Origin of the sequence: Nocardia higoensis, from assembly GCF_015477835.1 — a bacterium.
Lineage (GTDB): Bacteria > Actinomycetota > Actinomycetes > Mycobacteriales > Mycobacteriaceae > Nocardia > Nocardia higoensis_A.
On record NZ_JADLQN010000001.1, the window covers coordinates 288,358 to 403,700 of the forward strand.

General features: G+C 69.8%; 97 protein-coding genes (2 of these 97 only partly in view). 50 read left to right on the plus strand and 47 right to left on the minus strand.

What is annotated here, in order from left to right:
• Both IU449_RS01250 and IU449_RS01255 read right to left on the minus strand, forming a co-directional pair.
• Window positions 1-364, minus strand: the 5' portion of a protein-coding gene (locus IU449_RS01250; RefSeq protein ID WP_195000130.1) for a helix-turn-helix domain-containing protein. The gene continues 320 nt to the left of window position 1, outside the view; only the first 364 of its 684 coding nucleotides appear in the window; it begins with the start codon at window positions 362-364; the stop codon falls past the left edge of the window.
• Between the two features lie 69 nt (window positions 365-433).
• Window positions 434-3,049 (minus strand): tetratricopeptide repeat protein, encoded by a 2,616-nt coding sequence (locus IU449_RS01255; RefSeq protein ID WP_195000131.1) that lies wholly within the window; start codon window positions 3,047-3,049, stop codon window positions 434-436.
• A gap of 169 nt (window positions 3,050-3,218) precedes the next feature.
• On the opposite strand from IU449_RS01255, the gene IU449_RS01260 reads away from it, so the two are divergent.
• Entirely contained in the window at window positions 3,219-4,637 is a 1,419-nt protein-coding gene (locus IU449_RS01260; protein WP_195000132.1) for a phenylacetate--CoA ligase family protein, read from the plus strand.
• Window positions 4,638-4,702: 65 nt separating this feature from the next.
• Here IU449_RS01260 and IU449_RS01265 read toward each other — a convergent pair whose 3' ends face one another.
• The gene (locus IU449_RS01265; RefSeq protein WP_195000133.1) at window positions 4,703-5,920 is read right to left on the minus strand and encodes a TetR/AcrR family transcriptional regulator; all 1,218 of its coding nucleotides are present in this window, start codon (window positions 5,918-5,920) and stop codon (window positions 4,703-4,705) included.
• A gap of 266 nt (window positions 5,921-6,186) precedes the next feature.
• Here IU449_RS01265 and IU449_RS01270 point away from each other — a divergent pair, with 266 nt between their 5' ends.
• Window positions 6,187-6,453: a response regulator transcription factor gene (locus tag IU449_RS01270; protein ID WP_228803617.1), complete on the plus strand. Its 267-nt coding sequence runs from the start codon at window positions 6,187-6,189 to the stop codon at window positions 6,451-6,453.
• Between the two features lie 11 nt (window positions 6,454-6,464).
• On the opposite strand, the gene IU449_RS01275 is transcribed toward IU449_RS01270, so the two are convergent.
• Window positions 6,465-6,890 carry a hypothetical protein gene (locus IU449_RS01275; protein WP_195000135.1) on the minus strand — a complete coding sequence of 142 codons (426 nt, stop codon included), beginning with the start codon at window positions 6,888-6,890 and terminating at the stop codon, window positions 6,465-6,467.
• 236 nt (window positions 6,891-7,126) lie between these two features.
• On the opposite strand from IU449_RS01275, the gene IU449_RS01280 reads away from it, so the two are divergent.
• From IU449_RS01280 to IU449_RS01295, 4 genes are all read left to right on the plus strand, one after another.
• Window positions 7,127-8,497: a hypothetical protein gene (locus IU449_RS01280; RefSeq protein WP_195000136.1), complete on the plus strand. Its 1,371-nt coding sequence runs from the start codon at window positions 7,127-7,129 to the stop codon at window positions 8,495-8,497.
• A complete protein-coding gene (locus IU449_RS01285; RefSeq protein WP_195000137.1) occupies window positions 8,494-10,101 on the plus strand; it encodes a hypothetical protein in 1,608 nt (535 codons plus the stop codon). Before IU449_RS01280 ends, IU449_RS01285 begins: the two co-directional genes overlap by 4 nt.
• Window positions 10,098-11,441 carry a hypothetical protein gene (locus IU449_RS01290; RefSeq protein WP_195000138.1) on the plus strand — a complete coding sequence of 448 codons (1,344 nt, stop codon included), beginning with the start codon at window positions 10,098-10,100 and terminating at the stop codon, window positions 11,439-11,441. Before IU449_RS01285 ends, IU449_RS01290 begins: the two co-directional genes overlap by 4 nt.
• Window positions 11,442-11,540: 99 nt before the next feature.
• Window positions 11,541-13,166, plus strand: a complete 1,626-nt coding sequence (locus tag IU449_RS01295) for an alkaline phosphatase D family protein (RefSeq protein ID WP_228803619.1) — start codon at window positions 11,541-11,543, stop codon at window positions 13,164-13,166.
• Here the strand turns inward: IU449_RS01295 and IU449_RS01300 are convergent.
• The 7 genes from IU449_RS01300 to IU449_RS01330 form a co-directional block, all read right to left on the minus strand.
• Window positions 13,075-13,902, minus strand: coding sequence for a helix-turn-helix domain-containing protein (locus IU449_RS01300; protein WP_324188034.1), 828 nt, complete (start codon window positions 13,900-13,902; stop codon window positions 13,075-13,077). The genes IU449_RS01295 and IU449_RS01300 overlap by 92 nt on opposite strands.
• Before the next feature lie 242 nt (window positions 13,903-14,144).
• Window positions 14,145-15,227 (minus strand): saccharopine dehydrogenase family protein, encoded by a 1,083-nt coding sequence (locus tag IU449_RS01305; protein ID WP_195000140.1) that lies wholly within the window; start codon window positions 15,225-15,227, stop codon window positions 14,145-14,147.
• Window positions 15,228-15,357: 130 nt separating this feature from the next.
• On the minus strand, window positions 15,358-15,684 hold the full coding sequence (locus IU449_RS01310) for a ScnB (RefSeq protein WP_195000141.1): 327 nt from the start codon (window positions 15,682-15,684) through the stop codon (window positions 15,358-15,360).
• Entirely contained in the window at window positions 15,681-16,409 is a 729-nt protein-coding gene (scnC, locus tag IU449_RS01315; protein ID WP_228803621.1) for a thiocyanate hydrolase subunit gamma, read from the minus strand. Before scnC ends, IU449_RS01310 begins: the two co-directional genes overlap by 4 nt.
• On the minus strand, window positions 16,406-16,747 hold the full coding sequence (locus tag IU449_RS29405) for an SH3-like domain-containing protein (protein WP_195000142.1): 342 nt from the start codon (window positions 16,745-16,747) through the stop codon (window positions 16,406-16,408). Before IU449_RS29405 ends, scnC begins: the two co-directional genes overlap by 4 nt.
• The gene (locus IU449_RS29410; RefSeq protein ID WP_195000143.1) at window positions 16,744-17,169 is read right to left on the minus strand and encodes an SH3-like domain-containing protein; all 426 of its coding nucleotides are present in this window, start codon (window positions 17,167-17,169) and stop codon (window positions 16,744-16,746) included. Before IU449_RS29410 ends, IU449_RS29405 begins: the two co-directional genes overlap by 4 nt.
• 28 nt (window positions 17,170-17,197) lie before the next feature.
• Window positions 17,198-17,677, minus strand: coding sequence for a DUF6764 family protein (locus tag IU449_RS01330; protein ID WP_195000144.1), 480 nt, complete (start codon window positions 17,675-17,677; stop codon window positions 17,198-17,200).
• A 351-nt stretch (window positions 17,678-18,028) separates the two neighbouring features.
• Between IU449_RS01330 and IU449_RS01335 the strand changes: the two genes are divergently transcribed.
• Together IU449_RS01335 and IU449_RS01340 are read left to right on the plus strand one after the other, a co-directional pair.
• Window positions 18,029-18,706 (plus strand): LppP/LprE family lipoprotein, encoded by a 678-nt coding sequence (locus tag IU449_RS01335; RefSeq protein ID WP_195000145.1) that lies wholly within the window; start codon window positions 18,029-18,031, stop codon window positions 18,704-18,706.
• A 102-nt stretch (window positions 18,707-18,808) separates the two neighbouring features.
• Complete coding sequence (locus IU449_RS01340; protein ID WP_195000146.1) at window positions 18,809-19,063, plus strand: hypothetical protein; 255 nt, start codon at window positions 18,809-18,811, stop codon at window positions 19,061-19,063.
• A gap of 84 nt (window positions 19,064-19,147) precedes the next feature.
• Here IU449_RS01340 and IU449_RS01345 read toward each other — a convergent pair whose 3' ends face one another.
• Window positions 19,148-19,450 carry a helix-turn-helix transcriptional regulator gene (locus tag IU449_RS01345; RefSeq protein ID WP_228803623.1) on the minus strand — a complete coding sequence of 101 codons (303 nt, stop codon included), beginning with the start codon at window positions 19,448-19,450 and terminating at the stop codon, window positions 19,148-19,150.
• Between the two features lie 388 nt (window positions 19,451-19,838).
• On the opposite strand from IU449_RS01345, the gene IU449_RS01350 reads away from it, so the two are divergent.
• Together IU449_RS01350 and IU449_RS01355 are read left to right on the plus strand one after the other, a co-directional pair.
• Window positions 19,839-20,231, plus strand: coding sequence for a hypothetical protein (locus tag IU449_RS01350; protein ID WP_195000147.1), 393 nt, complete (start codon window positions 19,839-19,841; stop codon window positions 20,229-20,231).
• Between the two features lie 320 nt (window positions 20,232-20,551).
• Window positions 20,552-22,006, plus strand: coding sequence for an MDR family MFS transporter (locus IU449_RS01355; protein WP_195000148.1), 1,455 nt, complete (start codon window positions 20,552-20,554; stop codon window positions 22,004-22,006).
• Window positions 22,007-22,147: 141 nt separating this feature from the next.
• Here IU449_RS01355 and IU449_RS01360 read toward each other — a convergent pair whose 3' ends face one another.
• A complete protein-coding gene (locus tag IU449_RS01360; protein ID WP_195000149.1) occupies window positions 22,148-22,585 on the minus strand; it encodes a nitroreductase/quinone reductase family protein in 438 nt (145 codons plus the stop codon).
• A 115-nt stretch (window positions 22,586-22,700) separates the two neighbouring features.
• On the opposite strand from IU449_RS01360, the gene IU449_RS01365 reads away from it, so the two are divergent.
• Window positions 22,701-23,381 carry a TetR/AcrR family transcriptional regulator gene (locus tag IU449_RS01365; protein WP_195000150.1) on the plus strand — a complete coding sequence of 227 codons (681 nt, stop codon included), beginning with the start codon at window positions 22,701-22,703 and terminating at the stop codon, window positions 23,379-23,381.
• A 283-nt stretch (window positions 23,382-23,664) separates the two neighbouring features.
• On the opposite strand, the gene IU449_RS01370 is transcribed toward IU449_RS01365, so the two are convergent.
• From IU449_RS01370 to IU449_RS01395, 6 genes are all read right to left on the minus strand, one after another.
• Window positions 23,665-26,544: a DUF5682 family protein gene (locus IU449_RS01370; RefSeq protein ID WP_324188035.1), complete on the minus strand. Its 2,880-nt coding sequence runs from the start codon at window positions 26,542-26,544 to the stop codon at window positions 23,665-23,667.
• Window positions 26,541-27,656 (minus strand): ATP-binding protein, encoded by a 1,116-nt coding sequence (locus tag IU449_RS01375; RefSeq protein WP_195000151.1) that lies wholly within the window; start codon window positions 27,654-27,656, stop codon window positions 26,541-26,543. The genes IU449_RS01370 and IU449_RS01375 overlap by 4 nt, the downstream gene beginning before the upstream one ends.
• Window positions 27,657-27,682: 26 nt before the next feature.
• Complete coding sequence (locus IU449_RS01380; protein ID WP_195000152.1) at window positions 27,683-29,227, minus strand: vWA domain-containing protein; 1,545 nt, start codon at window positions 29,225-29,227, stop codon at window positions 27,683-27,685.
• A complete protein-coding gene (locus tag IU449_RS01385; protein WP_195000153.1) occupies window positions 29,224-30,603 on the minus strand; it encodes a hypothetical protein in 1,380 nt (459 codons plus the stop codon). The genes IU449_RS01380 and IU449_RS01385 overlap by 4 nt, the downstream gene beginning before the upstream one ends.
• The gene (locus tag IU449_RS01390) at window positions 30,603-31,118 is read right to left on the minus strand and encodes a hypothetical protein (protein WP_228804011.1); all 516 of its coding nucleotides are present in this window, start codon (window positions 31,116-31,118) and stop codon (window positions 30,603-30,605) included. The genes IU449_RS01385 and IU449_RS01390 overlap by 1 nt, the downstream gene beginning before the upstream one ends.
• Window positions 31,119-31,604: 486 nt before the next feature.
• On the minus strand, window positions 31,605-32,792 hold the full coding sequence (locus IU449_RS01395) for an FAD-dependent monooxygenase (protein ID WP_195000155.1): 1,188 nt from the start codon (window positions 32,790-32,792) through the stop codon (window positions 31,605-31,607).
• 114 nt (window positions 32,793-32,906) lie between these two features.
• Between IU449_RS01395 and IU449_RS01400 the strand changes: the two genes are divergently transcribed.
• The gene (locus IU449_RS01400; RefSeq protein ID WP_195000156.1) at window positions 32,907-33,644 is read left to right on the plus strand and encodes a TetR/AcrR family transcriptional regulator; all 738 of its coding nucleotides are present in this window, start codon (window positions 32,907-32,909) and stop codon (window positions 33,642-33,644) included.
• A 117-nt stretch (window positions 33,645-33,761) separates the two neighbouring features.
• On the opposite strand, the gene IU449_RS01405 is transcribed toward IU449_RS01400, so the two are convergent.
• The gene (locus IU449_RS01405; RefSeq protein ID WP_195000157.1) at window positions 33,762-34,355 is read right to left on the minus strand and encodes a winged helix-turn-helix transcriptional regulator; all 594 of its coding nucleotides are present in this window, start codon (window positions 34,353-34,355) and stop codon (window positions 33,762-33,764) included.
• A 94-nt stretch (window positions 34,356-34,449) separates the two neighbouring features.
• Here IU449_RS01405 and IU449_RS01410 point away from each other — a divergent pair, with 94 nt between their 5' ends.
• From IU449_RS01410 to IU449_RS01440, 7 genes are all read left to right on the plus strand, one after another.
• Window positions 34,450-35,661: a pyridoxal phosphate-dependent aminotransferase gene (locus tag IU449_RS01410; protein ID WP_195000158.1), complete on the plus strand. Its 1,212-nt coding sequence runs from the start codon at window positions 34,450-34,452 to the stop codon at window positions 35,659-35,661.
• Window positions 35,662-35,949: 288 nt separating this feature from the next.
• Complete coding sequence (locus IU449_RS01415; protein WP_324188036.1) at window positions 35,950-37,770, plus strand: ABC transporter ATP-binding protein; 1,821 nt, start codon at window positions 35,950-35,952, stop codon at window positions 37,768-37,770.
• Complete coding sequence (locus IU449_RS01420) at window positions 37,767-39,659, plus strand: ABC transporter ATP-binding protein (protein ID WP_195000159.1); 1,893 nt, start codon at window positions 37,767-37,769, stop codon at window positions 39,657-39,659. The genes IU449_RS01415 and IU449_RS01420 overlap by 4 nt, the downstream gene beginning before the upstream one ends.
• 129 nt (window positions 39,660-39,788) lie before the next feature.
• A complete protein-coding gene (locus tag IU449_RS01425) occupies window positions 39,789-40,973 on the plus strand; it encodes an acyl-CoA dehydrogenase family protein (protein WP_195000160.1) in 1,185 nt (394 codons plus the stop codon).
• Window positions 40,974-41,270: 297 nt separating this feature from the next.
• Window positions 41,271-51,920 (plus strand): type I polyketide synthase, encoded by a 10,650-nt coding sequence (locus IU449_RS01430; protein ID WP_195000161.1) that lies wholly within the window; start codon window positions 41,271-41,273, stop codon window positions 51,918-51,920.
• A complete protein-coding gene (locus IU449_RS01435) occupies window positions 51,917-54,337 on the plus strand; it encodes a thioester reductase domain-containing protein (protein WP_195000162.1) in 2,421 nt (806 codons plus the stop codon). Before IU449_RS01430 ends, IU449_RS01435 begins: the two co-directional genes overlap by 4 nt.
• On the plus strand, window positions 54,334-55,404 hold the full coding sequence (locus IU449_RS01440; RefSeq protein ID WP_195000163.1) for an alpha/beta hydrolase: 1,071 nt from the start codon (window positions 54,334-54,336) through the stop codon (window positions 55,402-55,404). The genes IU449_RS01435 and IU449_RS01440 overlap by 4 nt, the downstream gene beginning before the upstream one ends.
• Window positions 55,405-55,453: 49 nt before the next feature.
• Here the strand turns inward: IU449_RS01440 and IU449_RS01445 are convergent, their stop codons facing one another.
• Window positions 55,454-56,455 (minus strand): Gfo/Idh/MocA family protein, encoded by a 1,002-nt coding sequence (locus tag IU449_RS01445; RefSeq protein WP_195000164.1) that lies wholly within the window; start codon window positions 56,453-56,455, stop codon window positions 55,454-55,456.
• Between the two features lie 86 nt (window positions 56,456-56,541).
• Here IU449_RS01445 and IU449_RS01450 point away from each other — a divergent pair, with 86 nt between their 5' ends.
• The 3 genes from IU449_RS01450 (at window position 56,542) to IU449_RS01460 (ending at window position 60,808) form a co-directional block, all read left to right on the plus strand.
• Window positions 56,542-57,831 (plus strand): glycosyltransferase, encoded by a 1,290-nt coding sequence (locus IU449_RS01450; protein WP_195000165.1) that lies wholly within the window; start codon window positions 56,542-56,544, stop codon window positions 57,829-57,831.
• A gap of 14 nt (window positions 57,832-57,845) precedes the next feature.
• Window positions 57,846-59,189: a glycosyltransferase gene (locus IU449_RS01455; RefSeq protein ID WP_195000166.1), complete on the plus strand. Its 1,344-nt coding sequence runs from the start codon at window positions 57,846-57,848 to the stop codon at window positions 59,187-59,189.
• Window positions 59,190-59,557: 368 nt separating this feature from the next.
• Window positions 59,558-60,808, plus strand: a complete 1,251-nt coding sequence (locus IU449_RS01460) for an oxygenase MpaB family protein (protein WP_195000167.1) — start codon at window positions 59,558-59,560, stop codon at window positions 60,806-60,808.
• A gap of 483 nt (window positions 60,809-61,291) precedes the next feature.
• Here IU449_RS01460 and IU449_RS01465 read toward each other — a convergent pair whose 3' ends face one another.
• From IU449_RS01465 to IU449_RS01480, 3 genes are all read right to left on the minus strand, one after another.
• Window positions 61,292-61,783, minus strand: a complete 492-nt coding sequence (locus tag IU449_RS01465) for a hypothetical protein (protein ID WP_195000168.1) — start codon at window positions 61,781-61,783, stop codon at window positions 61,292-61,294.
• Between the two features lie 162 nt (window positions 61,784-61,945).
• Window positions 61,946-62,617, minus strand: a complete 672-nt coding sequence (locus IU449_RS29605) for a hypothetical protein (RefSeq protein WP_195000169.1) — start codon at window positions 62,615-62,617, stop codon at window positions 61,946-61,948.
• 514 nt (window positions 62,618-63,131) lie between these two features.
• The gene (locus IU449_RS01480; protein ID WP_195000170.1) at window positions 63,132-63,584 is read right to left on the minus strand and encodes a methyltransferase family protein; all 453 of its coding nucleotides are present in this window, start codon (window positions 63,582-63,584) and stop codon (window positions 63,132-63,134) included.
• A 219-nt stretch (window positions 63,585-63,803) separates the two neighbouring features.
• Here IU449_RS01480 and IU449_RS29755 point away from each other — a divergent pair, with 219 nt between their 5' ends.
• The gene (locus IU449_RS29755) at window positions 63,804-63,920 is read left to right on the plus strand and encodes an SDR family oxidoreductase (protein ID WP_416382146.1); all 117 of its coding nucleotides are present in this window, start codon (window positions 63,804-63,806) and stop codon (window positions 63,918-63,920) included.
• A gap of 13 nt (window positions 63,921-63,933) precedes the next feature.
• Here IU449_RS29755 and IU449_RS01490 read toward each other — a convergent pair whose 3' ends face one another.
• The 3 genes from IU449_RS01490 to IU449_RS01500 all read right to left on the minus strand — a co-directional run bounded on the left by IU449_RS01490 (window position 63,934) and on the right by IU449_RS01500 (window position 65,862).
• A complete protein-coding gene (locus tag IU449_RS01490; RefSeq protein ID WP_195000171.1) occupies window positions 63,934-64,401 on the minus strand; it encodes an OsmC family protein in 468 nt (155 codons plus the stop codon).
• Window positions 64,402-64,478: 77 nt separating this feature from the next.
• Entirely contained in the window at window positions 64,479-65,318 is an 840-nt protein-coding gene (locus IU449_RS01495) for a hypothetical protein (RefSeq protein ID WP_195000172.1), read from the minus strand.
• 139 nt (window positions 65,319-65,457) lie between these two features.
• A complete protein-coding gene (locus IU449_RS01500) occupies window positions 65,458-65,862 on the minus strand; it encodes a hypothetical protein (protein ID WP_195000173.1) in 405 nt (134 codons plus the stop codon).
• A gap of 589 nt (window positions 65,863-66,451) precedes the next feature.
• On the opposite strand from IU449_RS01500, the gene IU449_RS01505 reads away from it, so the two are divergent.
• Complete coding sequence (locus IU449_RS01505) at window positions 66,452-67,738, plus strand: lipase family protein (RefSeq protein ID WP_195000174.1); 1,287 nt, start codon at window positions 66,452-66,454, stop codon at window positions 67,736-67,738.
• 143 nt (window positions 67,739-67,881) lie between these two features.
• Here IU449_RS01505 and IU449_RS01510 read toward each other — a convergent pair whose 3' ends face one another.
• Window positions 67,882-68,241, minus strand: coding sequence for a DUF1330 domain-containing protein (locus tag IU449_RS01510; RefSeq protein WP_195000175.1), 360 nt, complete (start codon window positions 68,239-68,241; stop codon window positions 67,882-67,884).
• 324 nt (window positions 68,242-68,565) lie between these two features.
• On the opposite strand from IU449_RS01510, the gene IU449_RS01515 reads away from it, so the two are divergent.
• The gene (locus tag IU449_RS01515; protein ID WP_416382092.1) at window positions 68,566-70,173 is read left to right on the plus strand and encodes a serine hydrolase; all 1,608 of its coding nucleotides are present in this window, start codon (window positions 68,566-68,568) and stop codon (window positions 70,171-70,173) included.
• 184 nt (window positions 70,174-70,357) lie between these two features.
• On the opposite strand, the gene atzF is transcribed toward IU449_RS01515, so the two are convergent.
• Both atzF and IU449_RS01525 read right to left on the minus strand, forming a co-directional pair.
• Entirely contained in the window at window positions 70,358-72,016 is a 1,659-nt protein-coding gene (atzF, locus tag IU449_RS01520) for an allophanate hydrolase (RefSeq protein WP_228803625.1), read from the minus strand.
• A gap of 159 nt (window positions 72,017-72,175) precedes the next feature.
• A complete protein-coding gene (locus tag IU449_RS01525; protein ID WP_195000178.1) occupies window positions 72,176-74,254 on the minus strand; it encodes a 5-oxoprolinase/urea amidolyase family protein in 2,079 nt (692 codons plus the stop codon).
• On the opposite strand from IU449_RS01525, the gene IU449_RS01530 reads away from it, so the two are divergent.
• Window positions 74,253-74,621, plus strand: a complete 369-nt coding sequence (locus IU449_RS01530; RefSeq protein ID WP_195000179.1) for a hypothetical protein — start codon at window positions 74,253-74,255, stop codon at window positions 74,619-74,621. The genes IU449_RS01525 and IU449_RS01530 overlap by 2 nt on opposite strands.
• Here IU449_RS01530 and IU449_RS01535 read toward each other — a convergent pair.
• From IU449_RS01535 to IU449_RS01545, 3 genes are read right to left on the minus strand one after another with little or no spacing between them, the layout of a single operon-like run.
• Complete coding sequence (locus tag IU449_RS01535) at window positions 74,618-75,235, minus strand: urea amidolyase associated protein UAAP2 (protein WP_195000180.1); 618 nt, start codon at window positions 75,233-75,235, stop codon at window positions 74,618-74,620. The genes IU449_RS01530 and IU449_RS01535 overlap by 4 nt on opposite strands.
• Window positions 75,232-76,047, minus strand: a complete 816-nt coding sequence (locus IU449_RS01540) for a DUF1989 domain-containing protein (protein WP_195000181.1) — start codon at window positions 76,045-76,047, stop codon at window positions 75,232-75,234. Before IU449_RS01540 ends, IU449_RS01535 begins: the two co-directional genes overlap by 4 nt.
• A 38-nt stretch (window positions 76,048-76,085) precedes the next feature.
• Window positions 76,086-77,606 (minus strand): amino acid permease, encoded by a 1,521-nt coding sequence (locus IU449_RS01545; RefSeq protein WP_195000182.1) that lies wholly within the window; start codon window positions 77,604-77,606, stop codon window positions 76,086-76,088.
• Window positions 77,607-77,833: 227 nt separating this feature from the next.
• Here IU449_RS01545 and IU449_RS01550 point away from each other — a divergent pair, with 227 nt between their 5' ends.
• Window positions 77,834-78,502: a helix-turn-helix domain-containing protein gene (locus tag IU449_RS01550; protein ID WP_324188038.1), complete on the plus strand. Its 669-nt coding sequence runs from the start codon at window positions 77,834-77,836 to the stop codon at window positions 78,500-78,502.
• 193 nt (window positions 78,503-78,695) lie between these two features.
• Here the strand turns inward: IU449_RS01550 and IU449_RS01555 are convergent, their stop codons facing one another.
• Window positions 78,696-79,898, minus strand: a complete 1,203-nt coding sequence (locus tag IU449_RS01555; RefSeq protein ID WP_195000184.1) for an acyl-CoA dehydrogenase family protein — start codon at window positions 79,896-79,898, stop codon at window positions 78,696-78,698.
• A gap of 161 nt (window positions 79,899-80,059) precedes the next feature.
• Here IU449_RS01555 and IU449_RS01560 point away from each other — a divergent pair, with 161 nt between their 5' ends.
• Window positions 80,060-80,983, plus strand: a complete 924-nt coding sequence (locus IU449_RS01560; RefSeq protein WP_195000185.1) for a helix-turn-helix domain-containing protein — start codon at window positions 80,060-80,062, stop codon at window positions 80,981-80,983.
• A gap of 251 nt (window positions 80,984-81,234) precedes the next feature.
• Here the strand turns inward: IU449_RS01560 and IU449_RS01565 are convergent, their stop codons facing one another.
• Window positions 81,235-81,990: a MerR family transcriptional regulator gene (locus IU449_RS01565; RefSeq protein WP_195000186.1), complete on the minus strand. Its 756-nt coding sequence runs from the start codon at window positions 81,988-81,990 to the stop codon at window positions 81,235-81,237.
• 62 nt (window positions 81,991-82,052) lie between these two features.
• On the opposite strand from IU449_RS01565, the gene IU449_RS01570 reads away from it, so the two are divergent.
• On the plus strand, window positions 82,053-82,520 hold the full coding sequence (locus tag IU449_RS01570; RefSeq protein WP_195000187.1) for a DUF6194 family protein: 468 nt from the start codon (window positions 82,053-82,055) through the stop codon (window positions 82,518-82,520).
• A gap of 100 nt (window positions 82,521-82,620) precedes the next feature.
• Here the strand turns inward: IU449_RS01570 and IU449_RS01575 are convergent, their stop codons facing one another.
• Entirely contained in the window at window positions 82,621-82,848 is a 228-nt protein-coding gene (locus IU449_RS01575; RefSeq protein ID WP_195000188.1) for a hypothetical protein, read from the minus strand.
• A gap of 327 nt (window positions 82,849-83,175) precedes the next feature.
• Between IU449_RS01575 and IU449_RS01580 the strand changes: the two genes are divergently transcribed.
• Complete coding sequence (locus tag IU449_RS01580; RefSeq protein ID WP_195000189.1) at window positions 83,176-83,766, plus strand: carboxymuconolactone decarboxylase family protein; 591 nt, start codon at window positions 83,176-83,178, stop codon at window positions 83,764-83,766.
• An 18-nt stretch (window positions 83,767-83,784) separates the two neighbouring features.
• Here the strand turns inward: IU449_RS01580 and IU449_RS01585 are convergent, their stop codons facing one another.
• Together IU449_RS01585 and IU449_RS01590 are read right to left on the minus strand one after the other, a co-directional pair.
• Window positions 83,785-84,726, minus strand: a complete 942-nt coding sequence (locus IU449_RS01585; RefSeq protein ID WP_195000190.1) for an AraC family transcriptional regulator — start codon at window positions 84,724-84,726, stop codon at window positions 83,785-83,787.
• Between the two features lie 62 nt (window positions 84,727-84,788).
• Window positions 84,789-85,409: an NAD(P)-dependent oxidoreductase gene (locus IU449_RS01590; protein ID WP_195000191.1), complete on the minus strand. Its 621-nt coding sequence runs from the start codon at window positions 85,407-85,409 to the stop codon at window positions 84,789-84,791.
• Window positions 85,410-85,657: 248 nt separating this feature from the next.
• Between IU449_RS01590 and IU449_RS01595 the strand changes: the two genes are divergently transcribed.
• Window positions 85,658-86,893: a PucR family transcriptional regulator gene (locus IU449_RS01595; protein WP_195000192.1), complete on the plus strand. Its 1,236-nt coding sequence runs from the start codon at window positions 85,658-85,660 to the stop codon at window positions 86,891-86,893.
• 93 nt (window positions 86,894-86,986) lie between these two features.
• On the opposite strand, the gene IU449_RS01600 is transcribed toward IU449_RS01595, so the two are convergent.
• Complete coding sequence (locus IU449_RS01600; protein ID WP_195002575.1) at window positions 86,987-87,187, minus strand: hypothetical protein; 201 nt, start codon at window positions 87,185-87,187, stop codon at window positions 86,987-86,989.
• Between the two features lie 152 nt (window positions 87,188-87,339).
• On the opposite strand from IU449_RS01600, the gene IU449_RS01605 reads away from it, so the two are divergent.
• On the plus strand, window positions 87,340-87,687 hold the full coding sequence (locus IU449_RS01605) for a histone-like nucleoid-structuring protein Lsr2 (RefSeq protein ID WP_195000193.1): 348 nt from the start codon (window positions 87,340-87,342) through the stop codon (window positions 87,685-87,687).
• Between the two features lie 25 nt (window positions 87,688-87,712).
• Here IU449_RS01605 and IU449_RS01610 read toward each other — a convergent pair whose 3' ends face one another.
• Complete coding sequence (locus IU449_RS01610; RefSeq protein ID WP_324188039.1) at window positions 87,713-88,594, minus strand: alpha/beta hydrolase fold domain-containing protein; 882 nt, start codon at window positions 88,592-88,594, stop codon at window positions 87,713-87,715.
• A gap of 432 nt (window positions 88,595-89,026) precedes the next feature.
• Here IU449_RS01610 and IU449_RS01615 point away from each other — a divergent pair, with 432 nt between their 5' ends.
• The 4 genes from IU449_RS01615 to IU449_RS28785 all read left to right on the plus strand — a co-directional run bounded on the left by IU449_RS01615 (window position 89,027) and on the right by IU449_RS28785 (window position 94,730).
• Window positions 89,027-90,616, plus strand: a complete 1,590-nt coding sequence (locus IU449_RS01615; RefSeq protein WP_324188040.1) for an NAD(P)/FAD-dependent oxidoreductase — start codon at window positions 89,027-89,029, stop codon at window positions 90,614-90,616.
• A gap of 105 nt (window positions 90,617-90,721) precedes the next feature.
• Window positions 90,722-90,886, plus strand: a complete 165-nt coding sequence (locus tag IU449_RS01620; protein WP_195000194.1) for a hypothetical protein — start codon at window positions 90,722-90,724, stop codon at window positions 90,884-90,886.
• Between the two features lie 327 nt (window positions 90,887-91,213).
• Window positions 91,214-91,639, plus strand: a complete 426-nt coding sequence (locus tag IU449_RS01625; RefSeq protein WP_195000195.1) for a GAF domain-containing protein — start codon at window positions 91,214-91,216, stop codon at window positions 91,637-91,639.
• Window positions 91,640-92,840: 1,201 nt separating this feature from the next.
• On the plus strand, window positions 92,841-94,730 hold the full coding sequence (locus IU449_RS28785; protein ID WP_228803627.1) for a hypothetical protein: 1,890 nt from the start codon (window positions 92,841-92,843) through the stop codon (window positions 94,728-94,730).
• Between the two features lie 46 nt (window positions 94,731-94,776).
• Here IU449_RS28785 and IU449_RS01635 read toward each other — a convergent pair whose 3' ends face one another.
• Complete coding sequence (locus tag IU449_RS01635) at window positions 94,777-95,760, minus strand: TIGR03557 family F420-dependent LLM class oxidoreductase (protein ID WP_195002238.1); 984 nt, start codon at window positions 95,758-95,760, stop codon at window positions 94,777-94,779.
• 202 nt (window positions 95,761-95,962) lie between these two features.
• Between IU449_RS01635 and IU449_RS01640 the strand changes: the two genes are divergently transcribed.
• The gene (locus IU449_RS01640) at window positions 95,963-97,441 is read left to right on the plus strand and encodes a serine/threonine-protein kinase (RefSeq protein WP_195002239.1); all 1,479 of its coding nucleotides are present in this window, start codon (window positions 95,963-95,965) and stop codon (window positions 97,439-97,441) included.
• 160 nt (window positions 97,442-97,601) lie between these two features.
• Here IU449_RS01640 and IU449_RS01645 read toward each other — a convergent pair whose 3' ends face one another.
• On the minus strand, window positions 97,602-98,153 hold the full coding sequence (locus IU449_RS01645) for an LppA family lipoprotein (RefSeq protein ID WP_195000196.1): 552 nt from the start codon (window positions 98,151-98,153) through the stop codon (window positions 97,602-97,604).
• Window positions 98,154-98,442: 289 nt separating this feature from the next.
• Here IU449_RS01645 and IU449_RS01650 point away from each other — a divergent pair, with 289 nt between their 5' ends.
• Window positions 98,443-98,973 (plus strand): hypothetical protein, encoded by a 531-nt coding sequence (locus IU449_RS01650; RefSeq protein WP_195000197.1) that lies wholly within the window; start codon window positions 98,443-98,445, stop codon window positions 98,971-98,973.
• Between the two features lie 101 nt (window positions 98,974-99,074).
• Here IU449_RS01650 and IU449_RS01655 read toward each other — a convergent pair whose 3' ends face one another.
• Window positions 99,075-99,629 carry a hypothetical protein gene (locus IU449_RS01655; protein WP_195000198.1) on the minus strand — a complete coding sequence of 185 codons (555 nt, stop codon included), beginning with the start codon at window positions 99,627-99,629 and terminating at the stop codon, window positions 99,075-99,077.
• 336 nt (window positions 99,630-99,965) lie between these two features.
• Here IU449_RS01655 and IU449_RS01660 point away from each other — a divergent pair, with 336 nt between their 5' ends.
• From IU449_RS01660 to IU449_RS01690, 7 genes are all read left to right on the plus strand, one after another.
• Window positions 99,966-101,441 (plus strand): DHA2 family efflux MFS transporter permease subunit, encoded by a 1,476-nt coding sequence (locus tag IU449_RS01660; RefSeq protein ID WP_195000199.1) that lies wholly within the window; start codon window positions 99,966-99,968, stop codon window positions 101,439-101,441.
• 139 nt (window positions 101,442-101,580) lie between these two features.
• A complete protein-coding gene (locus tag IU449_RS01665; protein ID WP_195000200.1) occupies window positions 101,581-102,675 on the plus strand; it encodes an LLM class flavin-dependent oxidoreductase in 1,095 nt (364 codons plus the stop codon).
• 82 nt (window positions 102,676-102,757) lie between these two features.
• The gene (locus tag IU449_RS01670) at window positions 102,758-103,306 is read left to right on the plus strand and encodes a YceI family protein (RefSeq protein WP_195000201.1); all 549 of its coding nucleotides are present in this window, start codon (window positions 102,758-102,760) and stop codon (window positions 103,304-103,306) included.
• A gap of 673 nt (window positions 103,307-103,979) precedes the next feature.
• The gene (locus tag IU449_RS01675) at window positions 103,980-105,374 is read left to right on the plus strand and encodes an ATP-binding protein (RefSeq protein WP_195000202.1); all 1,395 of its coding nucleotides are present in this window, start codon (window positions 103,980-103,982) and stop codon (window positions 105,372-105,374) included.
• On the plus strand, window positions 105,374-105,805 hold the full coding sequence (locus tag IU449_RS01680; protein ID WP_195000203.1) for a roadblock/LC7 domain-containing protein: 432 nt from the start codon (window positions 105,374-105,376) through the stop codon (window positions 105,803-105,805). The genes IU449_RS01675 and IU449_RS01680 overlap by 1 nt, the downstream gene beginning before the upstream one ends.
• On the plus strand, window positions 105,802-106,152 hold the full coding sequence (locus IU449_RS01685) for a DUF742 domain-containing protein (RefSeq protein ID WP_040796117.1): 351 nt from the start codon (window positions 105,802-105,804) through the stop codon (window positions 106,150-106,152). Before IU449_RS01680 ends, IU449_RS01685 begins: the two co-directional genes overlap by 4 nt.
• Window positions 106,127-106,732 (plus strand): GTP-binding protein, encoded by a 606-nt coding sequence (locus tag IU449_RS01690; RefSeq protein WP_195000204.1) that lies wholly within the window; start codon window positions 106,127-106,129, stop codon window positions 106,730-106,732. The genes IU449_RS01685 and IU449_RS01690 overlap by 26 nt, the downstream gene beginning before the upstream one ends.
• Before the next feature lie 66 nt (window positions 106,733-106,798).
• Here IU449_RS01690 and IU449_RS01695 read toward each other — a convergent pair whose 3' ends face one another.
• Both IU449_RS01695 and IU449_RS01700 read right to left on the minus strand, forming a co-directional pair.
• A complete protein-coding gene (locus IU449_RS01695; protein WP_228804021.1) occupies window positions 106,799-107,773 on the minus strand; it encodes a proline dehydrogenase family protein in 975 nt (324 codons plus the stop codon).
• 89 nt (window positions 107,774-107,862) lie between these two features.
• Complete coding sequence (locus IU449_RS01700) at window positions 107,863-108,678, minus strand: uracil-DNA glycosylase (RefSeq protein WP_195000205.1); 816 nt, start codon at window positions 108,676-108,678, stop codon at window positions 107,863-107,865.
• 205 nt (window positions 108,679-108,883) lie between these two features.
• Here IU449_RS01700 and IU449_RS01705 point away from each other — a divergent pair, with 205 nt between their 5' ends.
• Window positions 108,884-109,507: an LUD domain-containing protein gene (locus IU449_RS01705; protein WP_195000206.1), complete on the plus strand. Its 624-nt coding sequence runs from the start codon at window positions 108,884-108,886 to the stop codon at window positions 109,505-109,507.
• A gap of 110 nt (window positions 109,508-109,617) precedes the next feature.
• Here the strand turns inward: IU449_RS01705 and IU449_RS01710 are convergent, their stop codons facing one another.
• On the minus strand, window positions 109,618-110,241 hold the full coding sequence (locus tag IU449_RS01710; RefSeq protein ID WP_195000207.1) for a QsdR family transcriptional regulator: 624 nt from the start codon (window positions 110,239-110,241) through the stop codon (window positions 109,618-109,620).
• Window positions 110,242-110,346: 105 nt separating this feature from the next.
• On the opposite strand from IU449_RS01710, the gene IU449_RS01715 reads away from it, so the two are divergent.
• The 4 genes from IU449_RS01715 to IU449_RS01730 all read left to right on the plus strand — a co-directional run bounded on the left by IU449_RS01715 (window position 110,347) and on the right by IU449_RS01730 (window position 113,850).
• Entirely contained in the window at window positions 110,347-110,799 is a 453-nt protein-coding gene (locus IU449_RS01715) for a MaoC family dehydratase (RefSeq protein ID WP_195000208.1), read from the plus strand.
• 139 nt (window positions 110,800-110,938) lie between these two features.
• Window positions 110,939-111,340 (plus strand): hypothetical protein, encoded by a 402-nt coding sequence (locus IU449_RS01720; protein WP_228803629.1) that lies wholly within the window; start codon window positions 110,939-110,941, stop codon window positions 111,338-111,340.
• An 89-nt stretch (window positions 111,341-111,429) separates the two neighbouring features.
• Window positions 111,430-112,977 carry a phytoene desaturase family protein gene (locus IU449_RS01725; RefSeq protein WP_195000210.1) on the plus strand — a complete coding sequence of 516 codons (1,548 nt, stop codon included), beginning with the start codon at window positions 111,430-111,432 and terminating at the stop codon, window positions 112,975-112,977.
• Between the two features lie 81 nt (window positions 112,978-113,058).
• The gene (locus IU449_RS01730; protein WP_195000211.1) at window positions 113,059-113,850 is read left to right on the plus strand and encodes an SAM-dependent methyltransferase; all 792 of its coding nucleotides are present in this window, start codon (window positions 113,059-113,061) and stop codon (window positions 113,848-113,850) included.
• An 18-nt stretch (window positions 113,851-113,868) separates the two neighbouring features.
• Here the strand turns inward: IU449_RS01730 and IU449_RS28790 are convergent, their stop codons facing one another.
• On the minus strand, window positions 113,869-115,343 hold the 3' portion of the coding sequence (locus IU449_RS28790) for a serine/threonine-protein kinase (protein WP_228803631.1). It continues 538 nt past the right edge of the window; 1,475 of the gene's 2,013 nt are visible here — the last part of the coding sequence; the start codon falls outside the window, past its right edge; its stop codon occupies window positions 113,869-113,871.

A 115,343-nucleotide genomic window follows, 5' to 3' on the forward strand; every position in this document is an offset into this window, starting at 1 on the left:
CGATGACCGCCCCGCTGCCCGCCGGGACGTAGACGGCTTCACGGACGGTGTCGGCTCCGCGGAACAGCGACGTCACCGGCACGTCGAGACCGGCGGCGAGGCGGGCGAGCGTGGACAGGCTGCACGAGGTCTGCGCATTCTCGATCTTGGACAGCATGGCCTTGGAGATGCCGACCTTGGTGGCCATCTCGCCCACGGACAGCCCACTCGCCCGCCGCAGCGCCCGCACCTGACGGGCGATGGCGGCTTCCAGATCGCCGCCGGTCGGAGGCTCGCCGATGACTTCCCGCTGGACCGGGGCCGGATCGCCGGTGTCGCGGTGCACGCGGGTCGCGGGCTCTACCGACTCTGCGGACTCTGCCATGTCGCTATCGTAGTCGGGGTTTCCTCACAGTGGACACCGGTGCCGGTGTGAGTTCGGCCGAACCCCACGTCACCAGGCAGGCACCTCGAACCGGCGATCGATGGACCCGTAGCGGGCCTCGGCGCTGTCGATGAACGCGCCCAGCGCGATCGACCCGCCGGGCATCCGCAGCCGCGGTGGCGGGCGCATGGGCAGGACGGCCCCGGCGATGAGCGCGCCCGTGGTGGCGAACGCCGGGGGGTCGGCGTGCGCCTCGGGATCGGCGGGCGACAGCAGATCCGCACCTGCGAGCGGGTCGGGGCCGGATGGCGGACCGGCGGCGACATCGGCGGCGAGCGCGGCGAGATGGTCGGCCCGGGCGGGGGAGTCGGCGGTACCCGGGGTGTGCGTGCCGGAATTGGCGGCGACCTCGACGAGTTCGCTCATCAGGACCGGGTCGCCCAGCCGAGCGGCCCAGTCGAAGACGGTCGAGCGGAACAGTGCCGAGCGGGCGGCCCAGGCCGAGCGGGTCCTGGCATGCACGAATTGCAGGCGCTGATGGTCGATGAACAGCAGCGCGGGCAGGGCGAGATCGAGGGCGGCCCGGAGATCGTCCGGGTCGCGGGCCACCCGGACGATGGCGGCGAGGATGTCGCAGCGGGCGGCCTCGAGCACGAGATGCAGCTGGGCGTTGGTCGCGCGGGCGCGGCCGATATGGAGCAGCGCGCGGTCGTGGTCGCCGCGTGCGCTGTGGGCGAGCCCGATGCTCGAGTCGCAGACGGCGGCGTTGCGCTGGTAGGCCACGTGCGGGTGGAAAACGGCGCGCGCCGTTTCGAGATCGGCGATCGCGGCATCGAGGTCGCCGAGGAGTACGCGGGCGCCGCCGCGATTCTGGCGGCACACGGCCGCGCGGATCGGCTGCCCGGCCTCGGCCAGGGTGGCCTCGGCCGCGGTGTACATCTGCTCGGCCTCGCGGTGCTTGCCCTGCTGTAGGAACAGCCCCGCCAGATCGGCTTCCACGACGGCGGTCAGACGGTCGGGCGCCAACACCCGCAGCGCCGCGTGACTGCGTTCGAACGCCGCCTGCGCCTCAGGTAGCCGATGGGTCTCCAGGTAGACCGAACCCAGGTGGCAGTTCGCCAGTGCGATGTGCCGGGTCCTGCCGTGCCGGGCCAGCCCGTCGCAGGCGTGGAGCAGAAGTTCCTCGGCTTCGCGCAGATTCCCCAGCGCGAACTGGCACATCCCACGGACATCCTGCACCTGGGCGACTTTCGCCCAGCGGCCGCCGTCGACGAAACTCGCCCGGGCCTGGTCCAGCAACCGCAGTGCCGAGCGGTACTCGCCGGTGTGGATCAGCGCGCCCGCCAGGTGCACGGCGCAGTCGGCGGCCAGTTCGGCGTCCGACAGCTCCAGGGCCTCGGCGCGGGCGGCGGTGAGCAGCGTCTTCGCGCGGTCGAAATCTTCGCGTTCGGAGTGCAGCACACCGAGATAGAGCTGCGCCCTGGCGTGGTGGCCGCGGTCGGTGCTCGCCAGGACCGCACTCGCGGTGGTGAGCAGGCGCTCGGCGGCGTCGATGTCGCCGCGCGCCAGATGGACGGTCGCGATGTGCATATCGCACCAAGCGACCTCACCGACGTGACCGTCGTCGGCGAAAGTGTCCCTGGCCGACCTGTACATCCGCAGCGCTTCCTCGTAGCGGCCGATGTCCTCGAGCGCCATGCCGGACGGGACCAGCATCTCCGCGGCCAGATCCGGGCGGCCCCCGGCGAGCAGTTCGGTGTGCGCGCGGGCCCAGGCGGCCAGCGACTGGTCCACGCGCGCCTGCTGGAGCCGGATCAGGCCGATGCGCCGGTGACAGTCGGCGCGTTCGAGGGCGCGATCGAGCGGATAGCCGCCGGTGGCCGCGGCCAGAGCGGTGACGGCATCGTCGAATCGTCCTGCCGCGGTGAGCACTTCGCCCAGCGCGTCGTCGCATTCGGCGGCCGCGCCGTAGTCGTCGAGCGCGGCGAATCCCGCTCGTGCCGCGCGCAGATGCTGTTCGGCGCGGGCCTGATCGCCCTCGTCGGCGAACAGACGGCCCAGGCGATAGTGGCTCAGAGCCAGGTCGTCGGGATGGTGATCGGCGTCGAGCAGGGCGATCGCCTGCTCGAGATGGGTGCGCGCGGCGCCGGCGTCGTTCAAGCGCACGGCCAGATCCGCGCGGGCGGTGTGCGTCGCGGCGATCTCGCTGGTCCGGTTCGTCGCGGCGAAACCGCGGCAGGCGGCGTCGAACGCGGCGAATGCGGCAGCGTTGTCGCCTGTTTCGGCGATGCTGCAGGCCATGGCGTACGCGTTGTCGGCCTGGCGGTCGTGATCACCCAGGTGACCGAAATCCTCGGCGGCGCGGCGCTGATAGCGCGCGGACTCCGCGAAGCGGCCCAGATCCGCGAGGACATCGGCGGTGAGTTCGGCGCTCTCGGCCCGGAATTCCTCCGGCTCGGCCCCGGCCAGGATGTCCTGGGCGGCGATCAGCGCGTTCGCGGCCTGCTCGAGTTCACCGGCCCGCGCGTGGGCCAGTCCGCTGTAGTGCAGGCATTCGGCGACTGCGGCTGGGGCCACGGATGCCTCGGTGCGGGCGCGCGCGAAAGCCGCGACCGCCTCGGCGTAGCGCTCGGCCTCCAGCAGTTCGACGCCGAGGAGGAACGCCGGGCTGGGCCATTCGGTCATCTCGCGCTGCCTTTCTCGCGGCGGTCGGTGTGTACGAGCGGTCCTCTCGCTCGGCAGTCTCTCGCGGCGGCCGGCATTCCTCCACCCGTGGTCCGGTCGCGTCCGATCCGGGGGATCGGTCTTTCTCTCGGGCGCGGTCATCGCGTCTGGGAGAGAGGAGTCACGACACATGGGTCAGCAGTACGCGGTCGCGGGTTTCGATCAGGCGCTCGAGGTATTCCGGACCGCGGTGGACAGGGTTCCGGCCTACGCGAAGTTCCTCGGTGAGCACGGTGTCGACCCCGCGGCGATCCGCACACCGGCAGAGTTCGCCGCACTGCCCCCGGTGACCAAGGACAACTATTTCCAGGCATATCGGCGCAACGATCTGTTGGCCGGGGGCGACATCGGCGTCGCGGGTATCTGGTCGTCGAGTTCGGGGTCCACCGGCCGTCCCGGCTACTGGGCGCGCGATGAGATCGCCCACGCGCAGGGCGTCGTGCTGCACGGGCGGATCCTGCGCCAGTTCGGTGCGCACCGGCGGCGCACGCTGGTGGTCGTGGCCTTCGCGATGGGTAACTGGATCGGCGGCACCTACACCATGCGCTCCGTAGAGGGGTTGGCCGCGCGTGGATATCCGGTGTCGGTAGTCGCGCCCGGTCAGAACCTCGAGACCGTGCGCGCCGACATCGCCGAACTCGGTCCCTACTACGAGCAGGTCGTGCTGGCCGGATACCCGCCGTTCGTGCGCGACGTGCTCGACGGCGCGGGCCCGGAAGTGCTCGGCCAGGATCTCAAGTTGCTGCTGGCCGGGGAGAACATCACCGAGTCCTGGCGCGACCGAGTGCTCGAGCTGATGGGCAAGCCCGGCCGCGCCGAGGACACCTGCCTGGTCTACGGCACCGCCGACGCGGGCATGATGGGGCACGAGACGCCGACCACCATCGCCCTGCGCAGGCTGGCCGAGGTCGATCCTCGGCTGCGGCAGCGCCTTTTCGCCGACGCGGCGGTGACGCCCACGCTGGTCGAGTACGACCCGCGCTACCGCTACACCGAGACCGACCAGGCGGGGCGTTTGCTGTTCACCGTCGCCAACGCGATGCCGCTGGTCCGCTATCGGATCAACGACGAGGGTGAGGTTCGCACCGCCGCCGGGCTGGCCGACGAGTTGCGCCGCGCCGGTCACGGACTGCGCCTGCGTACCTGTTCGCCGTCGTCGGCATTCCTCGTGCTGCGTGGCCGCCCCGATGTGGCGGCCACCTTCTACGCGGTGAAGATCCGCCCGGACGGCATCCGCGCCGCGCTCGCCGACCCGCGCGTCCAAGCCGATCTCACCGGCAAATTCGTGCTCGCCACCGTCGCCGACGCACGGTCACGTGACCAGTTGCACCTGCGGGTGGAACTGCGTCCCGGCGCCCGTCCGGCTCCCGGCTTCGCCCGGTCGGTCGCCGCTGTGGTGACCGAACAGCTCGAGGCGACGAGCGCGGAGTACCGGGAACTGCGCCGCGCCAGGGGCGCACTGGCCGAACCCATCGTCGAGACGATGTCCTTCGGCGGTGCCGAGTTCCGGTACGCGATCAAACACACCGGACTGCAGCGCGCGGGCTGAGTCGAGCTGAACAGCCGACCCCCCAACGGAACTCGCGGCCACGGCGTTCCGGCGGAGGGCGGCTGTCAACGCCTGATCAGTCCGCGCAGGACCAGGTCGCCGACGATGCGCGCGTTCTCCTCGGCCGTGTTCTCGCGCCGGGTGAAGCACCGCAGAAACAGCGCGTTGGTGAGTTCGGCACCCACCTCGACCGGATCGGCGGTGCCGGTGAACACACCGTTGCGTCTGCCCGCCTCGATGATCGGGGCGATCATGGCGGGCAGGTTCAGCTCTTCCTTGAGCGGTTTGACCCGATCCGGCTCGCCGTAGGTGTCGTGCGCCAGCGCCAGCATGAGGGCATCGGTGAACGGCATGTCCTCGGTGCACACCTCGGCCAGGTGCAGCAGATAGTGCTCGATGATGACGGTCTCGTCCAGTTCCAGCACCAGATCGTCGTCGATGGCCTGCTGGATGACCTCGAACCGCGGCCGCAGCGCACCGATGATCAGATGCGCCTTGGTGGGGAACAGTTTGCGCAGCTGTTCGATCGGGACGCCGGAGCCGGCGGCGATGTTCTCCAGTCTGGCCATGAAGTAGCCGCGCTTGGCGAACTCCTCGCGTGCAACGGCCAGGACAGCCGCACGGGGATCGCGGGGAAGCTCGGTGACCCGGGGCGTCGATTCGCGCACCAGCGGCAGATCGTCGAGATGTTCGTGCCTGCCGTCGGTGTCGAGAGCACCGCCGAGAACGGCGAGCAGCGAGTCGGCGAGCACATGGGGCGTGACGGAGCCGGGATCACTGCGGTGGCGTAACTGGAAACCCTCGAACAGCGCGGTGATGACCACGGCCAGCATCCTGGGGGTGAACGGTCTGCGCAGGGTCAGGCCGTTCTCGGCCAGCACCTCGTCGTAGAGCGCCAGGATGCGAGCATCGCGGCGCGCGTAGTCGGCGCGCACCGAACGCGCCGCGCGCGGGGTGCTGTCGGCGAAAGTGTGCGCCAGCACCCGGCGTGACACCGTGCGCGGCTCGGTCAGGACGGGGAAGAACGCGACGATCAGATCACGCAATTGCGTTGCGGTCGGGCCGCCCTGGGCGCCCGCGGCGCGCGCCCGCGCGCGTAGCCGGGGAGCCTCGGCGCTGTCCGGTGCGTCGGCGAGCCGCTCGATGAGCGCCTGGACATAGGTGTTCTTGTCGGAGAACCGGCGGTAGAACGTCGCATTGGAGACGCCTGCCGTGTTGAACACTTCCTCGGCTGTCAACCCCCGGTCCAGCAACTGCTCGGGACGTGCGATCAGTGCCGACACCCCGGCTTCGATGAGCCTGGAGAAGGTCGGATCCGCTGCGCTGATAGGTCTGTACCCCTCTCACCTTCGGACGCGCGAGCGTGCATGCGCCCCCTGTACATACGAGGGTGAGAGTAATTCATTACACGGCAGGAGAGCCGAGTCTCTCGAGTGAGAGCACATGCCCGCACGAACTGGAGTGATCGCCGGGCTATCTCGGAATTCAATGGTGACGGATGACAAATCGTCATCGGTGGCTCGGCCGCAAACCCGGAGGGTGTCGTTACATGACCTTTCAGCAGTCTTTCCGTTCCGCGGATGCGTACCCCGCGGCCGGATTGACCAAACGTGAGATCGAGGTTCTGCTCGCCTGGCTGCGCTCCGACACCAAGGCGCAGGTCGCCGCCGAACTGTTCATCACCCCCGCCACCATCAACACCCACCTGGTGCGCATCCGCGAGAAGTACGAGCTGGTGGGCCGCCCGGCCAACACCAAGGCGGCGCTGGTCGCGCGTGCGCTGCAGGACGGCATGATCGCCCTCGACGAGCTCTAGCGCACCGGCGGTCAGGCGGTAGCGATGTGCCGGACGAGCTCGGCCCGCACGCCCCGGACGGTGAGCGCGGCCATCGTCGCGGTCATCAGGTAGCGGGCGAAGGATGCCGGCCGCATGGTGTCGAGGGTGCCTGTCGTATCGCAACCGGTGTCGAAGCGGGCCGTCGCCGCACCCCCGGCCAGGACGAAGCGCACATCGACCCGCACGATCCCGTCGGCTTCGACGATCACCTCGGCGATCGGTCTGTTCTCCCGCGGCCGCCGCTGCGCGCGGCCCTGCGCACCGACGTCGGGGAAGTCTCGGATCGCGACATCGCGTGCGGCCCAGCCGCGTTCCGAGGGCCGCGCGGGACGCTCCGCGACATCGTGCACCGCATTGATCAGCTCGCTCAGCGCGCGATCGGCGACGGTGATCTCGTAGACCCCGGTTTCGTTCACCCCGCCAGTATCGAACGCGAGGCCGGGGCAGGACAGTCCTCGATTCCATCGACATTCCGGTCGCAGTCCACGGTCGGATGACGGTGCCGTGTCATCTGTTCGGCGGATTCCCCGGGCACGTCCGCGCGGGCACAATGCCGTAGGGCATGGTCGGTGCCGGACAATCATCAGCGGCCCCGCACGCCGGGGACGTCGTGAGGGGAGGAATGATGCCGCCGTATCCGAAGGCGAGTTGGGTGAGCGAGTCGTGGTGGGCTCAGGCCTCCGCCGACCGCACCCTCACCCGCCGGAGGCTGGCGGTGCTCTGGTCGAGGGCAGCGGCCGCCCCCAAACCCCGGCACAAGGAGTTCGTCGACGAGCTCAAGGGCTGGTCGGGTCAGCTCGGTGACGGCCGGGAGTGGGTGCGCGCGAAATACGGCTCGCTGGCGGCATTCCTGGCCCGCACCGACAGTGCCCAGGACGAGCCCACGGGCTGGCTCGGGGTGTCGCGGATGTATGCCGACTACGGCGATCCGCTGGCGCGTTTCACCGCCCAGTTCGCGGCGGCGGCGCACGAATACCGACCGCGCGGACTGCCGCACAAGCTCGGCGACTCCGTCAAATGTTATGAGTTGCAGGTCCCCCCGACGGTGCGGGCGGCGATGGTGCGCCAGCACGGCGGCGACGGCGCGGGCGGTGTGCTCGATTCCGCCGCGGCCGCCGACGACTTCGTCGCCGACCCCGACCGCCATCACGACGACTACCGCGTGCTCGCCATGCGCCGCTATGCCTCGGTGCTGCTCGAGAAGCTGGCCGACTTCGCCGACGACCCCCGCGCGCAGGCGGCGTTCGCCGAGCAGATCGCCGCGCTGGCGGTCTTCGGCGACCCCGAGCGACCGCCACGCGCACCGCTGCCGGAGGAGCACGCGCGCGCCGAACAGATGCTCGGGGCGCAGATCCGCGCCGACCGGCGGCTCCGCGAGGACCCCGACCTACCCGAGGCCTACCGGCGTGCCCGCGCGACATTGCTGCGCTGGCAGGTCGAAGGCCGTGAGCTGGTCGACGCCAGGATCATCTACCGAAAGTTGACATCGGCCCGGCTCGACGCCGGGCGGGCGCAGCGACGCGTAGCACGGTCGGAAGTGCTCGTCGACGCCGAAATGCTCTCGGCGCACGCCGATCTCGCGGTGGAAGCCACGGAGTACCGAGAGATACGCGACGCGCAGATCCTCTCGCGCGCCCGCGCCTGCCTGTCCGGGTATCGCGCGCCGAAGCCGGACGGGACGGGCGACTGCTGGGAGAAGTCCCTCGCACTCGGCCTCCTCGCTGCTCCCGGTGAGCTGCTGCCCGCCTCCGCTGATCCGGCTGAACTGGTGCGCACCGCCTGGGAGCAGCGCTGCGCCGAAACCCGTGCCGGGCGACCGGAAGGGGCGGTGTCGGCGTCGGCCGAAACGGCGGCGTGCCTGGTGGACGCTCTGTTGTTCCTGGCCGTCGGGCAGGTGACACAAGTGCGCGACCGGCCCGAGCTGTACCGGGGAGCCGAGGCGGCCCGCCGCATGGCGGTGCGGCACGCGGCGGCGGAGGCCACGCTGGAAAGTCACGGATTCACCGAACGGGTGCCGCGGTGAGCGCCCCGGTCTCCGGCACGGCGGTCATGACGATCGACGATCGGGGTCTGGTGAGCTGGTGGTCCGGGCGCTCGCCCGCGGTGCCCGCCGTCGAGCTGCGACTGGGGCCGGGGATCACCGGACGGATCGATCCGGTGGCCCCGCACCGCCTGCTGTCCTGGGCTGTGGAAGCCGACGCGGCACCGGGTCCGCTCGGCGCCGCGATGGCCGATCCCGAGCTGGCAGATCTGGTGGATCTGCTGCGTGAGGGAGGTGAGGCCGCCTTCACCCTGGACTGTCCCGACCTGACCGGCCCCTGGCGCGAGCGTGCCCGGATCGCGGCTGTCGCCCGCTGGACGATGCGCCCGATCGACCACGGCGCGTTGCTGATCGACGAAGCTGTCGCCGAGCACGCCGCAGGCGGGATGACCGCGGCAGGCAGATTGTTCCGGCACGCCGAATACGCGTTCGCGCAGTTCGGGGACCGTTGCCGCGAGGGCGAACTGTCCGCCTCCGCCGTCGAACTGCTCCGCCTGGCCACACCGGCGGCCGTCGCGCACGGTCTGGAGCAGGCCGCCGCCGAACTGCGCGACGCACTCGACGCCGCCGAAATCGTCGACACCGTGGCGCTGCTCGACGCGGTGCGGCGCTGGTCGACCGACTCCGATGCCCCCAGCGCCGTGTCGGTCGCCGCCATCCTCGGCGGCGACCTCCCGCCTGCCGATGTCGACGACGTCCCGCTCGACCCGACCGTGCTGCCACCGCGCATCATCTCCTGGCACGGCGCCCGTTTCCCCGAACTGCGCGTCGAGCATCACCGTGACACCGACACCTTCCTGCTCAGCGCCCACCTCGCCCCCGGCGTCGACCCGCTGTGCCGCGAGGTCGCCGACCTGCTCGCCTACGCCGCCGACCGCGAGACCGGCGCCCTGCTCGCGGCGACCGCGACGACCACGAACGACGGGCGTGTCGTCGCCGAACTCCCGGCCACCGGAAGGTCGCTGCACACAGTTCATTTCGGGTTGTTCGCCGCGGACATCCCCCCGGCCGTGGTACGTGGCGACCCGATCGGCCGCGTCCTCGTCGACGCCGACCGCGCCCTGATCGACGCCTGGAACCAGCACCGAACCGCCATGGTCACCCTCGCCTCCGTGCCCGCGGGCGCCTGCGAGGCGGAGCTGGAGGAAGCTCGGCTCCGCGGCGAGGAACATCTCGTGCTCGCCGAATCCGCAGCGCTCGACGCGCAGCGCGTCGTGACCGGTCTGCTCACCGAATTCGACGCACCGGGTGCGAGTCGGTTCGGCGGGATCGCCGTCGACGGCGGTCCTGTCACCGAGTGGTTCCCGGAGCCGAACGGAGTCCCGGGTACGAACGGCGAGACGGTTCGGCCGGGCGATTCGGACGACGGTAGCTCGGACGGCGGCTCGAACCTCCATGTTTCCGGCGCGAGCGGAACGACGCCCGCCCGTAGCGTCTCGCGGGACCATCCTCCGCGGCCGACGGACATGCTGATCGCCCGTCTCACCGCGATCGCGGGCTATCTCGACATACTGCGCCGACCCGAGGCCGTCGCCGACCCGCTCACGCTCACCGAACTGATCCCGCCGGAGGAACGGGATCGGTGACCGGTCCTGTCGATGTGCTCGTCCGGGCCACCGACGCCGGCGACACCTACCTCAGCTGGCGCTGGCTCGACGACCCGGCGCACCCGGAATTCGCCGTCCTGCCCGCCGCCCGGGTCGCCGAGGCGGGCGAGTTGCTGGCCACCGGCCTGCCCACGGCGCTGCGCGGCGAGACCGCGGCCGCGGGCGTGCTCCGGGCGTTGACCTCCGGCCCGTTCGCCACCCGAGAGGGAGAACGGGCCCTGTCGGCCGCGCTGACCGACGCGGTGTTCCCGGAGCGACTGCGCAGGCAGATCATCGAACGCGCCCGCACTCCGGCCGGGGTGCGGGTCCGGTGCACACCGAGTCCCCGGCTGGCCCGCATGCCGTGGGAGCTGCTGTTCGTGACCGCCGAGCAGCGGCTGCTCGAGGTCGTCGAATTCGTGCACGAGCCCCCGGCAGCCGTGCACGCCGAACGTCCGCGGCTGCCCGAGAATTGGGAACAGGCCCGTGCGCATCCCGCACTGTTCGTCCTCGACCCGCCGACACCGGGTGGTGCGGTCGGCTACGGGCCGGTTCTGGATCGTTCCGATCAGCTGCTGTTCCTGCGCCGGTTGTCCCGGCACGCCGCCGGAGGCCGGGTGCCCCGCGCCGAACGGGCGAGCGCGATCAGCGCCATGACCCGCCGCGATCTCAGTGCCGCGCTCGCCGTGCCGCGCTCGCGCCTGTTCTACCTGGGGCACGTCTCGGCGCGTTCCGACGAACCGGGGTCGGCCGCCCTGCACCTGTCCGACACCGCGCGGACCTGGGGTGAGGCCGAGCCGCTGCGCCGCGTCGGTCCGGACGGCATGCCGCGCGCCGACCCGCGGGACCATCGCCCGCTGGCAGCGCTGGACCTGTTGCTGGGCACCGTCGATGCCGACGAGCGGGTGTGGCACTCCTACGGCAGCACCGGACCGCAACGCGGTCACGAACTGTGGCCGATGCCGCCGCGGGTGGCGATGATCGCCTGCGAAGGTCACGCCGACTTCCGCGCCGAGGAGACCTTCGGCCTGGTCGTGGCCATGATCCACGCCGGAGCGGGACTGGTGACCACCACCCGGTGGACGTTGCCCGCCGATCGCGAATTCCGCAGGCTCCCCGGTATCGACGCGGACTCCCGGCCGGTCACCGACCTGGCGCTGCGCGTCGACGCCGCCCACGAGGCCGCCGACCCGGTGGCCGACTTGACCGCCTGGCAGCGTGAACGACTCCGCGCCTGGTGCGACGGCACGGCCGAAGTATCGACAGGCACCCCCCTGGTCTGGGCGAGCCCGACGCACACGATCGCCCCACCCCGATCGGTGATCGTGGCCGCCCGGTGAATCACGCGCATGGGCATCTCGGGCGCGCGCTCGCGACCGGACTGCTCGGTCTCGATCAGCGCACAGCCGGGAGCTGAACGCACCCGAGACGAGCGCGGCATGCGTACCGTTTCCGGTATGGCGGAGTTGGTACTCGGTCCGGTGCTGCGGCACGTCGACGCGACGTCCGCGGCCGTGTGGGTGGAGACGGACGCGGCATGCGACGTGGAGGTACTGGGCACTCGCACCCGTACCTTCCAGGTCGGCGAACAGCATTTCGCCCTGGTGATCGTGCGCGGGCTCACCCCGCAGACCTCGACGCCCTACGGAGTCGCCCTCGACGGCACGTCCGTGTGGCCGGAACCGGGTTCGGCGTATCCGCCCTCGACGATCCGCACCCGCCCGGTGGCGACGCTGCTGTTCGGCTCCTGCCGGGCGGCCAAGGCGACGCCGGGCGCGCTGGCGGCGGACACGATCGGTCCCGACGCGCTCGACGCCTACGCGGTGCGGATGAGGGAACTCCCCGAGCGCGAATGGCCCGACTGGCTGGTGCTGCTCGGCGATCAGGTCTATGCCGACGAACCGACCCCCCACATCCGGCAGTGGCTGGTCGACCGGCGCGGGGACGAGGAACCGGTCGGGGAGGTGGTGTCGTTCCGCGAGTACGCCGAGCTCTACCACGAGTCGTGGTCGGACCCGGAGATCCGGTGGCTGATGTCCACCGTGCCCACCTCGATGATCTTCGACGACCACGACGTGCGCGACGACTGGAACACCTCCGATGTCTGGCGAGCGGAGATGGCGCGCAAACCGTGGTGGCGCAGGCGGATCCGCGCCGGGCTCGCGTCCTACTGGGTGTATCAGCATCTGGGCAACCCGGAGCCGGACGAACTGGCCGGCGACCCGCTGTACCGGGCCGTCCTCGAGGCCGACGGCGATGTGCAGACCATGCTGGAGGATTTCGCCGAGGACGCCGACGGGGAGATCGACGGGCGCAAGCCGGTCCGCTGGAGCTATCGCCGCGATTTCGGCCGGACCAGGCTGCTGATGATCGACACCCGCAACGGCCGCATCCTCGAGGGGCAGCGCCTGATGGTCGGCGACGCGGAGTTCGAGTGGATCGAGACCAACGCCGCGAACGAGTCGGGCGACCTCGACCACCTGCTCATCGGCTCCTCGCTGCCCTGGCTGATGCCGCCTGTGCTCAGCCACCTGCAATCCTTGAACGAGCGTGCGGCCGCTCAGCCGGGGTGGCGCGGCAGACTGGGAGAGAAGGTTCGCCAGGGTGCCGACCTCGAACACTGGCCTTCGTTCCGCGCCTCCTTCGAACGGCTCGCCCGGATCATCCAGCGCGTGGGCACAGGGCCGGACGCGCCCGCCACGATCTGTGTGCTCTCCGGCGACGTGCACCACAGCTACGCCGCCCGCGCCACCTTCGCGCGACGCACCGACTCCGCGGTGCTGCAATTGGTGTGCTCCCCGGTCCACAACGCCCCGCCGCGGATCTTCCACCTCGCGTTCGCGTTGTCCTGGGCGAAACCACTCGCGAGCGCGCTGCGCAAGCACGCCGACCGCCGCGGCATCTCGCCCGACCCGGTGCGCTGGGCGAAGGTCAGTGGCCCGCACTTCGGCAACTCCATCGCCACGCTGCGCGTCAGGGGGCGCAGGGCCCGGTTCGTACTGGAGACGGCGCGGGCGAAACGCGGTCTGGTCCGGGTCGCGGATCTGGATCTCGGGTCGGCGTGACCTCCGGCGGGTGCGCCGGAACCAGCGAGTACATCCACCACCGGCGCCGGGGGAAGTCGAATTTCAGGTTGGCCGCGTACATCTCGCACGGTCGCCCGGTATCGGGGTCGTTGACCGCGACGATGGGCCTGGGGATCTCGCGCGGCGGAACCTCGGTGGTCCACAGTTCGGCCCACTCCGGTGCGCGCTCGCAGCTGCCGACGAGCTCGGCGATGCGTTCCGGCGGCACCAGCCCCGGACCCATGATCCGGAACGCGTAGACCATCAGATGGGCCTGTCTGCGCCATTGCGGCAGTGCGGCCCTGGCCGCCGGGTGCAGCATCATCCACTCGATGATGTTGACGCCGGGATCGCAACCGGGGAACCAGCGTGTCCACGCCGCGTTCACGGCGAGTACGTCGAATTCCGGCTGTGACTGGAAGCAGGCCGGGTGCGGAATGCTCTGCAACACGGCGAGATCCGCCGGTGTGACCACGCCTGCTTCGTCATCGAGGGCGGCCGTGAGCCGGGCGGGCAGGGTCAGGCCGACGATGTGATCGCGGATCGTGGGCGGCACCTCGAGCGCGTCGAACAGTGCGGCGAGCGCGTCCTGGGTCGGTGTGCGCGAGCCCTGCTCGATCTTCTGGATCAGCGCGGGCGAGATGGCCGCCGCCTGTGCCAGGGCGGCTCTGGTCATCCCGCCTGCCTCCCGGCGTTCGCGGATGTAGCGCGCGATCGTGTGCGAGCCGGTTGCCACTGCTTCACCTGCTCCCGTGGCTGGAAGTGGGACGGATTGGGACAGCGACCATGGTTGCCCATCCGCGAACCGATACACAACAATTGATCTTGTCGTCCTGACGAGGACGACACCCGGGGGCGGCGCGGCGGCCACCGGACGCGCCGGTGCAGGAGGGGCAGGAGGCGCGTCCGACGGACGCCCGCCACATATGGCACACGGGCGGTCGGGATCACCGGCCGCCCGTGTCCGCAGGTGCGGGACTACCGGCGCAAGCCCGCCGCCTCGGCAGCCGCGGTCAGCGTGTCGAGGCCGAAGGCGTCGACCGGGCCGAGCGCGCCCGTGCCGAGCAGGCCGCCGTCGAGCGCGGTCTGCGCACCCCAGGCGAGGATGGCCGCGGTGAAGTCGTAGGGATCGCCGCCGGTGAGAGTCACCGAGGCCAGGACGCGGCCGGAGGCGTCGGACACTTCGGCGACCGCCCAGGTCCGGGTGCGAGCGCGTGACTCCGGGCCGGGACCGCCGGTCGAGCCCTTGACGATCCGGGCCAGAGCGTTGTCGACGAGTCGCTTCACCGGTGTCATCCGGGTGAGGGCACCGGTGAGCAGCGTGGTGGCCTGCATGCCGCGAGCGGCTGCCGCGGCGGGCACACCGAGGTAGACACCGGCCTCCCGCAGACGCGGATAGGAACGGGTCAGCGCGAAGTGCTCCGACCCCGGCACACTCACCCCGGTATGCGGACGGCCGTCGACCTCGAAGGTGTGCAACCGTGCGCCCATCCGCTCGGCAACGACCCTGCCGCCGCGCAGGGCGAAGCCGGGTTCGAACACCATGCCCGCCATGGAGGCGCGCGTGCCACCGCTGGTGCCCGGGGCGGCGATGAAGTAACCGATCTCCGCGCGCACGGCCTCGGGGGCCTCGCGCAGTGCCAGCCCCGCGGCGAGATTGCCGGGGACATAATCGAATCCGAACGCCGTCAGCAGGCCGGAGCCCGCGGTGCGGGCCCGGTCGTCGTGGTCGAACACGGTGCGGATGAACGGGCCTTCCCCCGTGGAGTCGAAGTAGTGCGCTCCCGCCGCGACGGCGGCCTCCAACGCGGGGCCGCCGAATCGCAGAAACGGCCCGACGGTCGTCACCAGAACATCGCCCCGGCCCAGCAGGGCGCGCACCGAGGCGGGATCGGTCACGTCGGCCACCGCGGTCTCCGCACCCCCGATGTCGGCGGCCAACTTCGCCAGCGCGCCGGCGTTGCGTCCGGCCAGGACCGGGGTCGCGCCCCGGGCGGTCAGCGCTCGGGCGGTGAGGCGGCCGGTGTACCCGGTGGCCCCGAACAACACGATCTTCGGCATGGTGCCCTCACCTGTGTTTCTTCTCGTCGGTCGAACGGAGGACGGAGCGGTCGTAGCCGTCTCCTCCGACCCACCATAGGCAGGCATCGGAAACCCGACCGCTCCTTCGGGCCGCGAACCGGTACCGGTGCTATGTGTGCTCGAACCTGCTGCGCACCAGTTCCATGCGGGTCCGGAGTTCGTCCGCGCTGATCAGGCCGCGTTCGAGCAGTGCGTGCGCGGTGACGACGGCCGAGCGCGCGCGCACCGGGAATTCGCCGTAGACGGTCTCGCCGAGGACGTCTTCGGCATGCCTGCGTTCGAGATTGTCCAATGCGCCTCGCCAGGACAGGCATTCGCAGGTCGCCTGCATGCTCGACTCCCACGGGTCGGGCGTGCCATCGAGTTCCGGCAGGGCGGATTCCCGGGTGGCCCCGGCGGGCAGGGTGCTCAGCAGGACGTCGTAAGGGCTGCTCACGAGCGGACCTCCCGTCGCGTCGCGTCGTCTGTCCGGTGCGGCGGCCGGGTGGCGGTCCAGTCCACCTGGGGGAGGGCGACGCCGATCATGGTGTCGCGGGTGACGATCGCCGCGAGTTGGTCCTCGGTCCAGCCCTCGGTGCCTTCCGGGCGCATCGGCATCACCATGAAGCGGGACTTCTGGTTCGAGTCGTGCACCCGGACCTCGACCTCGGGCGGGAAACGCAGGCCGAACTCGGCGAGCACCTCGCGCGGTCTGCGGACCATGCGCCTGCGGTAGTTCGGCGTGCGATACCAGTCGGGCGACATGCCGAGCACCGGGCGCGGATAGCACGAACACAGTGTGCAGACAATGACGTTGTGCACCTGCGGGGTGTTCTCGAGGACGTAGAAATAGGTGTAGTCGCTCGGGGTGCCCGAGCCGGTGGGGTCGCGCCAGTCGATGCCGATCTCCTTGCAGGTCTCGGTGCCGTCGGCGAGCAGCCGTGACTTGAAGTCCGGGTCGAGCCACGCGCGTGCGACCAGCCGCGACCCACCGTGCGGGCCCACCGCCTCGGCCCACTCGGAGAAGCGCCGGTGATCCTCGTGCGAGAACAGGCCCTTCTCGATGGCGAGTTCGCGGATCGCCGTCTCGAGGATCTCGAATTCGCTGATCTCCGCACCGGTCTGGATCGGAGCGTGCGCGTCGTGGTCGTGGTCGTGGCTGTGATCGTGCTGATGCGTCAAGGGGATTCGTCCTCCTCGGTGGGGTCGGTCTCCTGTGCGGGTTCCAGCCAGCGTTCGGACACTTCGGTCTCGAGGGTGTCCGCGGCACAGCCGGTGTAGTCGGGCCACAGTTCCCTCTGCTGGAACCGGACCACGTAGAACGGCTCGAAGCGGCCGTCGTCGCGGCCCCATGCCTCGTCCTCGGGGATGACCCATTCGGGCCGGTACTCCACGACGACGCCGGTGTGGCCGCGGGTGTAGGCCTGGGTGCGCGTGTGGAACATGCTCGTGGCATCGCGAATGGTCACCCGGTCGCCGATGCCGAATCTCCGGTTCGCCGGTGTCGGCTCCGAGGTCATCGGCGCACCCCCGACCTGGCGCGGACCTCGTCGATCTTCGCCGAGAGTTCGTCCGGAGTGATCAGGCCCTTGTCGACGAGCGTCTTGGCCGCGACGGTGATCCACCTGGCGTAGTAGGGCAGACCGAAGTACTGCGTCGCGCCGAGGTCGTTCTCTCGTCGTCTGCGCTCCTCGGCGTTCCACACCCCGCGCCAGGCGAGACATTCGCAGGTGACGTAGGTGCTCATCTCCCAGGCTTGTTCCTCCTTCTCCAGGTAGTCGACCGGGAGGTCCGGCTGGCCGCCGACATCGTGCAGGACGTGCCGCAGGGCGGCGTACATCTCGTTGGAGATCTCGTACGGGGAGTCCAGCGGTTGCCGGACGGCGGGGGCGATGCCGGCGACGCGTTGCTGCAATGAATCGAATCCGAGCGGTGCGCTCATGGGGACTCCACGGATGTCGGTCGGCAGGTCAGCCCATCGAGAGACAGCCCTGGAAGGTCTGGAAGTCGCCGGCGAAGCCCATGCCGCCGGTGCAGGTCGGGGTCGATGTTCCGGTGACTGTCACCGTCGCGCCGGGACCCGCGATGCCGATCGACAGTCCGGGCCGGACACCGGTGGTGGTCACTGTCGCGCCGGGGCCGAGGGCGATGGCCGCGGGGCCCGACCACGGGGTCGCCGCGGAGGTCGCCACGCCGCCGTTCTGGGCGATGGCCAGCGACAGGCTGGTCGGACTCGCCTGGGCCGATGCCTCTCCTCCGACTCCATAGGCGGCCGCGGCGCCGCCTGCGGCGCTGGTCGCCGAACATTCGGCGTCCTGCACGGTGACGGTGACCGCATTCGCGCCCGCCGCCGGGCAGGAAGCGGACTCGGCGGCGGCTTGTGGGGCGGACAGCAGACACAGGGCCGCGAACGGCGTGGCTGCGAGCAGGGCGGCGGTTCCACGATGCATGGCTACTCCTCGGCGTGACCAGGAGTGCCGAGGGCAGTGATACAGGCCGTCGTCGCCGGTCACGCGGTTGTCGGTGCGGTGCTCTGGCGTGGATCTCAGTGGCGGGCCGCCGCTCGTGGCAATGCCGGCGGCGGCACCCAGGTTCTACGCTAGCCCGCATTCGATGCGTCTTCGATACAGATTCGGTCACGGCTGCGCGACACGCGTGTCGCCGCTGCCGGTCGTTAACACCCGCGAGAACGCCCCTGATACCTCCTTCGATGGGGGACAACATGATTCGGGACATCTCGATCTCGGTGAGGTTCGTCGGCGCAGGTCCGCGACGCCGGGACGATCGACAGAGGGGTGCACATGAACGTCAGAATTCCGGCCCTGGCGACGTTGGCCGTGATAGCCGGTCTGCTCACGGGCTGCGACGGAGACGACGGGCCGATCACGCCGCCGAACAGCGTCGCGGCGCCGACCGGAGCCTCCCGACCCGGTGGCGCGGAACCCACCGCCGTCGATTCGACGAACGAGCCCGGCGTGCCGACGCAGGCCACCCCGGCTCCGACGCCGGCGGGTGATCCCGGTGCCGTGACCGGGCCGGCCGAGACCGCACCGGGGACATCGGAGGGCAGCGGCAACGAAATGTGCCTCGACCCCGACTCCGGCCTGGTCACTTCCGCGATCGCCGGTCTCGAGCCGACGGCGTCCGGCGAGCCGTGGAGGATTCGGGAGGTGGGTACGGATCCGGTCTCGCAGGGATGCGACGACCTGCTGTCCTATGTGGCGGTGGAAGGGTCGGGCATGCACCCGGCTGTGTACTACCTGTTCTTCACCGAGGGCCGCTACCTGGGCACCGGCTCGGACCAGCCCTATGCCTATACGAACGTCATCGACAAGGCGCCTCAGACGGTGTCGGTCGAATACCGGTGGCAGCGTGCGGAAGATCCGGGGTGCTGCCCGCAGGGGGGCCCGAATCTGGTCGTCTACTACCTTTCCGTCGACGGCGTCCTGACGGTCAACGGAGAGTTCCCACCCCGCTGACGCCGGTGGCGTGTCCTCCATACGATGCAGCACGTTTGGGTGAGACTGGCGATGGTATGTCCTGTTCGGGTAGATCCATGTGCGCACTTTCAAGGAGGAAACGTGCAGCAGTCAGCGACCGGCGTCTTCCGAGTTCGATTCGCCCCATCGATCAGCGCCGAGCCCGGCGGCCTCGCGGGCCCGGCGCCGTCCGACGAGCCCGCCCAATTCGCCAGGGAGTTGAAGGCGGCGGGCGCGATGGTCGTCCACGGCGCCTACCCCGACCCGGTCACCATCGGCGCCAGCCGCGCCGCCGCCGCCCGGATCGGGAATCTGTCCTTCGTCGAAGTCGTCGATCCGTTGGTCGACCCGGACTGATCCGGCCACGGAGATCAGCCCGCCGGGGCCACACGTCGGTGTGTCCGGCTGCCGGTGGTGGTCATGGCACACGTGGGGATCACTTCAGAGATCGTCGATTTCGAGATAACCGTCCTGGAGCGCGCGGGCCATCAATGCCGCCTTGGTGGGCGCCGATCGCCCGACGCGGTCGTACTTGCCCCTGATCCTGGTCAGGTGCGTATTCAGGGTTCCCAGGGCGATGTGCAGATCACGGCAGACTTCGGCCTTGGAATCGCGTGCGATCCAGGCCAGCAGAATCTCGATCTCACGCGCGCTCAGCGCGGGCGTTCGAGGCAGGTCGGACACCGTTCGTCGCGCGCGTGTCGTCGGCCGCGCGGGCTCGCGTTCCTCGGGGGTCGACATCATCCTGGTCATTCCTCCGCGATGCCGATCCGGCGTGGTTGTGCGCGCAGAGTGCGATCGCCCGGCATCGATCCTCCTAGGACTCGGCCCCTCGGTGTGGCAACCTCCGGGCATTGCAGAGATTCTGAAGCAGGCGCGACCCGGGCGTCGACCGGTTCGGTAGGTGTCTCGCCGGTAACCACGGGCTGTGTCGGTCGAACGCACGACTGTCGGGCGAGCGCGGAGACCGACCACACTGATCGTGCGCGCGGCGTGACCCGGGCCGTGCCGGAAGGCTCGCGCGAAACCGGATGCCCGCACGCACGGCACGATTCGAGTCAGGAGGAGCGATGCCGTGCGCGCGAACGCATCAGAGGGCATCGTGGTACGTTCCAGCGCCGAGGATCCCGTGATGTCGATCGGTCCGGTACCGGAGTTCGCCGTCGTCGTGCCCGCCCGCGAACTGGGCGCGCTCATCATGGCCGTGCACGAGATCGCCGAGGATGCGGCGATCCGGCGCTTCCTGCGCGTGGACAATGTGTTCGATTTCGTCGCCCCTACGCTCGCCGATCTGAAGCTGGACGTGGCATACGCCAGGCACGACGGATCCCGACGTCCGCTGGCCGCACTGGCGGTCACCCATCGCGGCGCCACCGTCGACATCGTCTTCGAGCGCGCCGGAATCGGTTGTGTGCGCGCGCGCTTCTGCCCCGGCCGGGGCGCGGGGGACCCCGAGTTCGGACGGGCTGCCGCACTGGCGCGGTTCCTGTCCGAACGGACCGCGACCGCGCTGCCGGTGGAGTGAACGACGAGCGAACGACGATGGTGTGCCTCATCGTGGCGCGCGAGATCGGCCACTGCGGGCACACGATCGATCCGCCCGTGTGCGGCAATCCGGAAGCACAGCGGGGATGGGAGTCGGACAACACACCGGCGATGGGTGCCGACTCACGGTAGGCGAAAAATCAGATGCTTTGTGTCGGTGGGTCCGGAGATACTGACACGCCCGATGACTTCGAGCCCTGAATCCCGTCTGTTCCGGTAGGCCCGGACGAGGCGATGGTGTCGTGCTCGATCGGGCTGTCCATGCCGTTGTCCCGCCGTGCCACCCCCGGAGGTATCCGAATGATCGTCGAACGAGCCGCTCCGCCACCGAGAACGCGGACGCCGTTGGTCGTCCGGGTATTGGTGCTTGCGACGTTCGTGGTGATCCTCAACGAGACCATCATGATGAACGCCATCCCTCGTCTCATGACGGACCTGGAGGTCACCGAGCGCGCGGCCCAGTGGGTGTCGACGGCCTTCATGTTGACGATGGCGGCCGTCATCCCCACCACCGGCTGGTTCCTGCACCGGGTGTCGACCCGCACGGCGTACGCGGTCGCCATGGGCGTATTCCTCACCGGCACCGCTCTGTCGGCGGCGGCGCCGACGTTCGCCGTGCTGTTGATCGGGCGCATCATCCAGGCCTTCGGGACCGCGGTGATGATGCCGTTGCTCATGACCACCCTGATGACGGTGGTCGCCGAGCGTGATCGCGGCCGAGTGATGGGCCAGGTCACGCTGGCGATCTCGGTCGCGCCCGCGATGGGACCGGTGGTGTCGGGCCTGGTGTTGCAGGTCGCCTCGTGGCGTTGGCTTTTCGTGCTGGTGTTGCCGATCGCCGGCGTGGTCACCTGGCTGGGATTGCGCCGTCTGGAGAACGTGGGCGAAGTGGAGAAGAGCGAGCTGGACTGGATCGGCGTGGTGCTCTCCGGTCTCGGCTTCGGCGGCCTGGTGTTCGGCCTCAGCCATGTCGAGAGCGGTGATTACGCCGAGCCCGCGCTGATCGCGTCGGCGGGCGTGGCGCTGGTCGCCGTCTTCGTGTTCCGTCAGATCCGCAGGCAGCGCACCGGTTCTCCGCTGCTGGATCTACGCGTGCTGTTGCACCGCAACTACACGATCGCGCTGGGCCTGATGGCGATCGCGTTCCTGGCGATGATGGGTTCGATGATCCTGCTGCCGCTGTACCTGCAGAACCTGCGGGGGCTGAGCCCGCTGGCCACCGGCTTGCTGGTCATGCCGGGCGGCCTGGCGATGGGACTGCTCGGCCCGATCGTCGGCAGGCTCTTCGACCGGTTCGGCGGCCGCGTGCTGGTGATCCCCGGCGCGGTGTGCATCGCCGCCGCGTTGGCCGGTTTCACCCAGATCTCCATGACGATGCCGTACTGGCAGCTGCTCGTCCTGCACATCCTGCTGATGGTGGCCTTGGCCGCCACCTTCACTCCGGTCTTCACCCTCGGTCTCGGCGCCCTCCCGCAGCCGCTGTACTCCCACGGCAGCTCGCTGCTGGGCACCCTGCAGCAGGTGGCGGCCGCTTTCGGCACCGCGCTGGTGGTGACGGTGATGTCGGCCCGCAGCACGGGGCTGCTCGCCGACGGGGTGGCCGCCGAGAGCGCTCAGCTCAGCGGCATGCGGCTCGCGTTCGCCGTCGTCGCCGTACTGTCGCTGGGCGTCGTCGCCATGGCGGCGCTGCTTCCCGCCCGCTCCGAGACCGAGGCGGAATCCGGCGAAGTGGACGAACCACTTCTGGTGCACTGAGCGTGGCGGTTCCGTGGGCCGGCCCGGAAGGGCTCGCCACGGAACCGCCACGCCGGTGAGAACCCGATCCGAATCACCGCATCGACCGCCACGGGTCGGTGCGGTGATTCGGCTCACCGGGGCCTCTTCCCCGAGAACACCTCAGGCGGCGATCCGGAAGACGGGATAGCCTGCCGCGACGCGAAGCAACTCCTCGTCGGAAGCGGTGTGGTCCAGGCCCTCGAAGAAGACGCCCACCTCGAACTTCCAGCGCTCGAGATAGGCGCGCAGGACCGGCGGCTTCTCCTCATCGCGCAACTCGACGGCGGCGAACGGCGTCACCCGCTTGCCCAGGCGCAGTTCGCCGTGACCGTCGGCGGCGCGCAGGTTACGCACCCATTGCGTGTGACCGCGCGGGGCGACGAGGTAGCGCTCGCCGTGCAGGTCGAGGGGATTGACCGGATTGGTACGCCACTCGCCGCTCGTGCGGCCGCGGACCGCCACCAGTTGGGCGCCGTAGAGGCTGAGTCCCTTGCCGGTGACCCACCGGACGGCGTCGTTGAAGAGGTTGCCCAGACGCCCGGCTTCGACGTAACGCATGCCATGTTCTCCTTTGTGAGCACTGCTCTCGATATGGAACAGTGAACACCATGAGGCGCCGTGACGCAAGAGCAGTGCTCTCTTTTCGGTGTGATGCTCTGGCAGACTGGAGGGCATGACCGCGATCCGAACCGCCAGACAGCGAGCCCGCGACGAACTGACCTCCGAGATCAAGCAGGAGGCGAGGAAGCAGCTCGCCGAAGGCGGCTCAGCGCAACTGTCCCTGCGAGCCGTCGCCCGCGCGCTCGGCATGGCGTCGTCGGCCATCTACCGCTACTTCCCCAGCCGGGACGAACTGCTGACGGCTCTCATCGTCGACGCGTACAACGCGCTGGGAGACGCGGCCGAACAGGCCGACCAGCCCGGCGCCCCGGCACGACACCGGTGGTTGCTCGTCTGCGCGGCGGCCCGCAGCTGGGCCCTGGCCCACCCACACGAGTACGCCCTGATCTACGGCTCCCCGGTCCCCGGCTATCAGGCCCCGGCCGAGACCGTGGACTCCGGCAGTCGCGTCGTGCGCCGGTGCGGCGAGATCCTCCGGGCCGGACAGCCGCTGCGCCCCGCTCTCCCGAGCCCGCTGGAACCCGCCCTCATGACACAGATGCGGGCAGTGCTGTCCCGGGAAGACCTGGACCTGGCTCCGGAGGATTTCGTCCGGTTGCTCATCGCCTGGTCCCAGCTGTTCGGGCTCATCAGCTTCGAGTTGTTCGGTCAGTTCACCGGCACAGCCGACCCCGCCGAGGCGTTGTTCGGCCATGCCGCCGCGCAGATGGCCGACTACCTCGGCTTGCGCTGAGCCGTCGCACGCGTCGAAGTCGCGCAGCACACACCCCGATCGCCCTGCGCCGAATACTCACCGCCGAAGATCGGAAACGATCCGACAGCGGACATGGGTGACAACGGCCGCCCACGGACGCGGAGAAGCCGACCTCGTCGTTCGCGCTGACGGCGCGCAGGGCGCGGGATGTGGTGGCTGCGTGTGATCGCAGGCCGCGCCGGGGCGAACACGTATGCCGAGCGGGCTCGACGGTGGCGCGCCCCCGCCGGTCGGTGGGAGCGCGCTATCACCGGGTCTTGGCTCACCGTGTGACGGGCAGCAGAGCGGCGAGGGCTCTCGCCGTCTGCGGGTGCGCCTCGATCAGCGCGGTGGCGGCGGCATGTGGTGCGGTCTCGAGCTGCTGCCACTCGCCCTCGTGGCCGAGCAACGTCGCGTAGGCGTCGCAGGTCGCGGGGTGGGCGCGCAGGAGGTCGGCGGCCGGACCGCACGCGGCGGTGGCCGGGCTCGAGCCGGTGCCCTGCTTCGGGGGGCGTGACCACGGGGGGACGAAGGAGGCAATGCCCGTCCTGTCGCCGGGGAAGGTCCGGCCCGCCTCCCGGGTCAGGGCGGGGATGAGTTCACCGGCCTGACCGCGCAGGGTGATGATCAGACTCGGCAGCCACGGCAGCAGGACCGCGTCGGGGAGACGGCCGAACGCCTTCGACAGCAGTTCGACGACGAACGACTTGATCGACGGCACCGGATCCATCGCCTGGATGAATCCGCTGAGATACTGCGGGAACGCGGGGACGACAAGGGGATTGGCGAGCATGTCGTCGCAGCGGGTCCGCAGGTCGGCGAGGGTGAGCATGCCGAGCTGCATGCGGGTCGCCCACAGCAGTGCCACCTTGGCCGGGGTTTCCGGATGGGACTGCTTGACGGCCAGCTCGAGCTGACTGTGGTCACAGCCCAGCGACAGGGCCAGGTTCTCCATGCCGAACAGGAAGCCGAGCATGGCCGCCACCGGGCGCACGCCGGTGGCATCGTCGGTGAAGGCGGTGGGCAGCAGGGTGCAGTAGTGCGCGTAGCCGGCGGTGACGAAGCGGCCGCACCAAGCGGGCAGGCCCGCATCGGTGGAGCGGTAGTAGTCGATCAGGGCTCTGATGCGGCGCAGCACTTCAGGGGCGCCGTCGACGGTGCGTTCGGCGGTGAGCAGGTGCACGGCGCGGGCGCCGAGTTCGTCGGCCAGGCGGGCCGAGTTCAGGTAGACGAGAGCGTCTTCGACCGCGGCCAGTGCCCGTGCTGCGGTGGCTTCGGCGCCGTTGACTTCCGAGCGGAGGCGTTGTTCGAGGACCTGCTCGATGGTCACGCCCTCGTAGCCGAGCTCCACCAGATCGCGCTGGTACTTGCCGATCGCGACATCCCAGCTCTCCTGGATGGAGCGTTCCCCGAGACCGCGCGAGCCCATGATCGGACGCAGCGCGTGGCCGGGGAGCAGCCTGCGCAATATCCACAGCAGGTCCGAGCCGGGCCGCAGATCAGGATCGGCGTCGAGATCGAGCAGAGTGCGCTGGACCCTGGTGTTGCTCGGGTCGATGCCGAGCGCGACCAGGCGGTCGTAGACATTCTGGGCGAGAGGCGGCAGCGCTGCGTAACCGACGCGGCCGACGCGGTCGCCGCCGAGCAGGATCTCGCAGAGCCGCCGCACGTCGCGACGGCCCGGCACGCGATCCTTCTCGATGCAGGTGATCGCCGCGTCCTGGAAGTCGTACGGCGTGGGCCGGGCGCGATTGCGCATGCCCGCCAACAGGATCGAGGTCTCGTAGATGGCGATCGCGTCGGCAGTGCTGGCGAGGTAGCTGTTGCGGCGGGCCAGGCGGACGATGTCGACCGACCAGCCGAGCAGTTCGGCCTCGTCCACCGGGTCCAGTGTCGGCGGCGTCGACAGGAACCCCGACAGCTGATCGGCGACAGTCGGCTCGACGATCGTGGCGGGCGCGGCCCTCTTCGCCGCCGTAGCGGATTTCGCACCGGACTTGACCGTCGCCGACTTGGTGACGAGCGCGAACGGCTGAAGTCTGCTGCGCTTCAATCCCTTCGACCAGGTCGCCGCTGCGATGGAGACCGATCCGGCGGCCAGCCCGAACTGGGCTTCGATCGCCGAATGGCTCGACGGGATCAGGCCGTACTGCCACGAGGTCCCGGTGCGCGGGCTGATCTCGAACGGCGCCTGCGAGGCCAGACCGAACTGCTCGACGCGGCTGGCGGCGTGGAAGGATCCGCACACGTAGAGGCAGTGCGCGGGATCGGCGCCGGTCGCGCGCAGGTGCTCGCGCATGCGCGTCCACATGTAGCGCTCGCGGTCCTCGTCGCGATCGATGTCGGTGGTGCGCAACCGGCGGAACAGGCTGCCGATGAGCACCATGACCTGCCGGTAGGTGTCGTAGTCGGCGTTCGACAGCGGCTGCTCGACGTACTGGTCCCACCACTCCGACCAATGCCGCACCTTGCCGTGGTGCAGCAGATGCTCCTCCAGCTCGGCGAAATGCGGTCGCAGGTCGCCGATCTCGATGCCGACGGCGTCGCCGTGCAGCTCGGCTTCCGCGACCGGCGGCTCGGTCGACTCGGGTTCCTCGGGCGCGGGTCGCTGTTCTTCCTTGCCCCTCCCCTCCGGATGGGAGGACCACTGGAAGACATGGTCGGTGGAGCGATCGACCAGCACCAGCTCCACCCCGGGAGTGGTCAGCGCATACGAGATGGCCTGGTATTCGGCCGAGGCCTCGGTGATCGGCGCGACCACCGACAGCGGCGCCCAGTTCGGAGGGAAGCCGTCGACCTCGCCCGCCCACGCCTGCACCGCCACCGGCAGGGTGCAGTTGCGGAGTTCTTCGAGCATCGGGCGCATGTCCTCGCACAGCTCCAGGTAGATCACCTTCGGCTGTTTCTCCCGCAGACGGCGCACCATGGCCAGCCCGGAGGCGGGGGAGTGGTGGCAGACCGGGAGGATCTCCAGTTCCTCCCGCAGCGCCCGGTCGACGTCGTCGACCATGCCGGTCAGGATCTCCGCGAGCGCGCCCGGCCCCGCGAACCGCTCGGCCGCGGCGGCGAGTTGTTCACGCAGCGCGTCGAATCCCTCCGCTGTCGCAGCGGTGTTCGACGATGCGGCGGGAGCGACGTCGGGCGTCGCGACGCCCCGGCTCACGAGAGCCTCGCGATGGCGTCGCGGCCGCCCTCCAGGAAGGGCTCCCAGTCGCCGCCGAGGTCCTTGCTGCGCGGCTCGACCACGCCGTGCCAGAACTTGTTGAGAATGGCCAGATCCTCCGGTGCGCGCCGGGCCAGCGAACCCACCAGCGAGCCCGCCAGGATCTCCGGGCGCAGAGTGGCGTCGCCGAAGAACTGGCTGTGCAGGATGGCGTCCTCGAGGACGCCGATCTGCTCGGCGGTCGACAGCGCCGACTCCAGCTTCTCGTCGTCGCTGCCCGCGGCCGCGGCAGCGGCGCGCAGGTCGGCGAAGCTGTCGAGCAGGATGTCGAGCAGCGTGGGCGGCAGTTCCAGCTCGATCTGGTGGCGACGCAACAGTTCCGCGGTGCGGAAGCGCACGATCTCGGCTTCGCTGCGCTTGTTGGTGACCACCGGGATGCGCACGAAGTTGAAGCGGCGTTTCAAGGCCGAGGACAGGTCGTTCACGCCACGATCGCGGCTGTTGGCGGTGGCGATGATGGAGAAGCCGGGCTTGGCGAACACCACGTTGTCGTCGTCGAGTTCGGGGATCGAGACATACTTTTCGGACAGGATCGAGATCAGCGCGTCCTGCACGTCGCTGGTCGAGCGGGTCAGCTCCTCGAAGCGGCCGATCACGCCCTGCTCCATCGCGGTCATGATGGGCGAGGGGATCATCGACTCCCTGGACTGGCCTTTGGCGATGACCATCGAGATGTTCCACGAGTACTTGATGTGGTCCTCGGTGGTGCCCGCCGTGCCCTGGACCACCAGGGTGGAGTTGCGGCTGATGGCGGCGGAGAGCAGTTCGGCCAGCCAGCTCTTGCCGGTGCCCGGATCGCCGATCAGCAGCAGGCCGCGGTCGGAGGCCAGGGTGACGATGCTGCGTTCGACGAAAGTCCGGTCCCCGAACCACTTCTGGTCGATCTGCCGGTCGAGTCCGTCGGCGCGCTCGGAACCGAGGATGAACAGGCGCACCATCTTGGGGCTCAGCCGCCAGGCGAACGGCTTGGGGCCGTCGTCGACGGACTCCAGCCAGTCCAGCTCCTCGGCGTACTTGATCTCGGCGGGGGCGCGCAGGGCGGTGTCGGTCATGGTGCAGAGGTCTCCTGTGTGAGAAGTCAGTGGAGGAAGTTCTTGAGTTCGTCGACGAGTTTCTGGATACGGCCGGAGATCACCGGGGTGCCCATGGCCTTGAACCGTTCGCGGAACCAGGGATCCACGCTCTGGTGCCCGGAGCTGTTGACCGAACCGACGGGGATGAACTTCACCCCGCTGCGGTGCACCGCCTGGATGCCTTCGAACAACGGCTGGGAACGATCGAACTCGTAGAAGTCCGATATCCACACCATCACGGTGTTGGCGGGATCGGTGATCTTGGGCTGGGCCATCGCCATCGCGACCGGCCCGTCGTTGCCGCCGCCGAGATCGGTGCGCAGCAGCACCTCGAAGGGGTCGTGGATCCACGGCGTCAGATCCAGCGCGCGGGTGTCGAAGGCGATCAGGTGCACGTCGACCTTCGGCAGACCGGCGAAGATCGAGGCGAGGATGGTGCAGTTGACCATCGAATCCACCATGGACCCGGACTGGTCGACCACCACGATCATCCGCGCGGGCACGGTGCGCTCGGCGGTCTGGCGATAGAACAACCGGTCGACGTAGAGGCGCTCGTCCTCGGGGTTCCAGTTGGTCAGGTTCTTCCAGATCGTGCGGTTCACGTCGAGATTGCGCAGAATACGCTTGGGCGGTACCGACCGGTCGATCGTGCCGGTCGAACTCTGCTGCACCTGGGTGCGCAGCACCTCGGCCACCTCGTCGACGTAGCGGCGGATCAGCCGCTTGGCGTTGGCGAGCGCGACGCCGGACAGGTTGGACTTGTCGCGCAGCAACTGTTCGATCAACGACATGCTCGGGGTGAGCCGCGCCGACAGCACCGGGTCGGCCAGCACTTCGCGCAGGTGCATCCGGGCGACCAGATCGCCTTCGACCTTGCCGAGCGCGGCCTGGATCTCGGCGGTGCCGCCGCCGTTGCCGCAGCCGCCGAGCAGAGCGCGCAGGTGGCCGGCGTCGCACTGCCAGTTCGCCAGCTGGGTCGCGCTGACGGTGCCCGAGCCGGTGGCGAAGACGTTGAGCAGCAGTTTCGACATCAACGCCGCGTTGCGGACCGCGACATCGCCGAGTCCGGCAGGATCGCGCCCGTCTGATTCGAATGCGACATCGCCGGTATCGGATTCCGCTGCCGCGGAATCGGGTTCGGGGTGCGTCGAGCCGGAACCCGAGGCGGGCTCTCCCGGCCCGGGGCTGCTCCCAGCCGTGCGCGGAGCCAATGCGGCGCCGTGGACTCCCGGATTCGCGGCGGAGGTCTCGAGACCTGCCCGGAGCCTGTCGAATTCGCCCTTCAGCTCCGGAAACCGCTGGATGACGGTGTCGACCGCGACGCCGGGGTCCAGCAGCGCGGCGGGCAGGCCGAGATCGTCGACGATCGAGACGCTCGCGGCGTCAAGGGCGGGTTGGGGATCGGTATCGAAGATTCCCGCGAGCAGACGCCAGTACAGGATCTGCCGCTGTGTTTGCCGGACATCGGGAGCTGCGAGACCGGTCGCTGCCACGCCGGGGGCGGATGCGCCGGTGGTGAGTATGCCGGACTTCTCGTGCGCACTGGTCATTTTCGAAGCAACCGTCCCGCGCGTTCGCGCAGCACCTCGACCGCGTCCCCCGACTTGGCCAGGGCCTTGGCGACCTTCGGATCGGTCGGTCCCTGCGCCCAGTCGCCGGTGTGCGCGGAGGTGGTCGCCTTCTTGAACAGGTACTCGACCGCCAGCGGGCGCAGGCGCCACCGGCCGGCCTCCCAGCGCACCAGGCCGAGACAGGCGGTGGACGTGGCGACCAGGTCCGCGGTGAGCGGGCCACAGCGGGGCAGCCGGTCCAGTTCGACCGGCAGACGGTGGTCGTCGATCACCATCGCGCCGTCGTCGAAGCGGTAGTTCTCGACCAGGACCGGCTCTCCGAGGTGCACCGGATGCCGGTCCAGCGGGGCGACGGCGGCGGCGAGAGCTTTGGGGAGCTGGATGCGGGCGGTGGTGAACGGGTCGGTCGCATCGCCGAGTTCGGCGTTCGCGTCCACCCACAGCAGATCGCCGTCCACGGTGAGCGACATGTCCGTCACGGTGATCGCGCGCCGTTCGGCCAGTGCTCGCAGCAGGCGGGGATGATCGCCGAGCACCTGCCAGACGGCCGGACCCACGATGGTGTCGACCTTGGCCGCGCCGATGCTGATCCGCACCGACCGAGCCGCCCCGGTGCCCGTCTCCAGGACCGCGTGGACCTGGGCTTGCACCGCCGTGCCGTGCTCGTGCACGTCGACGCCGATCACCAGTAATCGTCCCGAGACCGTCTCCGGTTCGATGTCGGACTGCCCGCGCCAGGTCAGCAGGAGAGCCTGCGACCAGAGGTCGGCCCACCGGCGGGCGGGGATCTGATCCAGCGTGGCGATCGGCGCGGCGGCGCGCAGTTCGGCGGCGAAACCGTCGAGCAGCACGGCGAGGCGGCGCAGCTCGGGCGCGGCCCACAGCGCTTCGATGGTCCGGTCCGCGGCGGAAACGAGGTCGTGGTCGACTCCGCGCCAGCCGTTGATCGCCAGTTCCTGCAGCCAGGCGCGGCAGCCGGCGACCACACCACCCGGGGCGGTCGGAACCGGCGTCTGCTCGTGTGCGGCGCGCTCGCGTCCGACGGCTTTGTCGAACCGCTCGAGTAGCGCGTCGTGCACCGCTCCCAGCAGGGCGGCGCGGGCGGCGGCGAGCGCGGCCAGCTTCTCCGGCTCGACCGATCCGGCGGCGAGCGCGGCAGCGGCGTCGGCGACCGCGCTCGACAGCGGCGAGCCGCTCACGGCGGCGGCCAGACCCGCGAGCGCGTCGGCGGCCTCGTCGCCGATCCGGCCGAAGCCGCCGACCAGCGCGGCATCGAACCCGGCGACCACCTCCAGCGCGTCGGTGACACCGGCATCCTGGACGGAGGTCAGCTCCGCGAGATGTACTCCCAGCATCAGGCCGTCGCTCCCGTCGCGGGGAACCAGTGCAGTTCGGGAACCGGTGCCGCGGAGCCGGGCTGTTCCAGGTAGCTCAGATGCCGCAGGAACCGGCTGAACACGACGGCGGCTGGGGTCGAGGCACCGGAAGTGTTCAGGTGGGCCAGGATCCGGCCGTCCTCCGGCACGTCGATGCCGAGGAACCGGGCGACGCGCTCGATGCCGTACTGCAGAATCGCTTCGGCCACCAGCGCCTGGATGTGTTTGCACGCGTAGCCGCCGGAGTGCCCACCGCACGGGCGGTTGTTGTTGGTACTGCAGCTGAGTCCGTGCTCACGCGCCGAGATCGACGACACGTAGACCCGCGCGATATCCGATCCGCTGGATACCACCCCCTGCAATCGCCCGTCGGCCATCTCGACGAACGGCACCTTGGCGAGTTTGCGGGGAGCCACCACCGGCAGCATCTGCACCACCGAGGACCGCTCCCACTCGCGCTCATCCGACTCCATCGGATTCCCTCCCGTCTTCATCACGAAGATCAACCTACGCGAACCCACCGACAAGTTTCGTTTCGACCGAGATCGAGGGAAGGTCATTGCCCGACAGCATGTTTCGTATCCGGCTCCTATTCGGGTCGCGCATGACCGAGCCGCGGCACGGCTGCCGTGACGACGTCGGAGACGCCGTCGAGATCCATGCGCGGCACGATCCGGGCGGGCTGCGAAGCGTCGGCCGTGAGGTGATGGCCGAGGGTTAGCCGATCGTCCGCTGCCGCACGTGTGCGAGCGGCGTCGCCCATGGACGTGCGCTCCGCCGCACGCCATGCGTCGATCTCGGCGCTTCTGTGCCGGACGCCGTCCGGCTCCGGGCCACGCCCACGGCTGACGACCGGGAGTGGGGCTCCCACGGGTGCCGTGCCTTCTCCGCCTTCGCATCGGCGGTGGCGCGGGAGAACCAGCGGCCGCAGGTCCCCGTGCGGCGGCGTGGAACCGGTGTGCGCGCCGATGCGCCGCGACTCAGCGGCGCTGGGACGCGACCGTCGTGGGGTAGTCGCGAAGGTCGATGTCGTTGCTCGCCCGGTCGGCGTACTTCTGCATCGCGGTGAACATCCAGGATCCGAGGAACCAGTTGCGCAGCCGGATGCCGCGTGCGGTTCCGGGGGCGAGGAAACGGCCCGCGTTGGTGTTGCCCGCGATCGAGGCGTATCTCTTCATGATCCGCCGGTAGCGCTCGAAGGCGGCGGCGTGCTCGCCCGCGGCGGCGGCGAGTTCGCCTGCGAGGACGTAGGCGCCGACCACAGCCAGCCCTGTTCCGAAGCCGCCCAGGGTGTTTCCGTAGGCCGAATCGCCGACCAGCGCGACCCGGCCTCGGGTGTATTCGCCCCCGAGGGTCACCTGGCTGAGCGAGTCGAGGTAGAAGTCGTCGAAGTCGGCCATCTCGGCGAGCATGCGCGGCACTTCCCATCCCACGTCCGCGTAGATCTCCGCGAGCAGGCGTCGCTGGGCGTCGGCGTCGTCACGGGGGATGGCCGGTTCGGGCGCGGCGAACATGTAGAGCTGCTGCGCCTTCGGCCCGCCGTGGATCGCGAGCCTGCCCGGGGTGTTGTGGCCGTAGGAGACCCGCCGCTCCTGTGACTCCCCGACGCCCCACGGGCTCGCGCCCGCGACGCAGTAGTAATAGCCGAGGTGCTTCACGTAGTCGGGTTCCGGTCCGAAGGCCAGAGCACGGACCCGCGAGTGGATGCCGTCGGCGCCGACGACCAGGTCGAAGGTGCGTGCCGGGCCGCGTTCGAATTCGACACGCACGCCCGTGGCCGTGTCGGTGAGCGCGGCGATCGAATCGCCGAAGAGGTATTCGCACCGGTCGGCGGTGCGCCGGTACAGGATCGCGGCCAGGTCGCCACGCAGGATCTCGAGGTCGCCACCGGTGAAGTCGCCGGACATGAAGCCGACCTGTGCGCCGTCGGCGTCGACGAACACGGTGTCGGTGGTGCCGGTGCGATGCGCCCGGATCTCGTCGAGGACTCCCATCCGATCCAGAACCGTGAGGTGGGTGCGGCCTGTGAAATCGACGGCCTGGCCGCCCGGGCGCAGAGCCGCGGCGCGTTCGACGACGGTGACCCGGAAACCGTAGCGGTCCAGCCAGTAGGCGAGAGACGGCCCGGCGATGCTCGCGCCGGAGATGAGAACGGTGGTGTCGCGCATGGGAACTCCTGACGAAGGTCGCTTCTGTGTCCGATGTAAACTGTTTCTGTCGGACGCAGAGCAGCGTATGGTAGACACAGTTTTTCGTCAATCGATTCTTCGAGGGGCTGCGAGATGGCTGCGCCGACCACTGTCGAGCTGTTGTGGGGAACCCGGCATCGGCCCACACGGGGGCCCAAACCGGCGCTGTCGCTGGAGGTGATCGTCGCCGAGGCCATCGCGCTGGCCGACAGCGAAGGTCTCGCCAATCTGTCCATGCAACGGCTGGCCGAACGGCTCGGCTTCACCAAGATGTCGCTGTACCGGTATGTGCCGGGCAAGGAACAGTTGACCGCGCTCATGCTGGACACCGCCCTCGGCGAGCCGCCGGCCGCCACCGAACCGGCTCCGGCCGACGGCACCTGGCGCGTGGGTCTACGCCATTGGGCCCGAACGATCTTCGAGCGCTATCGTGCGCACCCCTGGACGATCGAACTGACGACCGGTGCGCGGGCGATCGGGCCGAACGAGCTGGCCTGGATGGAGGCCGCGCTCACCGCTCTTCGCGACACAGGTCTCACCGGGCCCGAACGGCTGGACACCATCGTGCTGCTCAACGGGCACGTTCGCAGTCTGGTTCAGCAGACGCGACCGGAGACCGAGACGCGGGATTCGGGTGATCGGGCCGAGCAGATCATGGCGCAGTTCTTCGCCGCGGTGGGCGCGTCGGGTGGTCGATATCCCGAAGTCCTCGCCGCCTTCGCCGAGGAGGCGGCAGCAGCGGCCGATCCGAGCGCGTCCGGCGACGCGCTGGCCTTCGGGATCGAACGAATTCTCGACGGTCTGGGGGTTCTCATCGCCGCGCGCGCCTGATTCGCCGCGCCGGCGCGCCGGTCTGTTGCTGTGTGCGTGCGTAGCTATTCCACCGTGCCGTTCGATACGGCGGCGACATCGAAGACGGGTCCGAGCCTGGTGGGATGCACGGACCCATCATTCCTGGCTGCCCGCGGTGGCGTTCGATGGCATGCCGTCGAGTGAGGCTGTGCCCGTCGCGATCCGGGTGGCAGTCTCGATGTCGAGGTGGAATTCGCGGTCGGCGGCCTGCGCGGGTCCGTCGTGATGGCTGATGCCGGTGGTGGTGATGACGTAGTGCATCGCGGTGTCGCCGATCCACACGGTGGCCGATCCCTCGGGTACGAGTTCGGCGACCGCGCGGCCGAGGGGCAGGGCGAACCAGTGCGCGCGGACGGCGTCGGTGGCCCGTCGCTCGCCCAGCAGTGGTGCGCCCCAGTGCGCCAACGACTCCAGTACCGCACGCAGCGCCGTGCCGCGAGGAGTGAGTTCGTAGACGGCAGCCGCCGAGCGGGAACCGACTCGGCGGTGGGTGAGGATGCCGTCGCGTTCGAGATCTTTCAGCCGGCTCGCCAGCATGTCGGTGCTGATGCCGGGGAGGTCGGCGAACAGATCGCTGTAGCGCCGCGGACCGGCACACAATTCGCGCACGACCAGTAGGTTCCATCGGTCTCCGACGACTTCCAGGGCCCGGCTCACTGCGCAGTAGTGGTCATAGCTTCGGCGTGGCACAGCCACACTGTAGCCGTACACTTTGAAAATCCAAGCAGAAACTTGGAAAAACCAAGTAGGGTAGCGCCGGGCACACCGTCAGAAGGGGAAGTTCATGCAGGTCAACCAGTCCAGCAAACTCGCCGGGGTCTCCTACGAGATCCGTGGTCCGGTCGCCGAGCAAGCGGCATTGCTGGAAGCCGAGGGGCATCACGTGGTGAAGCTCAACACCGGAAATCCGCTGCCGTTCGGTTTCGAGGCCCCCGCGGAGGTACTGCAGGACATCGTCCGGACACTGCCGTCGTCGACCGGATACTCGATGTCGAAGGGGCTGTTGCCTGCCCGGCGAGCGGTCGTGCAGTACTACCAGACCCTGGGCGTGCATGATGTCGACATCGAGGACGTCTTCCTCGGCAACGGGGTCTCCGAACTGATCATGATGGCGCTGACGGCGCTGTTGGAGAACGGAGACGAAGTCCTCGTCCCCGCACCCGATTTCCCGTTGTGGACCGCCGCGACCGCGCTCAACGGCGGCCGGCCGGTGCACTACGTCTGCGACGAGGCCGCCGACTGGTACCCGGACCCGGCCGACATCGCCGCCAAGATCACCGACCGCACCCGCGCGATCGTGCTCATCAACCCGAACAACCCCACCGGCGCCGTCTACCCCACCGAGGTGCTGCATCAGATCCTCGATATCGCCCGACGCCACAACCTCGTCGTCTTCGCCGACGAAATCTACGACAAGATCTACTACGACGGTCTGTCCCACACGGCGATCGCCGCGCTCGCACCCGACCTGCTGTGCCTCACCTTCTCCGGTTTGTCCAAGGCCTACCGTTGCGCCGGACTCCGCTCCGGGTGGCTGGTGGTGTCAGGACCGACCCGTCACGCGGACAACTACCTCGAGGGCCTGACCATGCTCGCGGGCCTGCGCCTGTGCGCCAATGTTCCCGGCCAGCAGGCGGTTCAAGCCGCGCTCGGCGGATATCAGAGCATCTACGATCTCACCCTCCCCGGCGGTCGACTGCACGAGCAACGCGACCGCGCCTGGGAAGCGCTCAATGCGATCCCCGGCATCAGCTGCGTGAAACCCAAGGGCGCGCTCTACGCCTTCCCCCGGATCGACCTGAGCATGTACCCGATTCACGACGACGAACAGTTCGTCCTCGACCTGCTGCTCCAGGAGAAACTGCACATCGTCCAAGGCACCGGCTTCAATTGGCCGCGCCCGGATCACTTCCGCATCACCACCCTGCCGCACGCGGACGATCTCGAGGCCATCATCGAACGCATCGGCCGATTCCTCGCCACATACCGCCAATAGGCCGACGTTCGGGGTCGGTGGACGGCGCCGCCCGGCAACGAGCCGCGGCCGAACGGTGCCGACGCGACACCCGTCCGTCGGGAACCGAGCGCTGTCCACTGCCACGGAGGGCACCGTGCGGGCGGCGAAAAGCGGTTGGCGGATCGCGGTGACAGTGCCAAGCTGGAAGGTCGCTGCTGCTGCATCGAAGAGTGTCCGGCGGGTCACCGGATATCGGCAGCGCCCATGAAACCGGATTCGGCACAGGGGAGTTCGCGCCGGTGACCGACGGAGTACGAGGGGGATCTCGTGGCTGTGACCGTGGACGCGCCGTCAGGCGAAACGGTGTCCGTCGCGCCCGCACAGGGTGCGCGGACCACCCGCCGCAAGCTGACGTCACTGCTGCGCTTTCTTCCCTACCTGCGTCCACACCGGACGCACGTGATCGTGGCGACCGCGCTGGCGGTGGTGTCGATGCTCACCGTGGTGCTGACGCCGCTGGTGATCGCCCGTCTGGTGGACGGCCCGATCGCGCGCGGCGATCTGCGCGGCGTCTTCGCCCCGGCGGCGGCGGTGCTGGCGCTCGGGGTGCTCGAGGCCGTGGTCGTGTGGTTCAGGCGACGGCTGCTCGCGTTGCCCGCGGTGTATCTCGAGACGACCATGCGCGCGAAGCTTTTTCGTGTGTTGCAGGCACTGTCGATCGGGCGTCACGACGGCTGGGAGTCGGGACAGCTGCTCTCCCGCGCCATCGACGACCTGGCGACGCTGCGCCGTTTCGTCGGCTTCGCGGGACCGGCGCTGATCGCCAACTCGGTGGTGATCCCGGTCGGAATGATCGTGTTGATGGCGATGAGCTGGCAGATCGGGCTGCTCGTCGCCGTGGAGGCGGTGCCGTTGATCCTCGTTTGCGCCTGGTTCGAGCGCAGGTACTCCGCGGCGTCGCGGCGCTCGCAGGACCAGACCGGTGACCTCGCCACCACCGCCGAGGAATCCGCGCAGGGCATCCGGGTACTCAAAGCGTTCGGGCGCGGGGTGTTCTTCGGCCGTCACTTCACCGCGCAGGCACGGGCGCTGCGACGCACCGAACTGCACAAGGCGAGGCTGGACGCGACTCTGTGGTCGGGAATGTCGACGGTGACCGAACTCGCCGTGGTCTTCGCCATGGGCTTCGGCGCTTACGCGGTGGTTCAGGGGTGGCTCTCGCTGGGCGTGGTGATCGGCTCCATCACGCTGGTGACGTTCCTGCAGTGGCCGTTCCTGTGGACCGGGTTCCTGCTCTCGGCGTTGCAGGACGCCGCGACAGCCGCCGACCGCTATTGGGAGATCATCGACATCCCGCCCGACATCACCGATCCGGACGAGCCGGTACCGCTACCGGGCCTGCTTCGCGGTGAAGTACGGCTCGAGGACGTGCGTTTCGCGTTCCCCGGCTCGGACACCGAACTGCTGCGCGGTGTGTCGCTGGTGGTGCGGCCGGGGGAGACGGTCGCCTTGACCGGCGCCACCGGAAGCGGCAAGACCGCGCTGCTCAACCTGATCCCGCGGCTGTACGACGTCACCGGCGGCGTGGTGCGCATCGACGGGATCGACATTCGTGAGCTGCGGTTGCGTGAGCTGCGCTCGGTGGTGACGGCGGCTTTCGAGGATCCGGTGTTGTTCTCGGCGAGTGTGCGGGAGAACGTCGCGCTCGGTGATGCCGGGGCAGATGAGGGCCGGGTGTTCGCGGCGCTGGACGTCGCACAAGCGATGGACTTCGTGTCCGCGCTGCCGTGGGGATTGGACACCAGGATCGGCGAACAAGGGTTGAGTCTGTCCGGCGGGCAGCGTCAGCGTCTGGCCTTGGCGCGGGCGGTGCTCGCGCGCGCGGATCAGGATCGGCGCGGCCGCGTGGTGGTGCTCGACGACCCCCTCTCAGCGCTCGACGTGCAGACCGAGGAGCGCGTGCAGCACCGCCTGCGCGAGGCACTCGCGGGCGCGACGACGCTGCTCGTCGCGCACCGGCCGTCCACCGCCGCTTCGGCCGACCGCGTCGTCCTGCTGGCCGACGGACGCGTCGCCGCAGAGGGCACGCACGAAGAACTGTTGCGCACCGACAGCCGATACCGGGAACTCATGGGGGGTAGGCGATGAGCGACGACACCGGCGCGGTCACGGCCACCACCACCGGCACGGACGCGGCCGCCGACTGGCGCGGCATCGCCAACGAGGACCGGGAAGTCACCGGCACCGGCAATCTGGTGCTGGCCCGGCGGTCCCGGCGGCTGCTCGCCGAACTGGTCCGCCCGTATCGGGGCCGCGCACTGCTCGCGCTCGTTCTCGTCCTGATCGACAACGCGGCCACGGTCGCCGGCCCGCTGTTCGTCGCCTACGGCCTCGACCGTGGCATCGCGGGCGGGGCGCGCGGTGATTGGACGCCATTGGCGTGGGCTATCGGCGGCTACGCGTGCGCGGCCCTGGTGGGTGGGGTGTGCACATACTTCTTCGTCCGCCTCGTCGGCGAGCTCAGCCAGAACGTGTTGTTCGACCTGAGGGTGCGTGCGTTCGCCCACACCCAGCGCCTCGATGTCGCCTTCCACGAGAGATACACCTCGGGCAAGGTCGTCACGCGGCTCACCGGCGACATCGAGACACTGCAGGAACTGCTCGAGAGCGCCTTGAACATGGCACTGGGCGCGATCCTGTCGGTGGTGACCATCGCGGCACTGCTGGTCTATCTGGATCGGCCGCTGGCCGTGATCGTCTTCGCGGGCTTCGTACCGCTGGTGCTGGTCACCCGGTGGGCGCAGCGCAGACAGCGTACGGGCTATCGCCGTACCCGTCGCGCGGTCGCGCGGGTGGTGGTGCATTTCGTCGAATCGATGGGCGGGATGCGCGCGGTGCAGGCGTTCCGGCGCGAGCGTCGCAACGATTCCGTGCTCGCCGCCGAGGACGGCGAATTCCGGGCCGCCAATGTCACGGCGGTGTACGGCATGGCCGACTACGCCGCGCTCACCCGGCTGCTGGGTAACCTGACCACCGCTGTCGTGGTGGTGGTGGGCGCGTGGCGGGTCATCCACGGCGATCTCGCGATCGGCGTGCTGGCGGCATACCTGTTGTATCTCAACAACTTCTACAAGCCGCTCGACGAGCTGGCGCAGGTGTTCAACGCGTACCAGTCGGCCGCCGCGGCACTGGAGAAGATCTCCGGCGTGCTGGAGGAGCAGCCCGCGGTCGCCGAGCCGATCGACCCGGCGTCCCTCGACAACGTAGAAGGCGAAATATGTTTCGAGGGTGTCTGGTTCGACTACTCGCGCCCGCCCGAGGGGCAGAACGGTGCGGGGGAGCCGGGCCCCACCGCGGTGCTGCCGGTGACGGATCTGGCTGTTGCGGCCGGTCAGGTGCTGGCGCTCGTCGGACCGACCGGGGCGGGCAAATCCACGCTGGCCAAGCTGGTGACCCGCTTCTACGACCCGTCCGGCGGGCGGGTACTGCTCGACGGCGTCGATCTGCGCCGGATCGCCGATGCCGATCTGCGCCGCCACGTCGTGATGGTCACCCAGGAGGCGTATCTGTTCGCCGGGTCGGTGGCCGACAACATCCGGCTCGGCAAGCCGGACGCCACCGACGCCGAGGTGCGCTCGGCCGCTCGCGCGGTCGGGCTCGAGGCCTTCGTCGAGACGCTGCCGGAAGGCTTCGACACGGACGTGCGCCGACGCGGCGGACGACTGTCGGCCGGGCAGCGGCAGCTGGTCGCTTTCGCGCGGGTGTTCCTGGCCGACCCCGCGGTGCTGGTGCTCGACGAGGCGACCTCGAGTCTGGACATCCCCGGCGAACGCCTGGTGCAGGAGGCGCTGGAGACGGTGCTGCGCGGGCGCACCGCGATCATCATCGCGCACCGGCTCTCGACGGTGGCCATCGCGGATCGGGTGCTGGTGATGGAGGCGGGCCGGATCGTCGAGGACGGCTCGCCCGAGGAGCTGATCGCCGGGGAGGGCCGCTTCGCCGGGCTGCACGCGGCCTGGCGCGAATCGTTGGTCTGAGCCCTGGGGCATGCCTCGACAGCCGAGCGTCGCGGGTCGGCGCCGGGTCGGTGCGGTGACGGACACCGCACGTCTCGGACAATGGGTGCCGAGTAGAGCGAACGCCAGGCAACACACCCCGTCGAAGGGATGACCACGATGAGCACAACCCCCGTCACACCGCTCGAATTGTTCGGCATCGACGCCCTGCTGTCGGCGGAGGAACGCGATATCGCCGCCACCGTGCGGCGTTTCGTCGACGAGCGGTTGCGTCCGCACATCGCGGAGTGGTTCGAATCGGGCACCATCGCGCGGGAGATCGCGCGCGAGGCCGGTGCGCTCGGTCTGCTCGGTATGCACCTGAAGGGGTACGACTGCGCGGGCACCAGCGCCGTGGCCTACGGCTTGGCGTGCATGGAGCTCGAGGCCGGGGACAGTGGGCTGCGCAGCCTGGTCTCGGTGCAGGGCTCGCTGTCGATGTATTCGATCCACCGCTGGGGCTCGGAGGAGCAGAAGCGGCAGTGGCTGCCGCGCTTGGCCTCCGGCGAGGCCATCGGCTGCTTCGGCCTCACCGAACCCGACTTCGGCTCCAATCCGGCGGGCATGCGCACATCGGCCGAGCGTGACGGGGGCGACTGGGTGCTCAACGGCACCAAGATGTGGATCACCAACGGCTCCATCGCCGACGTCGCGACGGTGTGGGCGCAGACGGAGGAGGGCGTGCGCGGGTTCCTGGTTCCGGCCGGCACCCCCGGTTTCACCGCCCACGCCATCCATCGCAAGCTCTCGCTGCGCGCCTCGGTCACCGCCGAACTCGTGCTCGACGACGTGCGCCTGCCCGCCGACGCGATGCTGCCCGAAGCGCACGGTCTGTCCGGACCGCTGTCGTGCCTCAACGAAGCCCGTTTCGGCATCACCTTCGGCGCGCTCGGCGCCGCCCGCGACTGCCTGGAGCAGACCATCGACTACGTGCGCCACCGCGAGGTCTTCGACCGTCCGCTGGCCGCCTACCAGCTGACCCAGCAGAAACTCGCCGACATGACCCTCGAGCTGGGCAAGGGCATGCTGCTCGCCCTGCACCTGGGCCGGATGAAGGACGCGGGGACGCTGCGGCACCAGCAGGTCAGCCTGGGCAAGCTCAACAGCGTGCGCGAGGCGATCGCCATCGCCCGCGAATGCCGCACCCTGCTCGGCGCGAGCGGCATCACCCTGGAGTACTCGCCGCTGCGCCATGCCAACAATCTCGAGTCGGTGCTCACCTACGAGGGCACCAGCGAGATGCATCAGCTCGTCATCGGGGAGCAGGTGACCGGCGTCGGGGCGTTCCGGGGCTGAGCGTGTGACCGATCGAGGAGCCTGGACAGGCGCGCTGGGCTGGCGGTGGAGAGCGGACATCGGACCGTCGGGACACGACCGGCAACAGCCCGCCGATGACCGAAGCCGAAGGCGGAGAATGCCTTCGGCGCCGTCGACGCCGACCGGAGGAAACACCGCGATCTCGGTGATCGTCTTGCTGATACCGACGGTCCCACTACTGTGGTCCCAGACACCAGTGTGCTACTTCTCCAACGCAATACAGATCCCCGGGTAAACCGACGGGTGTACCACGGACCGGACGTCAGGACTCAACTCGTGCGTAACACTTTCGTGGGAAAACTGTTCGGCCATACCGAATCTCGGCCGGAAGCGCCGGTATACCGGTTTCTCGACGAGGGGGAGGTCGACGGTCCGAGCAGGGCACTGACCTACGGCGATCTGGGTCTGCGCACCAAGGCGATCGGCGCGGCCCTGCAGGAGTCGGGTGCGCGGCGGGCGCTGATGCTCTACCCGGCGGGGCCGGAGTTCGCCGAGACGTTCTTCGGGTGCCTGGCCGCCGGAGTGGTGGCGGTTCCGGCGCCGCTGCCGGAGTGGGAGACCCGATCGCTGCGCAGGTTGCGGCGGATGGTCGCGCACGCCGATGTCGATGTGGTGCTCGCCCCGCGCCGGGTAGTCGACGACCTCCTCGCGCTGTGCGCCGAAATCCCCGAACTGGCCGGAATCGAATGGCTCGCCACCGACGACATCGCCTCGGACGAGGCCGCCCGCTGGCAGGAACCCGACATCGGTCCGGACTCGCTCGCCTTCCTCCAGTACACCTCCGGCTCGACGAGCGCGCCGCGCGGCGTGATGCTGACCCACGCGAATCTGCTGCACAACCAGGGCGCGCTCGCCGTCGGGCTCGGTCACGACCGCGATCTGATCGAATCGTGGGACGGCGCGCTGTTCGCCAGCTGGCTGCCGATGTACCACGACATGGGCCTGATCGCACCGCTGCTGCAGACGGTATATCACGGGGCGCATTCGGTGCTCATGTCACCGCTGCACTTCCTGCAGCGCCCGCACCGCTGGCTGCGGGCCGTCTCGGAGTTCCGCGCGCACACCAGCGGCGGTCCGAACTTCGCCTACGAACTCTGTGTGCGCCGGGTGACACCCGAACAGCTCGAATCGCTGGACCTGAGCCGGTGGCGGGTCGCGTTCAACGGCTCCGAGCCGGTGCGGCCCGCCACCGTGCGCCGGTTCGCCGAGACCTTCGCCCCGGCCGGCTTTCGGCCCGAGGCGCATCACCCGGTCTACGGACTGGCCGAGGCGACGCTCATCGTGACCGCGCCCGAGGTGTCCGCGCGGCCGGTCTTCGATGTCGTGCCCAGCGATCTTCCGGGCGCGCGAGAAGTGGAGCTGACCGGGGTCGGGCAGCCGGTCGGCGGCATGGCGGTCGCCATCGTCGATCCCGAGCGGGGGCATCGCCTCGACGAGGGCGCCGAAGGTGAGATCTGGGTCGCGGGCGGCAGCGTGGCGGCGGGCTACTTCCGCGACGAGCAGGCAGGCGCCGAGGTGTTCGGCGCGACCCTGCCCGGAGACGATCGCCGCTACCTGCGCACCGGCGATCTCGGATTCTTCTCGCGGGGGCAGCTCTTCGTCACCGGGCGGCGCAAGGACCTGCTGATCGTCGACGGACGCAATCACTATCCGCAGGACATCGAGGCCACCGTCGAGACCGCGCACGAAGGCATTCGCGCCGGGTGCGTCGCCGCGTTCTCGGTCGATATCGGGATCGACGGGGAACAGCCGGTCGTGGTCGCCGAGGTGCGTGGTGACGACCCCGCCGTGCTCGCCGAGATCGCGGGCGCGGTGCGCGCGGTGATCACGACCGAACACGGGCTCGCGCTCGCCGCGGTCGTGCTGATCCGGCCCGCGACGATGTTCAAGACCAGCAGCGGCAAGGTCCAGCGCTCGGCCTGCCGCCAGGCGTACCTGTCCGGGGAATTGCTCGCCCTGAGCGCCGCCCCGATCCGGTCGCCCGAGGACGAACTCGACGACTACGACACGCTGGACTACGGCATATCCGCCGAATCCGCCGCCGCCGAAACGGGTCCGGATGGCCCGTCGGCCGCCGAACACGCCGCCTCGGGCACGGAGCGGCACGAGCAGACCGGGCCGGGCGCGGGCCCGACGGTGGAGGAGATTCGTTCCTGGCTGGTGGCGGCCATCGCCCGGCAGGCCGAGCTGGACCCCGAACGCATCGACGCGCATCGTCCCCTGGTCGAATTCGGTCTGGGCTCGGCCGATCTGGTGGAGTTGGTAGTCGACCTCTCCGATTTCGCCGGGAGGTTCCTCGACACGAATCTGTTCTTCGATCATCCCACCATCGCCGGTGTGGCCGAGGCCCTCGCTCCCGCCGAAATCGCGGCGGAGACCGACACCGAGAAGCCGGACAGCGCAACGGAGATCCGCCTCGGCGCGAGTGGGCTGGAACCGGCAGACGAGACCGTCGACGACGCCATCGCGATCCTGTCGATGTCGTGCCGCTTCCCCGGCTCGGTGGATTCGCCGGAAGCGCTGTGGCGGATGCTCGACGGCGAAGCCGACGGGATCACCGACCTCCCGGCCGGGCGCTGGAACATCGACGGACTCTACGACCCCGACACCTCCGCTCCCGGTCGCGCTTACACCTTCCGCGGCGGCTACATCGACGGACTCGACCTGTTCGATGCCGCCTTCTTCGGCATCGGCCCCCGCGAAGCCGCCGTGATGGATCCCCAGCAGCGCGTCATGCTGCAACTGGCCTGGGAGGCGATCGAACGCTCCGGCCGCGATCCGCGCACTCTGCACGGCAGTCAGACCGGCGTCTACCTCGGCCTCTACAGCACTGGCTATCTCGCCGACCCGGCTCCCGAACAGTTGAACGGCCAAGTGGGCACCGGCCTCTCGCCGAGCGTCGCCTCCGGACGCATCTCCTACACCCTCGGCCTGCACGGCCCGGCGGTCAGTGTCGACACCGCCTGCTCCTCCTCGATCGTGGCCGTGCACCAGGCGGTGCAGGCGTTGCGCGCGGGGGAGTGCGACGCCGCGCTCGCGGGCGGGGTCACCCTGCTCATGTCGCCGACCCCGCACATCGAGCTGTCCCGGCTGGGTGTGCTCTCGCCGCGCGGCACGTGCGCGCCGTTCTCCGCCGAGGCCGACGGCACGGTGTGGGCCGAGGGGGCGGGCATGATCATGCTGAAGCGCCTCACCGACGCCCGCCGTGACGGTGACCGGGTGCTGGCGGTCATCCGCGGATCCGCGGTCAATCAGGACGGTCGCAGCCAGGGCCTGAGCGCCCCGAACGGCGCTGCGCAGGAACAGGTGCTCCGCTCCGCGCTGCGCGCGACGGGACTCTCGCCGCACGACATCGACTACGTGGAAGCCCACGGCACCGGCACCGCGCTCGGCGACCCGATCGAGGCCCGTGCCCTGGCGCGGGTCTACGGCCCCGGCCGCGACCCCGACCGGCCGCTGGGCATCGGCTCGCTCAAATCCAACCTCGGCCACACCCAGGCCGCGGCAGGCGTCGCGGGCATCATCAAACTGGTGCTCGCCCTCGGGCACGAGCGCATCCCCGCCACGCTGAACGCCCGAGTGCCCTCGCCCCAGGTCGACTGGGAACACAGCGGAATCGCCGTACAAGCCGAGCCGATGCCCTGGCCCGCGCGATCGCGTCCACGGCGGGCCGCGGTCAGCGCTTTCGGCCTCAGCGGCACCAATACGCACCTGATCCTCGAGCAGGCGCCGCCCGAGCCCGCCGTCGCGCCCGCGCCCGGCGCGGTGCCCACGGCGACGGTCGCACCGGGAGCCCACGGTTCGGGCGAATCGGCCGCTGCGCGCGATCCCGGCGCGGTCTGCGACGCGACCGTCGCGTCGCAGACCGGCACCGCGAATCCGGTCGGCGCCCTCGCCGCGCAGGACGGTGGCGTTTCGGAGGCGTCGGCCGCGTCGACGCACGAAGGACGGGTGCTGTTGCTACCGATCTCGGCGCGCAGCGAGGCGTCCCTGCTCGGCCAGGCGCGGCGGTTGCGTGATCTGGTGCTCGGCGATCCGACGCTCGCGCCGGGGCCGATCGCCCGCTCGCTGGCCTTCGAGCGCACCCGCTTCGAGCGGCGCGCGGTGGTGATCGCCGCCGATCGCGACGAGATGCTGGGCGGGTTGACCGATCTGGTCGAGGGCCGCGGGTCCACTCGTGCGGTCGTGGGTACCGGCGCGGTACTCACTCACGCCAAGACCGCGTTCGTGTTCCCGGGCCAGGGTGCCCAATGGGTCGGCATGGCACGCGATCTGCTCGAGCGCGACGAAGATTTCCGCGCCGAATTCCTGCACTGCGACAAGGAATTCGCCGCGCTGCTCGGCTGGTCGCTCGCCGACCGGGTCATGACCATGACCGCGGCGGACCTGATCGACTTCCCGGTCGTGCAGCCGCTGCTGTTCGCCACGATGGCCGCGCTCGCCGCATCCTGGCGCGCGGCGGGCGTCATCCCGGACGCTGTGGTCGGGCACAGTCAAGGGGAGATCGCCGCGGCCTACTGCGCGGGCGTGCTGGAACTCGGCGATGCCGCTCGCATCGTCGTCGCGCGCAGCCGGTTGATGAGCGATATCGCGGAGCCGGGGGCGATGGCGATCGTCGGCCTGCCCGAGGGACGGACCGCCGACCGCCTGGCGGCTTTCGACGGCCGGATCTCGATCGCGGCGGTCAATGTCGGTCGCTCGACGATCGTGGCCGGTGAGCAGCCCGCCGTGGAGCAATTGCTCGCCGAACTGGAGCAGACGGGGGTCTACACCCGGCTCGGCGCGTCCGGCCCGGGTTTCGCCGGGCACTGCCGCCTGATCGAGGCCATCCGGGAACCACTGACCGCGGAATTGTCCGGAATGATGGCGAATCCGCCGGTGACGCCGTGGTATTCGACGGTGTCCGGTGCGCCCGTGGCGGGCGAGCCGATCGAACCGGAGTACTGGTATCGCAACGCGCGCGAGACCGTTCGCTTCGCCGCCACGATCGAGGCGATGATCGAGGACGGCTTCCGCTATTTCGTCGAGCTGGGCGTGCATCCGTCGCTGACCACCGCCGTCCAGTCGGTGTCGGAGGATCGGGGCCGCGAGGTGGTGGCGGTCGGGTCGCTGGTGCGCGACCAGGACGGACCGGCCTGCCTGGCCGCCTCCCGCGCGGCACTGTATGTGGCGGGGCACGAACTCGACTGGGGCGCGCTGCTTCCGGAGTCCGGCCGAGTCGACCTGCCCACCTACGCTTTCGACGAGCGCAGGTTCTGGACCGACCCCATCCGCCACGGCGGCGCGCTCGGTCCCGACGAATCCCTCGCCCATCCGATTCTGGGTGCGGCGGTGCCGAATCCGGAGTCCGGCGGTGTGACGCTGACCGGACGGATCTCGCGAGGACAGCAGCCCTGGGTCAGCGAGCACGCGGGGCCGAACACGGTGCTGCTGCCGGGTGCTTCGCTGGTCGAGATGGCCGTGCGGGCCGGTGACGAAGTCGGCACGCCGGTGGTGCGAGAGCTGGTGTTGCGTGCTCCGCTGCTGGTGCCCGAACGCGACGCCGTGCGGATACAGGTCGTGGTCGGCGGGGAGCGGGACGACGGCGGGCGCGTCGTGCGCGTCTACGGGCGCGAGGATCGCGATCCCGATCCGGCATGGACCCTGCACGCCGAAGGAATGCTGGCCGAGGAGTTCGCGACGCCGGTGGGGGAGCTCTCGACTGTGCAGCCGCGGTCGGCGGCGGAATTCGCGGCGCCGGAGTCGCGACCGGAAACCGCGGTCGGCGAACAATCCTCGACGTGGCCGCCCGAAGGGGCGGTCCCGGTCGACGTCGGCGAGCTGTACGCGACGTTGGCGGCCCGTGGTCATCACTACGGACCGCTGTTCCGAGCGGCGCGGGCGCTCTGGCGTGTTCCGGGCGACGGCGCGAGCGCGCGCGCCGGGTCGGCCCCCGGCGCCGAGACAGGTGCCGACGGTGCTCATGACACCGACGACGGCGGCACAGCGAACGGCGGTGGCCGCGACACCGTCGAGTTCTACGCCGAGATCGAACTGGACGAGGCCGCGCACGCGGACGCCGCGAAGTTCGGCATCCACCCGGCGCTGCTCGACGCCGCCCTGCACGCGACCACGTTGTTCTCCGCCGACACCGGCAGCGCCCTGCTGCCGTTCGTGTGGAGCGATGTCACCCTGACGGCCTCGGGAGCCACCGCGCTGCGCGTGCGCCTGACCCGATCCGGGCCGGACAGCATCGCCCTCACCGCCACCGATCCCGGCGGTCGTCCGGTGATCTCGGTCGGATCGGTGCTGTCGCGCCCGGTCGATGCCGTGCACTGGGACGCCGCCGCGCTCGCGCCCGCGCACCGCAGGCTGTTCACCGTGCGGTGGACTGCGCGCCGGCTTCCCGCGCCGGACCCGACACGCACCGTGCGCACCTGGGACGCCACCGACCCCGCGCCCGCCGATATCGTCGTCGTGCCCGCACGCACCGGCGATTCGCCCGGCGAGGCACACGCCGCCGCGCAACACATGCTCGCCGCGCTGCAGCGGATCCTGGCGGATCCCCGGTTCGAACGCAGTACCGTGGTCGTGCGGACCACGGGCGCGGTCGCGCTGCCCGGCGACGACGAGCCCGACCCGGCAGGCGCGGTCGTCTGGGGACTGGTGCGTTCGGCGCAATCGGAGAATCCCGGCCGGATCGTCCTGGCGGACATTCCGGGTGGGCCCACTGCCAACGCCACCCGGACCGGTGTGTCGTCCGACGGCGCCGAGGCCGATCGTGCGGCCGGGCCGTGGGATCCGGCGCTGTCGGCAGCGGAGCTCACCGCGCTTGTGGCGAGCGACGAACCACAGTGGGCGGTGCGTGCGGGCGTCGCCTACGTCCCGCGGCTGGCCGGGCTGCCGGAACCGGCGAGCAATGCCGCGGGCCGCCGGCGGATCCGTGACGGCGCGGTGCTGATCACCGGCGCGCCGGGACGGCTGGGCTCCGCACTAGCGCTGCACCTGGCCGATGCCTACGGCGCGCGTGACCTGGTGCTGGTCAGCCGCCGCGGCATCGACGGACCCGGCGGGCACACGCTGCGCGACGAGCTGACCCGCCGCGGTGTCCGCGTACGTTTCGCGCGATGCGACATCACCGACCGCGCCGCCGTGGCGGATCTGCTCGCGGATCTGCCGCTGGCCGGTGTGGTACACGCCGCCACCGTCCTCGACGACGGCACTCTCGGCACGCTCACACCGGAGCGTCTCGATGCCGTGCTCAGACCGAAAGTCGATGCGGCGCAATACCTGCACGAGCTCACCGCCGACCGGGACCTGTCGCTGTTCGTGCTCTTCTCGGCCGCGGGCGGCCTCTTCGGCACGCCCGGCCAGGCCAATTACGCGGCGGCCAACGCCTACCTCGACGCGTTGGCCGTGCACCGGCGTCGTCTCGGCCTGCCCGCGCAGGCCCTGGCCTGGGGCGCCTGGGAGGTCGATATGCACGAGCACATGTCCCAGGCCGACATCCGTCGGATCACCCGCGCGGGTGTGCGGGCGTTCTCGGTGCCCGAGGGCATGGCGTGCTTCGACGCGGCGCTGCGAGTCGACGAGCCGATCGTGGTCCCGCTGCTGCTCGACGCCGGGGTACTGCGTCACTCGCCCGAACTGCCCTCGCTGTTGCGCGGACTCGTGCGCGGGCCCGCGCGGCGCGCGGCGGCCGACCGTGGGCGACGTGCGGCCGCCGCGGGCACCGGATTCGCCGAACGCCTGCGCAGCGCTTCCCCCGCCGAAGCCGCCGCACTGGCGCGCACCGCCGTCGCGGAATGGACCGGGCAGGTGCTGGGGCACGACGGCAACGAGACGGTGGCGCTCGACCAGAGCTTCCAGAGCCTCGGCCTCGACTCGCTCATGGCGGTCGAACTGCGCAACAAGGTGCGCGAACACACCGGGATCGTGGTGCCGCTGGGCGCCATCCTCGCCGACAGCGACCTGACCGCGCTGGCCGGCTACCTGCTCGACCAGGTCCGCGACCAGGACAACGGCGACGAGGGTTCCGGCACCGACGCGGAGTCCGCCGCCGACGTGCCCGACCTCGAGACGCTACCGCTGACCAGAGACATGGTGCGACTGCTGCGCACCGAGCAACTCGGCATCCCCAGCGCCGCCCAGACCGGCGGTCTCGCCCTGCGCCTGCCGACCACCGTCACCCGGGCCGCGTTCCAGCGCGCCCTCACCGCACTCGCGCATCGGCACGCCGCGCTGCGCACCACCATCCGGTCGAGCGACGAGCACGGCAGGCAACTGGCGATCACCCGGGAATCCGGCGTGGTCGGTGGATGGCGGGAACTCGACGGTCTCGACGACGCGATCGCCGCGGCGCGCTTCCGGGAACTCATGGCGCGGCCTTTCGACCTGGCGACCGGACCGCTGTGGCGGTTCGAGCTGCTCGACGGCGGTGCGAGCGGTCAGATCCTGCTCATCGGCGCGCACCACAGCATGAGCGATGTGCAGTCGGTCCTGCTGGTCGCCGGGGAACTGGCCGCCGAACTGTCCGGTGCGGGTCCACTGGCCGATGTGCCGACGAATCGCGATATGCGTCAACTGCTCTCGGCGCAGGCGGACAAGCCGGGCGAGGCGGACGAGGCCGTCAGGCGATGGCGGGAGGCGTTCGCGGGCGCTCGCCGGCTCGAGCTGGGATCGGCGCGGCCCGCCGAACGCACCTACGGCGCGGCCGCTCTCGCGCTGGACCTGCCCGCCGATCTGCACGACCGAGCGGCCGAGCGGGCGCGGGAACTGGGTATCACCCCGGCGGCGGTGTTCCTCGGCGCGCTCACGGTGTTCCTGGCCAGGCACAGCGGCGCCGATCGGTTCGCCCTCGCGGTGCCGGTGGACACCCGCATGCACGCCGATGCCGTCGGCGCGGTCGGCTACTTCGGCGTGCCCGTGCCGTTCCCGGCCGCGGTCGAGCCGGGTGAGGCGGTTTCCGATGTGCTGCGCCGCATCGGTGAGCGGCTGCGGGGGCTGCTCGTGCCGGGCGCCGGCTTCGGTGATGTGCTGGCCGCGCTGGCGGCCCAGGGGCTCCACCGCGAGAACGCGCCGATGGTGGAGGTCTACTTCAACTACCTGCGCGCGCCTTCGGCGTCCGGCCGGGCCGACCTGGTTCCGGTGAGCACCGGATATTCCGACCTCGACCTGATGGTGGCGGTGCTGCCGGACACCGGCCGGCTCTGGCTGACCTACAACAGCGACATCCTCGACGAGGCCGCCTGCAGCGAGCTGGGAAAGCAGTATCTGGCGACAGTCGCCGCCGTGGTGGCCGATCCGGGCGCGCCCGCCTCGGTCACCGCGGGCGGTGCGTTCCCGGCCGTGGTGCGCGCGGCCCTCGGCGCGACATTCGCGCTCGGCAGGATTCCCGAATTGCTGGGCGCCGCCTCCGCCGAGAGCACGCCGATCACGGTCGCCGAAGCGCCCTACCACCATCTGACGGCCGCCCTGCGCGACCCGTCCGGGGTGTTCGCGCAGCCGTCGACGGCACTGGCTATCGCCTTGCTGCGCGCGGCCGACCTGCAACGGTTCGGCTCACTCACCGACGCACTGCTCGCCGAGCTGGCCGAGGAGTACCCGGCGGCGGTGCGTGCGGTGGCCGAACGGACCCGCAGGCCGATCATCGTCGGCATCCTGCCCTCACACGAGCCCGATCGGCGCCTGCTCGACTGGGAACGGACGGTCGCCGACCGGCTGCGCGACATCCCCGGTGTCGCGCTGCTGGAGACGGCCGAATGGACCCACCGCCACGCCGTGCCGACGGTCTTCGACGAGCGCACCGACATCATGGCCCACCTGCCGTTCACCGCCGAATTCCAGGCGGCCGTGGCGCTCACGCTCGCCGACACCGTCGCCGCGGTGACCGAACCCGCTCCGAAGGTGATCGTCGTCGACGGCGACGACACTCTCTGGAGCGGCATCGCAGGCGAAATCGGCGCCGATGCCGTCCTCTTCGACGACGCGCGGCTCGCGCTGACCGACCGCCTGCGGCAGTGGCGAGCGGCCGGAACCCTGCTGGCTCTGGTGAGCAACAACGACGACGATGTCGTGCGCGCGATCCTCGACCGGGCCGACAGCCCTGTGCGCTACGACGATTTCGCCGCTGTCTCGGCGGGCTGGGAGGACAAGCCCGCCCGCGTGGCGGAACTGGCCCGCACCCTGCACCTCGGCCTCGCCGAGTTCTGCTACCTCGACGACAATCCCGTCGAGGTAGCGCGGATGCGCGCGGCGCTGCCCGAAGTCCTGTCGGTCACCTGCCCGCCCGCCGCGGACCTGCCCGCCTTCCTGACCAGGCTGTGGCCGATGACCCCGGTCGCGACCACCGCCGAGGACCGTGCCCGCGCCGACTACTACCGGCAGGAGCGGCAACGCGACGACGCCCGCGCGAGCACCGAATTCGGCGCGTTCCTGGAACACCTGGGCCTCGAGGTCGACATCGAGGAGCTGACCGAGCGGACCGGCGCACGAGCCCGCCAGCTCGTGCGCCGCACCAACCAGTTCACGCTGGGCGCCGCCGGGCCCGACGATCTCGACCGATGGCGCGCCGAGGGCGAGGTCTGGACCGCCACCGCCCGGGACCGTTTCGGCGAGTACGGCCTCATCGGGGTGCTGGCGCTGCGCGTCGACGACGCCACCCTGACGATCACCGGCTGGCACCTCAGCTGCCGCGCCCTCGGCCGCGGCGTCGAGGAACGCCTGTTCGCCTGGATCGCCGACCGCGCCGAAGCGCTCGACTGCGCGACCGTGCGCGTACGGGTGGAACACACCGCCCGCAATACCCCCGCCCGCCGCCTGGTCGCCCGGCTCGCCGGCCTCGCCCGGCACGACGAAACACTCGACGCCTCCGTCTCGCCCCGGCAGTTGCGTGAATTCCGATCCTGGACGGCGATCGACCAGTACGAGGAGGAGACGACCCCGTGACCGACACGGCCGAACCCACCCCGGTCCGCGACTCCGTCCCGGACCGTCGCGCTCGCGGCGAATCCCTGGAGCGCGGCACCGGACTCGATGTCGCCGCCCTGCTCGCCCGCACCGGCCTCGGGGGCAGCGCGTCGCCCCCGTCCGGCATCCGCAGTCCCCTACCGGACGCTTCCGTCACCCCACCCACAGCGGACTCCGTTGCCGAGCGGAACGGTTCGGCCGTACCCGCCGAGCCAGGAGTGCCCGCGCGGAATTCGCCGAGTCCACCGAGGGATATGCCGACGCTGGCCGCGGCGATCACCGCGCTGGCCACCCGCTTCAGCGCCACCCCGATGGGCCCCGACACCGACTTCTTCGACGCGGGTGGCACCTCGCTGGCCGCCGTCGAATTCGTCGCGGCACTGGCGGGCGATCTCGGCGTCCACCTCGATCTCGACACGGTCTTCTTCGACGCGCGTCCGCGCAGGCTGGCGCAGCGATGGCTGGCGGATCCGACCGTCACCGCACCGGTCAGCGGAGTGGCAGCAGGGCGGGATCTCGAGGCCGGCGAAGTCGGCGACGGTGCCTTCGGTCGCCGCGCCGGTGATGGCATCGGCACCGAGGGCGGGGACATCGACACCGACGATCTCGCCCAGCTCTTCGCCGATCTGTCCGGCGCGGACAGGCTCCCGCTGGTCACCCCGGCGGAGCGGGTCGAGCCCCGGCGCATCCTGCTCACCGGCGCGACCGGCTTCCTCGGCAGTCACCTCCTGCTGGACCTGTTGCGGCACAGCGACGCCCACGTGGTGTGCCTGATCCGCGCCGACGACGAGGACACGGCGCGAGAACGATTGATCGACGCGCTGCGACGTTTCGCTCTGCCGTCCTCGCGAGAGGTGCTGCGCCGGGTAACGCCGCTGGCGGGCGATCTGCGCGAGCCCAGGCTCGGACTGTCCGACGAACAGTGGGAAAAAGCGGCGGCGCAGGTGGATTCGATCGTCAACGCCGCGGCCGCGGTGGACTTCCTGCGCGGATATCCCTCGCTGCGACGCACGAATGTCCTCGGCCCGCTCACCCTCGCCGAACTGGCCTGCACCGGCAGGTCGACACCGATACACCACATCTCCTCGCTGGCGGTGTTCAACGGTGTCGAGTCGCGATCACTGGGGGAGGACGATCCGACCGCGCCCGTGGCGACGCTGCCGATCGGCTACGACCGCTCCAAGTGGGCGGCCGAGGCGATCCTGCGCCGGGCAGGCGAGCACGGTCTCACCGTGACGATCCTGCGTCCGGGCGGGATCGGCACCCATCCGGAGACCGGGGCGCACAATCCGCGCGATCTCAACAGCGGAATCACCGCCGCGTTGCTGCGTTTTCGTACCGTGCCCGGCTTCCGGTACCTCAACGGCGCGCCGGTGGACTGGGTGAGCCGGGTGGCCGCGGAGATCGTCACGCGGCCGAGCGCCTGGGGACACACCTATCACCTGACCGGCGAACCGACCTCGCTCGAGCAGATCGTCGCCAGGACCACGCTCGGCGGCCTCGGGGTGCGCGTGCAGCACTGGGAGAACTGGTGCGACGACGTGGTCCGCGCGATCCGCGAGGAACCCGCTCCCGAACTGGAGTCGCTGGCGCAGGTGTTGCAGAGCCCGGTCGCGCGGCGGCAGCTGGCGGCGATGGTGGGGGTGCCGCCCTCCCGCGCCGACCGCACCGAAGCTTTCGTGGCCGCGCACGGCTTGCCCGCTCCGATATCCGGCGCGGCGGCGGGCGGCAGGATGCTCGCGGCGACGGCCGGGCTCGGCGCGCCCGGCGGCGAACCGTACCTGCGCTTCGACGAAACCCTCAGCGGGACGATCGGCCCCGTCGGCGGCGCCGCCGACCTCCCCTGCGATCTGCGACTGACCCTGTCGATCGCCGACAGCGCGCAGGCATTCACCGCCCGCGTCCTCGACGTCGGTGGCGAACTGACCTGCCCGGCCATCCACGACGAGCCGCTGACCGTCACCGGCACGGCCGCCGTCCGTCCGCACGACGGCCTGCCGCTGCACCACGAGTCCCGGCACCCGATCATGCGCTACGACCTGACCCTGCGAGCCGCCGACGGCCGCAGCTGGTGGCTGACCGGCCACAAGTTCGCCGCCGCCCGCCGTCGCTTCGTCCGCCAGCTGGGCACCCAGCTGATCGAGATCGGCCCCGCCGGACAACCCGCGTCCTGGTCCGGTGAGATCGCCGTCCCGATGCACACCTACCTGTCCGATCAGATCGACGGCATCCGGGTGGACCCGCGACTGCCCGAACGTCAGCAACGACTGGCGAAACTGTTGTGGCTGAGCTGGTTCGGCGGGCAGCTCGGCGTGAGCCTGATGGAACCGATGCTGCGGGTCGGCGTCGACCTGCTCGACCTGCGCCGCGCCCTGCGAGAGGAACGCCGCCGATGATGGACCGACTCCCCACGTACCGCGACGACCGCATCGACGACGGATTCCGGTTCCGCACCGCCGACGGCATCGACCTGATGCTGCGCCGATCGGGACCTGACGACGCGCCCGCCGTGCTCTTCGTGCACGGGCACGGTGTTTCCTCGCGGATGTTCGACCTGCCGGAGATCCGCAATGTCACCGACGTGCTCGCCGACGCGGGCTACGAATCGTGGCTGCTGGACTGGCGGGGCAGCAGCCTGCTGCCCTACAACGAATCCGGCCACCGGTACACCCTCGACGACGTGGCTCTCTACGACCTGCCCGCGGCGGTCGAACAGGTGCGCCGGCACACCGGGGACCGGCCGCTGTTCGTGGTCGCGCACTGCGTCGGCGCGCTGGCAGTGGCCTCGGCGCTGACCGCGGGACTGCTGCCCGGGTTGGCGGGCGTGGTCGCTCAAGGCGTGTTCCTGACGCCGAAGGTGAGCGGCTCGTCGCGGATGCGGGTGTTGCTCGGCAGCGAAATGATCGGCGGGCGCGTCACCCACCTGGACTCCGATTTCCGCAAGGTCGGCCTGTGGTCGAAGCGGACCCTGCTCTACGCGGCGCTCTCCCGCAAGGGGGAGTGCCCGGACCCGACCTGCCGCATGGTGCACCACGGCTGGGGCATGGGCTCGAAGCTGTTCGAACACCACCACCTCGACCCCCGCACCCACGACCGGCTGGCCGACCTGTTCGGCGCGATCGGGCTGTCGATGCTCCCGCATCTGCGTCAGATGGAGTTGGCCCGCGCGGTCGTCCGGTGCTCTCTCGACGACGAACGCTATGCGGCGCTGCCCGAGAACGCCCTCGACAGCGCGGGACGCATCGACTGCCCGGTGCTGTTGCTGTCGGGCAGCCGCAACGAGGCGTGGCCGGGAGCCAACAAGCTGTGTCACGAGGTGCTCGCCGAGCGGGAGCCGGGATTGGACGTGCGCTACGTGGAGATCCCGTCCTACGGCCACCTCGACACCTTCATCGGTCGCGGAGCAGCCCTGGACGTCTTCGGTCATATCGCCGATTTCCTCGACGAGCAGTGCGGGCGGTGAGCGGGGTGCGCCCACGGGCGGCGCACGAGGGCGGCCGCGAGCGCGCGACTCAACTGGGCCGGCGCAACGGCAGCCCGGCGGCCGAGTAGATGGCGTCGATGACGGTCATATTGGCCACGGAGTCGCCGGGCCCGGTCGCCACCGGCCCGCCGCGCAGCACGGCATCGGCGAAGGCGTCGAGTTGGTAGTCGTAGGAGGTGCGGCGGGTGAACCGGCGACGGAGCCCGCGTTCGTCGGTGCGCAACGAGAGCAGATGCCCCTGGTGCGGCAGCAGCGGGTTGAGCACTCGCATGCGCCCGCGCTCGCCGGTCACCGTGACAGCGACCCGCAGCAGGTCCGCCGACCACATCGAGGCGCGGACGCCTCCGGTGTGACCGGAGGCGAAACGCAGGTCGGCGCGCATGGCGCGATCGACGCGCGGATCACGCAGCTTCGCCCGCGCGGCCACCACTTCGGGCTCCGCGCCGCCGAGCAACCTGGCCATGTGCACGGCGTAGCAGCCGGCGTCCATGAGCGCCCCGCCCGCGAGGTCGTAGTCGTAGCGGATATCGGAGAAGCGAGGCAGCGGGAAGCACACCGCGGCCTCGACGTGGCGCAACGTTCCGAGTTCGCCGGAGGCGACCACTTCTTCGGCGGCCGTGGTCAACGGGTGGTAGCGGTAGTGGAAGGCCTCCATCACCACGAGACCGGATTGCTCGGCGAGCGCGCCGATCTCGCGCGCCTCGGCCGCGTCGGCGGTGAACGGTTTCTCGCACAGCACGTGCTTGCCCGCCGCGAGCGCCGCCCGTGTCCAGCGTCCGTGCAAGCCGTTGGGCAGCGGGATGTAGACGGCGTCGATGTCGGGATCGTCCAGCAGTGCGGGATAACTGTCGTACACGCGACCGATGCCGTGCTTGCCCGCGAAGCGCTCGGCCCGTGCCCGATCTCTGGCCGCCACCGCCGTGACGGCCACCTCCGGGTTGCGCCGAGTGGGCGCGATCACGGCGGCGGGCGCGATGCGGGCCGCGCCGAGAATTCCGAACCGCAGGGCAGGGCGGGTGTCGTCGACCACCCGCGGACACTAGCATCGGGACCGCGTCGCGGCAGTGTCGTCACCACCCGGCCGCTTTCCCGCGGCCGACGAACGGAAGCGAGAGTATGCGTATCGCGTTGCTGACAGCGGGCACCAGGGGCGACCATCAGCCCTACCTCGCCCTGGCCGACGAATTGCGCTCGCGCGGACACGATGTCGTCATGACGGCCACCGAGAACTACGCCCATGTGGTGCGCGCGGCGGGCTTCGAGCCGGTGGTGATCCCGTTCAACTCCGCGGAACTGCTGGAGACCGAGGCGGCCAAGCGCGCACTGTCCTCGGGCGCGACGCTGCCGTTCGTCAAGATCATGCTCGACACCGTGAAGATCATGGCGGGTGAGCGCGGCGAGCGGATGCACGAAGCGCTGGCCACGGCCGCCGACTCGGCCGACATCTTGGTCGTGTGCGCCTCCATCCTGCCGTGGGCGATGGACCGCAGGGAGTTGACCGGGCAGCCGGTGGTCGGTTGCCTGCCGTATCCGCTGGAGCGCACCGAGGAGTTCCCGTCCTCGTTCATGGTCAAGCACATGATCACCTCGAAACGACTGCGCCTGGCCAGCTACACCGGCTTCGAACTCGCCTACGGGTTCGCCTACCACAAGGTGGACAAGCGCGTCCGGGAGATGATGGGGCTGCGCGGCCGCCCACGAAACCCGTTCCGCCGCATGCGCGAGGAAGGCATCCCGCTGATCCACATGGTCAGCCCGGTGCTGTTGCCGAAACCCGCGGACTGGCCCGACCGCTCGACCGTGGTGGGCGCGCCGGTCATGCCCGCCCACCTGCGCGCGGCGTGGGGTGAGGCGACGGTGGATCCGGCGCTGGACACCTGGCTCGACGCCGGTGATCCGCCGGTCTACTTCTGCATGACCGGCATGCCCGTCCTCGACCCGCCCGCCTGCCTCACCCTGATCGAGGCGGTGTGCCGTCGGCTGGGCACGCGGGCGTTGGTCACCGTGCGAGGAGAGGGCTTCCCCCGCGGCGCCACCCACGACGAGCGGCTGTTCGTCCTCGATTCCTTCGACTACGACCGAGTGCTGCCCCGCTGCGCCGCGGTCGTGCACCACGGCGGCAGCGGCAATACCCACGATGTGCTCCGCTGCGGCCTGCCCGCCGTGGTCGTCGGCGTGCACAGCGACCAGTTCTACTACGGCTGGCGGATGACCGCGCTCGGCATCGGCGGCGGCTTCCCCTACCCCTCGCTCACCGAGAACCGCCTGTATCAGGCCCTGACCGCCGCGCTGACGCCCGAATCGCGTCGTGAGGCAGCGGAACTCGGTCGTGCGGTCGCCGCCGAGAACGGGGTGGCCGCCACGGCCGACGAGGTGGAGCGGCTCGTGAAGCAGGCCGCGGGCTGAGCGGCGACGCGGCAGTGCACATCGCCCTGTTCACCGACTTCCACCCCGCCACCCTGGGCGGCGTGCAGACCGCGATGCGCGCCCTGACCACAGGGTTGCGCGGCCAAGGACATCGGGTCACCGTCTTCTGCCCGCCCGCACCGGAACCCGGTCCCGCCGACGCCGATATCGTGCTGCTGCGGCCGATCCCGTTGGCCACGCTGGCGGGCGGACTGCCGATGGTGCTGCCGACCCGCGCCAATCGCTTCGCCATCGACGCCGCCTTCGCCACCCGCGGCCCGGTCGACATCGTGCACGCGTTGACCACCTACGGTTGCGGCATCCTCGGCACCCGCGCCGCCCGTCGACACGGTGTGCCCATCGTCCAGACCCTGCAGAGCCGCGACGACACCGTCATCGAGAAGTACGCTCCCGCACCGTTGTCCGCCGCACTGAGCATGCGGCTGTTGCACGGCTGGTTCGTCCCGCTGCGCGGGCGGGCGGTGGCCGCGCTGCCCGGCGACGGCCGGGTCGCCCGGCTGGCCTGGCGACCGCTGATCGCCCAGGCCGATGCCGCCGACCACGTGACCGTCCCGACCGAGCACTTCGCGCGCCGCCTGGCCGCCCGGGGTGTCGAGCGCCCGATCCACGTCATTTCCAACGGGGTCGACGACGCCCTGCTCGACAGCGTGCTGGATTCCGACCCGGCGCCCGGCGCCCGGCGCCCGCGCTCGGTCTCCTCGACACCGGGGTCGTCGCGCCCGACCTCACCGGACCGGAGCCGCGCGTTCGAACACGACGACGACGGCTCCGCGGGTGCCGTCGATGCGGATCGGCGCGCGCCACTGCGCGTGCTGTGGTGCGGGCGGCTCTCGCCCGAGAAGCGACCCCTCGAAGCCGTCGAGGTCGTGCGCCGGGTCGCCGACTGCACCCTCGACGTCTACGGCGGCGGCAGGCTCGCCGACGAGGTACGCGCGGCGATCTCCGCGTCGGGGGTGGGCGACCGCGTCCGGCTGCACGGCGAGGTGGATCAAGCCGCCGTCCTGCGGGCCATGCGCGAGCACGACGTCCTGCTGCTCACCTCCGACTGCGACACCCAGGGCATGGTGCTGCTCGAGGCGGTCGCCACCGGCCTGCCGGTCGTCTACTGCGATCCCGAACTCGCCGAAACAATCTCCGAATCCGGCGGTCTGCGTGCCGCCGACTCGTCGGTGTCCGCCCTCGCCGAGGCACTGGACTCCCTGGCGCGGGACCGCTCCCGGCTGCCCGCCATGCGCGCAGCACTGACCGCACTCGTCGACCGATCGCGCCAGTCACGGCATCTCGCGCGGCTGGTAGCGGTCTACACCGAGGCGATCTCGGCGGACTCTGCGCACTGATCCGGTGAACACGTCGGCCCCGGTGCGGTCGAGCGCGCCCGCCTCCGGGATGTTAAGTGACCAGCTGTTATCAAATCCTGTGGCAGGTTGCCTGGAACCTGTTCGTTCCGTCCTCGCATCCGCCCGGTGCGCGACTCCGGAGAAGTTCTCGATCATCGCCGCATGTAAACCAGCCTCACTCTATCGCACGACACCGTTTCCGCAGGAATCGTCTGTGCCATATATGGATCTACGTAGAAGTGGAGACAAGCAGCACGAGTCTTGCTAAGTTACTGAGTATTCTGACCGTTAGGTCAGGCGGAGGGCGTCCTGGTGGGGCCGTTGGCCGTCGACACCACGGTGCTCGGGACTCAATGAGGAGTGGCGACATGCAGGGATTCAACAGGCGCGATGCGTTGAAGGCCGGAGGTGTACTCGGGGCGGTGGGCGCCGTCGGCGCGCTCGCCGCCGCATCACCGGCCAGGGCGGAGCCGTGGACATGGTCACCGCAGGGGTCGGTGGCGGGCGAAGGCGCGGGTCTCGACCCGATGGGCGTGTGGGACCCCGAGGTCGACGAACTCGTCGCCTCGCTGATCGATCGCGGCGATGTGCCCAAGGTGAACGAACAACTGCGCCAGTGGACGGCGAATGGTCAACCGCTGCCCGCCGGGCTGCCGAACGACCTGCGTGAGTTCATGGAATACGCGCGCCGGATGCCGCAGTGGGTCGACCACGGAAAACTGAACTCCGCCATCGAGTTCAACAAGAAGCGCGGCCTCTACCTCGGTGTACTCTACGGCTTCGCCAGCGGCATGATGAGCACAGTCATCCCGAAGGAGGCGCGCGCGGTCTACTACTCCAAGGGTGGCCACGACCTCAAGGACCGCATCACCAAGACCGCCAAGCTCGGCTACGACATCGGCAGCAACAACGCCTACGCCGATGACGGCCAAATGATCGTGACCTGCGTCAAGACCCGCCTGGTGCACGCCGCCGTGCGTCACCTGCTGCCGCAGTCGCCGCACTGGACGGCCACGGCCCAGGAGCAGATCCCGATCAGCCAGAACGACATGATGGTCACCTGGCACAGCCTGCCCACCACGGTCATGCGCCACTTCGTCAACTGGGGGGTGCCCATGCCACAGGAGGAATCCGAGGGATTCCTGCACTCCTGGCAGGTGGCCGGGCACATGCTCGGCATCAAGGACGAGTACATCCCGAAATCCTGGGACGAGGCCAATTCCCAGGCTTCGCAGGTGCTCGACCCGATCCTCATGGCGACTCCGGAGGGCGTGAAGCTCGCCGACCGGCTGCTGAGCCTCGGGGCCGGTCTGGATCTGGCGATCCTGACCAAGCCGGTGCTCGGCTCGTTCACCCGCTTCCTGCTGGGCGACAAGCTGGCCGACGGACTCCAGATTCCGCGTGAACTGGTCTGGGATCCGTTGCTGCGCTTCAGCTGGGGGCCGTTCGTCGCGGTGCGTGAGGGACTGCTCACGGTGGCACCTCCGACGAAGGAAGTCTACTGGATGTTCGACGAGTTCCTGCGTCAGGCCGCGCTGCTCTACCTGTCCGAACTGCGCACGCCGATCAGCATCGAGATCCCGACGATGAACCGCGACATGAGCCTGCCGCCGAAGTAGTCGGCAGTCGACTTCGCCCCCACCGTTCGTCCCCTGCGGTGGGGGCGAAGTCGTGTCCGGGGGAGGTGCGCCGTGTACCCGGCCCGCGGTGTGGAGCGCCTGTTCCGGACGCGCCCGCAAACCGCTGGCGATGCTGGAAAATATTGGGGGAGTATCGTTTTGGCGGCACAAACCGACCTCCGTGACTCACACAAGAAATCACACTCGCCGTTTGCGGGCCCTTCGCCGAACCGCTCTCCTCGCCGCGACGATCGCCCCAGCATCGGCGGGGTTCGCCGGACCCCGCTACCGGTTCTCCCGGCGGCCCTGCCGTCGGCGTTTTCGATCAAACAGTGGCACAAGCTTATTCCGCAAATCGACGGTGCGCCGTTCGCGACACTGATCAGCGTCTCGAACGACGCCATCCGCTGCGTCAGTCGCCGCAGCTCGCGGCGGCCGGTGGGCGACCGCGTCGGGCGGTGATGAAGGGGACGCCCCGGCGCGTCAGTACACCGTGAAGGTGGTGACGCTCGGGGCGTGTGGCAGGTCGGTGGTGAGGGTGAATTCCACCCGGCCCGGTCCGGTGTTCACGCGCAGGTTGCCGATCTGCGGCGCCACCCACCAGAACGGGAAACCGTTGCCGTCGCCGAGGAAGTCGGAGGCGGCACCCGTCGCGCCGGTGTCGAGATTGCGCCAGTGCACCGTGGCGGTGACCGAACACCAGGGCGCGGGCACGCCGAAGACCTTCAACCAGCCTTTGAGCTGCAGGTCGACCTGGCCGTGCGGTCCGCTGGGGTAGACGTTGCCGACGGCCCACACATCGCCCACGCACCCGAGACCGTGTGCGGCGGTGGTGACCAGAGGAAGTTCGACGGGGAGATACTCGCTCGCCGATGCGGGGGCGCTCGCACCGATCATGAGGGCGGCAGCGGCAGCGGCGGCCGTGGACATCGTGCGTAGGTGTGTGGCGTCCATGACCTGCCTATCGGCGTACATCGGCGTCTGTTACCCCGATGTACAGGATCGCTCCAGGTGCGGATCCTCTTGCGTCTCGGCCTCGCAGCACGACTGCGCCGCCCGTGCGGCCGCCACCTCACCGTGAGAGCGCCTCGGTGTACTGCGTGCCGCACGATGTCGGCTCGGTCGCGCCGGGGTGAGTCAGATCAACCGGTAGCGACTGGTCGGCACGACATCGATGTCGCGATCCGCGCCGAAGGTGGCGATGCTTTCCATCATCAGGCCCACCCGGCGGGCGAGTTCGGCGTCGTCGCCACCACTGCCGTAGAAGGCGTGCATGTCGTGCAGCGCCTCGATCGGGAAGTGCTCTTCCACGACGGCCGCGATCTGCGGGGCGTCGGGGGTGACCGGTTCGACGATGCGGTTCTGGATGTAGCCGAATGTGGCCTGGGTGTCGATGGCGACCCGGGTGTGCTTGCCGCGCCAGCACTCCAGCCACTGTTCGTAGGGCAGGTCGGCGGGCCTGCGCAGGAACGCCAGGTTGGCCAGCCCTTCGGCGCGTTCTCCGACGGCGGTCGGCCGGGGCGGGAGCGGCGTGACGACGTCGACCTGCCAGCCCGCGACGCGGGTCGATCGGTCGGTGAGCACGGCCACCGCGGCGGAGACCGCGGTCTCGGCGGCGAGGGTGAGCGTGACGACGGCCTCGACAGGCGCGTCGAAAGTGGTCAGCCGCAGCATCGCGTCGGCGACGCGCGGGTCGCCGATATTGAGGACGGCTTCGACGGCCGCGGATCGAGCGAGTGCCTCGCCCAATCCGCGAGGAAAATCTTCCTCGATGCCCCAGAGAGCGAACAAGAATTGCCGGGAAGCCACCGCGACACCACCTTCGGAGCACATGTTCGAGCTACGCGGAGCGTAACGAATCGCCCCGTGTCGCCACCACCCTTGGCGCACCTGCATCTCGTCTCGATACATCCCTGGTGTGACGGCAACGGCCGAATGTCACGGTCCTCACAAACTCTGCTGATCGCGCGGGAAGGCGTGCTGGCGCCCGAGTTCTCGTCGATCGAGGCATGGCTCGGGCGTCCAGGCAATACCTGGGAGTACTACCAGGTGTTGGCCCGTCGTGGCGCGCATTACCGGCCGGATCAGGATGTCTCGGAATGGGTCAGCTTCAATGTGCTTGCCTATCACCAGCAGGCGCAGACAGTCCACGCGAGGTTCGAGCGGTCGGGGCGGGTGTGGGAGCAGTCGACGGAGTTCGCGCTGCGCTCCGGGCTCGACGAGCGGGTGGTATCCGCGCACGATCTGGTGACGTCGGATCTGTGGTGCTGTGTGGACCTGGAAAGATGCACACGCCTGATCCCAGGGGTGGTCTGCCTGTCGATCAAGCGCGCGGCGGGCCGATCCACCGCAGCACCCGGTTGCGGTACTGCTCGTACTGCTCGCCGAAGCGCTCGGCGAGCGCCTGCTCCTCGGCCGGGATCTGGGTGCGATCGATCAGCGCCACGAAACCGGCCGTGGGCAACAATGCCCAGGCCGAACGCCGCAGCACCGCGTGCGCGGTCAGCGCGCTGGCCAGGCCCAGGTACATCGGGTTCCGTGTGAACCGGTTGGGCCCGTCGGTGACCAGGGTGGTCACCTTGTCGAAGCTCATCGGGTTGACCGTGGTGCCCTTGTCGGCGAAGCGGCTGACCGCCCAGGCGGCCAGTGTCGCCGCCGCGGCGGTGAACGGCGCTGCGGCCAGGCCCGACCACGGGGTCGGCCGCCGGCCGCGGGTCTGCAAGTACTGGACCCCGGCGGCCGCAGCAGCGATGACCGGCGGTGGAACTCTGCGCATTCGTCTCCTCCTGATCGCGTGGCCGACTTCAGGCTACGGCTCGGACATGAACCCGAACCGGCAGCTTGGCTGAACCGGTAAGCGGACGCACGAAGCGATGGTCGATGCCAATGGTTGGAGAGTGTTTCCAGCCAGGGATGACCGAAACCCCCGGCCTGCTCGGCCTGAGCCCCGACACCGAGCAGCTGCGCGCCGACCTCATTGCGGCGGTGCCGATGAATCGGCTGGCCCGGCCCCAGGAAGACCGCCGACGTCGCGGTATTCCTCGCCTCCGACCGCAGCAGCTTCATGACCGGGTCGGCGGTGTATGTCGACGGCGGCTACAGCCAGCTCTGACTTCGGCGAGCCCTTATCGCGCTGCGCTCGTCACCGCGGCCGGTTCGCATCGAACGGGGAAGTTCACGGATCGGGCGATGAAGCATTTCTCGTGGGCGCGGTGGTGCAACCGGTCGAGCGTGCCGAGGGCGACATCGCCTCGGACGGTCACCTCGGGTCGCAGGACGACCTCGGTGAATTCTCCCGCACCGTCGGGATGTTCGGTCATCCGGCCGATGGCCTGGTCGATGTATCCGGTGACCACCACACCGGCGTGCGCGGCCAGAGCGAGAAACCACAGCATGTGGCATTGGGCGAGCGCCGACACGAGGAGCTGTTCGGGGTTCCATCGGGTCGGGTCGCCGCGAAAGGCGGGATCGGACGACCCCGCGAGCAGTGTCTCGGCGTCGGAGCGGACGGTGTGGTTGCGCGAGTACGCCTCGAGCTGTTCTGTACTCCCGGACCATTCGACAGCGACGGTGTACGAGTGCTCGTGTGGCAACGCGCCTCCAAAGGTTGGACTCCTTGTGTATCGCACTCTACGTCGGCTCCGCTCGGACAGAGGTGTGAGCGGTGGACTCAGTCGCCGGAGACCATGTGGACGACGATCCCACCGAAACGGTGCTCTTCCATGGTCGCGGGGTGTCCGTCGATGAAACACCTACCGGTTCGGGTCACCTCGACGCATTCTTCCTCTTGCGCGCCGGAGTCGTCCGCTCGGTCGAGCGTGTCCGTGTAGTAGGCGATCATTCCGCCACTGAGATGGGTGTTGAAACCGGTGACCCGGCGCCCGGCACGGTCGGTGGTGCGGCTCCGACAGTCATCACAGACGGCGCGGGGGTAGCGTGCCTGATAGACCGCCGGCTGCTCGCAGCGCGGACAGGGGTGCGTGTATCGGCGGCCGGTATCCGGGCCTGACAGCAGGAAATCATTGCGGGCGAGGATGTTACGTCCGGAGAGTCCCCGATTGCCGCTGCGCCGCAGGACGATGAGAATGTACTCGGCGTAGTCGGCTGTCTCGGCATCGATCGTTGCGCGCCCGGGAATCTCGTCGATGCGCGTGAAGCCCGCATCGTAGGCCTCCAGTGCCACGCGGTGCGCCGGCGACAGCTCACTGTCGGGGATGTGCCGGTTGGCATGTTCGGCTCGTGCCAAGTGTTCGGCGATCACTGTGTCGATGGTGCGTCCGCCCCCCAGGAGGCCGCTGCCGTAACCGGTCGTGGTCACCAGGACATAGCCGTCCGCGACGCCGCGGTCGGTTCCGATCGTCTGAAGGAAGGCGAAACCGCGCCCGTAGCGGGCATTCTCGAGCCCGGGGTGGCGGTAGGGGAGGAGGGTGTCGGAATCCCGGGCCAGATCGCGCGCGATTCGCAGCGCTTCGTCATAGGTCGACGGAGAGTTCGGGTCCGGCCGCTTCATGACCGACAGCCTATCGAGCCGGACATTCCGTGGCCGACATGTGTCATGAGGCGATGGTCCGTTTCGACCACGCTGTCGAAAACAGACCGGCTTCCTGCCCGGCCTCCCCGCGGCACTGCGGCGGTCGGGCAGCAGAGCCTCAATTCACGATGATGAAGTTGAACAGCACCCTGATATTGCTGTTCCAGCCGACGTGGTAGCGCACCGTCATGGTGCCGTCGGCGTGCGGGACCACATTCATGACCTGCGTGGTCGCCAGGCCCAGGACCGGGGTGTTGTTGTTGTCGACCTCGGTCAGGCTGACCGACACCTGGCTGTCCGCCCGGACCGTGACGCCCGGGAATCCGAACGTCCAGGCACCTGTCCCGTGGGTGATCAGTAGCTTCTGAGCCCAGAAGACAGACGTGACGTTCGTTTCGGTGATCGACCTGATTCCAGCGTCTTCGGCGCCATAGCCGGAGACGGCTTTCGCCGGCTGGAAATCCTCTTCCCCGGTGTCCGCGCCCGCTGTCGTGACCGCGTCTTCGGTATGTGTCTCCAACATTTCGCTGCCCTTTCTCGGCGGAAACAAGGTATGTGGATATCGTCACCCGCCGCGACTCCCGGCCGATTGCGTAATGCGCTACCTGAGTTCGCCGGTGTGTGGCGCGGGGTCGTTTCCCGGAATTCGGGTAGTGGACCACGCAGTCGACCTCCGCGCGGGTCCGGGACGCCGACCCCGCAGTGCCGTTCGCTGCGCCGTCAGATTTCGGCGGGGCGGCCGACTGCGATGAGCACGCCTGTCCGGTGGAGGTTTCTCTCTTCGGTGTCGGTCTTGACGGGCAGGTCGATGTGGTCGCCGAGGTCCGTGGTGACGGCATGGGCGGGTGAGGCGTCGAGGACGCTGCCGCTCGGGACGCCGGTGCGCCGGAAGAGGCCCGCTGCTTCGGGGTGGCCAGAGACAGCGTCGCCGCTGTCGGATGGGACCGCACATCGAAAGCGGCAACCTCCGGCCCGACGTACGCCGCATGGCTTAGGCTGTGGCCTCGGCACCGCGACGTGCGTGTGTGCCTGCTCTGTGCTCGATCGGAATTACTCGCAGTATTCGATCTAGATCTCTTCCCTGGATGAACCACATCGCATGAAGGATCGATATGAAGAGCGAAAAACGCGCTTGGGTCGCTGCTTTGACGGGAAGCCTCATAGTCGTCGGCACCGGGATGGTCGCCGGGCCACCCGCGTGGACGGAGCCGGTGTCGTCGCAGTCGCAAGGGGCTGAGGGCAACATTCTCCGTGCCGACGCGGCGCACCTGGCGTTGACGATCCCCGGGGCGCCCGGGCCGATACCGGCGAGATCGACACGCCTCGTCTACACCAGCAGCAATACCCATGACGCGCCGACCACGGTGGTGGGTACATACCTGGAGCCGACCTTGCCGTGGCCCGGCCCTGGGCCACGGCCGCTGGTGGCGTATGCGGGCGGTGTGCAGGGGCAGAGCCTCGAGTGCGCGCCCTCGGCGATGCTGTCGCAGGTGGTCCGGTACCAGCCGCCGGCCGACGCGGTCTTCGAGTACGACATCATCGCGATCTATCAACTGCTGTCCCGTGGCATGGCGGTGGTGATGAGCGACTATCACGACTTCGGCGTACCGGGCATCCACAGCTTCATGAACCGCAAAACGCAGGGATACGCGGTGCTGGACTCCGCGCGTGCCGCATTGCGGCTGCCCGGGTCCGGCCTCGATCCCGCCGCGCCGGTCATCCTCTACGGCTACTCCCAGGGCGGGATGGCTTCGGCGGCCGCGGCCGAGCTGCAACCGAGGTACGCCCCTGAGCTGAACGTGCGCGGCGCCTACGTGGGCGGGCCCCCGGTGGGCCTGCAGGAGTATGTCGCGCGCAACGAGGGCCGACCCGGTGTCGCCCCGGCCATCGCCTGGATCCTCAACGGCATCGCCGAGGACTATCCCGAGACGCGCCCGGTGTTCGAGGCCGAACTCAACGACACCGGCAAGGCGATCATGCGCGACTCGGTCGGCAAATGCGGCGGTGGCCTCTCCAACACCTTCGTGCAACCGCCGAACACCTCCCAATGGACTGTCAGCGGAGAGCCCCTCTCGGTCGTGATCGATCGTTCCCCGGAGTTGAAGAGGGCATTCGACGAGCAACGGCTCGGCGGGTCCGCCCCCTCGGTGCCGGTACGTATCTATGCGGCCAGGAACGACGAGGGAGCCACTTACCCGGCCGTGCGCGATATGGCCGCACGCTGGTGTGGTGGCGGTGCGGTCGTTCAGCTGGATGTGGATCCGTCGCTGCCGCCCCTGTCCGGATTCCTGGGGACCCACAATCTGGCCTTCTTCCCGTCACTGGGGACCTCGCAGCAGTGGGTGACCGATCGCCTCGCCGACGTGCCCGCTCCGGTGAACTGTGGGGCTCTGCCGTAGCTGTGGCCTCGATTGGGTGAGACCCGACGTCGATGACGTCGGGGCGGAGGCAGCCGTCTGGCCGGTCGCCGCGGTGATCATCACGGCTGCCTCCGCGGGCGATGGATCGGACGACCGACCAGCCCTCGGGCAGTAGGAATGGATTATTGCGCGTGAGGAGCTTCGGCAAGGCTCTCGCGCATCGCCTGGACGGCCGCGGCCGGGTCGTAGTCGTCGGGAACACCGTCGACCATGATGATGTCGCCGGCGATGTGGCGTGAGCGCAATGGTGCGATGGCTCGGTACGCGGGTGAGTCCCACCACGCCCTCGCCTCGGTGATCCCGGGAAATCCGATCATGACCACGTTGCCGGGCCAGCGGCCCTCCTTCACTTCGTGCTGTGTCATGTGCACGAGGTACCGGCCGCCGTAGGGGGCGAATGTGCCGGGGAGGCGTTCGATGTATTCGGCGATCTCCGGATGCGGGTCGGCGTCGAGCAGGTGAGCGATCACGTAGGCGGGCATCGAGTCCTCCGAGCGGTGGTCCGTTCTTTCCGAGAGCCTGACATGGGCGACGGAACGCGGTCAATCGGGCTCGATCGCAATGGATATCGCAATGGATTCGGAGATGAGGGGCGGCTACCTCGGGTTCGTGTGAACGGATCGACCGTCGTGAGGCCGGATCGTGAAAACTGGCGCTGACCAGCGGAACGCCGAGGAATCGGCAATCGGATCCGGCAGATTCGCGTGCGGGCGAAGGCCCTGCGGCGCGGCATCTGCTCCCGCGGCGGGCGAACGCTACGCTCGGATCCGACTATGTCGTGCGTCACAACGCAGGAGGTGTGGCTCGTGCGGAGAAGCAGATGCGGGGTGGTTGCCGGACTGGTGGCGGTGGGGTTGGTGGCGAGTGCGTGCACCGTGGGAGACGACAGCGACGAGGGCACTGTGGAGAGTTCCGCGCCCGTTTCGGCGCGGCCGCACGACGTGTCGCCGAACGCGGTCGCGGGAGTGGTGATTCCGGAGGGGCAGATCGATCGCGCGGTCGGCGACCTGGATCGCCTGGCCGGTGAGCTGATGGAGGATTCCGGGATCCCGGGCATGGCCGTGGCGGTGGTGCATAAGGGAAAAGTGCGGTACAGCAAGGGTTTCGGCGTTCGGGATGTCACCACCGGCGATCCGGTCGGCGAGGCGACGGTCTTCCAGCTGGCCTCGCTGTCCAAACCCCTCGGCGCCACGGTGGTGGCGCGACAGGTCGGTGCCGGCCGGGTGGACTGGGATACCCCGGTGTGGGAACTCTCTCCCGGATTCGCCCTCGAGGATCCCTATGTCTCCGAGCACGTGACGGTCGGCGATCTCTACGCGCACCGCTCCGGACTGCCCGACCACGCCGGTGACCTGCTCGAGGACCTGGGCTACGACCAGGAGCAAGTGCTCGAGCGGTTGCGGCAACTGCCGCTGGCGCCGTTCCGCGACTCGTATGCCTACACCAACTTCGGCCTCACCGCCGCCGCAGTCGCCGTCGCCGACAAGGTGGACACCGACTGGGCGACCCTGTCCGAACGCGAGATCTATCAGCCGCTCGGCATGAACGACACCAGTTCGCGCTACGCCGATTTCGTGGCTCGGCCGGATCGGGCGGTCGGGCACGTCCTGGTCGACGGCCGGTACCAGCCCGCCGACCCGTCGCGCGACCCCGACGCGCAGTCACCGGCCGGGGGCGCGAGTTCCTCGGTGCGCGACATGGCCCGGTGGCTGACCATGTTGCTCGGCGACGGCACCTACGAGGGCGTCGAAATCGTGCCGTCCGCAGCGCTGCTGCCTGCCATCAGCCCGCAGGCGGTCTCCGCTCCGCCTGCCGACCCGGACAGCCGCGCGGGGTTCTACGGCTTCGGCTTCAATGTGAACTCCTCGTCCGCGGGCAGGGTGGTCCTCGGCCATTCCGGCGCGTTCAACCTCGGCGCGGGCACCGCGTTCACCGCGATCCCCAGCGCCGACGTCGCGATCGTCACGCTCACCAATGCCGCAGGCATCGGCATCCCGGAGACATTGAACGCCGAGTTCGCCGACCTGGTGCAGTTCGGCGAGATCCGCGAGGACTGGCGTGAGCTCTACCGCACGGCCTTCGAACAGATCGACGCCCCCACCGGCGAGTTGGTCGGCAAGGAGCCACCCGCGAGCCCCGTCCCCGCCCGCCCGCTCGACGCGTACGCCGGGTCCTATGACAACACCTTCTATGGTGCGGCGACTGTGGCGGTGCGAGACGACGAACTCGTCCTCGTTCTCGGCCCGGACGAGACGACCCTGCCGTTGCGCCACTGGGACGGCGACACTTTCGTGTTCACTCCCACCGGGGAAGGGGCGGATCCCGGCACCGTCTCGAAGGCTACCTTCGATGGCGACCGGCTGATGCTCGAGTACTACAACCGCGAGGGGGAGGGCACCTTCGTCCGATCCTGATCGGAGTCGCGGGCGCCACGTGCCCGTCGTGGTGCGATTCCTCGACCGGGATCACGCCACGCCGTCGGGCTCGGCGTTCGCCGCCGAGGCCCCGGGGCTCCAAGGCGTTGCGTGCGCATCGGGCGCCTCACCGGTCCGCTCCACCGGATACCGGCCGAGCGTGGCGGGCGGCATCCGGATGCTGTCACAGTGCGTCGGCGGCGAGGGCTGCCTTCCAGCCGCCGAAAGCGCTGATGTCGGTGGCAGCCTCGGCGTCGGTGCCTTCGCAGGCGAAGCCAGTAGTCCACGTGCCGTCCTCGAGCTCGACCGAACCCAGGTGCATCGGCGCGGGAAGTGCGGCGAGGAAGCGGCCGAGGGCGGCGGGGGAGAGCAGCCAGCGTTCGCCGGCGATCGCGACACCGATCTCGGCCTCGCCCACTCGTGTCACGGCGGGTTTCGGCGGCGTGGTCTTCATGGCGCCCAGGCGATAGCAGGGTGCGGTGCGGATCGGGCCGGACCAGCGGGCTCCGAGTTCGGTGAGCTGGTGGGCCAAGGGTTGCTCGCGGAGGTGGGCACCGAAAACGACCAGATCCAGTGCCGGTGCGACTCGTGTCGGCCAGACCCGCTCGATCGGTGCCGGTGCCGGTGCCGGTGCGGGTGCGGGTGCGGGTGCGGGTGACGATCCGTTGGGGACGAGAGCGGCGATGTCGAGTGCGACGGCGTCTTCGAAGGGGCGGGCGAAGATGGTGACGCCGAATTGCGCTTCGCCCGCTGTCCCCGCGGGTACCGCGACCGCGCACAGATCGAACAAGTTGCAGAAGTTGGTGTAGGTGCCCACGCGGGAATTGACGCCGATCGGGTCGGCGGCGACCTGAGCGATCGTCGGCTGGAACGGGGCGGTGGGGGCGAGCAGAGCGTCCGCGCCGTCGAGGCTCGCCATCGCCTGCGCGCGCAACCGCTCGAGTTCCGCCAGATCCGAGACGAAGCGGTGGGCGGGCAGGTCGCGGGCCGCGCGGATGATCGAGGCCACGGCCGGATCCGCCGACCGCGGAGCACCGTCGAGGAATTCGCCCACCGCCGCGTATCTTTCGGCTACCAACGCGCCCTCGTAGAGCAGCTTCGCCGCGGCGAGGAAGGGCGCGGGATCGACTGTCACGATGTCGACGCCACGCTCGCGCAGACCGGTGACCGTGTGCTCGAATGCCGCGCGCCATGCGGGATCCATCCGGGGCACGGTGTCGAACACCGCGACCGTCGGGCGGGGCGGCGCGGCGAGGCGGACGTCGGCGGGCCACGGTCTGCCGGGCGCGCCCGCCGCCATGACGCCCATCGCCAGATCGGCGGTGGCGAGGTCGGCGGCGAAGATCGTGACGCAGTCGAAGGAGCGGCACGCGGGCACGACGCCCTGCGTGCTCACGACGCCGACCGTGGGTTTGATGCCGACCAGACCTTGGAACGCCGCGGGCACTCGGCCCGAACCCGCGGTGTCGGTGCCGATCGCGATATCGGCCTCGCCCAGCGCCACCGCAACGGCCGAGCCGGAACTCGAACCGCCCGAGACATATTCGGGCCTGCGGGCGTCGGGCACCGCACCATAGGGGGAACGGGTGCCGACCAGGCCGGTCGCGAACTGGTCGAGGTTCGTCTTTCCGGTCACCACCGCCCCCGCCGCCCGCAGCGCCGCCACGGCGGGGGCATCGGTCTCGGGCACGTAGGCGTAGTCCGGGCAGCCCGCCGTGGTGGGGAGGCCCGCGACGTCCACATTGTCTTTGACCGCCAGTCGCAGCCCGGCCAGCGGACCTCTCGCCGCCGTGCGGTCGGCGGCCACCTCCTCGTCGGGGCGCCGGTGGATCCACACACTCATCACTTCTCTCCCATCGGTTCGCCGGAGGTGCGTCACCACCGGCATCGGAGGCCGCTCGCCGGTTCGCGGATGACGGCCGCCGCGACTGTCGCTCCCCGGCGGTGCTCTACGGCCGCGTCGCCGGGACCCGGTGCGGCAGGTCGGCGGGGAGCGAGCGGTCTAGACTTGTCCCGCCAACTCGCCGGACGTGCGCCAGGACTGGCGTTCGGCGGCGAACGCGGCCGCCTGCGCGGTGCGGAACTCGGCGATCGAGTCCGCGTTCGCGGCGAGAAAGGCCCGGTAGTCGGCGAGCCGGAATTCACCGTCCTCGGCGCGCAGGTCGCCGCGACCGGCGGCGGTGTCGGCGCGTAGATCGAGCAATTCCTCCGGCGAGACGGGGTGCCAGCGGATCCGGTCGAACCAGCGCAGCAACCAGGGACTCTCGTCGCCGGGGGCGCGATGATTCCAGACCTGGGTGGTGCGGCCGACGAACTGATATCCGCCGGGCCCTTCCATGCCGTACACGCACAGGTACGCGCCGCCGATGCCGACCGCGTTCTCCGGGGTCCAGGTGCGGGCCGGGTTGTACTTGGTGGTGACCAGGCGGTGCCGGGGATCGGTCGGGGTAGCGACCGGTGCGCCCAGGTAGACGTCCCCGAGTCCGAGCACCAGGTATTCGGCGGCGAAGACGGTGTCGAACACCTCGTCCACCGAGGCCAATCCGTTCATTCGGCGAATGAATTCGATGTTCCACGGGCACCACGGCGCGTCCGGCCGCACGCCGTGCATGTACCGGATGATGGCTTCCCTGGTGGCCGGGTCGTCCCAGGACAGCGGCAGGTGCACGGTCCGGCTGGGCACCACCAGCTCCTCGGCGGGCGGCAGGGCGTCCTCGGCTTCGGCGAGCATGCCGAGCACTGTCGAGGTGGCCAGCCGGTCCGTATCGACGCGCACCTGCAACGACCGCACGCCGGGGGTGAGTTCGGTGATGCCGGGTTCCGCGCGCTCGAGCAGGTGCTGGTGCAGGGCGTGCACGCGGGCGCGCAGACCGAGATCCAGGGTCATGTCGCCGTATTCGACGAGGACGCCGTCGTCGCCCGCCCGGCGGTAGGTGATGCGGGTGTGTTCGTCGGCGTCGCCGCGGGCGAGCACACCGTCGTCGCCGTCGCCGCCGGGGGAGAGCACGATCGGCCAGTTCGCGCGACGGGCGGCGCCGAGATCGCGGGGAGACGCGGCGTGCTCGGCCCGGACCGGCACGAAACGCACCAGGTCGCCCGGGGTGAGTTGGCCGAGCTTCCAGCGTTCGGCGGCCACCACGGTCACCGGGCAGACGAAACCGCCGAGACTCGGGCCGTCGGGGCCGAGCAGGATCGGGGTGTCACCGGTGAAGTCCAACGCACCCACCGAATACGCGGTGTCGTGAATGTTCGACGGGTGCAGGCCCGCTTCGCCGCCGTCTTCGCGGGCCCAGCACGGCTTGGGGCCCACCAGGCGCACGCCGGTGCGGTCGGAATTGAAGTGCACCTCGTAGTCGGTACCGAGGATGGTCTCGATGTCTGCGCGGGTGAAGAACTCCGGCGCGCCGTGCGGGCCCTCGGTGACGGCCAGTTCCCAGCGCCGCGAGAACGCGGGCCGGTGGTCGGCGGGTACGGCGGTGGCGGCTCTGCCGTGATCCGCGGGGAGCGGCAATACGTCGTCGGCGCGCAGCGCCGCGCCGGTGCCACCGCCGAACCCACCGAGGGTGAATGTCGAGGCACTGCCGAGATATTCGTCGACCTCGAGGCCGCCGGCGATCAGGATGTAGCAGCGCATGCCCGGCCCGCGGACCGCGCCGACATCGAGCACACCGCCCGCGGGCACCGGCACCGGGCGCCACTGCGGCACCGGCACACCGTCCAGCCGCACGTCGGTGGGCGCCCCTGTCACACACACCCGCGTCGGGACCGTGAACCGGAGCGCGGGACCGGCCAACGTGCACTCGAGACCAGGCGCGCCCTCCGCGTTGCCGAGCGCGCGATTGCCCAGCCGGAAAGACAGATCGTCCATCGGCCCCGACGGCGGCACGCCGACATGCCAGTACCCGGTCCGGCCCGGCCAGTCCTGGACGGTGGTGAGCATGCCCGCCCGCAGTACCTCGCAGCTGCTCGGAGCACCGACGGCCTGCCTCGCCACGGGGGACCGGTCCGCCGGGTCGCAGGCGGGGAGTGAGGTCGCGCCTGGAGCTCGAGTGGGCGGGCCGGTGCGCGCCGCCGTGTCCATGGCAGATCCACTCGAAGCCGAAGCCGAAGCCGAAGCCGAAGCCGAAGCCGAAGCCGAAGCCGAAGCCGAAGCCGAAGCCAGGGCCGGGGCAGTAGCGACCGACCCGATGGTCGCCGACGAGCGGTCGGCGGTCGGCGGTGTGTCGGTGGATGGTTCGGCCTGCGCCGCAGGCACCGCGTGCGCATCGGCGCCGAGCGATCCGGTGGCGGCGGACGGCGCGACATCGGTGACCACCACGCCACGAGACGTGGCAGTCCGGACGCGGGCAGGCGTGGCTGGGGCGAGGGGCGTGGGCACGGCGAGTGCGGTCGGTGTGATGCCCGGGTTCATCGGGACCTCCGTTCGGGTACGGCTGGGAGCGGTCTAGCGCGTGACGACCATGCGCACCGGTGTCGGATCGAAGCCGTTGCACGGGTTGTTGATCTGCGGGCAGTTGGAGACCAGGACCAGGGTGTCGATCTCGGCGCGCAGCGTGACCTTCTTGCCCGGCGCGGACAATCCGTCGACGATGCCGAGGGTGCCGTCGGCCTCCACCGGCACGTTCATGAACCAGTTGATGTTGGACACCAGATCCCGCTTGCCCAGACCCCATTCCAGCGCGGCGGTCAGGAAGTTCTCCACGCAGGCGTGCTGGTGGCGCGTGTGATGGCCGTAGCGCAGCGTGTTCGACTCCTGCGAGCAGGCGCCCGCGATGGTGTCGTGGTTGCCGACCTCGTCGTCGACGACGGTCATCAGCGCGGTGCCGTTGTCGGTGAGCAGCACGCTGCCGGTGGTGAGGAAGATGTTGCGCTGGGCGGCGATGGTGGCTTGGGCGCTGTAGCGGTCGGTGTGGTCGGCGGCGGAGTAGAGCAGGCAGTCCACCGCCTGATTCCCGTGCAGGTCGATGATCTGGAGCTGATCACCGGCCCGGACGACGGCCGACCACGGCGCGCAGGCGGGCACGATCTCGTCGAGGACCACGGTGCGGGTCACGATGCTCATCCGTGGATCTCCTTCGTACGGGAGGCGACGGTGCGGGCCGCGCCGGAGGTGGTCGGCGCGGCCGGGCGACTCGCGCGCCACGCCTCTTCGGTGTTGTGCACGGCGCGGCGGTATTCCGGGTCGAGGTCGTGCGCTGCGACGCCGGGGGTGGCGTCGGGCTCGCCGGAAGGGCGCCAGGCGACCAGGTCCAGATCGGTGACCGCGGTGCCGTCGAGCGGGTGCTCGGCATCGACGACCAGCAGGACGACCGGCAGGTGCACGAGCAGGTCGATCGTCGCGCCCGCCCCCGCGCCTCCGGTGGCGACGAGCCCGCCGTCGGCCGCCACCCGCACCCCGCGGAAGAACGACAGACTCGGCGCGAGGTCGCGGGGTTCGAGCCCGTGCTTGGCGGCCGCCAGCCGCATCGCCTGCCTGGCGCGGGGACTCGGCCCGCACAACGCGTCGTGGTGGGCGGAGTCGTCGGCGATCACGGTGGCCAGCACCCGGCCTTGGTCCGACAACAGCGGATGGCCCGTGCCCAGGTAGGCCTGCCACGGCACCTTCACGGTGTCGGCGACATTGAGGCGTTCCCACGGGGCGTCGGCGCGCAGCAACAGCACGTGGGCGCAGGCCGCACCATCGGGATCGCCGAACCGCACCCGGGTGCCGCGTCCGAGCACGACATTCGCGTAACCGCCCGCCGGGATACGGCGCGCGAAGGTGATCTCCGCCGGATCGACGCCGACCGGGAGCGCCGGCCCGGTGATGGTCCCGGCGGCCTCCAGTGAGCGCGCGTGCGCACGCGCGGCCGAGGTGGATGCGGTACTGGTCATCGGTCTTCCTCTCCGAGAGCGATTGCGGGAAGCGGGAATCAGGCCGCCGCGAGGCCGGGAACGGCTTCGGGAGCGGAGGCGGGCGCGGTGAGTCGCTGGACGACGACGCCCACGCCGACGGTCGCGACCAGGAACAGCGGTGCGGCCCACAGCATCCACCAGCCGCCGCCGTCCGGGATGTAGACCTCCGCTCGTGGCCAGGCCAGGTTCACCACCATCGCCACGCCCCAGGCCACGGCGAGCAGGTTGACCGGAATGCCTACCCGGCCCAGCCGGAACAGCCCGGCGGGTACCTCTTCACCGGCGGGCCAGCCGCGGAAGCGGCGCACCAGTAGTGGCACGGTCACCAGCAGGTAGGCGACGTAGAGGGTGACGATGCAGACGCTGGCCAGCGTCGAGAAGATCGCCGCGTTGCCGAGATTGATCACCAGCAGCGCGATGCCGAGGACGCCGATCACCACGGCGGGCACCACGGGGGTGCCGAATCGGGCATGCACCGTCGAGAGGTGCTCGGCGAAGGGCAGTTTGCCGTCACGGGCCATCGAGAACATCAGTCGGGAGCCCGCGGTCTGGATGGCCAGGGTGCACACGGTCACCGCGACGGCGACGCAGCCGAGCAGCAGTGTGCCCGCCGGGCTGTTCAGCTTGGCCGAGATGACGTAGGCGAGCCCCTCGGAGGCGAGCCTGCCGTCGGTCAGGCTCGGCGCGGCCATCAGCGCGCCCAGCATCATCAGTCCGCCGCCGAGCGCGGAGACGGTCAGGGCGGTGAGGATGGTGCGTGGCGCGACGCGACGCGGATTCTTCGTCTCCTCGGAGAGTTCGCCCGCGGAGTCGAAGCCGACCATCACGTAGGCCGCCATCAGACCCGAGACGAGGAAGGCCGCCCAGAACGGGCCGGGGGCGGCGGTGGAAGTGTCCAGTACGACACTCGGACCCCGGTCGATGTCGGCGAAGAGCACGCCGATGATGGCGAGCACGCCGACGATCTCGATGGTGACGCCGATGGAGTTCAGCCGCGACATCCAGTCGATACCGACGACATTGACCGCGGTGGTGAGGGTCAGCAGGACGCTGCCGAGCAGCACCGCGTTCATCGCGCCGGACGGCGAAGTGAGAGCGGTGTCCTCGCCGATGATCTGGAATCCGCTCCAGATGGCGGGCAGCACGACCTGCAGCGCGATCGCCGCGGCCGCCGCGGTGACGACCTGGGCGATGATCATCATCCAGCCGGCGAACCAGCCGATCGTCTCCCCGGCCAGCCGCCGCGACCACTGGTAGATACATCCCGAGATGGGGTAGCGCGCGGCGAGTTCGGCGAAGTTGAGCGCGACGAGGAACTGCCCGGCGAACACGATCGGCCAGGTCCAGAAGAAGGCCGCGCCGCCGAATCCGTAACCGAAGCCGAAGAATTGGAAGATCGTGGTGAGAATCGAGACGAACGAGAAGCCGGCCGCGAACGAGGCGTAGCGGCCGAGTTTGCGATGCAGGACCGGCTGATAGCCGAACCGTTCGAGGTCGGTGCTGTCGGTCGATTCCGACGGGGTGAGCGTGGTGGCCATGGCTGGCTTCCTTCGGCGTCGCGGCCAATATCTGTCACTCGATAGTTTTCGGCTTCCGATGACATCTGCGGTGACGGTGCTGATTCGGCTTCGTTACCGCGGGTAACTTCTGGATTTCCGGTGTTTCTGTCAGATGACAGGTATCTCGCCGCTCGATGCGCCGACCGCTGAGGGGTCGTGAAGCGGCCGCTGCCGAGGATCGATCGGTGATGGGCGAGAATAGGGGGGTGACATCCCTCGGGCCAGGACGTCCGCGTCTCGCGCCGCGGCGACGCGACGGCCGGACCCCGCGCGCGGAGATCCTCGACGCCGCCGCCGAGCTGTTCACCACCCAGGGTTACGCCAGCACCTCGACACGCGGCATCGCCGACGCGGTCGGCATCAGGCAGGCCTCGCTCTACCACCACTTCGCCGCCAAGGACGACATCCTCGAGGCCCTGCTCGCCGGCACCGTCAGTGGTCCGCTGGCGCTGGCCGAATCGTTGCGCGCGGAATCCGTGCCCGCCGTGGTGCGGCTCTACGCGCTCGTTCGTTACGACGTGGCGCAATTGTGTTCGGCGCGCTGGAATCTCGGCGCGCTGTATCTGCTGCCGGAGTTGCGCTCCCCGCGCTTCGCCTCGTTCCGCGCGCAACGCGACGAACTGCGTGGGCATTACGAGCGATTCGCCGCCGAGGTGATCGCGGAGGAGGGGCTCGCGAGCGCACCCGGTGTCGAGGTCTTGCCGTTCCGGTTGGTGGAGAGCGTCATCAACATCCGCTCCGACGAGTCGCGCGCGCCGGAGTACGCCGAACGGCTCATCCCGGAAGCGGTCCTGCAGATGCTCGGCAGGACCGACATCGGCGAGGATGTGCGGGAAGCCGCCGCGGAGTTGTTGTCGCGCCGGCTGGATGGCTGAACGACGGACATGAGTGGCCAGTGGGCCGGACGGTCTCGTCGCGGCGGGACGTGCAAGGCGCCACACGATGCATCCCGCCCGGGCGACACGGAGTGTCGCCGGTGGCAGGAGCGAGAATCCCTCGCGCCGACCGTTCGGCGCGAGGGATTCTCAGTGTAGAAGTACGGAGGGACGAGACCCGGCGCGGGCGGGATCAGCCGCGGGCGGCGCGGCGGGCGGCGCCGACGGCCCGCTTGGCGATGGCCCAGCGGTGCACCTCGGAGGGTCCGTCGTAGATGCGGAACGGGCGGACCTCGCGGGAGAGTCGGGCCAGCGGCAGGTCGTCGGAGACGCCCAGGCCGCCGCACAGCTGGATGCTGTTGTCGACGATGCGGCCGATGGCCTCGGCGGCGAAGGTCTTGGCGATGGAGGTCGCGTTGCCGGCGTGCTCGCCCTGATCGAGTTCCCAGCAGGCCCGGACCAGCAGCGCGCGGGTGGCGGCGATGTCGATCTCGTTGTCGGCGATCATCTTCTGCGCCATGCCGAGGTCGCCGATGCGCGAGCCGAAGCCCTCGCGTTCGGCCACTCGCGCCACCGCGATGTCGTGGCCGCGCCGCGCGGCGCCCAACCAGCGCATCACGTGCGTCATGCGGGCCGGGCCCAGACGCACCTGCGCGTACTCGTAGCCGCGATCGACCGCGCCGAGCACCGCCTCGTCGGGGACGAACAAGTCCTCGAAGTACACCTCGCAGTGCCCGCCGATCATGGCGCGGTCCAGGGTGGTGATGTGGCGGCCGACCCGCAGGCCGGGGGCGTCGGCCGGAGCCAGGAACATGGTGGCGCCACCGCGGTCGCCTGGCTCGCCGGAGGTGCGCGCCATGATGATGAAGAAGCCCGCGCCGTCCGCGCCGGTGATGAAGTGCTTGACGCCGTTGATGCGCCAGCCGCCCTCGACCTTGGACGCGCGGGTGGTGAGCGCGGCCGGATCCGAGCCCGCGCCGGGGGCGGGCTCGGTCATGGCGAAGCCGGAACGCAGTTCGCCGCGGGCGAGCGGCTCGAGGTACTGGATCCGCTGATCCGGGTCGGCGATGTGGGCGAGCATGTGCACATTGCCCTCGTCGGGCGCGGCGATGTTCAACGCGGTCGGGCCGAACAGTGAGTAGCCGGCCTCCTCGAACACCGGTGCGCGGTCGGACATGTTCAGCCCGAGACCGCCGAACTCGACCGGCGCGTGCGGGGCGAACACCCCGGCGTCGCGCGCCGCCTTCTGCATGCTCACCCGGACCTCGTCACCACCGGCCGCGGTGATGTCGCCGCCGTGCGCATCCTCGATCGGCAGCACCGTTTCCCGCACGAATGTGCGCGTGCGCTCGATCAGGTCGAGCACGTCGGCGGAATAGGTCAGATCGATCGGCATCGCAACTCCTCCTCGGCGTAGGGAGGACCGTCGAACTTGACCGAACGATCGCTCCGAGTGAACACTCTCACCCTATCGGTAGCCGTGTCAAATAGCGATCTCTACCTGTATCTATGCTTCGAGGTAGTCGAATTCGTCCTTGTTCGGATAATCTGAACGTCATGTCCGATACGTCATCGAGTGAGCCGTCGCCGAACACCGGGCCGCCCACCGCGGTGGTACCCCGGGTGGCCGCGCCGAACGAGGCGATCCGGGCCGCGCGCGTCGCGGCGGGTCTCTCGCTGCGAGAACTGGCGCGACGCATCGAGGTGAGCCCCGCGACGCTCAGCGCGATCGAGAACGGACGCACCGGATTGTCGGTCGAACGGCTCAACAGCGTGGCCGCCGCGCTCGGCGTGAGCGCCCCGCGGCTTCTCGACGGCAGCGGGGCCGATTCGCGGCCGCGCAGCGTCTCCTCCGAGTGGGCCGGACGCGCCGGAGCCGTTTCCGCGCATCCGGACTGGCGCGCGTTCGGACCGCTGGCCGCCGATCCGGTGCTCACCGCCGCCATCGCCTCCTTCGTCGACATCGGCTATCACGGCACCACCGTGCGGGCGCTGGCCGACCGCGCGGGCACCAGCGTGCCCGGCCTCTATCACCGCTACCGCGACAAACAGGATCTGCTGGTACGCATCCTCGATCTGACGATGGACGAACTGCACTGGCGGGTTCGCGCCGCCCGCGCCGAGGGCGAGGATGCCGTGACGAGGGTCCGTCTCGTCGTCGAGGCGCTGGCGCTGTTCCACACCCACCGCAGGGAACTCGGCTTCATCGGCGCCAGCGAAATGCGCAGCCTGCTGCCCGCCGACCGCACCCGCATCGCCCGCTCCCGCCGCGAGCTCCAGCACATCCTGGACGAGGAAATCGAGTCGGGCTGTGCCACGGGGGATTTCGCCGTCGATGATCCGCATGCCGCGGGCCGGGCGATCGCTACCATGTGCACCGGGATCGCCCAGTGGTTCGCCGAGCGCGGGCCGTACACCCCGGAACAGATCGCCACGCAGTACGGCCGATTCGCCCTCGACCTGCTCTCCTGCGCCCGGTAGCCCGCCGTCATCGGTGTCCGGTCGCAGACAGCGCGGCCGGAACTGCTGCCCGGCACGAGTGGCACCGACATGTGCAGGCAACGCACACCCCCAGCGGCATGCCGGAGCTCGCGGCAGCGGCTGTGCGAACCGATGCTGCGCGGCTTCCGGTCGGCAGTGCTCGCCGATCCGTCCCGGCCACGTCGTGGCCCGCCTTGCCCAGCGCGTCGAGCTCACCGGATGGCGGATCGGCCGGTGCAGGCCCGGACGGATTACCGGGATCCAGCCGATGATGAGGTCGGTCGAGAGACCGCGTCTCTCGTCGCGAGCACGGCATCCAGGTGAGCACCGGCCTCGAGCAGGGCCCGCGAGCGGCGACGGATGCTGTCCCCGCGGGCCTCGAGCCCGGCGAGGACATCGCTCCAACGGCCGGCTCCGCGCAGGTCGGGCAGCAGAGCGCGCAGGGCGTCGATACGGTAGCCGGCCTGGCGTAACTGGTGCACGATGCGGGCGTCGCGCACATCGGCGGGGGAGTAGCGGCGGGCGCTGCCGGGGGTTGCTCGACCGGGTGTCACCAGACCGGCGGCGTCCCAGTGCCGCAGTGTCGACGTGCGGACGCCGAGCGCCTCTGCGAGTTCGGAGACCGTCATGGCGTCGGTGGGGCGCACTGCGTCGATGGGTTCGGCGGCGATGGCCGCGGCGGCGGTGCGGGCGGTGGCGAGGTCGCGGCGCTCGGTGTCGAGCCGGGTATGGGCCTCGTCCACCAGGGCGAGCAGGTCGGCGAGCGAACCGGCGTGGGCGGCGCGCAGGATTCGTGCCGCCGCGGCCGGGCCTGCGCCTACGGCGACGGCGCGGTAGGCAAGTGCGCAGTCGAGGTGCTGTCGCCGGTAGACGCGATGACCGGACGGGGCGCGGTGCGCGGCGGGCAGGACGCCGGAGCGCTCCAGCTTGCGCACCTGTTCGACCGAATACCCGCTGTGGCGCGCGACATCGATGGTGCGGAGAATGTCGCTGTGCCGGGTTGGCATCGTCTTACCTCCGGAAAACACGAAAAAGTCGGCACAAGCACTTCAATGTAACGCTCGAAGGTATGACCATCGACGAGATCACCGAGTTCACCGAATCCCTCGGCGGGGTGCTGACCCTGCGTCCCGGCCCCGGCGACGGCTCCCCGGAACTCGCCTGGGGCGATGTGTTCTTCTACTACGCGCCCGACGGGCAGGTGCCCACCGCGACGCAACCGTTCGCGACCGTCGTGACGAAGGACTACCCCGGCGACGAACTGTCCCGCCTGGACCGGCCGGACGTGTTCCGCCTCAATATCGATGCCGGGCGCCAGGGCTTCGAGGCTCACCTGGGCCGTTCTCCGAGGGAAGTCGCATCGGGAGCCGAGGATCCGAGCGCCCAGGACACCCTGCTCGCCCACCCTGTCTACGGCGCCGCAGGCTGGGTGGCGGTGGTGAATCCGGGCGACCGCACCGGGGAAGTCTGCCGCGAACTCCTGCGTACGGCGCATGAACGGGCACGCGCACGATCCGAGCGCCGCCGCACACGATGACCGCGTGACCCGGTAGAGGACGGGCAGGGGAGCGCCGCCTCACACCCCGACCTCTCGTCGTCGGACGACCGGCACCGCGGGGCACCCGCGACGCGGACGATCAGTACAGCTCCGCCGTCGCCCCGGCCGCGATGCGCTCGACCACGCGCAGCCGGTCGGCCACCGCGATGAGCAGCCCCTGGGATTCGTCGGACAGGTCGGCGGTCGCACGCAGCAGGACGCGCAGGCGGGGGTCGTGGAGGAGAGGGACGCGCTGGGCGTCGTGGTCGCCACGGTGAGCGGAGAGTTCACTCAGACCGTTCGCTCGATCGTCGAACTGCACCGACATCGTCGCTTGTCCTTCCGTGCCGGCCGTGCGCCGGGCTCTGCGGTCTCGATCCGCCCTGGTCTCTGGTCGCTGGATGTTAGCCGAAAGCCGTCCGGCATGTTCGGGTTTCTCGCCGCTGTCATGGGGGCTGGACATATTGGCGCACGGTGCACCGGGCGCGGTCGAGCCGGTGCGTAGCCGGACGAGGCCAGGGGCTCGACATGCCGAGATTGCTGCTCGATGTCCGAAACGTGCGCCATCGGACCCGTCGAACCCGCGCGGCTGCTGGTACCTGAACCGGGCGACCGGCGTAGGGTGAGGAAATCCGAGACAACGGGGAGGTCGTCGATGCGGACGGTCGAGCGGTTCGGTGTATCCCTGCGCACCCTGCGACGTGCGCGGCGGCATCGGGGAGATCTGGTGGGCTGGCTGGCGCGCAGACCGCAACTGGCGGCGGGCGTGCTGACGTTCGAGATGGCCCTGTTGATGAGCAACCGGGTCGATCCACATCTGAAGGAACTCGCCGAGTTGAAGACCGCCGCGCTGGTCAACTGCGAGTTCTGTCTCGACATCGGTTCGGCGCTCGCCCACTCGAGCGGTGTCACCGAACAACAGATCGCCGACCTGCCGCGCTATCGGACCAGCCCGGCCTACGACGAGCTCGAGAAACTGGTGATCGCCTACGCCGAGGCCATGACCCTCACCCCGGCGATCGGCCTGGCGGATGTGCGCGAACAACTGCTCGTCCGCCTCGGCAAGGCGCAGGTCGCCGAGCTCGCCGTGGCGATCGCGTGGGAGAACCAACGGGCCAGGCTCAACCAGGCGCTCGGCGTCCGGCCGACCGGAATGGCTGAGGGCATGACATGCGCACTGCCCGAAGCCCGCGGCGATTCGGCGCCACCGCCGCAGGATCTCCCGGTCGCACTTCGGCCCGATTGATGTCCGCGCCCGCGTCTTTCACGCGGAAACGCCGCGCAGCCGATGCTGCTGCGGGCTCAGTCCGCGAGCACGCTTGAACGCGGTGCTGAACGCGAAGGGCGTGCTGTAGCCGACACGGCGCGCGACGCTGCTCACCGTCGCCTCGGGATCGGTGAGCAGGTCGGCGGCCAGCGTGAGCCGCCAGTGCGTGAGATAGGCCATCGGCGGTTCGCCGAGCAGCTCGCTGAACCTGCGGGCCAGATTCGCCCGGGAGACACCGGCTTCGGCGGCCAGGCTCGCCACCGTCCACGGCCGTTCGGGCGCGCCGTGGATACGGGCGAGCGCGATGCCGACCACCGGATCCTGTTGTGCGAGATACCAGGCCGGCGCGTGCTCGCGCTGCGCGGTGAACCAGGTGCGCAGCGCCGAGATGAGCAGCACGTCGAGCAGTCGGTCGAGCAGCGCGCGCTGGCCGGGCGCGGTCACCAGCATCTCCTCGGCGAGCACGCCGACCAGCGGGGAGCGCCACTGGTCGCCGCGCAGCACCACCAGGGTGGGCAGGGCCGAGAGCAGTGGTCTGCTCGCTTCCCCCGCGTTCTCGTAGGTGCCGGTGAGCAGCACGGTGCGGCCGCCCTCCGCACCCCAGGTGCGCACACCGAGGGACCATTCGTCGACGAGACTGCGCCCGTCGTCGGCGCTGGTGCACAACCCGCCGGGCAGGACCACGACCGACGGCGGGGTGCGCGGGTCGTCGGCCACGGTGTAGAAGCCGGGGCCACGCACGATCGCGACGTCCCCAGTCGCCAGCCGCACCGATTCGCCGTCGTCGACCGTCAGGCAGGCATCGCCGCGCATGGGCGCGACCACGGTCAGCGGCGCGCCGTCCTCGATCCGCAATGCCCACGGCGGCTCCAGCAGCGAACGCAGCAGGAACGCCCCGCGGGCCCGTGGCCCGTCGAGCAGCGCCTCCAGAACATCCATTCCGGCGAGCGTACCCAGGTCCGCCTCGGCTCCCGACCGCATCGCGCACTCCGGCGCGGGACTCAGTTGGACACCGAGACCGCTCGCCCGATCCGATCGCGATCGGTGAGCGCGCGCAGGATCGCGTCCGCGACATCGGCACGTGACACCTTCAAGGTGAGACCTGTTGCTTCGGAGCCGAATCCATAGCGATAGCCGCCGGTGCGTGGGCCGTCGGTGTAGGCGCTGGGCCGGATCAGGGTCCAGTCCAGGCCCGAGGTCCGGACGAGCTCCTCTTGCCGCTGGTGATCGGCGTAGGCCTTGCGTAGCAGCAGCCCGAACATCACGTACTTCCAGACGAAGTCCAGGTTCGCCCTGGTCTCGCCCGCGCCGAGCGTGGACAGGCACACCAGTCTGCGCACGCCGCCCACGCGCATGGCCTCGATCGCGGTACGGGTGCCCGCTTCGCGGATTCCGGCCTCGCGACCCGCGCCGAGGGCGACGACGACCGCATCCGTTCCGGTCACAGCCCGGGCGACATCGGCGGGTACGGTGGCGTCGCCCGGGACAACGGTGATGTCGGAGCGGCCGGCCAGTTTGTCGGGATCGCGCACCAGCGCGGTGATCTCGTGACCGCCCGCGAGGGCTTGGTCCACGACATGGCTGCCGACGCTGCCGGTGGCTCCCAGAACGGCGATTCGCATGATTTCTCCTCGGCGAGTAGGTTTTTCGTCACCTCCCAGTCAAGCTCCGGGTGTCGTCGGGAACCATCGTCCGGACGCGCGGACGCATACGCGATCGTCCAACTGCCGCCGTGCTGTGATCGATCACTGTCGAAGATCCGCAGGATTGGCCCTTTTCACACAACACGGCGTTCTGCCCCGTGGCGCCGGTGCTGTCATTAGTGTGAATCCGCAACACAGCAATCTCCGGGGTGCGCGAGGAGTTGTCGATGACCGTCGATGATCGGATGGAGCCGAACCTGGCGCCGTCGAGCCTGACCCTTTCCGGCAAGCCGATGTCTTTTCCGCTCCAGGACGTCGGTGGCTTGTCCCGGCAGATGGTCGGACATTTCGTCCGCACCGTCGCGCCGTGCGGCACGCTGCCGGGCGAGGCCATCAGCGGTGATGTCACCATGGTCACCCGCGTCTGCCTGGAAGTGGCCGTCCACATGCTCGACGGGCGTGACGTCGGCACCCATCTGCGCAGGCTCGAGGAGGCGGCGGCGGGGTGGGCGCGTGAGGGGGTGCCCATCGACACCATTCACCACTCTGTCCACGAGGGCTTCAAGATCGGCATGGACCTGGTGATGTCCAACGCCACCGCCAACGACTACGAGAGCCTGGTCGACGGGGCCCGGCGAATCGTGGAGATCCTCGACCAGATGACGACCGCGATCTCCGCCGCCTACGTCAGGGAACTGCGCGCGGTGGTCAGCGAACACCACACGGCGGTGCACACACTCACCTCGGCGCTGCTCGGCGGTCACAGCAACTCGACCATGGCGCGCGAGTGCGGCATCGCCGTCGCCGAGTCCTATACGGTCCTCGCGGTCGCGATCGCGCCCCATCACGACGAGAGCGATCCCACGCTCGACGGTCAAGTGGTCGCCCGGCGCAAGCTGCGCCGGACCCAGGCCGAGCTGGCCAACCGCTGCGGCCACACCGCGTTGTCGCTGCTCAGCGTCGACGGCGGCACCATACTGATCCCTGCCGACACGATGGGCGAGGAGGGTCTCGACGAGCTTGTGGGCGCGCTCGCCGAAGCCGCGCACGCCGGCATCACCGCCACCATGGTGCGCGCGGCGACCCCACGGATTCCCGATGCCGCCGACCAGGCGCACGAACTGCTCGACATGGTGCAGCGCCTGCAGGCGGTCCCCGGCCTCTATCGTTTCGACGAACTCGCGCTCGAATACCAGCTGACCCGCCCCGGGCCCGGCCGCGAATATCTCGGCGCGCTGCTCGAGCCGCTCGACGGCCACCCGGAACTGCTCGAAACCTTGCGCACCCATATCGCCAACAACCTGAACCGCCAGCGCACGTCTCGGTTGCTGCACGTGCACACCAACACCGTCGACTATCGGCTCAAGCGCATCGCACAGCTCACCGGTTTCGACCCCACCCAGCCTTCCGGGCTGTGGTATCTGCGTTCGGCGCTGGTCGCCCGGACCTATCGCGCGGCCTGACTCGTCCCCTCGGCTGTCGGGCCTCCCGCCGCCCGGTCCTCACCGGGCGAAATCTCTCCCGGAGTGAAATACTGCTGCCGGGGCGCATTTCGATCAGGACTCCGGCGGTGGGATGAGTTCCACCTGTTCGCCCGAGTCGTCACCCGATTTCTCGGATCGGCCGTGGATCGCGGTGGAACCGCCGGAGTGAGCCACCACCCACTGTCCGCAGACACAGCGCAGGTAACGGACCGAACCGTGCGTCGACACGAGCATCGGCGCGGGCCAGCCGCAGGTCGGGCATGGGGTGGACATGGGCTGAGCGTGGGGAATCTGGAGGGCTGATGCAATCACCGGTGCGGCGTGGCGCGCACAATGCGGCAGATCGTGACCGGGGCGAGGTGAGCGCCGATGTGGGTACCCCGCACAATAGGATCGCATTTTCCCCGGAGCGAGGAGGGCATGGAGTGGCACGCAAGGTGGTCGTGACGATCGTCGATGACTACGACGGCGAATCGCAGGCCGCGGAGACGGTTTCGTTCGCGCTCGACGGAGTGGGTTACGAGATCGATCTCTCCGAGAGCAACGCGCAGGCGCTGCGGCAGATATTCGAGCAGTGGACCCCGTTCGCGCGCAAGGTCGGCAAGTCGTCCGGCCGCAGCCGCAGCGTCAAGCAGCGCGAGCGCGGTGATCAACAGCAGGCGTCGGCGATCCGTGAATGGGCCCGCCGCAATGGATACGAGGTGTCGAGCCGGGGCCGGGTGTCCGCTGACGTGGTGGCCGCGTACAAGGCCGCGCACAACGGTCAGGACTGACGCGCCGGGTGTGCGCGGCCATGTGCTAGCCGAGCGTGCACACCTCCCCGGCGATCTTCGCCGCTGCGGTTCTACCCTCCCGGACCGGTAGCAGCGGCGTGACGTGCAGACCGCCTCGGGCCACCGTCAGTTCGGCGGCCACGCCCGCCGCGACGGCCCGCTCCCGCAGCAATACGCAGTCGGGATAGGCGAGGTCGCGTGTGCCCGCGTGGATGCCGATCGCGGGTAGCCCGGCGAGCTCGCCGTTGAGCGGGCTCAATCGCGGGTCGGTGGGGTCCTCGCCCGCCGCCCACGCCCGTCCGGCCTCCAGTAGCCCCTCGCGCACCAGCCAGGGGTCGTCCACGTCGGCGACATCGGGATTGGTGATGGTCAGATCGAGCCAGGGCGAGATGAGCATCAGACGGTCCGGCTGCCTGATCCCCTCGCCGAGATCGCGCAGCGTCTGCGCGAGTCCGAGCGCGAGCCCCCCGCCGGAGGAATCACCCATCAGCGTCAACGGCCCGGACAGCTCGGCCGCCTCCCGGTACACCTGTGTGACGAAGGGGTAGGCGTCCCGGTAGGTGTACCGCGGCGCGAGCCCGTAGATGGGCGCGATCACCCGTGCACCCCGGTCGGCGAGCCGGGAGATGAAATCCCAGTGGTGGCTGGTGATCTCGGCGATGTACGCGCCACCGTGCAGGTAGACCACCGTGCAGTGCGGCGCACGCCCGCGTGGTGTCACGGTATGGACGCCGAAGCCGTCGTGTTCGCCTTCGGTGACGAGGTGACGGCGGCGGATCCGGGCGGTCGGGGCCGGCGAGCCCTTGGCACCGTTCATGCGGTCGCGGGCACGCTCGGCCGTCGTCATCCGTGGTCGCGCGGTGGCGCGCAGATAGGCCCCCGCGACCCTCATCCCGATACTGCTCACCACACCTGTCCTCTCCTGCTCGGCGGGGCGTCCAGTCTGCCCGGCCGGTCCGAACACGTTGCCACTTTCGCTCGTCCGGCACCAGCCACGGCCGTCCACCGGGCCGAATGCGGTGCCGTCGTGGCCGGTCGCGGAGCCGTCGCCGGCTGTCGGGCCGAGGAATTTCCGTGCGCCTTTGCTGGTCGTCTGCTGTGAACGTGTTACGGAACGAGTTGGTCGGTATGTAATGCCGAACGGAAACAGATGGGCGCCGGGAACATGCGGCGACGTCCGGCAATTTCGGTGAAAAATGCCCGTTCTATTCGGACATGGGACCCCGATTCGTTTCTGAATGTCACTTCCACTTAGCATGTGACCCGCGTCACGAAGAGGGTTGCTGAGAGTTGTCCATGAGTGCTGGTGTGCTGGATTGCTACGAGGAAGCGAGGCTGTGTGGTGGGCGCGGTAGGCGCGGTGCGCGATGCGCACGTGGTGATCGTCGGGGCGGGGTTCGGCGGGATCGGTATGGGGGTGGCGCTGAAGAAGGCCGGGATCGAGGACTTCCTGATCCTGGACAGAGGTTCCGATCTGGGCGGGGTGTGGCGGGACAATACCTATCCCGGATGTTCGTGTGATGTGCCCGGGCACCTGTACTCGTTCTCCTTCGCGCCCTACCGCAGCACCCGCAGCCGCTACCCCGGCCGGCAGCACATCCTGGCCTATCTGCGCCGGACCGCCGCCGACCACGGGCTGATACCGAAACTGCGTCTGCGCACGGCGGTCGTGTCGGCGATCTACCGGGAAGAGCGAGCGCGCTGGGAACTGCGAACAGCGGCAGGCGAGCGGATCGAGGCCGAGATCGTCGTGTTCGCCGTCGGCCAGCTGCACCGGCCCCGGGTGCCCGAGCTGCCCGGACGGGAAGTGTTCACCGGCGCGGCTTTCCATACCGCCCGCTGGGACCACCGCGTCGACCTCGCCGATCGGGAGATCGCCGTGATAGGCACCGGATCCAGCGCCGCGCAGGTGGTCCCCGAACTGGCGGCGACCGCCCGGCGGGTCACGGTCTACCAGCGCACGCCCAATTGGATGCTGCCCAAACCGAATCCGGACTTCGGCACGCTCGCGCGGGTGCTGCTGCACCTGCCCGCGGCGCACCGCGCCTACCGCGCGGCCATCGAACGGATCGCGGATCTCGCGCTGGCCCCGATCATGCGGCGCGGCTGGTCGGCGCGGCCCGCGAACTGGGCCGCGCGCGCCTATCTGCGCCGTCGGATCGACGACCCGGTGCTGCGCGAGGAGCTCACGCCCCGGCACCCGATCGGCGCCAAGCGCATCCTCTTCGACAGCGGCTACCTCCGGGCGCTGACCAGGCCGAACGTCGAGCTGGTGACCGACCCGATCGACCGGTTGACCGCTGACGGCGTGGTGACCGTCGACGGCGCTCACCGGTGCGCCGATGTCCTCGTCTACGCGACCGGATTCCGTGCGCCGGAGTTTCTGGTGCCGATCGCCGTACACGGTCGCGGCGGGCAGTCGTTGCAGTATCGCTGGCGCGACGGCGCGGACGCCTATCTGGGTCTGGCGGTACCGGGGTTCCCGAACGCCTTCCTGATCGCGGGACCGAACAGCTTCAATCCAGCGGGCAGTAATCCGGGAATGAAAGAGCATCAGATCGCCTTCATCATGGCGTGCCTGCGGTGGCGGCGTGAAATCGGCGCACCCGCCGTGGAGGTGACCGAGATGGCGATGCGGCGGTACCGGCGATGGCTGGGCGAAGCGATCGAGCAGACCGTGTGGCCGGCCGTCGACAGTTGGTACCGGCATCCGAGCGGGCGGGTGACCAATCCCTGGCCCGCGAGCGGACGCAGCTTCGCGCGGATGCTGCGGCGGCCGCCCGCCGATTCGTTCGCGCGGGTGGATCCCTTCCCTGTCGCCGACGTCCGTGCGCGTGGCTGTGAGCCCGGCCGGGTCGCGCGGATCCTGGCGGCTCGGTATTCCTCACGGCCGCCGCGGTCTCACCGCCGAGATCACCGGTCGGCGTAGGTGCCGTCACGAGACGGTCTACCCGGGTGTGTGGGGTCGCGTCCTCCGCGGGTCGCCGGGATACCTTCGCCGCTCGGCCGATGACGGCGGGGAAGGGAAGCGGCGGTGGAGGCAGACGCGATCCGGACAACGCTCGCCATGGGCGTCGCGGCGGCCGTGCTCGCCGCCGGATTCGTCGTCTCCCAGCGGGCCGTCTCGACGGAGACGGCCCGGTCGGTGGCCGATGCGCAGCAGGCGCACGACAGGGCGCGTACGGATTCGTCCCGGTGAGCCGAGGTCGCGGCGAATTCTCGGCAACAAGAGAACCAACCGGTGTTATTGTTGTCGCGTCATGCCGCCGGTCGGCGGAATGGCTCGCGTGCAGGTGAGCGGAGCCGGATCCGCCCGGTGTCTTCACGAAAGAGCCGGGCGCACAACCGTTCACGCCGGTCGTCGGTGCTGCCGAGGCCGGCCGGGCGCCCGGGGAACCGGGTGCCGCGCGGCCGTGGACAAGCGGCCCCAGCCCGACAGTGAATCGGTGCGCCGGGCGGCGCGAAAATCCGCGGTATCACCCATGCCTCGCCCGCGCGTCGATGTAGCAACGAACGAGGTGTTCGTATGTTCGACGCTCGCGTCCTGCCTCTCGACGCGACCGGCGGCGCCGGTCCGGAACGCGACTCGTCCGTCCCGCAACGTGCGGCGCGCAATATCGCGCGCCTGCTGCCCGGTCATCCGCTGGTCGGAATCACGGCCTGGGGAAACGACGGTCTGGAAGTGCTCGGCTGGTCGAACCGGCTGGCCGAGGAACTCGAACATGCTCAGTCGAGGTGCCCTGATACGCCGGCCCTCGACGTCGTTCGCACCGGACATCCGATCCTGGTCGGCGATCTGGTCGCGGAACGGCGTTGGGACCAATTCTGTGAACGACTGCTCGCGCGCGGAATGCGCTCGCTGTATTGCCAGCCGCTGGTGGCCGAGGCTCAATTGCTGGGACTGCTCACGCTCTACTCGGAGCGCGAAGACGCTTTCCTGCCCCGGCCCTGACAACCCCCGCCAGGTACCTCGGGGGAGCTCTCGGGAGAGCTATTGCCCCCGGGTACCTTCGTGCAATGCGTCTCCGGACGTACTCGCCGAGCGGCTGCCGGATCCGAACACGACGCGTTCCCACCAGGCGTCGAGCCGGCTGGGTTCCGGCCAGATCACGACTCCGGGATCCGGTTCGAACTGATCGGTCACGACATTGTCGACCATGGTCGGCCTCCTCGGCAGGTGAAACGGCACCGGCTGGGCGGCGCCGCGTGGTTCCAGCGGTGACGCCGACGGCCGGGCGGTGCAGCTCTCGTATCCGTGGCTCGTTGCCGCGGACAGAAATACCGGATCACATCGATTTTCCAGGTGCCGACAATTTTAGCGCCTGTCGGCGGAATGTGCAGGAAAGATTCGTTCGTCCAGCCCGGACCCGCTCGCCTGTTCCGGAAATTGTGGGTGAATGTTTCCCGCCGGGGATTGCACGGCGATATCCCCGCTGCCGATGTTGCCGCCATTTGTGCGATCGGATGCACACGAATAATAGCGGTGGGTTAACACCTTTTCCGGAATTTTGCGGAAAGGGCGAATGCAGTGGGGCTACCGGTCAGGTGGGGTTCGGGGCTGAAGTCGCACCCGGCCCCACCTGACCAGCTAGGCGATGGCGGATCGCGATGGGGGGCGTGCGACCCGCCCTGCAACCCCGGGGCTAACCGGGTGAATCCAGGGTAAGCCGAGTGGTTGCCGGGGCGTGGCGTTTCGGGTGAAAGACATACTGTCGTGACCGACCGGTTCTCCACGGACGCGGCCGGCTCCGGCCTCCGGGCGAGCCAGGGAAGACGCATGCGGTTCCGGCCGCCCGGGGTGGGGGACGGCGCCGTCGAGCACGGGCCGGCCGACGGAACTTTCGGGTCCGGCCGACCGTGGGGTAGCGGGCCGCGGGTGACATCGGCGAAGGCGGGGCGGCGATCGGGTGCAGCGCGCCCGCGGTCTCGGCCGACGCTGTGCCGCGGCGGGCGAGGTCGAGATGGTAGTAGCTGGTGGATCGGCATCGAGGGGCGAATATCCGCGCCCCGTGTGTCGCGCGCGGCGCGCCGAGATCCGGTGACGGTGAATATCTATGGTTTTGCAGGAAACCCGGCATGGACTATGAATGTGGGGTGCTGTTCACACCCGTGATCACTTGTCTGCCATCGAGGCTCCCCAGGGGGAGGTCGATATGACTGTCGAGCGTCCGATGGAGGACGAGGTCACGCAGCTTGCCCTGCGGGTCGAAAAGGCCAGGGGACGCCTGGCCTACCAGTTCGACCCCGCGCTCACCGAGGCGCTGTCCGAAAGCGAACTGCAAGCCGAACGCGAACTCGCCGAGCGTATTCGCGAACAGGACAGAGAGCAGCGCTGGAAAGAAGTGCAGGCCGCAGCCGTGGCCTCCGACCAGGCTCGTCAAACCGCGGAAGTGATCGCGAAGGCCGACATGCGAGATCTGTTGCTCGCCCGCAAGGCGATCGCCGCTCAGCGGCGCGAATCCAGTCCGCACGCCAAACTGGCCTCGCTGTATCGGCATCGCTCCTGGTCGCTACGCGCGCTCGCGGGCGTCGTCGCGGCGGGCATGTTGTGGTCGGCGGTCAACGTCCAGCAGAACATCGCGCCCGGCGGGCCGAGTGATCCGCTGTTCTGGTTCAGCTATCTGCTGGAAGGGATGATCAGCGTCTGTCTGATCATCATCATGATCGGCACCAACAAGGTCGCCGAGTGGGGCGTGGTCGACAACCGCAGGCAGGTCGCGGCCGCCGAGATGGCGCTGTTGTCGCTGACCGTCCTGCTCAACACCTACCCGTACATGCGCGCGGGGCAGTGGTACGAGGTCGGTGTGCACGCCATCGCGCCGGTGATGATCGGCGTCGCGCTGCTCATCCACGATGCCGCGAGCGCGCGCTACGGCTTGGCCATCTATCGCGCCACCGAGCAGGTGCGCGAACTGCCCGACCCGGCCGAACAGATCCGCAACAGCCTGCCCTCGCTGGTCGCGGTGCGAGCCCGCGGGCCGATCGACATGGTGCCGCGTACCGCCGCCGAATACGAGATCGCCGAGCAGATCGACCTCGCGGTCGAGGGCCCGGTGGACCCGGAGACCGGCGAACCGCTCACCCTGGACGAGAGCCTCGAGGTGCCCGCCGAAGGTGAGCTCGCCGAGGTGGTGCACCCAGAGCAGCAGGACGAGGAATCCTCGGCTCCGGCTACCGAGAAGCGCCAGGCCACCGAGGCCGTCCCCGCCGCCGATCCCGCGCGCAACGGGATCGCGATGAAGGGAGTGGCGTCGGCCGACGGTCGTTCGACAGGCGTCGACGGACAAGCGGTGCGGGCCAACGGACAGGTGACTTCGGCTGTCACGACGCCCGCCGCCGGGAAGCCCGCCGCTGCCACCGAGACCGCGGCTGTCACGGTGAAGCCCGCCACCGGTGCGGCTGCGAGCAAGTCCGCCGCGCGGAGTTCCGTGCCCGCCACGCCCGCGAAGCCCGCGGCGGTGACCGCCGAGCCCGTGGCGGCCAAGGTTCCCGCGGCGTCCGCCCCACCCACCCAGCCGGTCGGGAAGCCCGCGGCGCAGCCGGTCGTGGCCGCTGCCGGGAAGTCCGCCACAGCGAAGCCGACCGCGGCGAAGCAGGCCGCGGCGAAACCCGCCACGGTGCGGTCGGCCGCCGTCCAGTCGGCTGCGCAGCCCGTCGCGGCCCGTTCCGCCGCGCCGGTCGCCACGCCGGTCCGATCCGCGGGCTTCAACGGTGCGCCCGCCTCGACCAGGACCGTCACCGCCCGGCAGGAGATCGCGCCCGCGCGCACGTTGGTGCCGCAGGCGCCCGCGCCGAAGCCGGAGACCGCGGTCCCGGACAGCCGGGCGATGGCCAAGGACAGCCGGACCATGTCCTCGCGCAGCAAGAAGAAGGAGCGCCCCGCGCCGCCGCCCGACCCGGACGGCGCGTACCATGAGGTCGTTCGCTCCTCCGGCATCTACGACACCGGGCAGTTCCGGATCGCCGAAGCGCTCGAACAGGAACTCGCCGAGATGGCCGAGGCCCGGCGGCGTGCGCGCAGCAGCAGGCAGCGACTGAGCTGATCTCGGGTCACTCGTCCCACCACGACAGCTGATCGGCTTCGGCCGGTCAGCTGTCGCGCGTGCTGCGGGCCGAGGACGCGTGCAGCGTGTCGCGCAGGGTGGAGCCGTAGAAGTCGATGAAGCCGAACGGGTCCGGGCCCGCGTTCTGCAGGACGAGGTGGTCGAACCCCGCGTCGGTGTAGGAACGGACCGCGTCGACATAGCGGTCGGGATCCGAGCCACAGGTGAAGTGCTCGCGGATGTCGTCCTCGCGCACCGTCGCGCTCGCGGCGGCGAAGTTGACCGGATTGGGTAGCTCACTCATCACCTTCCACCCGGTCAGCGCCCATCGCGTCGTCTCCAGCGCCGCCCGAGCCCCCTGGCTCTCGTCGGGCGCCCACGCCACCGGAATCTCCGCGTAGCGGGGCCCGGCGCCGCCGTGCTCGTGGTATTCACGCACGAGATCGGCATTCGGTTCGGTCGCGAACAGCCCGTCGCCGTGGCTCGCGGCCAGGCGCGCCGCCTCCGGCCCACCCGCGGCGACGGCGATGATCGGCGGTTCCGCGGGCAGGTCGAAGATCCGCGCGTCCGAGAGCCGCAGATAGGTGCCCTCGTAGGACCGGTAGCCGCCGCGCCACAGCAATCGGATGATGTCCAACGCTTCGCGCAGCATCTCGTGGCGCACCCGCACCGAATCCGGGAACTCCCGACCGACCACATGCTCGTTGAGCCGTTCACCGGAACCGACGCCGAGGACGAACCTTCCGTCGCAGAGCAGCGCCGTCGTCGCCGCGGCCTGGGCCACGACCGCGGGGTGATAGCGCAGCGTCGGACAGGTGACCCCGGTGGCCAGGCCGATCCGCTCCGTACGCGCCGCGATGGCCCCGAGCACGCTCCAGGCGAACGGCGAGTGCCCCTGGTTGTCGAGCCAGGGATGGAAGTGGTCGCTGATCTCCACGAAGTCGAAACCGGCCCGCTCGGCGGCCACGGCCTGCCGGACGAGATCGTTCGGGCCGTAGCCCTCGGCCGCCAGTTTGTATCCGATGGGCATCGCCGCCTCCTCGTCGTCCCTGCCACGGTCGGTCTCTGTCACGATGGCCCGCCCGGGCGGTGCGCCGGGCGCATACGCACCGCCTACCCCGGCGGATTTCCCACAAACCACGCGCCTCGGCGAATCGGGAAGAGCGCGCCCGCTCCCGCGTGAAGCGCACTGTGCCACTGTGCCTTCGAGGCCGGTGTGGTACTGGTACGGGGTGAACGGGACCATGTTCGGCCGCTACCGGCTGCTCGCCCAACTCGGCGCGGGTGGCATGGGGCAGGTCTACCGCGCCCACGACACCGACACCGATCGGGTCGTCGCGCTGAAAGTGCTGCCTCCAGAACTCGCACACGATGAGGTTTTTCGTGAGCGATTCCGCAGGGAAGCCCAGGTGACCGCGCGGCTCACCGAACCGCACGTCATCCCGATCCACGGGTTCGGCGAGATCGCGGGCAGGCTGTATCTGGACATGCGCCTGGTCGAGGGTGTCGACCTGGCCGCGCTGATGACAGGCGGGAGGCCGATCCCCGCGCCGCGAGCGGTGTCGCTGCTGAGCCAGGTGGCGGGCGCGCTCGACGCGGCACATGCCGTCGGTCTGGTGCACCGCGATGTCAAGCCGTCCAACATCTTGGTCACGACCGGCGACTTCGCCTATCTGATCGACTTCGGCATCGCCCGCACGGGCACGCAGTCGGGCCTGACCTCGACCGGATCGACCATCGGCACCTTCGCCTACATGGCGCCGGAGCGGCTTTCGCACGGCATCGTCGACGCGCGCGCGGACGTCTACGCGCTGGCCTGCGTGCTGTACGAATGCCTCACCGGCGGCAAGCCGTTCCCGGGTGAGGGGGTCGAGCGCCAGATCACCGCGCACTTGACCGAGGCGCCGCCGCGACCTTCGGCATACGGGGTGCCCGCGGTTTTCGACACCGTGATCGCCACGGGCCTGGCGAAGGATCCCGCCACCCGCTATCCCACCGCGGGCGCGCTGATGGCGGCCGCCCGCGCGGCGCTGTACGGCGACTCCACGCTTGTCGCGCCGCGTCCGAACGACACCACGGTCGTGCGTCCTGTTCCGTCCGCCGCCCCGGTTGCGGACCGCCGCGGACGGCGCGGTACGGCCGTCCGGGCCGGGGTCGGCGCCGTCGTGCTGGTGGTGGTTCTCGTGGCCGTGGCGCTGGTGGTGGTGCTGCCGGGCCGCGGCGCGGACCAGGCGAGCGGGGGTGCCTCGGCTACCGAACTCGCCGCCGGCAGCGGGGAATCCACACCGACCGGCGATTACGGCGGCTCGGGGTCCGCGCGCTCCGACGCCCCGGAGGCGACGACATCCGCGCCCACATCCGGTGCCGGGGGAATCGCGGGGACGGCGCAGCGGCTCGCGGACACCGCCGCGCGGCTGACCGACTACGTGCGCGCGCACTACGCGGACCTGCCGGGCGATCCGGGCGCCGCGTGGTCGCGGCTGACCGTGCGCTACCAGGGCGAGATCGGCGGCTACGCGGCCTACCGTGAGTTCTGGGAGACCGTCGCCTCCACGACCATCGACGAGGTGAGCGCCGATCCGGACACCGACACCGTCACCTTCCGGCTCAGCCTGACCTACGAAGACGGCCGTTCCGGGTCCGAAACCCGCCTCATCCAATTGGTGCCGACGGGGCAGAGCTACCAGATCGACAGCGCCGAACTGGCCTGAGCGATCGGTTGTTCACCGGCCTGCGTGCCGGGACCGACTCGTTCTGACGGTGATCGGGCCGTGCACCGGGATCACCGCTCGCGGTGGTCACCGGCCGCCGGTCGATGGTCGCCCGCCGGGCCCGGGCTCCCGAGAGCGGGATCGGTGTGGTGCGCGGGCCTCAGGGAAGCCGGCAGCCGGTGGTGGCGGTGACGGTGGTGGAGGAATGGTCGGTGTAGACCGACAGAGTCGTCCGGTTGCCGAGAAGGGTGCCGTCCGTGCCTTCGAAGTCGACATAGTGGTTCTCGGGGGAGCTGGAGTCGGGCTGCATGACCTCGGCGCCCGCGGCGGCGGCGACAGCGCGTGCGGTCTCCCGGAACGCGGGCCACGCCGCGGGCGGTATCGGGCCGTCGGCGACAAAGCGGGGGAGTGTGACACGAACCCCGCCGATGCTCGCGTACTCCTCGGTGCACGGCCCTTCGCCGCCCGGCTCTCCCCACGACCAGACCAGCCGCGGCTCGATCGCCGACGCGGCCGCGGCGATCCGGATCATCGCCTCGCGCAGCGATTGCGCGGCCTCGGCCGAACGCGGTAGCGCGGCGATCTTTTCGGAAGCGGCGGCGATCTCCTCCGCGGACGGCGGCGGTGGCGGTTCGCCGAGCAGGATCGTGCAGCCGGTGGCCAGCCACGCGGCGGCGGTGAGCGAGACCACGCGACGACAGCGCTCGATCATGATGTCCTCCCGGCGACGGTCCGCGCCGACATCGACTCGGCGTGCCCGCGCTGCGTGGCCGTATGCGCCCGGCCCGTGTGCAAGGCTGTTCGACGCAGGGCGAGCAGGTGTCGCGGGCAATGATATTCGGGGTGACGACGGACGTGCGAGCGCGGCGGCGAAGTCCGCGTGGACGGTCGGACACGGCGCGGTTTGGACAGCGCGGGCCGACTTGGCTACGTTGAGGCCGCGTTCGTAGACGGTGTGGTTCGGTGCATGGCAAACGTGGGCTGACAGGGAGGACACGGTCGTGGTGACCATCGCGCAACTGCGGGCGGTGCTGGCGATCCTGCGGGTGGACACGAGCGGGGCGGTGGCGGCGCATCGGGGACCGGCCGACGAGCAGGCCGATCTCGTCGGGCTGCTCCATCGGGTGGTGTCGGGGGAGCTGTGCCGGATGATGGCGGAAGGTCAGGGCACACCGCCGGGAGCTCTCGCCGCGCTGGGCGAGAATCCCGCCGAACAGGCGTGTTTCGAGGCTCGTCTGCTGCACGATCAGATCGGAGTCCTGGCGGGCACGGCGGTGGCGGACCCGGCCCCGGCGCTGCTCGCCGCGGCGGCCCGCTCGGCCCACGCCACGGCGGCATTGCTGGCCCTGAGCCGCAGGCCGCAAGGCGCGATGTCGGAGGAGTGGTGGCTGCGTGCGCTCGACGATCTGGGCGAGGCATACCACCTCACCAACGACGAGTACATCGACCGGGCGAATTCCGTGACAGCGCCGATGAACAGCCCGCAGTCGCTCGAATCCGTCTGCCTGGCCGACAGTTCGGTGAACGGATAGATCAGCCGGATCGAGGGTGCCGCCCCCGGGGACCGGCCTCCCGCGAGGGGAACGCCGGGACCGGAGGCGGCAGGCTCAGCTGATTGCCCTGGTCGTCTCGATCAGGGAGTCGAGAACCCGATGAGCGCTCCGATGCCCGCCCCGATCGGGACGGTGATCAGCGCGCCGACACCGCCGAGGAAGAACCCCAGCACCGCGCCGATGCCCGCGCCGACCAGTGCGCCGACGACCGCGTTGTGCTGCTTGCGGGCCAGCGTGGCCTCCTCGTCGACGAAGCTCGCCAGACGCTCGCTCGCCGCCGGGGCGTTCACCGGAGTGAGCATCAGCGTGCGGCCGTTGTCGGCCAGGCTGGGGGACAGGCCGACGGTCGAGCCGTTGACGTTCACGGCGGTCGGGAACGCGCTGACGGCCTGACCGGCCGCGTCGGTGAGAAGGATGACGCCCCCGGCGATCCGGAACGCGCCGGAATCGAGCGTGGTGACCAAGGCGCTGCCGTCCTGGTTCGGGCCCACCGTGTAGCCGATGCCCTGTTCGACGCCGTGCACGGAGACTTCGGACGGGGCAGCGGGTGCGGGTGCGGCGTATGCGGTGCCCGTGGCCAGGGCGGTGGCCCCGACGGCGAGCAGGGCGGGGGCGGCGAATCGACGGAATCTCATCGTGTTTTCCCTTACGTGTTGCGTACGGGCAGGAACGCCAGGGAAAGACGAGTTGCGCGTCCCCCCGGCGACGGACCGACATCGCGGTCCTCGGCCATTGTCCGCTGTGAAACCCCTACCAGCGCAAGCTTTTCAGGAAAGAATCCGCGCGGAGCCCATGCGTGGCGGGCGGGGTTTCCTGCGGGCAACCGGCCGCTGCGGGCGGTCAGTGGCGCGCAGGCACTTCCGCTCACCAGGCATGCGAACAACGGGCAATTCCGGCAGCCCGTGCTCGGGGAGTGCGTTCGGGTGGATACCTCTGTGATCGTTGTCGATGTGACATGGCACTCTTAAGCGGTGACTGAACCTCCACATACGCCGGCGACCTCGCCCGGCTCCCCTTCGGACAAGCTCGACAAGGGCGTGCTGAAGATCGCGGGCGTCGTCGTGATCGGCGCGATCATGTCGATTCTCGACGTGACCGTCGTGACCGTCGCGCTCCCGACGTTCATCACGGAATTCGAGACCACCTACGCCATCGCCGCGTGGACCATGACCGGCTACACGCTGGCGTTGGCCACCGTCATTCCGCTCACCGGCTGGGCCGCCGATCGGTTCGGCACCAAGCGGCTCTATCTGACCGCGCTCGTTCTGTTCGTGCTCGGCTCACTGCTGTGCAGCGTCGCGTGGAGCATCGAGACGCTGATCGCGTTCCGCATCCTGCAGGGGCTCGGCGGCGGCATGCTGATGCCGCTGGGCATGACGATCATGACCCACGCGGCGGGCCCGCAGCGGATCGGTCAGGTCATGGCGGTGCTCGGCGTGCCGATGCTACTCGGACCGATCGGCGGTCCGATTCTGGGCGGCTGGCTGATCGACGCGTTCAGTTGGCACTGGATCTTCCTGATCAACCTGCCGATCGGCGTGGTGGCCCTGACGCTGGCCGCCATCGTGCTGCCTCCGGACCGTCCCGAACCGAGCGAGTCCTTCGATTTCATCGGCATGCTGCTGGCCTCGCCGGGGCTGGCGCTGTTCCTCTACGGCGTGTCCACCATTCCCGAGGTCGGCACCTTCGTCGACAAGAAGGTGATCATTCCGATCGTGATCGGTGTGGCGCTGCTGGTCGGGTTCGTTCTGCACGCACTGCGCACCACCCACCCGCTCATCGATCTGTCGCTGTTCAAGAACCGGGCGCTGACCTTCGCGGTGCTGACGATGACGATGTTCGCCATCGCCTTCTTCGGTGCCGGCCTGCTGCTGCCGAGTTACCTGCAGCAGGTGCGCGGTGAGTCCGCGATGGCCGCCGGTCTGCTGATGGCGCCGCAGGGCATCGGCGCGATGCTGACCATGCCGATCGCGGGTCGGCTCGTCGACCGCATGGGTCCGGGCAAGATCGTGATGACAGGGCTGGCGATCATCTCGGTCTCCATGGTCTTCTTCATCCAGTTGACCGACACGACGAATTACGTGGCCATGTGCGCGGCATTGTTCGTCATGGGCCTGGGTATGGGCTGCACGATGATGCCGACCATGACCGCCGCGATCCAGACGCTGACCCACCAGCAGGTGGCGCGCGGTTCCACGTTGATGAACATCATCAACCAGAGCGCGGGTTCGATCGGCACCGCCATCATGTCGGTGGTGCTGTCCAACGAGATCGCCGACCGGGTGACCGCCGCCGGGCCGCCCGGACCGGCCGCCGCCGCCGAGGCGTTCAGCAACACTTATCTGGTGGCCCTGGTGTTCGCCGTGCTGACCCTGATCCCGGCGTACTTCCTGCCGCGCACCCGGCCCGTCGTCAAGGACGCCGATCCGGCGCTGATGGTGCACTGAGCGCTCAGCACCTCCGGCTGTCGCCGGTCACGGCAGCACGCCGTGACCGGCGATCGTCTTTTCGGGGGCGGGGGAATAGACGGGCCACCTCGTCGGTTGATATGGTTGCCAAGTCAACCAACAAGCCACAGGAGTCCCCGTGCAGTTCGGAATCTTCTCGGTCGGCGATGTCACCACCGACCCGACGACGGGTCGGACCCCCAGCGAGGGCGAGCGGATCAAGGCCATGGTGCGCATCGCGCAGAAGGCCGAGGAAGTGGGTCTGGACGTCTTCGCCACCGGCGAGCATCACAACCCCCCGTTCGTGCCGTCCTCGCCGACCACCATGCTCGGTTACATAGCGGCTACCACCGAGCGCATCCAGCTGTCCACCGCGACCACCCTGATCACCACCAACGACCCGGTGAAGATCGCCGAGGATTTCGCGATGCTGCAGCACCTGGCCGACGGCCGCGTGGACCTGATGCTCGGCCGTGGCAACACCGGGCCGGTCTATCCCTGGTTCGGCAAGGACATCCGCGACGGCATCGCGCTGGCTGTCGAGAACTACCACCTGCTGTACCGGCTCTGGCGCGAAGATGTGGTGACCTGGGAGGGCCGCTTCCGTACCCCGCTGCAGTCGTTCACCTCGACTCCGCGCCCGCTCGACGGCGTGCCGCCGTTCGTCTGGCACGGCTCGATCCGCAGCCCGGAGATCGCCGAACAGGCCGCCTTCTACGGTGACGGCTTCTTCGCCAACAACATCTTCTGGCCCAAGGAGCACTTCCAGCGGCTGATCGAGTTGTACCGGCAGCGCTACGAACACCACGGTCACGGCTCCGCGGACCAAGCCGTCGTCGGACTGGGCGGGCAGGTGTTCATGCGTCACAACTCCCAGGACGCGGTGCGGGAGTTCCGGCCCTACTTCGACAACGCCCCCGTATACGGCCACGGGCCCTCGCTCGAGGAGTTCACCGAGCAGACGCCGCTGACCGTCGGAAGCCCGCAGCAGGTGATCGACAAGACGCTCACCTTCCGCGAAACCTTCGGCGACTACCAGCGTCAGCTGTTCCTCATGGATCACGCGGGCCTGCCGCTGAAAACGGTCCTGGAACAACTGGACCTGCTCGGCGAGCACGTCGTGCCGGTGCTGCGCAGGGAATTCGCCGCTCGGCGTCCCGCGCACGTGCCCGCCGCGCCGACGCACGCCTCGCTGTCGGCCACGCGGAGCGGGACCGTGGCCGCGCATCCGTGATCCGGCGGCTCGACCCGGCCCGTATGCCTACACCTCACCGAAAACATCACCGAACAACGATCTCTCACAGAAGGAGACAGCTATGACCAGCACCACCGCCAAGGGGCTCACTGCGGGCACCTGGGTCATCGACCCGGCCCACTCCACCGTCGGCTTCAGCGTCCGTCATCTGATGGTGAGCAAGGTGCGCGGCCGGTTCAGCGACTTCGACGGCAAACTCGTCATCGGTGAAGACGGCTCCGCCTCGGCCGACGCCGCCATCCGGGTGAACTCGCTGACCACCGACAACGAGCAGCGCGACGCGCACCTGCGTTCGGCGGACTTCTTCCATGCCGAGGACTTCCCCGAGATGACGTTCGCCTCGACCGGCTTCCGGGTCGCGGATGGGGATTTCCTGGTCGACGGCGAACTCACCATCCTGGGCAAGCCCAAGCCGGTTTCGCTGAATGTCGAATTCCTCGGCGTGAACCCGGGAATGGGTAACGGCCCGGTCGCCGGTTTCGAGGCGTCCACGACCGTGAGTCGCCGTGAGTTCGGTCTCGATATCGACATGCCGTTGCCCGACGGCGGTGTGGTGATCGGTGACAAGATCACCCTCACCCTCGAGATCGAGCTCACCCAGCAGAGCTGACGAACACCGGCGTATCACCGGACAGCATTCACGACCCGCCCCCGTCGCCGACGGGGCGGGTCGTTTTTGTTCGCCCGCTGCCCATCGCTCGCGGAATGCCGGCCGCGCAAATCGTTTTTCCGTTACCGCCGAGTAGGTTGCTGGGGTGATCGCGCCGACGGCCGCGTGCGCGCGAGTCCGGCGCCCCGCGCGCGCGGGAGGGGGCCGCGTCTGGGGGTACAGACGTCGGGCGGCGCGTGGAGCTGGCGTTTTTCGATGTCCGGCGGTGCGGTGGGTCGTAATCGGCCTGGCAGTCATCAGGTTACGTCGAGACCTTGCCGTAATGCTGCTAATGTGGGCGCGTCGTCGGGTTCCGGTTCGATCGGATGCTGCGTCCGGACGGTGATCGTGCGTTCCGGATCACCTGTCCCGCAGGCATTGTGAGGTGAGCGGTGAGCCTCCGTGCTGCTTCGGGCGGGCTGTGCCGATTCGAGCCGGCTGTGCTGATTCGAACCGGCTGTGCCGCTTCGCACCGGCCACCTTTCGACAGGAACGAACCGATCGAGTACGACAGGTCGGAAAATCCCGAGGAAAGGCGCAACGAGTTCTGTGGTCGCAGGCTGGGGGTCGACACGCGGACCGTGACGTGCTTTTTCCGGGTGCAGGCTCGTAGCCGTTCATGACGAGAGAACTGATGAATTTGGATATCGCCGTATTACTTCCGTGGATTCTGGCCCCCGTCCTTGTCCTTGCGGTGGCCGTATACGCCACGCTCGCGATCCGCAAGGAACGCGCCCGCGTCGCGGAGCTCACTCGCGAGCACACCGCGCGCGACGAGGCATTGGAGCGCTTCGCCTCGCAGACCGTCCCGTCGATCACCGAGGCTGTGCGGCGCCGGGAGAATCCGAGTGTGAACGTCGAAGTTCCTGTCACGCTGCAGGACTCGCGTTTCGCTCAGATACTGAACTGGACCGGTGAGCGCTACGCCGACGGACTGCGGCTGGTGCAGGTCGAAACGGCCGACCGGGTGAACGCCGAGGCCGAGACACGCATCAGGCAAGCGGTCGCCGAGGCCGAGGACGGGGTACGCGCCTCGGCCCGTGAGGCGACCAACGGCGCGGTGCGCTCGTTCGGCACCGCCGTGGTCAGTCTGGGCGCGGACGTCAGCCAGGTGGTCAGCATGGCGCTGCGCCAGCATCGTGGCGACGACGTGTACGCCACACTCACCCATATCGATCACACCGTGCAGCAGATGATCCGCCAGGCGCAGTCCTACGTGATCGTCTGTGGCGGTCTGCCCGGCAGACGCTGGCCCGCTCAGGTGCTCACCGACATCGTCGGCGGCGCCACCGGGCGCGTCCGCGACTATCTGCGGGTGCGGGCCAATCAGTCCGATCGCGTCGTCATCAGTCGCGCGGTCGAGCCGCTGGTGCACACCATGGCGACGCTGCTGGACAACGCCCTGCGCTACTCGCCGCCGACCTCGTTCGTGGACGTGACCTTCCAGGAAGGCCACCACGGCGTCACGATCATCGTCGACGACGCGGGCGTGCGGATGAACTCCGAGCAGATGGAAGAGGCCAGGCAGGTGCTGGCCGGTGAGCGCACCGTCGACGTCCAGCAACTCGGTCCCTCGCCCAAGGTCGGCTTCCCCGGCATCGCGGCGCTGGCGCGTCGCTACGGATTCACCGTCTACATCGACGGCCCGAACGCCTACGGCGGCATGCGGGCCATGGTGTACATCCCCGAGGCGCTGCTGCAGCCGCGTAAACCGGCCGACACGGCCGAGTCGGACCAGCCGATCCGCGAGGTGATCGAGGAAGTGGCGCCGGAACGTGAACCGGTCGCGGTCGCCGCGGCGCCACGTCATGACCAAGGGGAGGAGAAGCAGTTCGCCGTGCATGAGATCACTCAAGGCGGGCTGCCGAAGCGGCGGCGCAGGGCCGTCGCACCTGTGGCCGGTGCGCGCCCGCGCCGGTCCGATGCCGAGGGGACGCCGGGACGGCCGGATATCGCAGCGGCCTGGCACGCCGGTTCCAAGAGCGGTCGCGCAGCAGCGACCGACCACACGGAAGGGACGACACCTTGATGGGCTCGACGAATACTGCCGTTAGCGACAGCAGCAACAAATTGGGGTGGTTACTCGAGGATCTGAGCATTCCCGGGGTGCGTTTCGCTGTCTTGCTCTCCGACGACGGCCTGCGCATCGCCCACTCCTCGGGCATCGTGCGCGACGATGCCGAACGTTTCGCGGCCGCGGCCTCGGGTCTGCGCTCGCTGGGCAAGGCCCTCGGCGAGTTCTGCGGCGGCCCGGACAGCGGTGTGCGCCAGAACATGACAGAGTACGACGACGGGATGATCTTCATCACCGCCGCGGGGGAGAGCACCCTGTTGGGTGTCTCGACCACGAACGACATCGATGTCAGCTTGGTCGCGCATCGGATGAACGAGCTGGCCGGCCGGGTGGGCCATGAGCTCGGTAGCCAGCCGCGGCAGAGGCCGGACAGCGACCTGTCATGAGCAGGCACCGCCGCGACCCCGACCTCGTTCGGGCCTATGTGCGCACGGGCGGTCGTTCCCGACCCACCCGCGACCTGGATCTGGTGACCCTGGTCGTGGCCGCGTCCGACCCGCCCACCGGTGCGAGTCCCGACGTCCGCAGGGTGATGAGTCTGTGTAGTCGCCGCGGCGCCCTGTCCATCGCGGAATTGGCCGCATACCTGGACATGCCGCCGTCCGTGGTGAAGATCGTGGTGTCCGATCTGCTCGACGGCGGCAATCTCAGCACTCCCACTCCGGCAGAACTGTTGCCGGAGATCTCCCTGTTGGAGGAGGTACTCAATGGTCTCCGGGCTCTCCCGGCCTGATCGTGTGGTCGAATATGTGCCGGAGACGGTGACCCGATCGGTGAAATTGCTGGTGGCAGGCAACTTCGGTGTCGGCAAGACCACCTTCGTGAACAGCATCTCCGAGATCAGGCCGCTGCGCACCGAGGAAACGATCACCGAGGCCAGCATCGGCGTCGACGACATGGCCGGTCTGCCGGGCAAGACGCAGACCACCGTGGCGATGGACTTCGGGCGCATCACCCTGAATCCGACGCTGGCCTTGTATCTGTTCGGCACGCCGGGGCAGAAGCGGTTCGTGCCGCTGTGGGAGGAGCTGGCCCGTGGTGCGCTCGGCGCGCTGGTGTTGGTGGACACCCGGCGCATCGAGAAGTCCGACGAGGTCTTGTCGGTGCTCGAGGAACGGGGTGTGCCGTACTCGGTGGCGGTCAACCAGTTCGACGACGCCCGCGCCTACCCGCTCGAGGAAGTGCGTGACGCGCTCGACCTCTCGCCGGACACCCCGCTGACGAAACTCGATGCCCGGCATCGGGGGACGTGCCTGCAGTCGCTGATCACGTTGGTGGAATACCTGTTCCACCGCGTCGAAGCGCCGGTCTGAGGCTGCTCTCGACGGCCGGTGCGTCGCACTTCTCGTGCGGCGCACCGGCCGTTCGCGTGCGCGGGCTCAGGTGCGCTCGCGGCCGGCGAGCGCGCGCAGGAAGAAGGTCAGATTCGCGGGACGTTCGGCGAGTCTGCGCATGAAGTAGCCGTACCACTGGTCGCCGTAGGGGACGTAGACCCGCATCCGGTGGCCCGCGGCGGCCAGCCGGGACTGCTCGGCCTCGCGGATGCCGAAGAGCATCTGGAATTCGAAATCCGAGGGTCCGCGCTGGGTTTCCTCGGCGTACCGACCGGCCGCGGCGATCATGGCGGGATCGTGGGTGGCGACCATCGGGTAACCGCTGCCGCTCATCAGCACACGCAGACAACGCAGGTAGGAGTCGTCGACCTCGGCCGGGCGCTGGAAGGCGACCGACGCCGGTTCACGATAGGCACCCTTGCACAATCGGATGCGCGAACCAGGACCGGCGAACTCTCGGCAATCCGCCTCGGTGCGCTTCAGGTAGGCCTGTAACACCGTGCCCACCGAGGGGAATTCGGCACGCAGCTCGCGCACGATCGCCAGTGTGGAATCGGTGGTGGTGTGATCCTCGGCGTCGACGGTGACCGCGATGCCGGTATCGGTGGCACTCGCGCAGATCTCGCGGGCGTGGTCGAGGGCGATCCGGTCGCCGTCGCCGGGCAGGGCCTGGCCGAGGGCCGACAACTTCATCGAGACTTCCAGCGGGCGGACATTGCCCGGCTCGCGCGCGGCCGGGAGTTCGGCCAGCACGGCGATCAGTCGCAGGTAGTGCTCGACGGTGTCGCGGGCCTGGCCGAGGTCGGTGGTGTATTCGCCGAGGTGATCGACGGTGATCCAGCGGCCGGAGGTCAGCAGTGCGGTGGCGGCGGTGAGGGCGTCGGTTTCGGTGGTGCCCGCGACGAAACGGTCCACGAGTGCCCGGGTGGCCCGCATCGAGGTCACCGTGTGCTCCACTCGCGGCGAGGCCGCGGCGCCCAGCAAGGCGGGGCGGATCAGCCGGGTGAAGCCGCGTCTCAGCACGCAACAACGATACCCGCCGCGGCAGTCGGCAAATCCGCTCCACGCCGCCCGGGACCATGGGCTTCTCGCCGATCGGATGGCGTCGGCTAACCCGGTGGGCGGGTGGCGAGTCCGGCCGCGGCGGCTGCTCCGGCCAAGATGTCCTCGAGCATCGCGGGGGTGAGTCGTCCGGTGAAGGTGTTGTGCTGACTGACGTGGTAGCAACCGAACAGCTCCAGCGGAGCGCGATCGGATCGGGCCGGCTCCAGCCGCACCCGGAGGCCGTGGCCGAACTTCGGGCGCGGGCGGGGAACGGCCCAGCCCGCACCGGCCAGCGCGGGCAGCAGTGCCTGCCAGCCGAACGCGCCGAGCACCACCACCGAACGTGCGGTGGGCGCGAGCAAGTCGAGTTCGGCCTCCAGCCACCCCCGGCATCGATCGCGCTCGGTGACGGTGGGTTTGTTCTCCGGGGGAGCGCAGTGCACCGGTGCGGTCATCCGGACACCCAGTAGACGCATCCCGTCCTCGGCGTGCACGGCGACGGGCAGGGTGGCCAGGCCGACGGCGTGCAGGGCGGCGAAGAGCACGTCGCCGCTGCGATCGCCGGTGAACATGCGTCCGGTGCGGTTGCCGCCGTGGGCGGCCGGGGCGAGGCCGACGATCAGCATGCGTGCGTCGTCCGGGCCGAACCCGGCCACCGGACGGCCCCAGTACGTCTCGTCCTGGAAGGCGGCGCGCTTGGTCCGCGCGACCAGTTCACGCCACTGGACCAGGCGCGGGCAGGCGCGGCAACGGGTGAGGGCTTCGTCGAGGGCGGGCACCGTGCGGTAGCGCCTGCGTCCGGGGGGATCGCCGGGGACGGATACCGGCGGCGGCCGGGTGCCTGCCCGATTGTCGCCGGAAGGTGTCTCGCCGGGATGCATACCCGCAGGATAGGCCGGTCCCGGCCGGTTTCGCATGGTTGCCACGTCGGGTTCGGGCGGGTATTTTGCGCGGTGTGGGTGGGGTTTCGGTGGCGGCTGTCCGCCTGCGCGGACAGCGGCACCACCTGGGGTGTGCCGCCGACACAGTGAGGTGAGAGATGGCCGAGCGCCGGTACGGGTATCGAGCACCCCGGACGGTGAAGCGATGAGTTCCGACGAGCATCTGCTGCGCCGGGTGCGCGACCTGCTGATCGAACTGCCCGATGACGAACGGATGGTCCCGGCGTCGCGCGCGGGTAGGCACGCCCTCGCCGACCCGGCCGACCGGACGCGCCTGGTCGCGGAATTCCTGGACCGGCTGACTCGTGGCGGAGCCCACGGTCTGCGAACCACCGAGGAGGAGGTGCCCGCCGCTCTGCGGGAGCTGTTGCGCGCTGCCGGTGTGAGGTGTGTCCTGGTTCCCGACGGCCTGCCGGGCAAACTGCTCGCGCCGTGGGCGGCCGAGGGCAACCGGGTGGTCACCGACAGTCCGATGGCGACGGCCGGCGATCGCGACGGTATCGGCGCCGTGGTCACGGTCTGCGCGGGCGCGGTCGCCGATTCCGGGGCGCTGGTCTTCGACGGCGGCCCGGGTCAGATGCGCAAGACCACGCGCGCCGAGTCCGGGGTGCAGGTATGTCTGGTGCGCGCCGAACAGGTCGGCCCCTCGCTGCCGGAGGTCGTCGACCGGCTCGATCCGCGCCGTTCGATCACCTTGTTCGGTGGTCACGCCGGGGCGGGCGGGGAAGCCGCCGCGGTGGCGGGGCTGGTCGTACTCGTCGTCGAGTGAGCCGACCGGGACCGGCCCGAGGGCAGGAGGCACCCATCGCGCCCGTGACCCGCGTCGTCGGATCCGAGGCAGGCGCACTGCGCGCCGCCGCCCGCCCGGTCCGGACCTGGCTACAGCAGTTCGGCGACGGGCGGCGCGATTCCCAGAAGCACGGCGTACACCTCGCGCAACCTGTCGACGTCGTTGCGGATGCCCGCGGCGGTGTCGGTATAGAGGAAGGCTTCGCCGATGCGCACCAGGGTGTAGGCGAGCAGGTCGCGTTCCAGCGGTGGATGGAAGTCGTCCTCGCGTTCGACGCGGTCCAGCAGTTCGGCGACCGCGGTGACCGCGTGCGGCTGGACCGGGCCGTGGCTGGCGGTGAGGATGCGCAGACCCGAGCGTGGCTCATTCTCGAAGTAGCGCCGGAACGGCTCGTTCATCGCCTCCCAGCGGGCGACCCGGTCGAGCACCTCGACAATGCGACGAGCACCTCTGACCCGGCACTTCGCGTCGGCTTTGGCGATCATCTGCTGGTACTCCTGCACCAGCATCGCGCCGAGCAGTCCGTCGCGCGAGCCGAACCACCGGTAGATCGAAGCGCGGCTGAGACCGAGTTCGGCGGCGATGGATTGCACGTCGACGCGTTCGCCGGCGAGGAATGCCCGGCGAGTGAGGGCGATGACCTGCTCGCGGGTCGCCGACGCGGGACGGCCGGGAGGGCGGGCGCCAGCGGTGGGAGTTACGGGTACGGTCATCCCTGAACAGTACACATGTCCACTCGTGTCCCAAAAGGAATGGCGTGGCGGCTCGGGCGGTAGTGTACTCGACCGGCGGATCCACCGATCGAAGGAAGATGAGCTATGCGGGTTTTCGACGGAATCGCCGACCTCGAGAAGGCGGTCGGTGAGCATCTGGGGTACAGCGACTGGTACAGCGTCACCCAGGAGAAGGTGAACCTGTTCGCCGAGGCAACCGGCGACCACCAGTGGATTCACGTCGATCCCGAACGCGCGGCGCAGGGTCCTTTCGGCGGGCCGATCGCGCACGGATTCCTGACGCTGTCGCTGCTGCCGGTGCTCAGCCAGCAGGTGTATCGCGTCGACGGCTTGAAGATGGGCATCAACTACGGCCAGGACAAGGTGCGTTTCCCGTCGTCGGTTCCGGTCGGCAGTCGCCTGCGGGCCGGGGTCGAACTGCTCGCGGTGGAGCGCGGCGCGACCGGGGCCCGGGTGCGTACCCGGGTCACCGTGCAGGTCGAGGACGCTCCCAAGCCCGCCTGCGTGGCCGAACACATCTCCGTGATGGTCGACTAGGAATGGGCGCGCCGTGGCGCGGGATCGGCGAAACGCCCGTCCGCGCCGCGTCGCCGCCTTAGGATCGTGGCACCCTGACAGCGCCGAAGGGATCCCTGTGACAACGACGTCTGCCGTCTCTCCTTCGCCGAAGTGTTCCGTGCCTGTCCCACGGGTGGCCCGGGCGGTCGCTGTGTGCGCGTGCGCGGCCGGGGTGTCACTCGGGGTGGCGCCGGCGGCGACGGCGGCGGTCACCGGCGTCAAGGCGCTGCCGAACCTGAGTTTCGGTGCGGCGACCAACTACGGCACCGGCTGCACCGCGACCATTCAGGCCTACGTCACCGATCCGGTCGCTCCGGTCCATTTCTACGACAACGGGACGGCGCTGGCCACGGTGGCGCCGACCGGCGGTGTCGCCCTGCTGACCTGGATACCGGCCACGCCGGGCGCGCACCGGATCAGCGTGGTCCAGTCCTCCGATCCCGCGGTCTCCCGGCACGTGGATCTGCCGGTCGGTTACGGCGAGCCGGTCGGCGTCGGCTGCGCGGTCTTCGGCGGCTGAACCGGGCTGTCGCGGCGCGCGGTCGCCCGCCGGCGCGTGTGCTCATGTCCCTCGCCGCGGATGTCACCGGTCCGTGATATCCAGGTCCGATGAGACCGGCGCGGGATTCCTATGACGTCGTCGTGGTCGGCGGTGGGCACAACGGCCTGGTGGCCGCGGCCTATCTGGCGCGGGCCGGACGCTCGGTGCTGGTACTGGAGCGGCTCGACCACCTCGGCGGGGCGGCGGTGTCGCAACGCCCCTTTCCCGGTGTGGAGGCGCGGCTGTCGCGCTATTCGTACCTGGTGAGCCTGCTGCCGCGCCGCATCGTCGAGGATCTGGGCCTGCGTTTCCGCGTCCGGCGCCGCCGCATCTCCTCCTACACCCCGGTGGGGGAGGGCGGTCTGCTCGTCGACACCGCGGCGCCCGACCGCACCAGAGCCAGTTTCGTTCGTCTCACCGGGTCGGACCGGGATTTCCTAGCGTGGCAACGTTTCTCGGTGACCACCGGCAGGCTGGCCGAGCGGGTGTTCGCGACCATGACCGAGCCGCTGCCTACCCGCGCCGAACTGCGCCGCCTGATCGACGACGAACCGACCTGGGAAGCCATCTTCGAACGCCCGCTCGGCGAGACGATCACCGGCACCTTCGCCGACGACACCGTGCGCGGCGTCGTCTTCACCGATGCGCTGATCGGCACCTTCAGCCACGGCCTCGACCCGACGCTGCGGCAGAACCGTTGTTTCCTCTATCACGTCATCGGTGGCGGCACCGGCGAGTGGAATGTGCCGGTAGGCGGTATGGGCGCGTTGACCGACGCGCTCGCGGACGCGGCGCGGGCCGCGGGCGCGGAACTGGTCACCGGCGCGGCCGTCACGGCGGTGGACAGCGACGGCCGCGTCGCCGAGGTCGGCTACGACGGCGGTACCGTCGGCGCCCGTCATGTGCTGGTCAATGCCGCACCTCGCGAAGTGGATCGGCTGCTCGGCAGGCCCGCGCGCGAGCACCCGGAGGGCTCCCAGCTCAAGGTGAACATGGTGCTGCGGCGGTTGCCGAGACTGCGCGATCAGCAGGTCGATCCCCGCGACGCCTTCGCGGGCACCTTCCATGTCGGCGAATCCTACCGCCGGCTCGACGAGGTCTATGCGCAGGCAAATGCCGGGACACTGCCCGAGGTGCTGCCGTCGGAATTGTATTGCCACACACTGACCGATCGCTCCATCCTCTCCGGAGAAGCCGCTACCTCGGGAATGCACACCGTCACCCTCTTCGGTTTGCACACTCCCGCAAGGCTTTTCCGGGAAGATCCGGAGCGCACGCGGGCCGCCGCCCTCGACGCGGCACTGGCAGGCCTCGACGCCGTGCTCGCCGAACCGCTGGCCGACTGCCTCGCCACCGACGCCGAGGGGCGGCCCTGTCTCGAGGTCCGGTCCCCGGTGGACCTGGAGCACGACCTGCGGCTGCCCGGCGGGCACATCTTCCACGGTGATCTCCAATTCCCCTGGCGCACGGAAGAATCCGCAAGTCCGGCCGCTCTCTGGGGCGTGTCCACCGATATCGCGAATGTGCTGATCTGCGGCGCGGGCGCGGTCCGCGGCGGCGGCGTGAGCGGACTCGGCGGCCACAACGCGGCGATGGCGGTGCTGGCCGGCCGATGACCGAAGACTCTGCCGTGGCAGCCGCGATCAGTTGTACAGTCCGCACGATATCGCCGGATCATCTGCTTTCAGGAGTTCTGCATGATCGACCTACCTCGCCCCCTGCGCACCGACATATCCACCTCGGCGCGGGTCTGGAATTTCTGGCTGGGTGGTCGAGACTATTACGAGGTGGATCGCCTCGCCGGTGAGGCGGGGATGGTGAGCTATCCCGAAATCACCACGATGGCAGCGCAATCCCGGCAATTCCTGATACGGGTGGTTCGCTGGCTCGCCACCGAGGCCGGGGTGCGTCAGTTCCTCGACATCGGCACCGGCCTGCCGACCATGCAGAACACCCACGAGGTGGCCCAGGCCGCCGCGCCGGATGCCAAGGTCGTCTATGTCGACAACGATCCGCTGGTGTTGGCCCATGCCAGAGCGTTGCTGGTCAATTCCACGCCCGAGGGCGTGACCACCTATGCCGAAGCCGATTTCAACGATCCCGAGCCGCTGATCGAGGCCGCCCGCGCGGTGCTGAACTTCGACGAGCCCGTCGCGGTACTGTTCATCGGCGTCCTCGGGCACGCCGCCGCCTACTCCGACGCGCTGCGCGCGGTGCACGCCATCATGGCGCCGCTGGCCTCCGGTAGTTATCTGGCGCTCTACGACGGCGCCACCGATGACAGCGACTACGTCCGGCTGTGCGAGAACTACTCGAAAACCGGCGGCACGCCGTACACGCCGCGTTCCCCGGAGCAGATCCGCGGCCTGTTCGACGGGCTGAAGGTCGTCGAACCCGGCGTGGTCCCGATCAATTTCTGGCACACCGACGACGCCGAGCGGGGCGTCCGTGGCGCCTCGGCCTGGGGCGGGGTCGCCCGCAAGCCATGATGCGGTCACCCGGCCGCTTCAGCCTCGTCGCAGGGTGCCCGCGATCTGGCCGCCGAACAATCCCGGCGTGCTGTAGGCCAGCGAGCCGTCCGCTTGCAGGCGGACCGTGGAGACCGAGCCCTCGTCGGCGCAATCACGGGCGCTGTCCGGACTGAGCCGGGCGACGAACGTGAGCTGGTCGCCGTTCACATCGGTGAGCCGCTCGATACGGCTGCACCGGTGGCCGGTGAGCTTGCCGGTATTGCTCGACTGCGCGAGCTCGGCGCCGATTTCGCCCTCCTCGATGGTCAATTGGATGTCGAAGGTGACCAGGCCGTCGGCTGCCGTACCGCGCCAGGTGCCCACGAAACCGTCCGGGACCGCCGCGGCGGTGGATTCGGTGGTGGTCGCGGCGGCCGAGGTGGTGGTCCCGGCAGTGGTCGTCGGGATCTGCACGACGGCCGACGGGCTCGCCTCGGTGCCGCCGGGCTGGTCGTCGCGCAGTTGGATGCCGATGAAGAACGCGCCCGCGGCGACGGCTACCGCCACCACCGCGAGTGCCGCGATCAGCGGTCCGCGCCCACCCGTCCGATCGATGGCGCGGCCGTCGCCGGAACGGTCTCGATCGTCGCGGCTGTCACCGACGTGCGACGCGTCGGGATACCCGCTTCCGGACCCACGCGGGCCGGCGGCGGACGCGCCGAATCGATCTCCCCCTTGTCGGGCGTGGCCCTGCGGCGTGCGGTCGTCGAATCGGTTGCCGCTCGCCGGAACGTATTTGGGAGGGGTGTGGCCGCCGGGCCGGGCAGAGTCCGGCGGGACGACGCCGGGCCCGGTGAAACCCGACGCGGCCGAGCCGGCGCCCGCCGGGCCGGCAGGGGCGTAACCGGCGGAGCCGGACTGCGCGCCTGCGCGCCACGGCTCGGCCGGGGTGTGCAGGGCGGTGGGATCCGTGCGGCCGGCGTGGGTACCCGCGCCCCACCGGTCGGTCGCGGGCTGCGCGACCGGGTAGCCGCCGTTCGAATCCGATTGCGCGGCATCAGAGCCCGAATCGGACCAGGCGGCGGGAGAGTCGTCGCCGAGGGCCGGGCGCCGGTCCTGCGCATAGGGGAGAGGCTGTGACGCGCCGGTGTGCCCGGCGGCGTCGGCAGGGAACTCGCCGGGCCCGGAATCGAGGTCGAGCAGGCGCACCGCACGCTGGCTGACCTCCTCGAGCACGGCGGCGGGCAGCCAGCCGGTGCGCTCGTGGGCGCCGAGGCCGCCGAGGTGCTCGAGCACTCGGCGGGGTGTGGGGCGCTCGGCGGGGTCCTTGGACAGGCAGGCGGCGACCAACCCGCGCAGCGCATCCGGAATGGCGTCGAGCCGTGGCTCCTCGTAGACGATGCGGAACAGCAGCTGGACCGTGTCGCCGCCACCGAACGGACCCTGCCCGCCCGCGGCGTAGGTGAGTACCCCGCCGAGGGCGAACATGTCGCCCGCCGGACCCACGGTCCCACCGGTCACCTGCTCCGGGC

Bases quoted from the DNA above. Each gene is read 5' to 3' on its own strand.
- IU449_RS01255 (WP_195000131.1), bottom strand. From the start codon at position 3,049: ATGACCGAATGGCCCAGCCCGGCGTTCCTCCTCGGCGTCGAACTGCTG.
- IU449_RS01260 (WP_195000132.1), top strand. From the start codon at position 3,219: ATGGGTCAGCAGTACGCGGTCGCGGGTTTCGATCAGGCGCTCGAGGTA.
- IU449_RS01270 (WP_228803617.1), top strand. From the start codon at position 6,187: ATGACCTTTCAGCAGTCTTTCCGTTCCGCGGATGCGTACCCCGCGGCC.
- IU449_RS01295 (WP_228803619.1), top strand. From the start codon at position 11,541: ATGCGTACCGTTTCCGGTATGGCGGAGTTGGTACTCGGTCCGGTGCTG.
- IU449_RS01305 (WP_195000140.1), bottom strand. From the start codon at position 15,227: ATGCCGAAGATCGTGTTGTTCGGGGCCACCGGGTACACCGGCCGCCTC.
- IU449_RS29405 (WP_195000142.1), bottom strand. From the start codon at position 16,747: ATGACCTCGGAGCCGACACCGGCGAACCGGAGATTCGGCATCGGCGAC.
- IU449_RS29410 (WP_195000143.1), bottom strand. From the start codon at position 17,169: ATGAGCGCACCGCTCGGATTCGATTCATTGCAGCAACGCGTCGCCGGC.
- IU449_RS01330 (WP_195000144.1), bottom strand. From the start codon at position 17,677: ATGCATCGTGGAACCGCCGCCCTGCTCGCAGCCACGCCGTTCGCGGCC.
- IU449_RS01335 (WP_195000145.1), top strand. From the start codon at position 18,029: ATGAACGTCAGAATTCCGGCCCTGGCGACGTTGGCCGTGATAGCCGGT.
- IU449_RS01345 (WP_228803623.1), bottom strand. From the start codon at position 19,450: ATGATGTCGACCCCCGAGGAACGCGAGCCCGCGCGGCCGACGACACGC.
- IU449_RS01350 (WP_195000147.1), top strand. From the start codon at position 19,839: ATGTCGATCGGTCCGGTACCGGAGTTCGCCGTCGTCGTGCCCGCCCGC.
- IU449_RS01355 (WP_195000148.1), top strand. From the start codon at position 20,552: ATGATCGTCGAACGAGCCGCTCCGCCACCGAGAACGCGGACGCCGTTG.
- IU449_RS01360 (WP_195000149.1), bottom strand. From the start codon at position 22,585: ATGCGTTACGTCGAAGCCGGGCGTCTGGGCAACCTCTTCAACGACGCC.
- IU449_RS01365 (WP_195000150.1), top strand. From the start codon at position 22,701: ATGACCGCGATCCGAACCGCCAGACAGCGAGCCCGCGACGAACTGACC.
- IU449_RS01375 (WP_195000151.1), bottom strand. From the start codon at position 27,656: ATGACCGACACCGCCCTGCGCGCCCCCGCCGAGATCAAGTACGCCGAG.
- IU449_RS01380 (WP_195000152.1), bottom strand. From the start codon at position 29,227: ATGACCAGTGCGCACGAGAAGTCCGGCATACTCACCACCGGCGCATCC.
- IU449_RS01385 (WP_195000153.1), bottom strand. From the start codon at position 30,603: ATGCTGGGAGTACATCTCGCGGAGCTGACCTCCGTCCAGGATGCCGGT.
- IU449_RS01390 (WP_228804011.1), bottom strand. From the start codon at position 31,118: ATGAAGACGGGAGGGAATCCGATGGAGTCGGATGAGCGCGAGTGGGAG.
- IU449_RS01395 (WP_195000155.1), bottom strand. From the start codon at position 32,792: ATGCGCGACACCACCGTTCTCATCTCCGGCGCGAGCATCGCCGGGCCG.
- IU449_RS01400 (WP_195000156.1), top strand. From the start codon at position 32,907: ATGGCTGCGCCGACCACTGTCGAGCTGTTGTGGGGAACCCGGCATCGG.
- IU449_RS01410 (WP_195000158.1), top strand. From the start codon at position 34,450: ATGCAGGTCAACCAGTCCAGCAAACTCGCCGGGGTCTCCTACGAGATC.
- IU449_RS01420 (WP_195000159.1), top strand. From the start codon at position 37,767: ATGAGCGACGACACCGGCGCGGTCACGGCCACCACCACCGGCACGGAC.
- IU449_RS01425 (WP_195000160.1), top strand. From the start codon at position 39,789: ATGACCACGATGAGCACAACCCCCGTCACACCGCTCGAATTGTTCGGC.
- IU449_RS01440 (WP_195000163.1), top strand. From the start codon at position 54,334: ATGATGGACCGACTCCCCACGTACCGCGACGACCGCATCGACGACGGA.
- IU449_RS01450 (WP_195000165.1), top strand. From the start codon at position 56,542: ATGCGTATCGCGTTGCTGACAGCGGGCACCAGGGGCGACCATCAGCCC.
- IU449_RS01460 (WP_195000167.1), top strand. From the start codon at position 59,558: ATGCAGGGATTCAACAGGCGCGATGCGTTGAAGGCCGGAGGTGTACTC.
- IU449_RS01465 (WP_195000168.1), bottom strand. From the start codon at position 61,783: ATGTACGCCGATAGGCAGGTCATGGACGCCACACACCTACGCACGATG.
- IU449_RS01480 (WP_195000170.1), bottom strand. From the start codon at position 63,584: ATGCGCAGAGTTCCACCGCCGGTCATCGCTGCTGCGGCCGCCGGGGTC.
- IU449_RS01495 (WP_195000172.1), bottom strand. From the start codon at position 65,318: ATGAAGCGGCCGGACCCGAACTCTCCGTCGACCTATGACGAAGCGCTG.
- IU449_RS01500 (WP_195000173.1), bottom strand. From the start codon at position 65,862: ATGTTGGAGACACATACCGAAGACGCGGTCACGACAGCGGGCGCGGAC.
- IU449_RS01505 (WP_195000174.1), top strand. From the start codon at position 66,452: ATGAAGAGCGAAAAACGCGCTTGGGTCGCTGCTTTGACGGGAAGCCTC.
- IU449_RS01510 (WP_195000175.1), bottom strand. From the start codon at position 68,241: ATGCCCGCCTACGTGATCGCTCACCTGCTCGACGCCGACCCGCATCCG.
- atzF (WP_228803625.1), bottom strand. From the start codon at position 72,016: ATGAGTGTGTGGATCCACCGGCGCCCCGACGAGGAGGTGGCCGCCGAC.
- IU449_RS01530 (WP_195000179.1), top strand. From the start codon at position 74,253: ATGGCAGATCCACTCGAAGCCGAAGCCGAAGCCGAAGCCGAAGCCGAA.
- IU449_RS01525 (WP_195000178.1), bottom strand. From the start codon at position 74,254: ATGGACACGGCGGCGCGCACCGGCCCGCCCACTCGAGCTCCAGGCGCG.
- IU449_RS01535 (WP_195000180.1), bottom strand. From the start codon at position 75,235: ATGAGCATCGTGACCCGCACCGTGGTCCTCGACGAGATCGTGCCCGCC.
- IU449_RS01540 (WP_195000181.1), bottom strand. From the start codon at position 76,047: ATGACCAGTACCGCATCCACCTCGGCCGCGCGTGCGCACGCGCGCTCA.
- IU449_RS01545 (WP_195000182.1), bottom strand. From the start codon at position 77,606: ATGGCCACCACGCTCACCCCGTCGGAATCGACCGACAGCACCGACCTC.
- IU449_RS01555 (WP_195000184.1), bottom strand. From the start codon at position 79,898: ATGCCGATCGATCTGACCTATTCCGCCGACGTGCTCGACCTGATCGAG.
- IU449_RS01560 (WP_195000185.1), top strand. From the start codon at position 80,060: ATGTCCGATACGTCATCGAGTGAGCCGTCGCCGAACACCGGGCCGCCC.
- IU449_RS01565 (WP_195000186.1), bottom strand. From the start codon at position 81,990: ATGCCAACCCGGCACAGCGACATTCTCCGCACCATCGATGTCGCGCGC.
- IU449_RS01570 (WP_195000187.1), top strand. From the start codon at position 82,053: ATGACCATCGACGAGATCACCGAGTTCACCGAATCCCTCGGCGGGGTG.
- IU449_RS01575 (WP_195000188.1), bottom strand. From the start codon at position 82,848: ATGTCGGTGCAGTTCGACGATCGAGCGAACGGTCTGAGTGAACTCTCC.
- IU449_RS01580 (WP_195000189.1), top strand. From the start codon at position 83,176: ATGCGGACGGTCGAGCGGTTCGGTGTATCCCTGCGCACCCTGCGACGT.
- IU449_RS01585 (WP_195000190.1), bottom strand. From the start codon at position 84,726: ATGGATGTTCTGGAGGCGCTGCTCGACGGGCCACGGGCCCGCGGGGCG.
- IU449_RS01590 (WP_195000191.1), bottom strand. From the start codon at position 85,409: ATGCGAATCGCCGTTCTGGGAGCCACCGGCAGCGTCGGCAGCCATGTC.
- IU449_RS01595 (WP_195000192.1), top strand. From the start codon at position 85,658: ATGACCGTCGATGATCGGATGGAGCCGAACCTGGCGCCGTCGAGCCTG.
- IU449_RS01600 (WP_195002575.1), bottom strand. From the start codon at position 87,187: ATGTCCACCCCATGCCCGACCTGCGGCTGGCCCGCGCCGATGCTCGTG.
- IU449_RS01625 (WP_195000195.1), top strand. From the start codon at position 91,214: ATGTTCGACGCTCGCGTCCTGCCTCTCGACGCGACCGGCGGCGCCGGT.
- IU449_RS28785 (WP_228803627.1), top strand. From the start codon at position 92,841: ATGACTGTCGAGCGTCCGATGGAGGACGAGGTCACGCAGCTTGCCCTG.
- IU449_RS01635 (WP_195002238.1), bottom strand. From the start codon at position 95,760: ATGCCCATCGGATACAAACTGGCGGCCGAGGGCTACGGCCCGAACGAT.
- IU449_RS01645 (WP_195000196.1), bottom strand. From the start codon at position 98,153: ATGATCGAGCGCTGTCGTCGCGTGGTCTCGCTCACCGCCGCCGCGTGG.
- IU449_RS01655 (WP_195000198.1), bottom strand. From the start codon at position 99,629: ATGAGATTCCGTCGATTCGCCGCCCCCGCCCTGCTCGCCGTCGGGGCC.
- IU449_RS01670 (WP_195000201.1), top strand. From the start codon at position 102,758: ATGACCAGCACCACCGCCAAGGGGCTCACTGCGGGCACCTGGGTCATC.
- IU449_RS01675 (WP_195000202.1), top strand. From the start codon at position 103,980: ATGAATTTGGATATCGCCGTATTACTTCCGTGGATTCTGGCCCCCGTC.
- IU449_RS01680 (WP_195000203.1), top strand. From the start codon at position 105,374: ATGGGCTCGACGAATACTGCCGTTAGCGACAGCAGCAACAAATTGGGG.
- IU449_RS01685 (WP_040796117.1), top strand. From the start codon at position 105,802: ATGAGCAGGCACCGCCGCGACCCCGACCTCGTTCGGGCCTATGTGCGC.
- IU449_RS01690 (WP_195000204.1), top strand. From the start codon at position 106,127: ATGGTCTCCGGGCTCTCCCGGCCTGATCGTGTGGTCGAATATGTGCCG.
- IU449_RS01700 (WP_195000205.1), bottom strand. From the start codon at position 108,678: ATGCATCCCGGCGAGACACCTTCCGGCGACAATCGGGCAGGCACCCGG.
- IU449_RS01705 (WP_195000206.1), top strand. From the start codon at position 108,884: ATGAGTTCCGACGAGCATCTGCTGCGCCGGGTGCGCGACCTGCTGATC.
- IU449_RS01710 (WP_195000207.1), bottom strand. From the start codon at position 110,241: ATGACCGTACCCGTAACTCCCACCGCTGGCGCCCGCCCTCCCGGCCGT.
- IU449_RS01715 (WP_195000208.1), top strand. From the start codon at position 110,347: ATGCGGGTTTTCGACGGAATCGCCGACCTCGAGAAGGCGGTCGGTGAG.
- IU449_RS01725 (WP_195000210.1), top strand. From the start codon at position 111,430: ATGAGACCGGCGCGGGATTCCTATGACGTCGTCGTGGTCGGCGGTGGG.
- IU449_RS01730 (WP_195000211.1), top strand. From the start codon at position 113,059: ATGATCGACCTACCTCGCCCCCTGCGCACCGACATATCCACCTCGGCG.